The sequence below is a fragment of the Microbacterium sp. MYb62 genome, assembly GCF_002979475.1.
Classification (GTDB): Bacteria; Actinomycetota; Actinomycetes; order Actinomycetales; family Microbacteriaceae; genus Microbacterium.
The window spans coordinates 1-102,417 of record NZ_PCOY01000011.1; the positions used below are offsets into that span (position 1 = coordinate 1).

General features: G+C 69.2%; 101 protein-coding genes and 1 tRNA gene. 55 read left to right on the forward strand and 47 right to left on the reverse strand.

Annotated features, from left to right (window positions below; genetic code table 11):
* Positions 1–303 precede the first annotated feature (303 nt).
* The 3 genes from CQ042_RS12100 to CQ042_RS12110 all read right to left on the reverse strand — a co-directional run bounded on the left by CQ042_RS12100 (position 304) and on the right by CQ042_RS12110 (position 1,854).
* Positions 304–711 (reverse strand): DUF202 domain-containing protein, encoded by a 408-nt coding sequence (locus CQ042_RS12100; protein ID WP_258132240.1) that lies wholly within the window; start codon positions 709–711, stop codon positions 304–306.
* A 41-nt stretch (positions 712–752) separates the two neighbouring features.
* Positions 753–1,109: a YidH family protein gene (locus CQ042_RS12105; protein ID WP_105670736.1), complete on the reverse strand. Its 357-nt coding sequence runs from the start codon at positions 1,107–1,109 to the stop codon at positions 753–755.
* Positions 1,110–1,203: 94 nt separating this feature from the next.
* A complete protein-coding gene (locus tag CQ042_RS12110) occupies positions 1,204–1,854 on the reverse strand; it encodes an HAD-IA family hydrolase (protein WP_105670737.1) in 651 nt (216 codons plus the stop codon).
* Between the two features lie 152 nt (positions 1,855–2,006).
* Between CQ042_RS12110 and CQ042_RS12115 the strand changes: the two genes are divergently transcribed.
* Positions 2,007–3,122, forward strand: a complete 1,116-nt coding sequence (locus tag CQ042_RS12115; RefSeq protein ID WP_105670738.1) for a DUF998 domain-containing protein — start codon at positions 2,007–2,009, stop codon at positions 3,120–3,122.
* Here the strand turns inward: CQ042_RS12115 and CQ042_RS12120 are convergent.
* Positions 3,119–4,045 (reverse strand): spermidine synthase, encoded by a 927-nt coding sequence (locus CQ042_RS12120; RefSeq protein WP_146115394.1) that lies wholly within the window; start codon positions 4,043–4,045, stop codon positions 3,119–3,121. The genes CQ042_RS12115 and CQ042_RS12120 overlap by 4 nt on opposite strands.
* Positions 4,046–4,168: 123 nt before the next feature.
* Between CQ042_RS12120 and CQ042_RS12125 the strand changes: the two genes are divergently transcribed.
* The 5 genes from CQ042_RS12125 (at position 4,169) to CQ042_RS12145 (ending at position 10,637) form a co-directional block, all read left to right on the forward strand.
* Positions 4,169–5,992: an ABC-F family ATP-binding cassette domain-containing protein gene (locus CQ042_RS12125; RefSeq protein WP_105670740.1), complete on the forward strand. Its 1,824-nt coding sequence runs from the start codon at positions 4,169–4,171 to the stop codon at positions 5,990–5,992.
* A gap of 40 nt (positions 5,993–6,032) precedes the next feature.
* Positions 6,033–7,823, forward strand: coding sequence for a Na+/H+ antiporter (locus CQ042_RS12130; RefSeq protein ID WP_105670741.1), 1,791 nt, complete (start codon positions 6,033–6,035; stop codon positions 7,821–7,823).
* A gap of 103 nt (positions 7,824–7,926) precedes the next feature.
* Positions 7,927–8,838 (forward strand): MetQ/NlpA family ABC transporter substrate-binding protein, encoded by a 912-nt coding sequence (locus CQ042_RS12135; RefSeq protein WP_105670742.1) that lies wholly within the window; start codon positions 7,927–7,929, stop codon positions 8,836–8,838.
* A 96-nt stretch (positions 8,839–8,934) separates the two neighbouring features.
* The gene (locus CQ042_RS12140) at positions 8,935–9,978 is read left to right on the forward strand and encodes a methionine ABC transporter ATP-binding protein (protein ID WP_105670743.1); all 1,044 of its coding nucleotides are present in this window, start codon (positions 8,935–8,937) and stop codon (positions 9,976–9,978) included.
* Entirely contained in the window at positions 9,978–10,637 is a 660-nt protein-coding gene (locus tag CQ042_RS12145; protein ID WP_105670744.1) for a methionine ABC transporter permease, read from the forward strand. The genes CQ042_RS12140 and CQ042_RS12145 overlap by 1 nt, the downstream gene beginning before the upstream one ends.
* On the opposite strand, the gene CQ042_RS12150 is transcribed toward CQ042_RS12145, so the two are convergent.
* From CQ042_RS12150 to CQ042_RS12160, 3 genes are read right to left on the reverse strand one after another with little or no spacing between them, the layout of a single operon-like run.
* On the reverse strand, positions 10,624–11,592 hold the full coding sequence (locus CQ042_RS12150) for a pseudouridine synthase (RefSeq protein WP_219844853.1): 969 nt from the start codon (positions 11,590–11,592) through the stop codon (positions 10,624–10,626). The two genes, CQ042_RS12145 and CQ042_RS12150, sit on opposite strands and share 14 nt — an antisense overlap.
* A gap of 19 nt (positions 11,593–11,611) precedes the next feature.
* The gene (locus CQ042_RS12155) at positions 11,612–12,106 is read right to left on the reverse strand and encodes a MarR family winged helix-turn-helix transcriptional regulator (protein ID WP_105670746.1); all 495 of its coding nucleotides are present in this window, start codon (positions 12,104–12,106) and stop codon (positions 11,612–11,614) included.
* Between the two features lie 30 nt (positions 12,107–12,136).
* On the reverse strand, positions 12,137–12,610 hold the full coding sequence (locus CQ042_RS12160) for a GNAT family N-acetyltransferase (protein ID WP_105670747.1): 474 nt from the start codon (positions 12,608–12,610) through the stop codon (positions 12,137–12,139).
* A gap of 109 nt (positions 12,611–12,719) precedes the next feature.
* On the opposite strand from CQ042_RS12160, the gene CQ042_RS12165 reads away from it, so the two are divergent.
* From CQ042_RS12165 to CQ042_RS12190, 6 genes are all read left to right on the forward strand, one after another.
* Positions 12,720–12,791 (forward strand) — tRNA-Gln (locus CQ042_RS12165).
* Between the two features lies 1 nt (position 12,792).
* On the forward strand, positions 12,793–14,223 hold the full coding sequence (glmU, locus tag CQ042_RS12170; RefSeq protein ID WP_105670748.1) for a bifunctional UDP-N-acetylglucosamine diphosphorylase/glucosamine-1-phosphate N-acetyltransferase GlmU: 1,431 nt from the start codon (positions 12,793–12,795) through the stop codon (positions 14,221–14,223).
* A gap of 7 nt (positions 14,224–14,230) precedes the next feature.
* Positions 14,231–15,265, forward strand: a complete 1,035-nt coding sequence (locus tag CQ042_RS12175; protein ID WP_105670749.1) for a ribose-phosphate diphosphokinase — start codon at positions 14,231–14,233, stop codon at positions 15,263–15,265.
* 93 nt (positions 15,266–15,358) lie between these two features.
* Positions 15,359–15,832, forward strand: coding sequence for an FMN-binding protein (locus CQ042_RS12180; RefSeq protein WP_105670750.1), 474 nt, complete (start codon positions 15,359–15,361; stop codon positions 15,830–15,832).
* Between the two features lie 14 nt (positions 15,833–15,846).
* Entirely contained in the window at positions 15,847–16,728 is an 882-nt protein-coding gene (locus CQ042_RS12185; protein WP_105670751.1) for an FAD:protein FMN transferase, read from the forward strand.
* Between the two features lie 15 nt (positions 16,729–16,743).
* Positions 16,744–18,318, forward strand: a complete 1,575-nt coding sequence (locus CQ042_RS12190; RefSeq protein WP_105670819.1) for an FAD-dependent oxidoreductase — start codon at positions 16,744–16,746, stop codon at positions 18,316–18,318.
* Positions 18,319–18,491: 173 nt separating this feature from the next.
* Here the strand turns inward: CQ042_RS12190 and CQ042_RS12195 are convergent, their stop codons facing one another.
* The 5 genes from CQ042_RS12195 to CQ042_RS12215 all read right to left on the reverse strand — a co-directional run bounded on the left by CQ042_RS12195 (position 18,492) and on the right by CQ042_RS12215 (position 24,018).
* Positions 18,492–19,997: a cell wall metabolism sensor histidine kinase WalK gene (locus CQ042_RS12195; RefSeq protein WP_105670752.1), complete on the reverse strand. Its 1,506-nt coding sequence runs from the start codon at positions 19,995–19,997 to the stop codon at positions 18,492–18,494.
* Between the two features lie 26 nt (positions 19,998–20,023).
* Entirely contained in the window at positions 20,024–20,752 is a 729-nt protein-coding gene (locus CQ042_RS12200) for a response regulator transcription factor (RefSeq protein ID WP_017828429.1), read from the reverse strand.
* A 110-nt stretch (positions 20,753–20,862) separates the two neighbouring features.
* Positions 20,863–21,825, reverse strand: a complete 963-nt coding sequence (locus CQ042_RS12205) for an acetylxylan esterase (RefSeq protein ID WP_181157552.1) — start codon at positions 21,823–21,825, stop codon at positions 20,863–20,865.
* Positions 21,826–21,955: 130 nt separating this feature from the next.
* Positions 21,956–23,116 (reverse strand): mandelate racemase/muconate lactonizing enzyme family protein, encoded by a 1,161-nt coding sequence (locus CQ042_RS12210; protein ID WP_105670754.1) that lies wholly within the window; start codon positions 23,114–23,116, stop codon positions 21,956–21,958.
* A gap of 98 nt (positions 23,117–23,214) precedes the next feature.
* Positions 23,215–24,018 carry an IclR family transcriptional regulator gene (locus CQ042_RS12215; protein ID WP_105670755.1) on the reverse strand — a complete coding sequence of 268 codons (804 nt, stop codon included), beginning with the start codon at positions 24,016–24,018 and terminating at the stop codon, positions 23,215–23,217.
* Between the two features lie 228 nt (positions 24,019–24,246).
* On the opposite strand from CQ042_RS12215, the gene CQ042_RS12220 reads away from it, so the two are divergent.
* From CQ042_RS12220 to CQ042_RS12230, 3 genes are read left to right on the forward strand one after another with little or no spacing between them, the layout of a single operon-like run.
* Complete coding sequence (locus CQ042_RS12220; RefSeq protein WP_105670756.1) at positions 24,247–25,185, forward strand: carbohydrate ABC transporter permease; 939 nt, start codon at positions 24,247–24,249, stop codon at positions 25,183–25,185.
* Positions 25,185–26,042 carry a carbohydrate ABC transporter permease gene (locus CQ042_RS12225; protein WP_105670757.1) on the forward strand — a complete coding sequence of 286 codons (858 nt, stop codon included), beginning with the start codon at positions 25,185–25,187 and terminating at the stop codon, positions 26,040–26,042. The genes CQ042_RS12220 and CQ042_RS12225 overlap by 1 nt, the downstream gene beginning before the upstream one ends.
* Before the next feature lie 52 nt (positions 26,043–26,094).
* Complete coding sequence (locus CQ042_RS12230; protein ID WP_105670758.1) at positions 26,095–27,408, forward strand: extracellular solute-binding protein; 1,314 nt, start codon at positions 26,095–26,097, stop codon at positions 27,406–27,408.
* A 150-nt stretch (positions 27,409–27,558) separates the two neighbouring features.
* On the opposite strand, the gene CQ042_RS12235 is transcribed toward CQ042_RS12230, so the two are convergent.
* Both CQ042_RS12235 and CQ042_RS12240 read right to left on the reverse strand, forming a co-directional pair.
* Positions 27,559–28,278, reverse strand: coding sequence for an SDR family NAD(P)-dependent oxidoreductase (locus tag CQ042_RS12235; protein WP_181157553.1), 720 nt, complete (start codon positions 28,276–28,278; stop codon positions 27,559–27,561).
* The gene (locus CQ042_RS12240) at positions 28,275–29,192 is read right to left on the reverse strand and encodes a dihydrodipicolinate synthase family protein (protein WP_105670759.1); all 918 of its coding nucleotides are present in this window, start codon (positions 29,190–29,192) and stop codon (positions 28,275–28,277) included. The genes CQ042_RS12235 and CQ042_RS12240 overlap by 4 nt, the downstream gene beginning before the upstream one ends.
* Before the next feature lie 112 nt (positions 29,193–29,304).
* Here CQ042_RS12240 and CQ042_RS12245 point away from each other — a divergent pair, with 112 nt between their 5' ends.
* The 3 genes from CQ042_RS12245 (at position 29,305) to CQ042_RS12255 (ending at position 32,067) form a co-directional block, all read left to right on the forward strand.
* Positions 29,305–30,222 (forward strand): SMP-30/gluconolactonase/LRE family protein, encoded by a 918-nt coding sequence (locus CQ042_RS12245; protein ID WP_181157554.1) that lies wholly within the window; start codon positions 29,305–29,307, stop codon positions 30,220–30,222.
* Positions 30,219–30,863 (forward strand): bifunctional 4-hydroxy-2-oxoglutarate aldolase/2-dehydro-3-deoxy-phosphogluconate aldolase, encoded by a 645-nt coding sequence (locus CQ042_RS12250; RefSeq protein WP_181157555.1) that lies wholly within the window; start codon positions 30,219–30,221, stop codon positions 30,861–30,863. Before CQ042_RS12245 ends, CQ042_RS12250 begins: the two co-directional genes overlap by 4 nt.
* A 91-nt stretch (positions 30,864–30,954) precedes the next feature.
* A complete protein-coding gene (locus CQ042_RS12255; protein ID WP_105670761.1) occupies positions 30,955–32,067 on the forward strand; it encodes an FAD-binding oxidoreductase in 1,113 nt (370 codons plus the stop codon).
* 50 nt (positions 32,068–32,117) lie between these two features.
* Here CQ042_RS12255 and gndA read toward each other — a convergent pair whose 3' ends face one another.
* Together gndA and CQ042_RS12265 are read right to left on the reverse strand one after the other, a co-directional pair.
* Positions 32,118–33,572, reverse strand: a complete 1,455-nt coding sequence (gndA, locus tag CQ042_RS12260) for an NADP-dependent phosphogluconate dehydrogenase (protein WP_105670762.1) — start codon at positions 33,570–33,572, stop codon at positions 32,118–32,120.
* Positions 33,573–33,628: 56 nt separating this feature from the next.
* Entirely contained in the window at positions 33,629–34,519 is an 891-nt protein-coding gene (locus CQ042_RS12265) for an NAD(P)-dependent oxidoreductase (RefSeq protein WP_105670763.1), read from the reverse strand.
* Positions 34,520–34,618: 99 nt separating this feature from the next.
* On the opposite strand from CQ042_RS12265, the gene CQ042_RS12270 reads away from it, so the two are divergent.
* The 7 genes from CQ042_RS12270 (at position 34,619) to CQ042_RS12300 (ending at position 41,164) form a co-directional block, all read left to right on the forward strand.
* Positions 34,619–35,677, forward strand: a complete 1,059-nt coding sequence (locus CQ042_RS12270) for a D-2-hydroxyacid dehydrogenase (protein ID WP_105670764.1) — start codon at positions 34,619–34,621, stop codon at positions 35,675–35,677.
* A 54-nt stretch (positions 35,678–35,731) separates the two neighbouring features.
* A complete protein-coding gene (locus tag CQ042_RS12275; protein ID WP_105670765.1) occupies positions 35,732–36,520 on the forward strand; it encodes an IclR family transcriptional regulator in 789 nt (262 codons plus the stop codon).
* Between the two features lie 164 nt (positions 36,521–36,684).
* A complete protein-coding gene (locus CQ042_RS12280) occupies positions 36,685–38,103 on the forward strand; it encodes an MFS transporter (protein ID WP_105670766.1) in 1,419 nt (472 codons plus the stop codon).
* A complete protein-coding gene (locus tag CQ042_RS12285; protein WP_105670767.1) occupies positions 38,100–38,888 on the forward strand; it encodes an SDR family oxidoreductase in 789 nt (262 codons plus the stop codon). Before CQ042_RS12280 ends, CQ042_RS12285 begins: the two co-directional genes overlap by 4 nt.
* Positions 38,888–39,619, forward strand: coding sequence for a fumarylacetoacetate hydrolase family protein (locus CQ042_RS12290; protein ID WP_105670768.1), 732 nt, complete (start codon positions 38,888–38,890; stop codon positions 39,617–39,619). Before CQ042_RS12285 ends, CQ042_RS12290 begins: the two co-directional genes overlap by 1 nt.
* 16 nt (positions 39,620–39,635) lie before the next feature.
* Positions 39,636–40,673, forward strand: coding sequence for an alcohol dehydrogenase catalytic domain-containing protein (locus CQ042_RS12295; RefSeq protein WP_105670769.1), 1,038 nt, complete (start codon positions 39,636–39,638; stop codon positions 40,671–40,673).
* A gap of 2 nt (positions 40,674–40,675) precedes the next feature.
* Positions 40,676–41,164, forward strand: coding sequence for a gluconokinase (locus CQ042_RS12300; protein WP_258132241.1), 489 nt, complete (start codon positions 40,676–40,678; stop codon positions 41,162–41,164).
* A 19-nt stretch (positions 41,165–41,183) separates the two neighbouring features.
* Here the strand turns inward: CQ042_RS12300 and CQ042_RS20710 are convergent, their stop codons facing one another.
* The gene (locus CQ042_RS20710) at positions 41,184–41,309 is read right to left on the reverse strand and encodes a hypothetical protein (RefSeq protein ID WP_017828452.1); all 126 of its coding nucleotides are present in this window, start codon (positions 41,307–41,309) and stop codon (positions 41,184–41,186) included.
* Between the two features lie 224 nt (positions 41,310–41,533).
* Between CQ042_RS20710 and CQ042_RS12305 the strand changes: the two genes are divergently transcribed.
* Positions 41,534–42,142, forward strand: coding sequence for a 50S ribosomal protein L25/general stress protein Ctc (locus CQ042_RS12305; RefSeq protein WP_105670770.1), 609 nt, complete (start codon positions 41,534–41,536; stop codon positions 42,140–42,142).
* Positions 42,143–42,242: 100 nt separating this feature from the next.
* On the forward strand, positions 42,243–42,824 hold the full coding sequence (gene pth / locus CQ042_RS12310) for an aminoacyl-tRNA hydrolase (protein WP_105670771.1): 582 nt from the start codon (positions 42,243–42,245) through the stop codon (positions 42,822–42,824).
* A 32-nt stretch (positions 42,825–42,856) separates the two neighbouring features.
* Here pth and CQ042_RS20715 read toward each other — a convergent pair whose 3' ends face one another.
* Positions 42,857–43,609: a hypothetical protein gene (locus tag CQ042_RS20715; protein ID WP_258132242.1), complete on the reverse strand. Its 753-nt coding sequence runs from the start codon at positions 43,607–43,609 to the stop codon at positions 42,857–42,859.
* 21 nt (positions 43,610–43,630) lie between these two features.
* Entirely contained in the window at positions 43,631–44,635 is a 1,005-nt protein-coding gene (trpS, locus tag CQ042_RS12320) for a tryptophan--tRNA ligase (RefSeq protein WP_105670773.1), read from the reverse strand.
* 44 nt (positions 44,636–44,679) lie between these two features.
* Between trpS and CQ042_RS12325 the strand changes: the two genes are divergently transcribed.
* Genes CQ042_RS12325 through CQ042_RS12335 form a run of 3 tightly spaced genes read left to right on the forward strand, consistent with a single transcriptional unit; the run spans position 44,680 to position 46,681 of the window.
* Positions 44,680–45,324 (forward strand): hypothetical protein, encoded by a 645-nt coding sequence (locus CQ042_RS12325; RefSeq protein ID WP_105670774.1) that lies wholly within the window; start codon positions 44,680–44,682, stop codon positions 45,322–45,324.
* A complete protein-coding gene (locus CQ042_RS12330; RefSeq protein WP_105670775.1) occupies positions 45,321–46,004 on the forward strand; it encodes a DUF4166 domain-containing protein in 684 nt (227 codons plus the stop codon). Before CQ042_RS12325 ends, CQ042_RS12330 begins: the two co-directional genes overlap by 4 nt.
* The gene (locus CQ042_RS12335) at positions 46,001–46,681 is read left to right on the forward strand and encodes a DUF4166 domain-containing protein (protein ID WP_105670776.1); all 681 of its coding nucleotides are present in this window, start codon (positions 46,001–46,003) and stop codon (positions 46,679–46,681) included. Before CQ042_RS12330 ends, CQ042_RS12335 begins: the two co-directional genes overlap by 4 nt.
* On the opposite strand, the gene CQ042_RS12340 is transcribed toward CQ042_RS12335, so the two are convergent.
* From CQ042_RS12340 to sdhC, 6 genes are all read right to left on the reverse strand, one after another.
* A complete protein-coding gene (locus tag CQ042_RS12340) occupies positions 46,669–47,508 on the reverse strand; it encodes an exodeoxyribonuclease III (RefSeq protein WP_181157556.1) in 840 nt (279 codons plus the stop codon). The genes CQ042_RS12335 and CQ042_RS12340 overlap by 13 nt on opposite strands.
* A 10-nt stretch (positions 47,509–47,518) precedes the next feature.
* Positions 47,519–48,733, reverse strand: a complete 1,215-nt coding sequence (locus CQ042_RS12345) for a YihY/virulence factor BrkB family protein (RefSeq protein WP_105670778.1) — start codon at positions 48,731–48,733, stop codon at positions 47,519–47,521.
* Positions 48,734–48,840: 107 nt separating this feature from the next.
* Entirely contained in the window at positions 48,841–49,608 is a 768-nt protein-coding gene (locus CQ042_RS12350; protein ID WP_105670779.1) for a succinate dehydrogenase iron-sulfur subunit, read from the reverse strand.
* Between the two features lie 2 nt (positions 49,609–49,610).
* Entirely contained in the window at positions 49,611–51,437 is a 1,827-nt protein-coding gene (sdhA, locus tag CQ042_RS12355) for a succinate dehydrogenase flavoprotein subunit (protein ID WP_105670780.1), read from the reverse strand.
* A 17-nt stretch (positions 51,438–51,454) separates the two neighbouring features.
* Positions 51,455–51,904 (reverse strand): succinate dehydrogenase hydrophobic membrane anchor subunit, encoded by a 450-nt coding sequence (locus CQ042_RS12360; protein ID WP_105670781.1) that lies wholly within the window; start codon positions 51,902–51,904, stop codon positions 51,455–51,457.
* On the reverse strand, positions 51,904–52,338 hold the full coding sequence (gene sdhC / locus CQ042_RS12365; protein ID WP_105670782.1) for a succinate dehydrogenase, cytochrome b556 subunit: 435 nt from the start codon (positions 52,336–52,338) through the stop codon (positions 51,904–51,906). The genes CQ042_RS12360 and sdhC overlap by 1 nt, the downstream gene beginning before the upstream one ends.
* A gap of 181 nt (positions 52,339–52,519) precedes the next feature.
* Between sdhC and CQ042_RS12370 the strand changes: the two genes are divergently transcribed.
* From CQ042_RS12370 to CQ042_RS12415, 10 genes are all read left to right on the forward strand, one after another.
* Entirely contained in the window at positions 52,520–53,635 is a 1,116-nt protein-coding gene (locus CQ042_RS12370; RefSeq protein WP_105670823.1) for a mannose-1-phosphate guanylyltransferase, read from the forward strand.
* A gap of 160 nt (positions 53,636–53,795) precedes the next feature.
* A complete protein-coding gene (locus CQ042_RS12375; protein WP_105670783.1) occupies positions 53,796–54,893 on the forward strand; it encodes a BMP family protein in 1,098 nt (365 codons plus the stop codon).
* 98 nt (positions 54,894–54,991) lie between these two features.
* Positions 54,992–56,500, forward strand: a complete 1,509-nt coding sequence (locus tag CQ042_RS12380) for an ABC transporter ATP-binding protein (RefSeq protein ID WP_105670784.1) — start codon at positions 54,992–54,994, stop codon at positions 56,498–56,500.
* On the forward strand, positions 56,497–57,768 hold the full coding sequence (locus CQ042_RS12385) for an ABC transporter permease (RefSeq protein WP_105670785.1): 1,272 nt from the start codon (positions 56,497–56,499) through the stop codon (positions 57,766–57,768). Before CQ042_RS12380 ends, CQ042_RS12385 begins: the two co-directional genes overlap by 4 nt.
* Positions 57,765–59,045, forward strand: a complete 1,281-nt coding sequence (locus CQ042_RS12390) for an ABC transporter permease (protein WP_105670786.1) — start codon at positions 57,765–57,767, stop codon at positions 59,043–59,045. Before CQ042_RS12385 ends, CQ042_RS12390 begins: the two co-directional genes overlap by 4 nt.
* A gap of 27 nt (positions 59,046–59,072) precedes the next feature.
* A complete protein-coding gene (locus tag CQ042_RS12395) occupies positions 59,073–59,471 on the forward strand; it encodes a cytidine deaminase (RefSeq protein WP_017828470.1) in 399 nt (132 codons plus the stop codon).
* Positions 59,468–60,781 carry a thymidine phosphorylase gene (locus tag CQ042_RS12400; RefSeq protein ID WP_105670787.1) on the forward strand — a complete coding sequence of 438 codons (1,314 nt, stop codon included), beginning with the start codon at positions 59,468–59,470 and terminating at the stop codon, positions 60,779–60,781. Before CQ042_RS12395 ends, CQ042_RS12400 begins: the two co-directional genes overlap by 4 nt.
* 50 nt (positions 60,782–60,831) lie before the next feature.
* Positions 60,832–61,947, forward strand: a complete 1,116-nt coding sequence (locus tag CQ042_RS12405; RefSeq protein WP_105670788.1) for an adenosine deaminase — start codon at positions 60,832–60,834, stop codon at positions 61,945–61,947.
* 2 nt (positions 61,948–61,949) lie between these two features.
* A complete protein-coding gene (locus tag CQ042_RS12410) occupies positions 61,950–63,059 on the forward strand; it encodes a polysaccharide deacetylase family protein (RefSeq protein ID WP_105670789.1) in 1,110 nt (369 codons plus the stop codon).
* Positions 63,060–63,085: 26 nt separating this feature from the next.
* A complete protein-coding gene (locus tag CQ042_RS12415; protein WP_105670790.1) occupies positions 63,086–63,955 on the forward strand; it encodes a carbohydrate kinase family protein in 870 nt (289 codons plus the stop codon).
* A gap of 3 nt (positions 63,956–63,958) precedes the next feature.
* On the opposite strand, the gene CQ042_RS12420 is transcribed toward CQ042_RS12415, so the two are convergent.
* From CQ042_RS12420 to CQ042_RS12465, 10 genes are all read right to left on the reverse strand, one after another.
* Positions 63,959–64,702 carry an alpha/beta hydrolase gene (locus CQ042_RS12420; protein WP_258132243.1) on the reverse strand — a complete coding sequence of 248 codons (744 nt, stop codon included), beginning with the start codon at positions 64,700–64,702 and terminating at the stop codon, positions 63,959–63,961.
* 9 nt (positions 64,703–64,711) lie between these two features.
* Positions 64,712–65,677, reverse strand: a complete 966-nt coding sequence (locus CQ042_RS12425) for an SDR family oxidoreductase (RefSeq protein ID WP_105670791.1) — start codon at positions 65,675–65,677, stop codon at positions 64,712–64,714.
* The gene (locus CQ042_RS12430; protein ID WP_105670792.1) at positions 65,677–66,627 is read right to left on the reverse strand and encodes a bile acid:sodium symporter family protein; all 951 of its coding nucleotides are present in this window, start codon (positions 66,625–66,627) and stop codon (positions 65,677–65,679) included. The genes CQ042_RS12425 and CQ042_RS12430 overlap by 1 nt, the downstream gene beginning before the upstream one ends.
* Positions 66,624–67,916 (reverse strand): NAD(P)/FAD-dependent oxidoreductase, encoded by a 1,293-nt coding sequence (locus tag CQ042_RS12435; RefSeq protein WP_105670793.1) that lies wholly within the window; start codon positions 67,914–67,916, stop codon positions 66,624–66,626. The genes CQ042_RS12430 and CQ042_RS12435 overlap by 4 nt, the downstream gene beginning before the upstream one ends.
* Before the next feature lie 86 nt (positions 67,917–68,002).
* On the reverse strand, positions 68,003–69,160 hold the full coding sequence (locus CQ042_RS12440; RefSeq protein ID WP_105670794.1) for a mannitol-1-phosphate 5-dehydrogenase: 1,158 nt from the start codon (positions 69,158–69,160) through the stop codon (positions 68,003–68,005).
* Positions 69,157–69,591, reverse strand: a complete 435-nt coding sequence (locus tag CQ042_RS12445; protein ID WP_105670795.1) for a PTS sugar transporter subunit IIA — start codon at positions 69,589–69,591, stop codon at positions 69,157–69,159. Before CQ042_RS12445 ends, CQ042_RS12440 begins: the two co-directional genes overlap by 4 nt.
* Positions 69,588–71,222 (reverse strand): PTS mannitol transporter subunit IICB, encoded by a 1,635-nt coding sequence (locus CQ042_RS12450; RefSeq protein ID WP_105670796.1) that lies wholly within the window; start codon positions 71,220–71,222, stop codon positions 69,588–69,590. Before CQ042_RS12450 ends, CQ042_RS12445 begins: the two co-directional genes overlap by 4 nt.
* A complete protein-coding gene (gene ptsP, locus CQ042_RS12455; RefSeq protein ID WP_105670797.1) occupies positions 71,219–72,904 on the reverse strand; it encodes a phosphoenolpyruvate--protein phosphotransferase in 1,686 nt (561 codons plus the stop codon). The genes CQ042_RS12450 and ptsP overlap by 4 nt, the downstream gene beginning before the upstream one ends.
* On the reverse strand, positions 72,901–73,182 hold the full coding sequence (locus tag CQ042_RS12460; protein WP_105526820.1) for an HPr family phosphocarrier protein: 282 nt from the start codon (positions 73,180–73,182) through the stop codon (positions 72,901–72,903). Before CQ042_RS12460 ends, ptsP begins: the two co-directional genes overlap by 4 nt.
* The gene (locus CQ042_RS12465; RefSeq protein ID WP_105670798.1) at positions 73,179–73,496 is read right to left on the reverse strand and encodes a PTS sugar transporter subunit IIB; all 318 of its coding nucleotides are present in this window, start codon (positions 73,494–73,496) and stop codon (positions 73,179–73,181) included. Before CQ042_RS12465 ends, CQ042_RS12460 begins: the two co-directional genes overlap by 4 nt.
* Before the next feature lie 167 nt (positions 73,497–73,663).
* Here CQ042_RS12465 and CQ042_RS12470 point away from each other — a divergent pair, with 167 nt between their 5' ends.
* A complete protein-coding gene (locus tag CQ042_RS12470) occupies positions 73,664–75,586 on the forward strand; it encodes a PRD domain-containing protein (RefSeq protein WP_105670799.1) in 1,923 nt (640 codons plus the stop codon).
* A gap of 9 nt (positions 75,587–75,595) precedes the next feature.
* Here CQ042_RS12470 and CQ042_RS12475 read toward each other — a convergent pair whose 3' ends face one another.
* From CQ042_RS12475 to CQ042_RS12485, 3 genes are read right to left on the reverse strand one after another with little or no spacing between them, the layout of a single operon-like run.
* Complete coding sequence (locus CQ042_RS12475; protein ID WP_105670800.1) at positions 75,596–75,859, reverse strand: HPr family phosphocarrier protein; 264 nt, start codon at positions 75,857–75,859, stop codon at positions 75,596–75,598.
* A 2-nt stretch (positions 75,860–75,861) separates the two neighbouring features.
* The gene (locus CQ042_RS12480; protein ID WP_105670801.1) at positions 75,862–77,532 is read right to left on the reverse strand and encodes a phospho-sugar mutase; all 1,671 of its coding nucleotides are present in this window, start codon (positions 77,530–77,532) and stop codon (positions 75,862–75,864) included.
* Positions 77,529–78,362: a purine-nucleoside phosphorylase gene (locus tag CQ042_RS12485; RefSeq protein WP_105670802.1), complete on the reverse strand. Its 834-nt coding sequence runs from the start codon at positions 78,360–78,362 to the stop codon at positions 77,529–77,531. Before CQ042_RS12485 ends, CQ042_RS12480 begins: the two co-directional genes overlap by 4 nt.
* Before the next feature lie 48 nt (positions 78,363–78,410).
* On the opposite strand from CQ042_RS12485, the gene CQ042_RS12490 reads away from it, so the two are divergent.
* Together CQ042_RS12490 and CQ042_RS12495 are read left to right on the forward strand one after the other, a co-directional pair.
* A complete protein-coding gene (locus CQ042_RS12490; RefSeq protein WP_181157557.1) occupies positions 78,411–79,859 on the forward strand; it encodes an NAD(P)H-quinone dehydrogenase in 1,449 nt (482 codons plus the stop codon).
* Between the two features lie 263 nt (positions 79,860–80,122).
* Positions 80,123–80,923, forward strand: coding sequence for a hypothetical protein (locus CQ042_RS12495; protein WP_105670803.1), 801 nt, complete (start codon positions 80,123–80,125; stop codon positions 80,921–80,923).
* Between the two features lie 52 nt (positions 80,924–80,975).
* Here CQ042_RS12495 and CQ042_RS12500 read toward each other — a convergent pair whose 3' ends face one another.
* Positions 80,976–82,742, reverse strand: a complete 1,767-nt coding sequence (locus tag CQ042_RS12500) for a biotin carboxylase N-terminal domain-containing protein (protein ID WP_105670804.1) — start codon at positions 82,740–82,742, stop codon at positions 80,976–80,978.
* Between the two features lie 78 nt (positions 82,743–82,820).
* The gene (locus CQ042_RS12505; RefSeq protein ID WP_105670826.1) at positions 82,821–83,459 is read right to left on the reverse strand and encodes a nucleoside triphosphate pyrophosphatase; all 639 of its coding nucleotides are present in this window, start codon (positions 83,457–83,459) and stop codon (positions 82,821–82,823) included.
* Positions 83,460–83,482: 23 nt separating this feature from the next.
* Between CQ042_RS12505 and CQ042_RS12510 the strand changes: the two genes are divergently transcribed.
* The 5 genes from CQ042_RS12510 to CQ042_RS12530 all read left to right on the forward strand — a co-directional run bounded on the left by CQ042_RS12510 (position 83,483) and on the right by CQ042_RS12530 (position 89,174).
* Positions 83,483–84,730 (forward strand): class I SAM-dependent RNA methyltransferase, encoded by a 1,248-nt coding sequence (locus tag CQ042_RS12510; protein ID WP_105670805.1) that lies wholly within the window; start codon positions 83,483–83,485, stop codon positions 84,728–84,730.
* Positions 84,731–84,769: 39 nt separating this feature from the next.
* Entirely contained in the window at positions 84,770–85,429 is a 660-nt protein-coding gene (locus CQ042_RS12515; RefSeq protein WP_105670827.1) for a response regulator transcription factor, read from the forward strand.
* A complete protein-coding gene (locus CQ042_RS12520; protein WP_105670806.1) occupies positions 85,419–86,654 on the forward strand; it encodes an ATP-binding protein in 1,236 nt (411 codons plus the stop codon). Before CQ042_RS12515 ends, CQ042_RS12520 begins: the two co-directional genes overlap by 11 nt.
* Positions 86,651–87,658 (forward strand): hypothetical protein, encoded by a 1,008-nt coding sequence (locus CQ042_RS12525; RefSeq protein ID WP_258132244.1) that lies wholly within the window; start codon positions 86,651–86,653, stop codon positions 87,656–87,658. Before CQ042_RS12520 ends, CQ042_RS12525 begins: the two co-directional genes overlap by 4 nt.
* 316 nt (positions 87,659–87,974) lie before the next feature.
* On the forward strand, positions 87,975–89,174 hold the full coding sequence (locus CQ042_RS12530; protein WP_105670808.1) for an ROK family transcriptional regulator: 1,200 nt from the start codon (positions 87,975–87,977) through the stop codon (positions 89,172–89,174).
* Positions 89,175–89,205: 31 nt separating this feature from the next.
* Here the strand turns inward: CQ042_RS12530 and CQ042_RS12535 are convergent, their stop codons facing one another.
* The 5 genes from CQ042_RS12535 to CQ042_RS20300 form a co-directional block, all read right to left on the reverse strand.
* A complete protein-coding gene (locus CQ042_RS12535; protein WP_374954469.1) occupies positions 89,206–89,448 on the reverse strand; it encodes an acyl-CoA carboxylase subunit epsilon in 243 nt (80 codons plus the stop codon).
* On the reverse strand, positions 89,445–91,034 hold the full coding sequence (locus tag CQ042_RS12540; RefSeq protein WP_374954470.1) for an acyl-CoA carboxylase subunit beta: 1,590 nt from the start codon (positions 91,032–91,034) through the stop codon (positions 89,445–89,447). The genes CQ042_RS12535 and CQ042_RS12540 overlap by 4 nt, the downstream gene beginning before the upstream one ends.
* Before the next feature lie 108 nt (positions 91,035–91,142).
* On the reverse strand, positions 91,143–92,087 hold the full coding sequence (locus CQ042_RS12545; RefSeq protein WP_105670810.1) for a hypothetical protein: 945 nt from the start codon (positions 92,085–92,087) through the stop codon (positions 91,143–91,145).
* A 78-nt stretch (positions 92,088–92,165) separates the two neighbouring features.
* Complete coding sequence (locus tag CQ042_RS12550; RefSeq protein WP_105670811.1) at positions 92,166–92,858, reverse strand: NTP transferase domain-containing protein; 693 nt, start codon at positions 92,856–92,858, stop codon at positions 92,166–92,168.
* A gap of 306 nt (positions 92,859–93,164) precedes the next feature.
* Positions 93,165–93,587: a hypothetical protein gene (locus CQ042_RS20300; RefSeq protein WP_146115395.1), complete on the reverse strand. Its 423-nt coding sequence runs from the start codon at positions 93,585–93,587 to the stop codon at positions 93,165–93,167.
* Here CQ042_RS20300 and CQ042_RS20795 point away from each other — a divergent pair.
* Genes CQ042_RS20795 through CQ042_RS12575 form a run of 3 tightly spaced genes read left to right on the forward strand, consistent with a single transcriptional unit; the run spans position 93,577 to position 96,780 of the window.
* Positions 93,577–94,932: an ATP-binding cassette domain-containing protein gene (locus CQ042_RS20795; RefSeq protein ID WP_308736982.1), complete on the forward strand. Its 1,356-nt coding sequence runs from the start codon at positions 93,577–93,579 to the stop codon at positions 94,930–94,932. The genes CQ042_RS20300 and CQ042_RS20795 overlap by 11 nt on opposite strands.
* On the forward strand, positions 94,908–96,473 hold the full coding sequence (locus CQ042_RS12570) for a hypothetical protein (RefSeq protein ID WP_105670813.1): 1,566 nt from the start codon (positions 94,908–94,910) through the stop codon (positions 96,471–96,473). Before CQ042_RS20795 ends, CQ042_RS12570 begins: the two co-directional genes overlap by 25 nt.
* A gap of 40 nt (positions 96,474–96,513) precedes the next feature.
* The gene (locus CQ042_RS12575) at positions 96,514–96,780 is read left to right on the forward strand and encodes a DUF3039 domain-containing protein (RefSeq protein WP_028503536.1); all 267 of its coding nucleotides are present in this window, start codon (positions 96,514–96,516) and stop codon (positions 96,778–96,780) included.
* 2 nt (positions 96,781–96,782) lie between these two features.
* Here the strand turns inward: CQ042_RS12575 and CQ042_RS12580 are convergent, their stop codons facing one another.
* Positions 96,783–98,108, reverse strand: coding sequence for a nicotinate phosphoribosyltransferase (locus CQ042_RS12580; RefSeq protein WP_105670814.1), 1,326 nt, complete (start codon positions 98,106–98,108; stop codon positions 96,783–96,785).
* Between the two features lie 63 nt (positions 98,109–98,171).
* Between CQ042_RS12580 and murI the strand changes: the two genes are divergently transcribed.
* The 4 genes from murI (at position 98,172) to CQ042_RS12600 (ending at position 101,410) form a co-directional block, all read left to right on the forward strand.
* The gene (murI, locus tag CQ042_RS12585; RefSeq protein WP_105670815.1) at positions 98,172–99,002 is read left to right on the forward strand and encodes a glutamate racemase; all 831 of its coding nucleotides are present in this window, start codon (positions 98,172–98,174) and stop codon (positions 99,000–99,002) included.
* Between the two features lie 51 nt (positions 99,003–99,053).
* Positions 99,054–99,791, forward strand: coding sequence for a ribonuclease PH (rph, locus tag CQ042_RS12590; RefSeq protein ID WP_105670816.1), 738 nt, complete (start codon positions 99,054–99,056; stop codon positions 99,789–99,791).
* A gap of 1 nt (position 99,792) precedes the next feature.
* Positions 99,793–100,386, forward strand: a complete 594-nt coding sequence (gene rdgB / locus CQ042_RS12595) for an RdgB/HAM1 family non-canonical purine NTP pyrophosphatase (RefSeq protein WP_105670817.1) — start codon at positions 99,793–99,795, stop codon at positions 100,384–100,386.
* A gap of 103 nt (positions 100,387–100,489) precedes the next feature.
* The gene (locus CQ042_RS12600; protein ID WP_105670818.1) at positions 100,490–101,410 is read left to right on the forward strand and encodes a cation diffusion facilitator family transporter; all 921 of its coding nucleotides are present in this window, start codon (positions 100,490–100,492) and stop codon (positions 101,408–101,410) included.
* A gap of 12 nt (positions 101,411–101,422) precedes the next feature.
* Here the strand turns inward: CQ042_RS12600 and ligD are convergent.
* On the reverse strand, positions 101,423–102,417 hold a 995-nt coding region (gene ligD, locus CQ042_RS12605), incomplete at its 5' end, for a non-homologous end-joining DNA ligase (protein ID WP_219844854.1).

Below are 102,417 nucleotides of genomic sequence, written 5' to 3' on the forward strand. Positions count from 1 at the left end.
ACGTCCGCGGACCCGCCTGGTGGGACCCCACCCGACAATGGCGCACCCCACAACCACCCGCACCACGATCCACCGCGACGAGCCCAGCCGCGCAACCCCGACGGACACCTGTCAGATCTTGATGGCGCGGGGTCACTTTCCCCCCGTCGGTCAGCTTGCGCCGTCGGTCAGCTTGTGCCGTCGGTCAGCTTGCGCCGTCGGTCAGCTTGTGCCGTCGGTCAGCTTGCCTCGTCGGACAGCTTGTGTCGTCCGCCAGTCTGCGCCGTCAATCACTCTGCGCCGTCAATCAGGCCGCGCCTCTGCTCAGCCCGTGGCGGCCACGAGCGACGACATCGCGACGATCCCGATGCACAGGATCCCGAAGCCTGTGGCGAGGACTGCAAGGGCGACGAGCAGTCCTCCGCCGGGAGCGATCTTCGGCGTCGCTCCCGACGTCGCTCCCGGCGCCGCTCCCGGCGCCGCTCCCGGCGCCGCTTCCGACGTCGCTCCCGGAAGCGTCGAATGCAGCCACGCGGTCATCCGCAGCTGACGTCGCCGCGCGGCCGACCAGAGCGCGCAGGCCGCGACGAGGCCGACCGCTCCCGGGACGAACCCCCATGCCGCGAATGCCGAGGGCAGCATCAGGGGGAAGATCCGCAGCGACACGAGGGAGCCGATCGCGATCGCGAGAGCCGTGCGGCGCCACGCGAGCTCGGTGCGCTCGGGCTGCAAGCCCGGATCGAACGGCCCGTGAACGCTCGGCCCCTGACCCGTCACCGCCAGAGCACCCCGGCCACGACGAGCAGACCGACGACGGTGACGACGACGGCGAGCACGACCGCAGAGAACGCGCCGGGAAGCGGACGCGACTGGCGCAATGCGCGTTCGGCGCGCATCCACTCCCACCAGGCGAGCGGTGCGACGGCAGTGCCGGTGAAGATCAGCAGCAACGAGGCCGCGAGGCGGAATCCGGCATGCAGGTCGAGGCCGAGCACCTCCAGGGCGACGCCACCGGCGATCAGCGCGAGACCGGTGCGCGTCCAGGCGAGGAACGTCCGCTCGTTCGCGAGGGAGAAGCGCGGATCGGGCTCCTCACCGATGCCGTACACCGAGGCGGGGAATCGTCGCATCGCCTCATCGTAGCGGTGCGGGTAGACGGCGGAGATCGCCGCGGGGAGCCGCCGAGGGACCAGAGCGCGACCGCAGGAAGGCCCGCCTTCGGTTTCAGCCGATCGTGAGCTCGAACCCGTTCTCCGTGGCGGTGACGGAAACCTGCGACAGGTCGGTGACCAGAACGGTGGGGTGGTGCGCTGCCGCGTGCTTCCCGACACCGATGACGCGCATGCCCGCGGCGAGACCCGCCTGGATGCCGGCACCGGAGTCTTCGAACACGACGCAGTCCGACGGATCGATTCCCAGAAGCTCCGCCGCCCGGAGGAAGCCTTCAGGGTGAGGCTTGGAAGCGGACACGTCCTCGGCGGTGACCTTCTGTTCGGGGACACTCAGCCCCGCCGCGCGCATCCGCGCGGTCATGAGGGCGACGTTCGCGGAGGTGACGATCGCGTGCGGGAACGGGCGCAGAGCATCGAGCAGCGCGCGTGCCCCGGGAATCTCGATCACGCCCTCGACGTCGCCCGCCTCGTTCGCGAGCATGACGTCGTTCTCGTGGAGGTTGATCGCGTGATCGCGCTCCGGGAGCATGATCGCCATACTCTGATGCCCTTGCCGGCCGTGCACGGTGCGCAGCACGGTTTCGGGATCGATGCCGTGCGGCTCGGCCCAGGCGAGCCACAGTCGCTCCACGACGGCGGTCGAGTCGACGAGGGTGCCGTCCATATCGAGGAGGGCGGCGCGGGCGGCGATGGTCTGGGTCACCCGTCCAGGCTACTGCCGGCGGCTGAGGGTGTCGGGGGAGGGGCGCTCTCGGGCGCGGCGAACGACGCACGTCGTCGACGCGAGAATCGGGGCGTCGACCGCGCGGCGACCGGAGCGCGCGCCTTCTAGGATGTGGACCGGGAAGGACGAGGATGAATGCACTCGCGAGCAGGGTGATGCAGGTGCTGCGCCAGGTGCGTGGTCCGGAGACAGCGCAGGCCGTCTTCGAGGCGACCGCCCTGATCGTCGGCGCCGGCTTCTTCGTCGCAGGATTCCTGATCGGGCTCCCGGTCTTCTGGGGCCACGACCTGGCGATCAGCGGCAGCGGGTCGATCGGCGTCTTCGCCGCGTACGGCGGTGCGATCACCGCGGTGATCGCCTTCACTCTGGGACGACTCGCCGTGCGACCGGAGCAGCCCGACCCGCAATCCGTGCGCGACGGATTCAGCGTGCCGGGTGACCGACTGCGGTGGTACGACCTCACGGCGATCGCCTTCGCCCACGCGGCGATCGCGTGCCTCGGCTGGCTCGGGATCGCGGCGCTCCTCGAACGGAGCTTCACCGATGCCCCGGTGTTCCCGTTCCCCGGCGCCGTGCTGGTGGCCGTCGCCTTCGCGCTGACCGGATACGTCTCGTTCCTCAGCGCCGTGGCGCTCACCCCGATGGTGCTGTCGCTGGTGCTCGCGGTCTTCCTCGTGGTCGGGGCGTTCGCCAGCATGCTCGCCTCCAGCGACGTGCACTGGTGGCGCGACAACCTGTCCGCACTCGGTATGAGCACCAACAGCGCCTCGGTCGCCTTCAACGTCACGCTCGTCATCGCCGGCGTGATGATCACGACGATCTCGCGCTACGCGACCGCAGGCCTTCCGGCCGAGAGCCCGGAGGAGCGTCGAGGGCGGTTCATGGTGCGCGGCGGGCTGATCCTGATGGGGATCTTCCTCGCGTGCGTCGGACTCTTCCCCGTGGACGAATTCTTCCTCCTGCACAACACCGTCGCGACCGGCATGACCGTGGTGTTCGGGATCGTCGTGGTCGGGCTGCCCTGGTTCCTGCCGACCATCCCTCGCGTGTTCGTCGCCTTCGGATGGATCTACGTGCTGGTGATCATCCTGCTCGCCGCCTTCTTCGCGGTCGGCTACTACAACCTCACCGCGGTCGAGCTGATCGCCGCCGTGTTGATCTTCAGCTGGATCATCGTGTTCCTGCGCACTGCGGGGTCGGTCACTGCACCGGCAGCCGCGGCCAGTGCGGCAGCGGAGGCGCGCTAGCCCCAGATCGGGTCATCGGGGTCGGGGGAGTCCGTGCCGTCGGCGTCGGTCATGATGCGCGCTTCGGCGATCCACGACGTCAGAGAACCGTCGTGGAGCATGTGAGGTCGTGGTGAGCCGAGAAGGTCGGGGGTCGTCACGATGCTCAGCGGCTCATCGCTCGCGAAGATGACGACGTTGCCGAGAGGTCCTTCCCCATCGTCCGGTTCCGCGTCGAGGACGACGGCGACGTGATCGAACACGGTGCGAAGGGTGGCCGCCTGTCGCCGTGAGTACTCGAACGGGTGACCGTCGAGCAGGTTCACGGCCACGACTCCCCCTGCGGCGGAGCGGGCGGCGACGCGGCGGTAGAACTCCTGGCTGGCCACACGATGTCGGATGACCGCGGCGTCCCACAGATCGACGACGGTGAAGCGCGCATCCACCCAATCGGTGTCGACCGCGGTGCCCGCAGACGCTGCGGCGCCGAGCGCGGGGGACGGGGGGGACGGCACGGACGATCGCTTCTCGTCCGGAAGATCCGCGTCTGCGACGGCTCGCGCATCGCCGAAGATGACTCGCAGATCAGCGCCCGAGGGCAGGGGCAGCGCGGCGATCACTGCGGCATAGAGGGCGGGCTCGAACTCGACCACGAGCTGCGGTGATCCGGCGCGCGTAGCCTCGACGTAGCGCGCCAGCGTGAGTGCTCCGGCTCCAAGATGCACGGTGAACAGCGGTGCACCGGGTTCGGCCGCGGCATCCATCGCCCTGGCGACGTGCTGCGTGTAGGCGTATTCGAGTTCCGTGGGATCGGTCATCGAGACGACGGACTGCGCGATCCCATCGACACTGAGCTCGTAGCGACCGGGTCGCCTTCTCGACTGCATCAGCTTCGCCTTGCGATTGTCGAGCAAGAGCGAGAACACCCGGCGATTCCTTGGCACCCGTCGATCCTAGATCGGGCGAAGGCGGTCGGAGACCGCCCTGCCCGACAACGGGGCATCCAGACGGTCTCGCCGTGGAGGGCGGCCGGCGCGCCGCCCGCACGCGACTACCCTTGAAGGAACATGGCACATCTTCTCGGGGCTGAAGCCCTCCACCTCGAATATCCGACCAGGGTCGTCTTCGACTCCGTGACCCTCGGCATCGAGGAGGGCGACCGCATCGGCATCGTCGGCCGCAACGGCGACGGCAAATCCAGTCTCCTCGGGATGCTCGCCGGCATCAAGGAGCCGAACTCCGGACGCGTCACCGTGCGCGGAGGAACGCGCATCGGCGTTCTCGATCAGGCCGACAACCTCCCGGATGACCTCACGATCAGCGCCGCGGTCGTCGGCGACACCCCGGAGTACGAGTGGGCGGGTGACGCGCGGGTGCGCGACGTCATCGAAGGACTGCTCACCGACCTGCCGTGGGATGCCGAGATCGGTTCGCTCAGCGGTGGCCAGCGCCGCCGGGTCTCGCTCGCGAAACTCCTCACCGGAGACTGGGACGTGATCGCCCTCGACGAGCCCACCAACCACCTCGACGTCGAGGCGATCACCTGGCTCGCCGGACATCTCAAGAAGCGCTGGTCGCCGAACTCGGGCGCCCTCATGGTCGTGACCCACGACCGGTGGTTCCTCGACGAGATCTGCACCGAGACCTGGGAGGTGCACGACCGCATCGTCGAGCCCTTCGAGGGCGGCTACGCGGCGTACATCCTGCAGCGCGTCGAGCGCGACCGCATGGCGGCCGCGACCGAGGCGAAGCGTCAGAACCTCGCCAAGAAGGAGCTCGCGTGGCTCCGCCGCGGAGCGCCCGCCCGCACCGCCAAGCCGAAGTTCCGCATCGACGCGGCCAACGAGCTCATCGCCGATGTCCCCGAGATCCGCGACAAGGTCTCGCTGCAGTCGCTCGCCGTCTCGCGCCTCGGCAAGGACGTGGTCGACCTGCTCGACGTCGGGGTGACGTACCCGACGGCGGACGGCGGCGAGAAGGTCGTGCTGCGCGACATCGAGTGGCGCATCGCTCCCGGTGAGCGCACCGGCATCCTCGGCGTGAACGGTGCCGGCAAGTCCACCCTGCTCGGACTCATCTCCGGCACCGTGGAGCCGACCGTCGGCCGGGTCAAGCGCGGCACGACCGTGAAGGTGCAGACCCTCACGCAGCGGCTCGACGAGCTCACCCAGCACTGGAAAGACCCGGTGCGCGTAATCATCTCGGGCCTGCGCACCTCGTACACGATGGGCGCAGGTTCCAAGGCGCAGGACCTCACGCCGGGCCAGCTGCTCGAACGTCTCGGGTTCGACTCCGCCCAGCTCTCCACTCCGGTCAAGGATCTCTCCGGCGGTCAGCAGCGCCGTCTGCAGCTGCTGCTCGTGCTGCTCGACCAGCCGAACGTGCTGATCCTCGATGAGCCGACCAACGACCTCGACACCGACATGCTCGCCGCGATCGAAGACCTCCTCGACTCCTGGTCGGGCACGCTCCTCGTCGTCAGCCACGACCGGTACTTCCTGGAGCGCGTCACGGACCAGCAGTACGCGATCCTCGACGGTCATCTGCGGCACCTTCCCGGTGGGGTCGACGAGTATCTCCGACTGCGCCACCTGCAGGCCTCCAGCGGGTCGAAGCAGACGGCGACGGCCGCCGCGACGGCGACCGCGACCGCGAAAGCCACGGGGCTCGACGGTGCGGCCCTGCGCGCGGCGCAGAAGGAGATCTCCGCCCTCGAGCGACGCATCCAGAAGCTCACGCAGCAGGTGAACGCCGCAAAGACCGCGTTGGCCGATCACGACCAGGCCGACTACGCGGGCCTCGGCGATCGCATGAAGAAGATCAGCGACCAGCAGGCCGAGATCGAGGAGCTGGAGCTGCGCTGGTTCGAACTCACCGAGGAGATCGGCTGACAGAGGAATATCCTTCTCTCACCGCTGTTGGGAGGTAGGGATGGAAGGCCTCGAAGTAACAGTCCTGCTCGGACTCACGATTCTCGTCGGAACCCTGATCGCCCCGCGCGTGCGTCTCGCGCTGCCCCTCGTCCTCGTCATCTTCGGACTGCTGCTCGGCTTCGTGCCGCCGCTGCGCGAAGTGCAGCTGCCCCCGGAGACGGTGCTGCTGCTGTTCCTCCCGGTGATGCTCTTCTGGGAGAGCCTGACCACCTCGCTGCGGTCGATCCGCCGCGACTTCCGCTACATCCTGCCGATGAGCACCGTCCTCGTCGTCGCTTCGGCCTTCGCGGTCGCCGGCATCGGCGTGCTGTTCGGCATGCCGTGGGAGATCGCCCTCATCCTGGGAGCCGCGGTCGCCCCACCGGACGCGACGGCCGTCGCGGCCCTCGGGCGTCTGCTGCCCCGACGCATGTTCATGAAGCTCAAGGCCGAGAGCCTGACCAACGACGGCACGGCACTGGTGCTGTACGCGATCGCGGTGTCGCTCGCACTCGGCGGCCAGATCACGCCGCTGTCGGTCACTCTCGACGTGCTGATCTCCTACGTCGGCGGCATCGCGGCCGGTGTCGTGGTCGCTGCTCTGGGCTACCTGCTGCTGCGTCGCACCTCGTCGACGATCGTGATCAACGTCGCACTGCTGCTGATCCCGTTCACCGCGTTCCTCGTCGCCGAGATGGTGCATGCCTCCGGGGTGCTCGCGGTCGTGGTGGCCGGGCTCATCGTCGCCTACGTGTCGCCGCGGGTGACGACCGCCTCGTCCCGGCGGCAGGCCGATGCGGCCTGGCCGTTCGGCGTCTTCCTGCTCAACGGCGCCCTGTTCGTGCTGATCGGGCTCGAGGTGCAGTACGTCGTGCATGAGATCTCGGCGGCGGCGATCGGCCGTCTCGTGCTCATCACCCTCGCCGTGTGGGCGACGCTGCTGGCGGTGCGGTACCTGTTCCAGCTGCTGAACGTGCCCTTCCAGCGGCAGACCGGTCCACGGCCGGCGCGGGGTGCACGGGCCCGAGCAAGAGCCGTCTCCACCGTCGCCGGCATGCGCGGCGCCGTGTCGCTCGCGATCGCCCTGTCGGTCCCCGCGACGATCACCGAGGGCGGGGCCATCAACGGGCGCGATGAGATCGTGTTCGTCACCGCGGGCGTCATCCTGCTGAGCCTGCTCGTGCAGGGTCCGCTGCTGCCCGCCATCGTGCGGTGGGCGCGCTTCCCCGTCGACCATGTCGAGGACGAGGAGTACGAACTCGCCGAGCGAGCGATCTCCGGAGCGGCGCTCGCCGCCCTCGACGACCTCGCCTCCGAGCACGGCGTGGGGCAGGAGGTGCTCGACCGCGTGCGCTCCGAGGGCTACCAGATGCTCGAATTCGCGAACGCCCGCTCGCTGGCACGTGAGCAGGCGCTGGTCGACGCGGAAGCCGAGGCGCTCGACGAGATGCTCGGCGCGCCCGATCCGCTGAGCGCCGGAACCGCCGGACCGGTCGCCGACCCCGCGCCGGTCGCCGTCGGAGGGGAGCCGGCGCACCGCGACACGGAGCAGATCCCCGAGACGGATGCCACCGACGGCACGGTCCTGCAGATCATCGCGATGTCGACCGACGTCGACCTCGCGCAGCGCTCGCCGTTGATCCGCCACGAGGAGCACACCCGCCTCAAGCTCGCCCTCATCGACCGCAAGCGCGAGGTGCTGCTGGGCCTGCGCGGCGCCGGCACCGTGGACGACATCGTGGTGCGCCGCATCTCGGCCCGCCTCGACCTGGAGCAGGTGCGCCTGCAGGGGATCGAGGAGTACGACTGACTGGCTCCCTGCCCGGCTGTGACGCCGTGTGACACACGATTCCTGGTGCGCGGTCCGGCCTGCCTAACGTATTCGAGTCCCCCCAAGAGAGGAACTCCTTCACATGTCACGCCGCACCACCTCCGTTCTCGCCGCGCTCGCCGCGGTCCCGCTCTTCGTCGCGCTCTCCGGTTGCGCCACGGCATCCTCCGAAGCCGGCTCCGGCAGCGAAGGGTCGACCGAGAACGAGGTCGTCAAGATCGGCGTCGTCGGCAAGGGCGATGAGCAGTGGCCCGCCTTCGTCGATGCCGCAGCCGAAGAGGGCATCACGGTCGAACTGGTCGACTTCGGTTCGTACGAGCAGCCGAACCCGGCTCTCACCGAAGGGGAGATCGACCTCAACCAGTTCCAGCACATCGTCTACCTCGCCGAGTACAACAACGCTTCGGACTCCGACCTCACGCCGATCGGCTCGACCGCGATCTACCCGCTCGGTCTGTACTCGAAGAAGTACGACGACGTCGACAGCATCCCCGAGGGTGAGACGGTCGCCGTTCCGGATGACGCCTCCAACCAGGCCCGTGCGCTGAACGTGCTGCAGCAGGCAGGCCTCGTCGAGCTCAAGAGCGGGGGCACCCCGTACTCCGACCTCGCCGACGTCGACACCGACAAGTCCAAGGTCAAGGTCACCGCGCTCGAGGCCGCGCTCATCCCGACGTCGCTGCCGGACGTCGCCGCCGCGATCATCAACAACGACTTCGTCCAGGACGCGGGCCTCACGTTCGAGGATGCGATCGCGCAGGACGATCCCGAAGACCCCAGCGCGCTCCCGTACGTGAACATCTTCGCGGCACGTGCCGAGGACGCCGACAACGAGACGTACCTCAAGCTCGTCGAGATCTTCCAGACGAACGAGGCCGTGCAGGCGGGACTGCTCGAGTCTTCCGGTGGCACCGCGGTGGCGCTGCAGACGCCGGTCGAAGACCTCGTCGCGTCGCTGAAGAAGGTCCAGGAGGACGCCGAGGCGAAGAAGTAGGACGGGGGGATTCCACCCCTGTCCGATGAGGGAGAATCGGGTGGCGCGAAAACGCGTCACCCGATTCTTCTTTCCCGAAGCAGACCGGAGCAGCACATGCCGATCGTCACCCTGACGAACGTCGCCAAGACCTACCCCTCCCGCACCCGCGACGGTGCGGAGATCGTGGCCGTGGATGACGTCACCCTCTCGATCGAGAAGGGCGACGTCTTCGGCATCATCGGATACTCCGGCGCCGGGAAGTCCACGCTCGTGCGCCTGATCAATGCCCTCGAACCGGCGACGAGCGGCACGATCACCGTGGACGGTGTCGACATCACCGCACTCGATGAGCGCGAGCTGCGCACGGTGCGCGGCGGGATCGGGATGATCTTCCAGCAGTTCAACCTGTTCTCCTCGCGCACGGTGAAGGCCAACATCGCCTACCCGCTCAAGCTCGCCGGCTGGTCCAAAGCCGACATCGAGAGGCGGGTCGCCGAACTGCTCAGCTTCGTGGGCCTCGCTGACAAGGCCAAGGCGTATCCCGAGCAGCTCTCCGGTGGCCAGAAGCAGCGCGTCGGCATCGCCCGTGCCCTCGCCACGGGCCCCGCGATCCTGCTCGCCGACGAGGCCACCAGCGCCCTCGACCCGCAGACCACGCACGAGGTGCTCGACCTGCTCCAGCGCGTCAACAAGGAGCAGGGCGTCACGATCGTCATCATCACACACGAGATGGACGTGATCCAGACCATCGCCACCAAAGTGGCCGTGATGGAGAACGGGCGTGTGATCGAGCAGGGCGATGTGTTCGACGTCTTCTCGGCCCCGCAGAACCCGGCATCGCAGCGATTCGTCGGCACGGTGGTGAAGGGCGTGCCCTCGCCGTCGGAGCGCTCCGTGCTGCGCGACCGACATCAGGGCCGCCTGGTGACGTTCTCGTTCCGCGATGGCGACTCCTCCCAGGCGCAGGTCTTCCTCGAGCTCGCCGGCGCCGGTCTCGACTTCGAGCTCGTGTACGGCGGGATCAACGACATCCGCGGACGGGCCTTCGGCCATCTCACGCTCGCGATCCGCGGCGACGATGCCGTGATCGACCGCACCCTCGCCGACATCGCGCAGCGGGTCGAAGTCACCGAGATCGCCGGAGAGGAGGCCCGCTGATGGATCGCCTGAACGAACTGTGGCCCGAGCTGTGGAAGGCCGCGCTCGAGACGCTCTACATGACGACGTTCGCGCTCGTCCTCGGAGGCATCCTCGGCCTGGCGATCGGCGTCATCCTCTATGTCACCCGTCCCGGCGGGCTCGCGCAGAACAAGCCCGTCGCTTTCATCGCGAACCTCGGGGTGAACTTCTTCCGGCCGATCCCGTTCGTGCTCTTCGTGGCGGTCGCCCAGCCGTTCGCCCGCGTGGTGGTCGGTACCGGGATCGGCACGACGGCGGGCGCGTTCATGATCGCGCTCGCCGCCGCCTTCGCGATCGGACGCATCGTGGAGCAGCACCTCGTGTCGGTGTCGCCCGGAGTGATCGAAGCCGCCCGTGCGATGGGAGCCGGCCCCTGGCGCATCCTGTTCACCGTGGCGATCCCCGAGTCGCTGGGCCCGCTGATCCTCGGCTACACGTTCATCGTGGTCGCACTCATCGACATGACGGCCATGGCCGGGCTGATCGGTGGCGGCGGTCTCGGCGCGTTCGCCCAGATCTACGGGTTCCGGCAGTTCGAACCGGTCGTGATGTGGACGGCGATCGTCCTGATCGTGGTGTTCGTGCACCTCGTGCAGATGCTGGGCACGCGCCTGGCACGCAAGGTCATGCGCCGCTGAGGGGAGCCTCGCTGTCGGGAGCTCTGTCGACGGGATTCTCGCCGACCGGTGCGTCCTGCAGGGTGCGCCGCGTGGTGAACACCCGCTCCGCCCCGCTCAGCGGATCGACGAAGCTCAGCTCCCTGGCGAGCAGCTGCAGCGGTCGCTCGAAGTCGTCCGGCAGATCCGCGAGCAGCTCAGGGTAGAAGCGATCGTTGAGGATGCCGATGCCGAGCGCGGCGAGATGCACGCGCAGCTGGTGCATCTTGCCGCTGTGCGGGCGCAGCAGAGTGTGCACCACGCGGTCGTCGCTGCCGATCAGCTCGATCAGCGTCTCGGCGTTCGGTTCCCTGGCGTCGTCGACCTGCACGCGCACCTGTGCGCGGGGCTTCTCGATGTGGTTGCGGTACACCACGGGGAACGCCGGGAGAGAAGCGTCTTCCGGCAGGGCCGACACGGCCTCGTACACCTTCTGCACCTGCCGGTTCTCGAACAGCAGCTGGTAGGCGCCGCGAGTCGCGGGGCGTGACGAGAACATCAGCAGCCCGGCGGTCGCACGGTCCAGGCGGTGGATCGGCGCCAGCTCGGGGTTGTCGAGGAGGTTGCGCAGTCGCACCAGCGCCGAGTTCTGCAGGAACTTGCCGCCGGGAGTCGTGGGCAGGAAATGCGGCTTGTCCACGACCACGAGATGCTCGTCCTGATGCAGGATCTCGATCTCGAACGGGATCCGCGTCTCGACGGCGGGCTCGCGGTAGTACCAGACGAACTCGACGCTGCCGAGCGGGGCGTCGCGCGGGACGGCCGAGCCGTCGGCGCGCACGATGTCGCCGCGGTCGAACCTCTGCAGCAGACGCTCGGGGTCGAGGTGGAAGAAGCGCTCGACCATGTAGGCGGCGACGGTGGGCCAGGTGCCGGTGAGGGGCACGTGCAGGCGTGTCGCCCCCACGCCGTCACGGACGGGGAGGGGAGAGGGCATGCCCATCAGCTGCGGCCGGTCACGAGTCGAAGCTCAGGCTCAGCTTGCGCAGCAGTCCGGCCAGGCGATCTCTGTCCGCACGGGACAGCGCCTGCAGCAGGTCGGCCTCGACGTCGACGAGGCGGGTGATGGCGGCATCCACGCGGATGCGGCCGTCGTCGGTGAGGATCACCAGCACACTGCGTCCGTCGCCGGGGTCGGCCTCACGGCGCACGAAACGACGGCCGACGAGCCTGTCGATCCGGTTCGTCATCGTGCCGCTCGACACCAGGGTCTGCTGCAACAGCTGCTTGGGGGAGAGCTGGAACGGTGCGCCCGCCCGACGCAGCGCCGAGAGGACGTCCCACTCCCAGTGCTCCAGGTCGCTGCGACGGAACACGTCGCGGCGCGCGCGGTCGAGGTGCCGCGACAACCGGTCCATCCGTGACAGGACTTCCAGCGGGGAGAAGTCGAGGTCGGGACGCTGGGTGTTCCACGCGCCGACGATCCGGTCGACCTCATCCACCTCGCTCATCCGCCCATTATCGCGTGTGCGGGTCGGGGATCAGGACGCCGAGGGCAGCTCGAGCGTCATGAACGTGCTGTGCGGGTCGGAGACGTAACCGCCGAACGGGCCGCATTCGCGGAAGCCGGCTGCGGCATACATCGCGCGGGCCGGGAGGAAGAAGTCCGCGCTCCCGGTCTCGAGCGAGAGCCGGCGGATGCCGCGAGCGGCGGCATCGGCGAGGAGGAACGACAGCATGGACCGCCCGAGACCCCGTCCGCGCAGGGTCGGATCGGTCCGCATCGACTTGAGCTCCTCGTGCCCGTCCTCGACCGCCGCCAGTGCGCCGGTGGCGGCGGGGCGACCGTCGAGCATCCCCGCGAACAGTCGGACGCCCGGTGCGAGCAGCCGCTCGAAGACCAGGGCGTGGCGGCTCTCCGGCGGTGCCGTGTGCTCCATCTCCGCGTGGTGGGCGGCCAGGAAGGCTGCGATGGCGGGGTCGGCGGCCTCGATCCGTTCGATCACGATGCTCATGTCGTCAGCATCCCAGAGCCGTGTTTCGGACGGATGACGGGCGACGGTGTCAGCGGAACCGGGGCCGGAGCATGGCAGACTTGATCCGCGGCGCCCTCGGGTGGCGCGGTCCGCCGTGGTGTAATGGCAGCACGACAGCCTTTGGAGCTGTGAGGTCTAGGTTCGAGTCCTGGCGGCGGAGCATGACTGGGAACAATCTCGCCATCGTCGTCCTCGCCGCGGGCCAGGGCACTCGGATGAAGTCGCGCCTGCCCAAGGTGCTGCACCCGATCAGCGGGCGTCCGCTCGTGGGTCACGTGCTCACGACGGCGGGGCGGCTGCAGGCGGCGCACGTGGAGGTCGTCGTCCGGCACGAGCGCGACCAGGTCGTCGCCGCGCTCACGGAGGACTACCCCGACGCGGTGTTCGTCGACCAGGATGACGTCCCCGGCACCGGCCGTGCGGTGCAGGTCGCGATCGACGCGCTTCCCGACGACTTCGACGGCGACGTGCTGGTGCTGTCGGGAGACTGCCCCCTGGCTGACGTCGACACCCTCGCGGCGTTCGTGGCCGAGCACCGTGCCTCGGGTGCGCCGGCCACGCTGATGACCGCGCTGGTCGACGACCCGACCGGCTACGGACGCGTCGTGCGCGATGCCGACGGGAGCGTCGACCGCATCGTCGAGCAGAAGGATGCGAGCGCCGAGGAGGCGGCGGTCCGCGAGATCAACGCCGGGATGTACGTGTTCCGTGCCGCGACGCTTCGCACCTACCTGCCGCAGCTGAGCCTCGACAACGCCCAGCGTGAGATGTACCTGACCGACGTGCCGGGGCTGCTCCGTCGCGACGGTGACCGTGTCGCGGCATCGGTGGTGTCCGATGTCACAGTCACCTACGGTGTCAACGACCGCACGCAGCTCGCTCTGGTCGGGCGTCTGCTCAACCAGCGGATCGTGCGTCACTGGCAGCTCGAGGGTGTGACCGTGATCGACCCGGCCACCACCTGGATCGACGACGACGCGAAGCTCGCACCCGACGTCACGATCCTTCCGAACACGCAGATCCTGCGCGCCACGGTGATCGCGGCCGGAGCCGTCATCGGGCCCGACACGACGCTCGTCGACTGCGAGGTCGGCGAGGACGCGATCGTCCGCCGCTCCGATGCGACCCTCGCCGTGATCGGCGCCGAAGCCACCGTCGGTCCGTTCTCGTTCCTCCGCCCCGGCACCGTGCTGGGCGCCAAGGGCAAGATCGGCGCCTATGTCGAGACCAAGAACGCCGAGATCGGCGAAGGCAGCAAGGTCCCGCACCTCTCCTACGTCGGCGACGCGACGATCGGCCGCGGCGTGAACCTCGGTGCGAGCACGATCACCGCGAACTACGACGACGTGCACAAGCACCGCACCGAGATCGGCGACGAGGTGCACACCGGGTCGCACACGGTGCTCGTCGCGCCCGTTAGGCTGGGTGCAGGCGCGAAGACCGGCGCCGGCGCGGTCGTCCGCAAGGATGTCCCGGCCGGAGCCTTGGCCATGACCGTCGCCCCCCAGCGCAACATCGAAGGCTGGGTCGAGAAGAACAGAGCAGGCACGGGCGCGGCGGATGCTGCGTCCCGCGAGAATTCGGCGGAATAGGCGGAGCATGGCGCGCAAGAAGAAGACGGTCGATCTGGATCGCGACAACGGCGTGGCACCCGGGATCATCGCCAAGACCAAGAAGCGGCTCGTCGTCGCCGGCGGGCGCTCCCATCCCGCGCTCACGGCGGCCGTCGCCGAGGCGCTCGGCACCGAGATCGCTCCGGTCGAGCACCGCACCTTCGCCTCGGGCGAGATCTACGCCCGCTTCGAGGTCTCCATCCGCGGGGTGGACCTCTTCCTGATCCAGACGTTCGGTGAGCCGGTCAACGAGTGGCTCATGGAGACGCTCATCATGATCGACGCCGCCAAGCGCGCGTCGGCCAAGCGCATCACCGTCGTCGCGCCGTACTATCCGTATTCGCGTCAGGACAAGAAGGGCCGCGGACGCGAGCCGATCAGCGCCCGTCTCGTCGCCGACCTGCTGAAGACCGCCGGCGCCGATCGTGTCATGAGCGTCGACCTGCACGCGGCGCAGATCCAGGGCTTCTTCGACGGCCCCGTCGATCACCTGTTCGCCAAGCCCGTGCTGCTGGACTACTTCGAGCGCACCCTCTCTCCGCAGGACCGCGAGATCCTCACCGTCGTCTCCCCGGACATGGGTCGCGTGCGCGTGGCCGACACCTGGTCCGACAGCCTCGGCGCTCCGCTCGCCATCATCCACAAGCGTCGTGACCCGAAGGTCGCCAACCAGGTCTCCGTGCACGAGATCGTCGGCGCCGTCGAAGGTCGCACCTGCCTTCTCGTCGACGACATGATCGACACCGGCGGCACGATCGTCAAGGCCGCGCAGGCGCTCAAGGCGGCCGGTGCGCATCGCGTGATCGTCGCCGCCACGCACGCGATCTTCAGTGACCCGGCATCCGAGCGGCTGCAGGATTCGTCGATCGACGAGGTCGTCATCACCGACACGATCCCGCTGACCGAGTCGCGCCGCTGGGACAAGCTGACGATCCTCCCGATCGCCCCGCTGCTGGCTCGCGCCATCCACGAGGTCTTCGAGGACGGCTCCGTGACGAGCATGTTCGGCGGCGACGCGTAACGCATCGTCACGGCACAGCCCGCGCATAGCCGTCGTGCCTACGGTCGAATGGTCGACGAGCGCGTCGACCGACACCGAGCCGGGAGGACCCGCATGATCCGCACGACCGTACCGACCTCTGTCCGCAAGGGATCCGCACTGCTCGGGGTCGCGGGTCTGTTCGTCCTCGCCGGATGCTCCGGTACCGCGGACGCCGAAGCCCCGGCCGACGACAGCAGCACGGCGGGCACCGGGTCATCGTCCCAATCCTCCGGCGGCGACTCGACGGCGACCTACGCCGACGGCAGCTACACCGCTGACGGCTCGTATCAGACCCCCGAGACGGTCGAGAAGATCTCCGTCACGCTGACTCTCGCCGACGGCGTCGTGACCGATGTCGAGGTCACGGGCGACCCGCAGGCGCCCGAGACCGAGCAGTACCAGGGCCAGTTCATCGACGGCATCGCCGCCGAGGTCGAGGGGGTGGCGATCGACGACCTGGACGTCAGCCGCGTCGCCGGCTCCTCGCTGACCAGCGGCGGGTTCAACGCCGCCGTCGAGGCCATCAAGGAGCAGGCAGCCGCCTAGGCGCCTGCGGCCGCATGGCGAGCTGGCGCTTCGAGGCGATCGGAACGCACTGGGAGATCGAGACGACCGATCCGCTCTCGGATGAGGTCCGCACCATGGTCTCCGCCGAGATCGCGCGGTTCGACGGCGAGTGGTCCCGGTTCCGTGACGACTCCGACGTCGCCCGACTGGGCCGGGAGGGCGGTGTGCTCACATCGAGCGATGCCGGCGCGATGCTCGACGCGTATCGGGCTCTCTCCGCGGCGACGGCCGGTGCGGTCAATCCTCTCGTGGCCGCAAGCCTCGACGCACTCGGATACGACGCCGACTACTCGCTCGTCGCGGGCGAGCCGGTCGTCGCCCCGGTCGACTGGAAGACTCGGATGTCGTGGACGACGACCGAGGTCGCGGCATCCGAGCCCCTGCTCCTCGATGTCGGTGCGCTGGGCAAGGGGCGCCTGGTCGATCTCGTGTGCGAGCGGCTGGCATCGGTCCCCGGCGACCTCGTGGTCGATGCGGGTGGCGACATCCGCGTCCGCGGAGCGGGCGTGCGCATCGGTCTCGAGCATCCGTACGACCTGAAGAAGGCGATCGGGGTCGTCGAGCTGCGGGACCAGGCGCTGTGCGCCTCGGCGATCAACAGGCGCACGTGGGGGAGCGGGCTGCATCATGTCCTCGATGCCCGGACCGGACTCCCCGTGCGCACGTGGGCCGCGACCTGGGCGCTGGCCCCCGAGGCGATGAGGGCGGATGCCGCGGCGACAGCCCTCTTCTTCGAGGGCGGTGCCGAGCTCGCGGCATCCTGGGGCGTGGAATGGGTGCGGATGAGCACCGACGGACGGGTGCAGCGTTCGCCCGCCTGTCCTGCCGAGCTGTTCGTCGCCGGGGGAAACATGCGCGGCGCCGGCTCGAACTAGGGAAGAGTGGAGAACGTGATCACCTCATTCGCCGCCGCACGTCAGCGGGTCCTCGCGGTGCTGGGCTCGCTGTCGATGTACCGTCTCGTGCTGTTCGCGCTGGTCGCCCTCGCGGTCATCGCCTTCGTGCTGTCGCTGTTCGGCGTGATCGTCTCGCCGACTCCGCTCGAGATGGTCGCCTCGTTCCTCGTGCTCGCTATCGTCATCTCCGCCGTGGATGCGGCGGCGCAGCGCATCCTGCGACTCCCCTGGCGCATCGAATCATCTCTGGTCACGGCGCTCATCCTGCTGTTCGTGCTCCGCCCGGGTGTCGAACCGGGAGCGCTGCTCGGGCTGGCCCTCGCCGGCGCGGTGGCGAGCGTCTCGAAGTATCTGATCGCGTGGCGCGGACGCCACATCTTCAACCCGGCCGCGTTCGGAGCCGCCGTGGTGTCGATCCTCGGCGCCTTCGGGGCATTCGAATGGCTGGGCACGTCGTCGTCGTGGTGGGTGGGCACTCCGGTGCTGACGATTCCGGTCGCCGTGCTGGGTCTCGCGGTGCTCTGGCGCACCGAGAAGATCCGCGTCGTGCTGGTGTTCCTGCTCGTCGCGGTCGCCACCTCCGTGGTGCGGCAGGCGGTGCAGGCCACGCAGTTCGACATCGCGTTCGACGCCGCGACCGCGCTGCAGTTCGCCGTGCTCCAGTCGCCGTTCCTGTTCCTCGGGGCGTTCATGCTCTCGGAGCCGCTCACGCTGCCCCCGCGTCGTCGTCAGCAGTTCGCGGTGGCCGTCGTGGTGGGCCTGCTCGCAGGGTGGCCGATCTCGGTGGCGGGGCTGTTCACGCTCGGTCAGGAGCGCGCACTCCTGATCGGCAACCTGGTGGCGTTCGCCTTCGCCCTGCGCGGGTCGGTGCGGCTCGTGCTCGAGCGGCGCGCGTTCGTCACCCCGACCGCGCAGGAGCTGACCTTCCGCGCCAAGGGGCGGGTGCGCTTCCTCCCGGGGCAGTACCTCGAGCTCGACGTGCCGCATCATCGACCCGACGCTCGTGGCACCCGCCGGGAGTTCAGCATCGTGTCGGCGCCGGCCGATCTGCCGACGCTGCGCATCGCGTACAAGAACGGCGACCAGAAGCATCCCTCGAGCTACAAGCGCGCTCTCGCCGCCGCGGAACCCGGCGCGACGTTCGCGGTCACGGGCACCTGGGGCGACTTCATCCTGCCGCGTGGCGATCAGCCGGTGCTCATGGTGGCTGCGGGGATCGGCGTGACACCGTTCGTCTCCCAGCTGCGGCAGCTGCAGGCGACGGGGCGACAGCGTGACGTGGTGCTCGTGTACGTGGCATCCGAGGCATCGGAACTCGCCTTCCGCGATGAGCTCGCAGCGACCGGCGTGCGCACGGTCGTGTTCACCCGTGACGAGCCCGCAGACCTCCCCGCGCACTGGTCCTGGGCACAGGGCGCTCGTCTGGATGCGGAGACCCTGGAGCGCACGGTCGACGACCTCGCGGTGCGCCATGCCTTCATCTCGGGTCCGCCGCGACTGATCGCCGACCTCGCCCCGGCGTTGCAGAAGGCCCGGAGCCTCACGACAGACGCCTTCGCCGGCTACTGAATCGCGGTCAGGCGCATCCCGGCACGGAGCGGCATTCGTCGGGAGATGGTGCGGATGCGGGGTGCATCGACCGCCGGTGTCCCGACGCCCGTGCAACCACCCGACAGGGGCGCGGTGAATCTCTTTCCTGCACCTCCCTCCATCCGTCCCGCGCATTGCTGCGGAACCACGGGTCAGGCCTCGGAGGGCACGTCTCCCGCGGTCGCCGCGGCCGGGTTCGTCGGGATGCGGACGGTGAAGGTCGTGTCACCGGGCTCACTGGCGACGGTGAGGAAGCCGCGGTGCCCCTCCACGATCGCCTTCGCGATCGCGAGTCCCAGTCCCGTGCCTCCGGTCTGGCGGGCCCGGGAGGTGTCGCCGCGGGCGAAGCGGGCGAACAGCTCGTCGCGGATCGCGGGGTCGATCCCCGGACCGTCGTCGTGCACGCGCAGCACCGCCTCGTCGCCCTCCTGGGCGACACTCAACGTGATGGTGGTGCCTGCGGGAGTGTGGGTGCGCGCATTCGCGAGCAGGTTCGCGACGACCTGGTGCAGGCGTCCGGCATCGCCGACGACCGTGACGGGCTCTTCGGGCACCTCGATGTGCCAGTGATGATCGGCCGCTGTGGGACGCGCATCCGAGAGCCCCTCGAGCGCCAGCTGAGCGAGGTCGATCGTGCTGTAGACGAGCTCGCGGCCCTCGTCGAGACGGGCGAGCAGCAGCAGATCCTCGACCAGACGGGTCATCCGCAGCGACTGCGCCTGGATGCGCTCCAGCGATGACGTCGTGCTCTCGATGATCTCCGGGCGTTCCACCGGCGCGTCCGCCTGACGCAGCGCCCGCAGCGACAGCTCCGAATAGCCCCGGATCGAGGCGAGGGGGGTGCGCAGCTCGTGGCTGGCATCGGCGACGAAGCGGCGCATCCGCTCCTCGTTCTCCTGCCGCGACGCGAGAGAGGTGTTGACGTGATCGAGCAGCTTGTTCACTGCCGCCCCGACGAGCCCGGTCTCGGTGCGCGGATCGGCCTCGGCGGCGGGCACGCGTTCGGTGATGCTCACCTCGCCGCGGTCGAGCTGCTGGTTCGCCACTCTGGTGGCGGTCATCGCGACGGCGCGGAGCGGCCGCAGGCTCACCCGGATCGTGATCGCGGTGGTGAGGGCCAGCAGGATCAGACCGCCGATCGTGGCGAGGGCGATCACGGTGAGCAGCTGCGTGAGCTGGTTCTGGATCTCGTCGCGGGGGAGTCCGGTCACCACGATCACGCCGTTGTCGGCGGGCAGAGCGATGATCCGATACGAGCCGAGGTCGGTGAGCGAGACCGTGGCGACGGAGGTGTCCTTCAGCGCCGCCGCGATCTCGATCATCTGCGACCCGCTCAGCGTCTGCAGGCCGCTGGAGAGCTCGTCCCCGGCGGTGCTCTCCACGATGGCGCCGCTGTAGCCGCTCACGGGGCTCGAGACGACGAAGAGCAATCCGGTCGGAGGCGCGAAAGGCCCGGCCAGGATGTTCTGCGCGGTGGCGGAGGAGGGGGAGAAGGCCTGGGTCACGCGCACCAGCTGGTGTGCGTAGGTATTCAGCTTCTGATCGAGCTGGTCCTCCATGGTCTTGCCCAGCGTCGCGCTGGTGATGACGGCGACGATGATGAGGATGAGCGACACGAACCCGATCACGGCGGTCATCAACCGCGTCTGCAGGCTCATCGGCCGTCTCATCATCGTCGCAGAACTCACTGCGGGGCCTTGATCATGTAGCCGACGCCGCGGACGGTGTGCAGCAGCGGCGTGCGCCCGGCATCGATCTTCTTGCGCAGGTAGGAGATGTACAGCTCGACCACGGACGACTTGCCGCCGAAGTCGTAGCTCCAGACACGATCGAGGATCTGCGCCTTCGACAGCACTCGCCGCTCGTTGCGCATGAGGTAGCGCAGCAGCTCGAACTCGGTCGCGGTGAGCTCGATCTCGGTGCCGTCGCGCACGACCTCGTGGCTGTCCTCATTGAGCGTGAGGTCGGCGACGCGGAGGATCGACTGACCGTCGTCGGCGGTGGCGTGACCGGTGCGACGGATGATCGCCCGCAGCCGTGCGATCACCTCCTCCAGGCTGAACGGCTTGGTGACGTAGTCGTCGCCGCCGGCCGTGAGCCCTGCGACCCGGTCGCCCACCGCGTCCTTGGCGGTGAGGAAGAGCACGGGGACCAGGTTCCCGGACTCGCGGAGCCGCTTGAGCACCGACATCCCGTCGAGGTCGGGCATCATGATGTCTAGCACCAGCGCATCGGGCTCGAACTCGCGGGCGACCTGGAGCGCCTCCATGCCGGAGGATGCCGTGCGCACCTCCCAGCCCTCCATGCGCAGGGCCATCGCGAGCAGGTCGGTCAGCATCTGCTCGTCGTCGACGGCGAGGATGCGCAGGGGGGAGCCGTCGGGGCGGCGCAGTTCGGGCAGGTCGCTGGTCATATCCCTATTCTGCGGAATCTCCTATGTGATTTCTATGGAGATCGCTATGCGTTGTCTGAGAGACGGTCGGCGAGGTGCCAGAAGAGGCGTCGGCGTGTGCGTGACCGCGCTCAGATCAGGCGCTCGTCGGGGAGTGCGAGGAAGTCGATGCCTTCCTGCAGGGCGAGTCGGTCGGACAGCTCTCCGATCGGCCCCGGAAGGTGTCCGTTGGCGCGGACGCTCAGACGTCTCGGCCCCGCCAGCGCGTGATAGACGGCGAACTGTCCGCGCGGGTCGACGGCGGGATCGAGCACCGCCGCGCTGACGTGCACGGGAAGGCGCAGCCGCCGCGCGGCGATGGCGGCATCGAAGTAGTCGAGCACGGGTCGCGTGTCGGGGTGGTGGCGCAGGTATCGGCGCACGGCTTCACCGCTCCCGGTGCATCGCCGGGAGAGGCGGACACCGTGGTTCCCGAAACTCGGGACGTCCAGGGCCGCGCGACGGAACCGGGCGTCCCAGGGGAGTGCCAGTGCCCCGATCCCGCCGCCGAAGCTCCCGCCGCTGAAGTCGAGTGCTCCGGTCGCGGCAGGCGCCATCTCGAGGAGGACGGTCGCGGCGCGCCAGATGTCGGCCGCGCTGAAGCGATGCGAGTAGGTGTCGCGGTGCGCGATCCCCGCCAGAACGTGCTCGTCCGGAAGGGCGGGGAAGCGGCTCTTCGTGTCGACGTGCGTGCCGGGGGCGACCGGGAAGATCGCCGCGGTGTCGGCGGGAACGCGGTCGAGGTCGGGGCCGGTGCGGCCACCGTAGCCGTGTCCGACCACCAGCCCCCGACGGGTGGCGGCGGCGCGGGGCAGCAGGACATAGGCGGCGGCGGGTTCGTCGGCGGAGGATCGGAAGCGGATCTCCGACACGCGGTGCGTGTCGGTCGGCGCGAGGTCCTCGGCGAGGCGCCAGTCGACCGCGCCCGTGCCGAACTCCTGGAAGGTCGTCCGCCAGAAGTCGTCGAAGTCGTCGGGCTCGTCCGGCGGCGCGAGAGGGGTCAGCAACGTCCCCAGGGAGTACTCCGTCATCTCCTCGGGAGGGTCCTGTGTCACGGTGTGCGTCCTTTCCGGTGGGGTTGCCTGCTCGACGCTACCGTCGCCGACGACGGGCGGGCCGATCGTTCGCGGCCCGTCCGCCGTTCGTGTCGCCTGTCGTGCGCGTCGCCGGGAGAGGGGCGGAGGATCAGTGGCGCACGTACTCCTGGATCGCGTCCTCATCGACGGTGACACCGAGCCCGGGTCCGGTCGGGACGAGGAATCCGCCGTCGGCGCGTACCTCGAGCGGCGACGTGAGGAGTCGATTGGCGACGGGGAGCGTGAACGGCTGGTATTCGAAAGCCAGGAGCGATGCGGCGCTCGCGGCGACGTGCACTCCGGCGGCCATCGCGATGCCGAAGGCGGCGGAGTGGTGCGGCGCGACCTGCACATGGAACGCGTCGGCGACCGCGGCGATCGCGAGTCCCTCGGTGATGCCGGTGCGTCCGATGTCGGGCTGCGTGAGGCCGACGGCGCGGCGGGTCAGCCAGTCCGTGAACTCGAAACGGCTCCGCATCGCCTCGCCGACCGCGATCGGCGTCGCGAGAGCGGCAGCGAGGTCGCGGTGGCCCTCGACATCCTCAGGAGCCAGGGGTGCCTCGAAGAACCAGGCCTGGCGGTCGTCGAGCTCACGGCCGAGGGCTCGCGCCTCGCCGAGCCGGTACGTCCAGTGCGCGTCGAGCGCGACGTCGAGGTCGGGGTGGACGCCCCGGACGGCGTCGTAGGTGGCGAGGTCGGTGCGGATGTCGACGCCGAGGTGCAGCTTGATGCGGCGCACGCCGCCCTCCACGAGCTCGGCGGTCTTCTCGGCCCGCTCGACGTCGTCGACGCCGCGGATGCCGGAGACGTACGTCGGCAGGACCTCGTGGAAGCGTCCTCCGGCGAGCTCGGACACCGAGAGTCCGGTGGCGTGCCCCCAGAGGTCCCACAGGGCGATGTCGACCGCCGCCATCGCATCGGCCTGGTGGCCGGTGAGGTGGCCGCGCTCGCGCATCGACTCCGTCATGCGGTGCCAGAGGGTGCGCACCGAGCGCGGGTCCTCGCCGAGGACGAGCGGAGCGAGCAGGTTGTCGACGATGGCCGCGGCGACCACGGGCGCGACCGGCGCGAGCGCCTCACCCCACCCGACCAGACCCTCGTCGGTCTCGATCTTCACGAGCAGGGTCTCGTACCCGGGGGAGTACAGACTCCGCCACGGCGGACGGATCACATACCCGCGGTGGTCCACCGCGGTGTCGCCCGCGTAGGAGTTGTTCGCCTCCTCCTTCGAGAGGTAGAGCGGGAAGGTCTGGACGCGCGTGATTCTCACTGGGGTCTCCAAAGACATCGAGGGGCGAGCGGCCGGCGGCAGGTGCCGCGGTCAGGGATCAGGGGCCGTGTCGCGTCACGGCCGGGGGAAGCCGGGGGTCAGAGCGCCGCGAACGCCGATGCGGTGCGAGAAGGGCTGTACCCGAGCGCGACCGAGATCTCGTCGGCCGCTTCGATGAGCTGCAGGGCGAGCTCCTGGTGCGGCTCGTGCAGATCGAGCACGGAGAGGGGGCCGCTGGCCGAGATGCCGGCGACGATCTCACCCGCGCGGTTGCGGATCGGGGCGGCGATGCAGGCGCGTCCGAAGGCGAGCTCCTCGATCTCGGTGGCGTATCCGCGGCTGCGCGACTCGTCGAGCGCGACCTGCATGGCGTCGCGGTCGACGATGGTGTGCGGGGTGAAGCGCTGGGGCGTCTGCGCGAAGTACTCGTCGACCTGCTCGTCGGTCATGCCGGAGAGGAGCGCCTTGCCGATGCCCGTGGCATGCAGCGGACCGGTGCGACCGGCCATGGCGAACGACTTCGGCGCCAGCGACCCCTCGAAGTTGCAGAGGTAGGTGAAGGTGAAACCGGTGAGTTCGGCGACGTTCACGCCGATCTCGATCCTGCGGGCGAGATTCTGGGCGATCTGCCGCGAGGCACGGAAGATGGGGGACCCGTTGAGGGCGATCGTGCCCAGCGACACGGCGGCGGGACCCAGGCGGTAGAGCCCGGTGCGGCTGTCCTGCACCACGAACTTCATGCGGTCGAGCGCGGACATCATGCGGGAGACCGTGGACTGGCCGAGACCGGTGAGGGTGCAGAGCTCGGAGACCCTCAGCTCACCGGATTCCTCGGTGAAGCAGGCGAGCAAGGACATCGCCCGTTCGACGGTCTGCGTGCCGCCTACCGATTCCGATGCCATGGTGACTCCTCCTCATCGCTGCCGCCGCTCGTGCGACGCCGCGGCTGATCGCCGCTGCCAGTCATCCTATTGAGTGAAATGACTTCGAGCAACACAAATGTGGGTGTCTTATGCATTTTGTGGATTTAGCATCCGCATTGTGGTTAACTGGCCGCACGTCGACGTCGACGACTGTGACGACGACGCGCAGGGCCCCTCGCGGGTCGTCTCTACTGGAAAGTGACTGCAATGCAACAAGCCATACTCGAGCGGCCCGCAGAGAGCGAGCAGAAGGCCGTCGAGCCCCGCTCCGGGCGACGCTCCACGCTGGGCGCGAAGGATCGCACCTTCGGTTTCATGATCGCACTTCCCGCGGTCCTCCTCTTCCTCGTGATCGCGATCTTCCCCCTCGTGTCGAGCATCTTCACGAGCCTCTTCGACCAGTCGCTCCTGCGCCCGGAGCGCACGTTCGTCGGTCTGGACAACTACGCCGCCGTCTGGGAGGAGTTCTTCGCCCGGCTCGGCACGACCCTCGTGTTCGCGTCGCTCTCCACGGTCTTCCCCCTCGTGCTGGGCGTGGCACTCGCCCTGCTGCTGAACGCCCGTATGCGCGGACGCAACATCCTGCGCGGCGCCCTCATGCTGCCGTGGCTGCTTCCCGGTGTGGTCGTCTCCTTCCTCTGGGCGTGGATCTTCAACGACAGCTACGGCGTCGTGAACCACGTGCTCTCGGTCTTCGGCCTGCCGGAGGTCAGCATGCTCGGCACCCCGACGGGTGCGATGGCCGCCGTGGTCATCGCCAAGACCTGGCACTCCTTCCCGTGGATCATGGTCGTCGCCCTCGCGGTGCTCCAGACTCTGCCGAGCGAGCAGATCGAGGCCGCCACGATCGACGGTGCGACCCGCTCGCAGCGGTTCCGCCACATCTCGCTGCCGCACATCGCGGGCCCCGTCACCCTCGTCGCGGTGCTGGAGTTCATCTACAACTTCGGCAACTTCGACACGATCTTCGTCATGACCGGCGGCGGGCCCGGCAACTCGACCACGACGCTCGCGGTCAGCCTCTACGACCTGGCCTTTGGCAGCTACGAACTCGGCAAGGCGTCGGCCATGGGCACGCTCTGGCTCGTCCTGCTCGCGATCATCACGACCGGATACCTGTTCCTCAACCGACGGCTGGAGAAGTGATGCGCCGTAGTCGCGATGTGGGGGAGTCGATCATCCGCCCCCACCTGTCCATCCCGGGGCGCGTCCTGCTCCTGCTGCTGGCGCTGTTCGGTCTGCTGCCGGTGTACTGGCTCACGGCGACCGCGTTCACGAAGAAGGAGGACGTCTTCTCGCTGGACCGTCCGTTCTTCCCGGTCGACCCGACGTTCGAGAACTTCATCGGTTTCTTCCAGAACGACCTGCTGCTGAAGAACCTCCTCAACAGCATCATCGTCTCCACCGGCACCGCCCTGCTCGCGGTCCTGGTCGGCGGTCTGATGGCGTATTCGCTGTCGAAGTTCCGCTACCGCGGCCGCAACGCCGTCATGTTCATGTTCCTCATCGGCCAGCTGATCCCCGGTGCCCTGCTGCTCATCTCGCTGTACCTGATGCTGAGCTCCGCCGGGCTGCTGTACACCTACACGGCCCTGATCATCTCGTTCACGACGTTCACGCTGCCGCTCGCGGTGTTCCTGCTGAAGGGCATCATCGACGCACTCCCCGACGACATCCTCGAGGCGGCGAAGGTCGACGGGCTCTCGCGCACGGGCACGATGTTCCGCATCGTGTTCCCGCTCGTGGTCCCCGGTCTCATCACCGCGGGGATGTTCGCCTTCATGCGCGGCTGGAGCGACCTGCTCTTCGCGCTCACGCTCGCGGGTCCCGACAAGCAGACACTGCCGGCTGGTCTGACCCAGGCCTTCATCCGTGAGGGCACGGCCGACTGGCCTGCGCTCATGGCGGCGTCGCTCATCACCTCGCTGCCGCTCGTCATCATCTTCATCCTCCTGCAGCGCTACTTCGTCTCCGGCCTCGCCGCCGGAGCCGTCAAGGGGTAGCCATGCGTCACCTGAACAGCTCTCCCCCCATCACCTCGAAGGAGCAGTCTCCATGACCATCTCGAACTCACAGCTGAGCCGCCGAGCCTTCCTCGGAGGCGGCACCGTGCTCGCCGCATTCGGCGCTCTCGCGCTCGCCGGCTGCGCGACGCCCGCCGCGCCCGGTGCCGGTGCCGGTGCGACGGCGAACGCCGCGACCAAGGCCAAGACCATCAACTTCTACGGCAACTCGCTCGGCGAGGAGGCCCTGAAGTCGGCATGGCAGGGGATCCTCGACGGCTTCTCGAAGCAGGAGGGCGTCACGGTCGCCCCGGTCATCTACCCGTACGACCAGGCTGCCACGCAACTGGCCCTGACCGGACGCTCCGGCAACCTGATGGGTGTCGGGCAGTCGGGCGGGTGGCAGGTGCTCACCCCGATGAACGTGCTCGCCGACCTCACCGACCTCGCGAAGGGCCTGGGCATCCCGCAGGGCGTGCTCGACTCCTACACGATGGACGGCAAGCTGCTCGTGCTGCCGTTGACGGCTGCGGGCATCGGCATCATCACCAACGGCGAGATCGCGAGGAGCGTCGGCATCAAGTCGGGTATGACCGTGGAGCAGTTCGCCACCGCGCTCGAGAAGATCAAGAAGCAGGACTCGTCGCTGATCCCCTACGCGGCGGTCACCAAGAACCCGGACCTCAAGGACGCCGTGCCGTGGATGTGGGGCTTCGGCAGCGACGTCGTCACCGACGACCTGAAGTGCACCCTGGGCGACGCCGAGAGCGTCAAGGCGGTCACCTGGTACAAGTCTCTCCAGGATGCCGGCCTGACGCAGACGAACGTGGCGCGCAGCGATGCCCGCATCCTGTTCGCGAGCGGCCGGGCGGCCCTGTACGACGATGCTCCGCTCGCGTCGACCTTCGTCAAGACGAACGGCGCCGCTCAGAACATCATCGACAACATCGGTGCCATCTCGCGCCCGACCGCCGGTGGCAAGGAGTCCTTCAACCGGGCCTGGGGCAGCGGGGTGTTCGCGACAGCGGGCGAAGGAGAGCTCACGAGCCGTGACTTCATCCTCTACGCGGCGACGAACGTCGAGGCGGCCACCGCGCTGTACGAGAACTCCGCGGTCGCTCCCGCCGCCAAGAGCGTGGCGGACAAGATCCCGGCTCTCGCGGCGGACAAGTTCCAGGGTGCCTTCCGCACCGAGGTCTCCGAGCATGCTCGCGGTGCGGCATGGGACCGGGTCGCGGTGACCGCCCAGATCGATGCGGCGATCGGCGCAGGGGTCGCGACGATCCTCGCCGGTCAGGTCGAGGCGCAGGCGGGCCTCAACGCGCTGAAGAAGGAAGTGCAGGGCCTGCTCGACGCCAACGCCTGAGCTGCGCGTCCTCTCGAATCGCCTGAAAGGCCGCGTTCTCCTCCCGGATGCCGCCATTCAGGCGATTCGAGCGTCTCCCTCGGGGCCGAGGGCAGAGCAAGAAGGCCGCGTCCCGAGAGGGGACGCGGCCTTCTTCGTAGAGCGTGCGGCTCAGAGCCAGCGTTCCCGCAGCACTGGCTTGAGCCAGGCGGCCGGCGACGAGATCGACAGACCGCCGTCGACGGCCAGCGACGTGCCGGTGACGAAAGACGCGGCATCGGAGGCGAGGAACGCCACGACGGACGCGACCTCCTCCGGGCGGCCGATGCGTCCGAGCGGGTAGCCCTCGCTCTCGCCGGTATCGACGGCAGAGATGCTGCCCGGCTGCACGGCGTTGACGCGGATGCCGCGGGGGCCGTAGTCGAGCGCGAGCTGCCGCACGAGGCCGTCCACGCCCGCCTTGGCCGCTGCGTACGCAGGCAGGGCGGGGGCGGCGAGCGACGAGTTGACGGAGGTCACGGCGACGATCGACGATCCGGCGGCGAGGCGGGGGAGCGCCGCCCGCGCCACGAAGAACGCCGAGTCGAGGGTGGCACCCAGGGCGCCGCGCCAGTCCTCATCGCTCGTGGCCTCGGCGCGGCCGATCGGCATGCGCCCGGCTGCGAGTACCACGACGTCGAGTCGACCGAGCGTCTGCTCCGCATCCGCGACGGCGCGGTCGGCGGATTCCGGACGGCTGCAGTCCGCGACCAGGTACCTCTCGAAGACCTGATCGGCGGAGTCCTCGAGCCCCACCCCGACGACGGCGTCTCCGCCGTCGACGAAGGCGCGGGCGATCGCGAGCCCGATGTCGGAGCTGCCGCCGATCAGCAGCACGCCGCGGCGGGTCATACGCGCATCCTGGAGGGGATCGGCGGCAGGGCGAGCTCGTCGATCACGAGCTTGACCGATGCGCGGCTGCCGGCGTCCAGGCGCGACGCCGGATAGCGGACCGTCGCGTGGTCGATCACGCCGCGCGCGACGAGGATCTCCTTGTGCACCGCCCACGCGATGCCGCCCTGCAGACCGATGAGCACGAGAGGGAGCATACGACGGAACTCTGCGCGCGCCTCATCGACGCGCCCCTCGAGGAACTGCGTGAGCACGGGACCGAGGAGGTCGGGGAACTCGCAGGCCGGCATCGTGCCGACGGCGCCCCTGGCGTACTCCTCCAGGCAGAACTGCGCGTTCTGTCCGCCGAGCACGGCGAATCCCGGGTCGTCGATGGCCGAGACGACGGCGCCGACCTTGGGGGCGGTCGGCGGCGCTTCGACCTTGACGGAGTCGACGCCGTCGAGGCGGGCGATCTCGGCGATCAGCGCCGGAGCCATCACGACGCCGGTGACGCCGGGGGCATCCTGCACCATGACCGAGAGGGAGGTGGCGGCGGCGACGTCGCCGTAGAAGTCCACGAGAGTGCCGGCCGGGGGCTTCACCATGAACGGCGGGAGGACCATGAGGGCGTCCGCGCCGCCCTCTTCCGCGAGGAGGGCCTGCTCGATCGAGGTCGCCGTGGAGGTGCCGTTGACGCCGGCGATCACGGGGATCCGGCCGTCGACCACGCGGACGACATCGTCCAGGATCGTGCGGCGCTCCGCCGTGGTGAGAGCGAAGCCCTCGCTCGCCATGCCGAAGACGGCGACGCCGTCGACTCCGGAGTCGAGCTGGAACTCGACCAGTCGGCGCAGGCTCTCACGGTCGAGGGCGCCCGACTCGTCGAAAGGAGTCGCCAGGATGGGCATCAAGCCGTGGAGTGTCGGAGCCATCAGCTGTTTCCCCGCTTCATCATCGTGTGTCCACATTTCTCGCAAGTGTTATGCATATTGTGAGATAGTCTGCCACATAACGGTTACGAGCTACCAGTGAAGGATGACCCGGATGCCGCACACCCCGACTGCCCGAACCGTCGAGATCCTCTCCGACGCCCGCTACGTCCAAGCCGAGTCTCCGCGGTGGGACGGCCGCGACGGGGGGCTCGCCTGGATCGACATGGCGACGGGTTCGCTGCATCGCGGCCGCATCGAAGACGGGAAGGTCGTCCCGGAGACGGCGATCATCATCGGTGCGCAGATCGGTGCTCCCGTCCCCCTCTCGCAGCCGGGGGCGGGCTGGCTGGTCGGCGTCGACCGCCGCGTGGTGCACGTGAGCGACGACGGCGTCATCTCTCCCCTCACGGACGACATCGCCGGGCCGGGGGACTACATGAACGACGGGGGCGGCGATCCGTCCGGGCGCTTCTGGGTAGGCAGCCAGTCGATGCCGCGCGACCCGCACTGCACGCTGTGGAGCATCGAGCCCGACGGGGAGCCGATCGCGCGCCTCGACGGGGTGACGGTGTCGAACGGCCTCGCGTTCGACCGCACCGGCTCGACCCTGTATTACATCGACACGCTCCCGCACCGCAGCATCGAGGCGTTCGACGTGGCGCCGGACGGAGAGCTCTCGAACCGTCGCACCGTGTGCCGGGTCGAGGGCGGCAACCCCGACGGCATGGCGATCGACCTCGACGGCATGCTCTGGGTCGCGGTCTGGGATGCCGCCGAGGTGCGTCGCTACTCGCCAGGGGGTGAGCTCCTCGAGACGATCGGGCTCCCCGCGAGGCGGCCCACCGCCGTGGCACTCGTCGATCGGCTGCTCGTGGTCACGACGGCCAGCATCGGGCTCGCCGATCCCGCCCACGCCGACGGCGCGCTGCTCGGCGTGCAGGTCGACGTCGGCGGCGCACCCGCGTTCCCCTGGGGTGGGACCGCACCGAACGTGGGCGAGGTCGGCTCCGTCGAGAGGGAGGCGCTGTGAGCGCCGTCGACAACGCGCAGCTGCAGGAACGGCTGCGCAGCACGCGGCTCGTCGCGATCCTTCGCGGAACGGACGTCGACGCCACGGTCGCCGCGGCGCGCACGCTTCTGGGCGCGGGCGTCCTGGCGCTGGAGATCGCGCTCACTCTGCCGGATGCCGTCGAGGCGATCGCCCAGGTGGTGCGGGATGCGCCGGAGGACGCGCTGATCGGCGCGGGCACGGTGCTCGACGAGGCCGATGTCGAACGGGCGGTCTCCGCCGGCGCGCAGTTCATCGTGACGCCCACGCTCAGCGCTTCCGTGCCCTTTGCGGTGAGCCAGGGCATCGGTGTCCTTCCTGGCGTGTACACACCCACCGAGATCCAGCGAGGCCACGACCTCGGCAGCGCGGCGGTGAAGCTGTTCCCCGCGTCGGCGCTCGGCCCCGGTTTCCTCCGTGCCGTACGCGACCCCTTCCCGCAGGCGCGGATCATCCCCGTCGGAGGAGTGGGCGTCGACACCGTGGGCGCGTATCTCGCCGCCGGCGCCTTCGGCATCGGCGTGGGGGGACCTCTGGTCGGCGATGCCGCGAGCCCCGGGGGCGACCTCGATGCGCTCGCTGTTCGCGCGAGGGCGTTCGTGGAGGCCGTTCATACCGGCTGACCCGCGCACTCCTGGGGTCCTGTGCGCCGCGCCTGTGCGCCGCGGGGACCTCGATCATCGTGGTGACGCATGAGTCGGCGGTGGCGCCGCGGTGGCACGGCGCACGACGCGACGGCTGCGCCTCGGCGGTCTGTCCGATATCGAGGTCGACGGCACCACCGTCCGCATCGGCGGCGGTGCGGTCTGGGGCGACGTGGCCACCGTCCTCGCCGCGCACGGACTCGCGATCAGCTCCGGCGACACCGCATCGGTCGGGGTCGGAGGGCTCACGCTCGGTGGGGGCATCGGGTGGATGGCGCGTGCGTGGGGCCTCGCCGTCGATCAGCTGATCGGAGCGCAGGTCGTCACGGCGACGGGCGAGGTCGTCGAGGCGTCGGCGGCGTCGAACCCCGACTTGTTCTGGGCGCTGCGCGGTGGGGGAGGCAACTTCGGTGTGGTCACGCGCTTCGATTTCGCCGCGCACCCGCTGTCCGGCATCGCCTTCGCCGAGAGTGTGATCGACAGCGACCCGGCCACTGTGCTGCGCGCCGCGAGAGAACTGCTCCGAGACGCGCCCCGGGAGCTCACGGTCACCTACATGGATGTGCCGCCGATGGACCCGAGCGCGCCGGCCGGGGCGCGGCTGAGCGCCGTGTGGTCAGCACCGGAACCCGACCGGCTGCGCGCCGTGCTGGAGCCGATCTCCACCCTCCACGGGGTGCGGACCACGGTCACGACACCCGCATATCGTGAGGTGCTGCTGGAGATGCCGGAGCCCGAGGACGACGAGTCGGCCGCGCCTCCGGGGTTCATCGGCGGAAATGGGCTCTACGCCGAGCTCGACGATGCCCTCCTCGCGCGACTCGTGGCCTTCCGGGAGGCGTATCCGGCATCCGTCGTCTTCCTGCGGTCCCTGGGCGGGGCCGTCCGCGATGTGGCGCAGGAGGACACCGCGTTCCCCGCCCGCGCAGCGAACTGGTTCGTGCTCGCGGGGGCCTTCGACATCCCCGGCATGATCGACGAGGAGACCCGCGCAGCGATCGAATCCGACTGGCGGGAGATCGAAGCCGGTCGTCTCGCGGAGTACGGCAACTTCGCCGACACCGAACGGCCGGAGGCCGTACCCGGAATGTTCTCGGAGGCAGGGTTCGCGCGGTTGCGCGCGACGAAGGCGGTGTGGGATCCGCAGAATCTGTTCCGTCGCAATCACAACGTCGTCGTGTGACGCGCGAAGGGCCGAGAACCTCGCGGTGCCCGGCCCTTCGCGGTGAGACGTCAGTGCGTGTCTTCGGCCTCGATCTCGGTGCGGTCGCCCGACCACAGCGTGTGGAACGTGCCCGGCTTGTCGATGCGCTTGTAGGTGTGCGCACCGAAGAAGTCACGCTGACCCTGGACGAGAGCGGCCGGAAGGCGGTCGGCGCGGATGCCGTCGTAGTACGACAGCGACGACGAGAACGCCGGGGCCGGGATGCCCGCCTGAGCCGCCGTGACGACGACACGACGCCACGACGCCTGGCCGCGCGTGAGCGCATCGACGAAGTACTGCGCGGTCATCAGTACCGGGAGCTCGGGGGTCGCCGCATAGGCGTCGGCGATGCGGTTGAGGAACTGCGCGCGGATGATGCAGCCGCCGCGCCAGATCTTCGAGATCGCACCCAGGTCGATGTTCCAGCCGTATTCGGCCGCACCCGCGCGGATCTCGTCGAAGCCCTGCGAGTAGGCGACGATCTTCGACGCATAGAGTGCCAGACGCACATCCTCGATGAACTGTTCGGTGTCTTCGGCCGAGACCGCGAACTCCTCGTCGGGGCCGGGGAGCACACCGGCGACGGCGCGCTGCTCGGGGTGCGAGGAGAGCGAGCGGGCGAAGGTCGCCTCGGCGATACCCGAGACGGGGACGCCGAGCGAGAGCGCGGTCTGCACGGTCCAGGCGCCGGTCCCCTTGGCTCCGGCCTGGTCGAGGATGACGTCGACGAGCGGCTTGCCCGTCTCCGCATCCATCTGGCGGAGCACCTCGGCGGTGATCTCGATCAGGTACGACTCGAGCTCGCCCTTGTTCCACTCGGCGAAGATCTCGGCGATCTCGGCGGGGGACTTGCCCGTGCCGCGGCGGATGAGGTCGTAGGCCTCGGCGATCAGCTGCATGTCGGCGTACTCGATGCCGTTGTGCACCATCTTGACGAAGTGGCCGGCGCCGTCGTGGCCGACGTGCGTCACGCACGGCTCGCCCTCGGCGATCGCCGCGATCGACTTCAGGATCGGTCCGAGCGTGATCCACGACTCGTCCGAGCCGCCGGGCATGATCGAGGGGCCGGTGAGGGCGCCCTCCTCGCCACCGGAGATGCCGGCGCCGACGAAGTTGATGCCGGTCTCGCGGACGGCCTTCTCGCGACGGATGGTGTCCGGGAAGTACGCGTTGCCGCCGTCGACGATGATGTCGCCCGGCTCGAAGACCTCGACCAGCGAGTCGATCACCGCATCGGTGGGGCCCCCGGCCTTGACCATGATGATCGCGGTGCGCGGCTTCTGCAGCGAGTCGGCGAACTCCTGGTAGGTGTGGGCCGGGACGAATCCGGCCTCGGGGTGCTCGTCGAGGAGGGTCTGGGTCTTCTCGTAGCTGCGGTTGAAGATCGCCACCGTGTTGCCCTCGCGGCTGGCGAGGTTGCGGGCGAGATTCGATCCCATGACGGCGAGTCCGACGACTCCGATGTTCGCTGATGCTTCGGGCACAGAAGGCTCCTCGATCGTGAAGAAGGGGTGGTTTCAGCGTATCGCTGTACGGGAGGTCAGTGGCCACCTGTGTCGCGGGTGGCGATGAAGCGCCGTGCCACGGCGATGTCGCGATCTCCGAGACCCGCGGCGACGAGCTCGTCGAAGGCCGCGCGCAGGGTGGGCAGCAGGACGGGGGAGGTCCCCGTGGCGTCCGCGATGTCGGAGGCGAAGCCGAGATCCTTCACCATGTACTGCGCGATGCCGCTGGGGGAGTCATCGCCGGTCACGAGCTTCTCCCGCCGGCTGTCGAGCAGGCGCGAGCCGGCGTATCCGCCCGAGAGCAGCGACCAGAGCGCATCGAGGTCGAGCCCCGAGCGGTCGGCGAGCACGGTGGCCTCGCCGAGCGCCAGGATCGTCGCGGAGACCACGAGCTGATTGCAGGCCTTGGCGACTTCGCCGGCGCCGAGCGGTCCGAGCAGGACAGGGGTCCCGCAGGGGGCGAGCACATCGGCAGCGAGGGCCGCATCCTCGGGGTCACCGCCGAGCATGATCGAGAGGGTTCCGGCCCTGGCTCCATCCTCGCCGCCGGAGACCGGGCAGTCCACGACGCGCACCTTGCCGCCCGTCCGGGCGCCGACCCGCTCCGCGAGTGCGCGGACGGCGGGAGCCGAAGATGTGGAGCCGATGAGGATGAGCAGGTCGCCGGGGTCGGCGAGCAGACCGTCCGGACCGTCGAGCATGGCTTCGAACGGAGGGAGATCCGGCAGCATCATGAGCAGGACGTCTACTCTGGAGGCGAGTTCGCGCGGCGTCTCCGCCCAGGAGGCTCCGGCCGCCAGCAGCTCCGGCTGCGGGCGGCGGGCGTGGATGACGAGCCTGCCGCGTGCGGCCAGCAGATGCTCGGCCATGGGGCGGCCCATGGCGCCGAGACCCACGGCGCCGACGGTGACGGATGAGATGCTCATGCGCACACGGTAGCAACAATCCAACCCAGAGAACAGTGTCCAACAGAATGGATCTGAGCTATGGTGAGGAATCCAAGAACTCCCGAGGAAGGGATCAGCATGACGGGGACCGAGAAGAAGCTGCGCGCCGTCGTGGCGGTGCCGCTGCGGGAGGACCTGTGTCGGCTGATCGAAGAGCTCGAGCCGCGCGTCGAGGTGGTCCGCGACCACTCGCTGATGGCTCCGATGCGCGGGCCGGCGGATTGGTCGGGCGACCCGGAGTTCACCCGTGCCCCCCGTGAGCAGCAGGCCTTCGAGGAGTTGGTCGACTCGGCTGACGCGCTCTTCGGGATCCCCGACGTGGATGCCGCAGCGCTGGCTCGCACCGTGGCCGCGAACCCGCGCCTGCGCTGGGTCATGACGACCGCCGCAGGTGGCGGGGCGTCGGTGAAGGCGGCAGGTCTGGATCGGGCCGCCCTCGACCGCGTCGTGTTCACCACCAGCGCCGGCGTGCACGGCGGCCCGCTCGCCGAGTTCGCGGTGTTCGGGGTGATGGCGGGGGCGAAGAACCTCCCGCGCCTCCTCGCCGACCAAGGCACGCGCACCTGGCCCGACCGCTGGGAGATGCGCCAGCTCGACGAGATGACCGTGCTGGTCGTCGGTCTGGGGGGCATCGGAGCGGAGTGCGCGCGGCGCTTCCACGCGCTGGGCGCCAGGGTCTGGGGCACGACCCGATCGGGAGAACCGGTGGCCGGGGTGGATCGCCTGGTGCCGCTCGATGAGCTGATCGACGCCGTCGCACACGTCGACGCGATCGTCGTCACGCTGCCGGGCACGGCGCAGACCCACCATCTCATCGGCACCGACGTGTTCGACGCCGTGCGGCCCGGCGCGATCATCGCCAATGTGGGCCGTGGCACCGTGATCGACGAGACCGCCCTGCTCGGGGCGCTCGACGACGGCCGCATCGCCTTCGCCGCGCTCGACGTCTTCGAACAGGAACCCCTCGATGACGCGTCTCCGCTGTGGACGCATCCGAACGTGCTCGTGAGCCCGCACACCGCGGCTCTCAGCTCGAAGGAGGAGGAGCGCATCGCCCGCCGCTTCGCGGAGAATGCGGCGCGCCTGCTCGATGGCGAACCGCTGAGCGCCGTGGTCGATACGGTCGAGTTCTACTGATCAGCCGCGGGCGCTCGACCGCCTGCGGCGCACCGGACGGCGGAGGGCGCTGCCATGGATGACGACACCCGCGAAGGGCGCGATCCGGCGCCTGCCGTGACCAGGAGCATCCGTCTGCTCGGCATCCTCGCGGAGGCCGGGGCGCCGCGCACGCTCACCGAGCTCGCGGGGGACCTGGGACTGGCGAAGTCGTCGACGGCGAACCTGTGCCTCGCGCTGGAGGCGGGCGGCATGATCGACCGCACCGCCCAGGGATATCGTCTCGGCGTGCGCACCGCGGAGCTCGGGGGCGCCTTCGCGGCGCAGTTCAACCAGGTGCGAGAGTTCTACAGCGTGTGTGAGGCTTCGCCCCGCCTGGCACCCGAACTCGTCCAGGTCGCGATGCTCGACGGCACCGATGCGCTGTACCTCGCCAGGCACGAGGGCTCGCGCTCGCTCCGTCTGGGAACTCCTCTGGGCTCGCGGCTGCCGGCGCCGCTGTCGGCGACCGGGCGTGCGCTGCTGGCGGCGATGAGCGACGAGGAGGTCATCGAACTCCTCGGGGAAGACGCCGTCTTCCCGCAGCTCACCGAGCGCAGCGCGACCACGATGGCGGGGCTCCTCGAGGTGCTGGCCACGGCCCGCCGTCGCGGCTGGGCGCTGGATGCGGAGGAGTCGTTCCGTGGCATCGTGGGCGTCGCCGTCCCGCTCGAGGGGTGGGCGCCGACTGACCCTCCGCTCGCTCTCGGGGTGGCGATCCGCGCCGCCGAGGCCGATTACGAGCGCATCGAGCGCGTGGGGGAGGCTCTGCGCGAGGCCGCCGCGGCGCTGACGAACCCGTTCAGCTCCGCCGCACGCCGCTGAGGGCACGGGCCCGCTCGGCCCGCAGCAGGCGGCGCCCACCGGGCGCAGGGGGCGGTTCCGCATCCGCGTGCACCCGCGCGCGCACAGCCGGTCCAAAGGGTTGAACGCAATCCAACAGGCTGGTACAGTCGGGTTCACGCCGCAGGCGAAGCCGATCGAAGGAGATGGCCGTGACCGACCCCCGCACCTCAGCCCGAGCAGTGTCCGATGACCCGGAATATGCGGCGAACCTGCGCCGCGCGACACTCGCGTCGAGCATCGGCAGCGCGTTGGAGTACTTCGACTTCGCGCTCTACGGCCTCTCGACGGCGCTGATCTTCAACGTCCTGTTCTTCCCCCAGGACGACCCGGCCATGGCCACGGTCGCCGCGTTCGCGACCTTCGGCGTCGGGTTCCTGGCGCGTCCGTTCGGCGGCCTGTTCTTCGGCGTCCTGGGTGACAAGCTCGGCCGCAAGTGGGTCCTGGTCGCGACCATCGTGCTGATGGGGGGAGCCTCCACCGCGATCGGCCTCCTGCCCACCTACGCCGCGATCGGCGTGTGGGCGCCGATCCTGCTGGTGCTGATGCGGCTGCTGCAGGGCTTCGGCGCCGGTGCCGAGCAGGCGGGAGCGACGGTGCTGATGGCCGAGTACGCGCCGGTGAAGCGTCGCGGCTTCTTCTCGGCTCTGCCGTTCGTCGGCATCCAGGCGGGCACGCTGCTCGCCGCGGTCGTCTTCGGCTTGATCACGCTGCTCCCCGAGGATCAGCTGCTGAGCTGGGGATGGCGGGTGCCGTTCCTCGCCTCCTTCGCGCTGATCCTGCTCGCGCTGTTCATCCGGATGCGGCTGCGCGAGACCCCGACGTTCATCGAGCTCGAGAAGCACGAGCAGGTCGCCGACCGCCCGATCAAGGAGATCTTCACGCACGGGCTGCCCGGCGTCATCGTCGGAGTCGGCCTGCGGATGGCCGAGAACGGCGGCTCGTACATGTTCCAGACGCTCGGTCTCGCGTTCTTCGTCACCGTGGTCGGCGACAACGCCGACAAGAGCCTGCTCACCTGGGGTGTCACCCTCGGGTCGCTGATCGGCGTCTTCTCCGTGCCGTTCACCGGACACCTCTCCGACCGCTTCGGGCGGCGGACGGTGTACCGGTTCGGAGCGGTCTTCATGCTGGTCTACACGTTCCCCGCCTGGTGGCTGCTGTCGCTCGGCAACTACGCCGTGGCCATCGGCGTGATCGCGATCGGCATCGGCGTCGCCGTGAACAGCATGCTCGGACCGCAGTGCGCCATGCTCCCCGAGCTCTTCGGCAACCGTCACCGCTACCTGGGCGTGGCGATGGCCCGCGAGATCTCTGCGGTCCTCGCCGGCGGTCTCGCCGGAGTCCTCGGCGCCTATCTGATCGCGGTGAGCGACGGCAACTGGGTGCTCCTGGCCATCTACATGGCCGTGCTCGCCCTCATCACCACCGCGTCGACGTTCCTCGCTCCCGAGACCCTTCGCCGCGACCTCACCCGTGTCGACGACGCGATCAAGGTCTCGCGCGACGAGGGCGGCGATGACGTGTTCGCCACCACGGTCTCGATCAAGGCCGTCGGACGATGACCGTGCTGCTGCCTGCGGGACTCGCCGCCTTCGACCTGACGGGGCGCACCGCGCTCGTCACGGGATCGAGTCAGGGGATCGGCAGGACGCTCGCCGAGGGACTCGCCGGTGCGGGTGCGACCGTGATCGTGCACGGGCGGGATGCCGCGAAGGCGCAGGCGTCGGCGGGCGAGATCGCTCGGGTCACGGGGTCCGTCGTGCACAGCGTCGTCTTCGACGTGACGGATGCCGCGGCGGTGGATGCCGGCATCAGCGAGGTCGAGCATCTGATCGGCACCCCCGACATCCTGGTGAACAACGCCGGGGTCCAACGCCGCGCGCCGATCGCGGAGTTCGCGGACGACGACTGGGACGCGCTCGTGCAGACCAACCTCTCCAGTGTCTTCCACCTGTCGCGGCGGGCCGCGGCGGGGATGATCGCGCGCGGCTCGGGCAAGATCATCCAGATCGGCAGCGTGCAGTCGCAGCTCGCCCGTCCCTCGATCGCGGCGTATTCGGCGACCAAGGGGGCGATCGTGATGTTCACGAAGGGACTGTGCGCCGACCTGGCTCCGCACGGCATCCAGGCGAACGCGATCGCTCCCGGCTACTTCGCCACCGAGCTCACGCAGGCGCTCGTCGCCGATGAGCAGTTCTCGGCGTGGGTGCGCGGGCGCACGCCCGCCGGCCGGTGGGGCGACACGCGCGACCTCGTCGGCGCACTGGTCTTCCTCGCGAGCGGTGCGAGCGACTTCGTCAACGGGCAGACCCTGTTCGTCGACGGCGGCATGACGGCGGTGGTCTGATGCGTCTCGGTCGCATCGCCACGTCCGACGGCCCCCGCTGGGTCCGCGAGACGGCAGCGGGACCGGTGCCGATCTCCGACCCCTTCGCGGCCTTCGCCGAAGGCCGCGATCCGCGCGATGAGGGCGACGTCATCGAGGGAGCGCTGCTCCCGCCGGCCGATCCTGTCGTGGTCATCGGCATCGCCCAGAACGGGCCGGGACACGTCTCGCCGGTGCAGGCCTGGCTGAAGAGCCCGAGGACCGTGATCGGCGGCGGCGCCGAGGTCGCGCTGCGTCGCGATGCCGGTGGACAGATCGCCGAAGGGGAGATCGCGGTCGTGATCGGCCGGTCGACCGTCGGTCTGACCGTGCAGAACGCGCATGAGTACGTGCTCGGCGTCACCGCGGTGAACGATCTCTCCAGCCCGGAGCGCGCAGAGTTCGATCCACGCAACTTCGAGTCGAAGTCCGGAGTGGGGTACACACCGCTCGGGCCGTGGATCGACACCGACGCCGGGATCGACGATGTGGGTCTGGAGGTCGAGGTCGACGGACGTCTCGTGGCCGAGACCGGAAGCCGGCAGCTGCCCGTGTCGATCAGGGAGTGCCTCGCGTATGTGACCGGATGGTCGCCGCTCGGACCGGGCGACGTGGTGATGACCGGGGCTCCGCACTCGCAGGCGCCGGTGTGCCCTGGACAGCGCGTGACGATCAGGGTGGCCGGAATCGAGTTGGTCACCGCATTCGCGTGACCGAGGAAGGAGCACGGTGGACAATCTCGCCGTGGTGGCGCACGCCGCCGAAGATCTGCGGATCGAAGACATCGGCACCCCGATGCCCCGAGCTGACGAGGCTGTCGTGGCCATCGCGTACGGCGGCATCTGCGGATCTGACCTGCACTACTGGCGACATGGAGCCGCGGGTGCCTCCGTCCTGCGCGAGCCGATGATCCTGGGGCACGAGGTGTCGGGCGTCGTCGTCACTGCCGCAGCCGATGGCTCGGGCCCTTCCACCGGCACTCCCGTGGCGGTCCATCCGCTCACCCCGCACGGCGACGGTCGCACCCCCTGGCCGGCCGAGCACCCGAACCTCGCCCCGGCCTCGACCTATCTCGGCTCCGCGATGCATCTGCCGCACACCCACGGCGCATTCGCACGTCGCGTGGCATTGCCGGGACGCATGGTGCACGCCCTTCCCGCCGGCCTCGATCTGCGGACGGCGGCGTTGGCCGAGCCGGCGGCCGTCGCCTGGCACGGCCTGCAGCGCGCGGGCGACGTGCGCGGGCGCAGCGTGGTCGTGATCGGCGCCGGACCCATCGGCCAACTGGTCGCCGCCGTGGCCCAGCGCAGCGGTGCGGCCTCCGTGACCGTCACCGACCTGCAGCAGCGACCGCGGGAGATCGCCGGTGCGCGCGGAATCCGCGCGATCGACGCCCGGGCGGAGCAGGAGATCGCGGACCTGCATGCCGACGTCGTCGTCGAGTCGAGTGGCACCGTGCCGGGTCTCGCCGCTGCGGTCTCCGCCGCCGTCCGCGGCGGCATCGTGGTGCTGCTGGGGCTGCAGCGCGGGGGAGAGGTTCCGGCGCCGATGGCGACCGCGATCACTCGGGAACTCACGCTGCGGGGGTCCTTCCGGTTCGGCGCGGAGTTCGACGCGGTCATCGCCGCTCTGGCCGACGGCAGCCTCGACGTCCGCGGTATCATCAGCGAGGTGCTGCCGGTGGACGATGCGCTCGACGCGTTCGCCCTGGCCGCCGATCCTGCGAGCTCCTGCAAGGTGCTCATCGACTTCGGCCGGGAGATCTGAGTATGCGCATCGTCGTGATGGGGCCGAGCGGTTCCGGAAAGTCGACCGTCGGCGCGTTCCTCGCCGATGCCGTGGACGCCCGGTTCATCGATGGCGACGATCTGCACCCCGCAGTGAACGTGCGCAAGATGGCGGCGGGTACCCCGCTGGATGACACGGACCGGCTGCCCTGGCTCCGCCTGGTCGGCGAGACGCTGCAGACGGAGGATCGGATCGTCATCGCCTGCTCCGCCCTCCGACGCGTCTACCGTGACGTCATCAGGGAACAGGCGCCCGACGCGTTCTTCGCGGAACTCGCGATCGGTCGGGCGGTGCTCGAGGAACGCATGCGGGCGCGCTCCGACCATTTCATGCCGCCTGCGCTTCTGCAGTCGCAGCTCGAGACGCTCGAATCCCTCGACGAGGACGAGCAGGGCATCCGCATCGACGGATCAGCGGATGTGCGAACGGCCGCCGAGAGGATCGCTGCGGCGGCGCAACCGGCACGCTGAGCGTGCGGTCGCCGGGACGTCAGTCCTTGCGGTAGCCGGAGCGTCCCATGGCGAACAGCGCGATGAACGACGTGACCGCGGCGCACACGGTCATGGCGCCGATCAGCCAGAGGAGTGCGTGCGAGAGGAAGGCGCCGTCGAGCATGGGGAGTTCTCCGTGTTCTGCAGAAAAGGACCGGTGTCATCAGCCTATCGGGTCATCCGGTACCATTGAGGCTGTACCTCGGCGAGGGATGCTTCTGCGCGTGCGCGAACATCCGTTATCGACGCGGCGAAGCAAGCCCGGTGGCTTTCCTCCTGCGTCAGCGAGTTCGAAAATTCCAAGACCACCGCGCGGCGCCTTCGCTGCGTGCCCCGAAGGAGAACCCCATGTCTGAAGACACCAAGGTCCAGGCCGAGCTCCGCGAGAGCTTCGGCAAGGGCTTCGCCCGCCGCCTCCGCGCCGCCGGCAAGATCCCCGCCGTCATCTACGGCCACGGCACCGAGCCGGTGCACGTCGCGCTGCCGGGCCACCAGGTCTCGCTCATCATCCGTCGCGCCAACGCGCTGCTCGAGCTCGACATCGAGGGCAAGGGCCAGCTCGCCCTCGTCAAGGATGTCCAGCGCGACCCGGTGCACCAGATCATCGAGCACATCGACCTGCTCGTCGTGAAGAAGGGCGAGAAGGTCGCCATCGACGTCCCGATCGTCGTCACGGGCGAGTCCGCGTCGGGCACCATCGTGAACCTCGACGCGACCACGCTGTCGATCGAGGCCGAGGCCACGCACATCCCGCAGAACATCGAGGTCTCGGTCGAGGGCCTGGAAGAGGGCGCGCACATCACCGGCGCCGACGTGAAGCTCCCCAAGGGCTCCACGCTGCTCTCCGACCCCGAGGTCCTCGTCGTCGCGATCTCCGTCCCGGCTGCACCCACCGAGGATGACGCCGCGGCCGACGCCGAGACCGCCGAGACCGCCGAAGAGGCCGCCGCGGAGTGATCTCCGGCTGATTCATCACAGAGGGGACGCGATCCGATCGCGTCCCTTCTGTCGTATCCTGACCGAGGCGGCGCGCCCCGGGCAGGGAGAGGACGACGACATGGCATCGACCTGGCTCGTGGTGGGACTCGGGAATCCCGGCCCGCGATACGAGAGCACCCGGCACAACATCGGCCAGATGGTCGTCGACGAGATTGCCGCGCGACGCAGCGAGGCGTTCCGCGAGCACAAGGGCGGTGCGCGCGTCGTCGAGACGTGGTTGCGTCCCGGAGCGGACAAGCTGGTGCTCGCCAAGCCGAACACCTTCATGAACGTCTCCGGCACTCCCGTGGCGGCCCTGGCCCGGTTCTACTCGGTCCCCTCCGAGCAGGTCGTCGTCGTGCATGACGAGCTCGACATCCCGTTCGACACGGTCAAGCTCAAGACCGGGGGCGGACATGGCGGGCACAACGGCGTGCGGGATGTCGCGCGCGCGCTGGGCACAGCGGACTTCCCGCGGGTGCGGGTGGGCATCGGCCGCCCGGTCGGGCGCCAGGATCCTGCGGACTGGGTGCTCGCGCCTTTCGGGAAGGACGAACGACCGAATCTGCCGATCCTCATCTCGGATGCCGCCGACGCGGTCGAGATGCTCGTGGCCGAAGGACTGCTCGCCGCACAGCAGAAGCATCACGCGCCGCGCTGAAGCAGCGGCCGTCACGGCCGGACCGCAGCCGGTCAGGCGGTGAAGGCCGCGAAACCGGCCGCGCTGCCCGCCACGAGGGCGATGACGAGCACGACGAAGAAGATCGCCGAACCGATCACGGCGACGACGAGGGCGGCGATGCCGGCGCCGCGCCCCTGCTTCTTGCGGATGGCGATGATGCCGAGCACGATCGCGGCGATGCCGAAGACGGTACCGGCCCAGAACGACAGCTCCGTCCACAGCACCTGATCGCGTGCGGGGGCGAGGACGCTGAGGTCATCCGCGGTCACGCTCGCGCCCTGGGGGAGGACCCGTCCGATCTCGAAGGCGTTGATGCCGGCGATGAGGGGCGTCACGATCGCGGCGATGAGGGCGAGGATCAGGGCGAGCATCCCGGGGAATCCGGAGGGGCGCGTCGTGGTGTCGGGAACCGTGTAGGCACCTGCCGGTGCGTCATAGCCGCCGACCGGCACCTGGTAGGCCCCGGGAGGGGCTGCCGGATAGCCGGACGCGGGAGGAGCCGCCGGGTACCCGGGAGCGGAAGGGACTCCCTGGGAGGTCGGGGAGGTCGGATACGCCGGCACGGCCGGGGGCGCTGCGGGCGCCGGGTACCCGGGCGCTGCCGGGAGTGCGTCGCTCCCCGGGGCGGCAGGCGCATGCGGCGCGGCGAATGCCGGGGGCGGCGGAACCGCGTCGAACGGCGCTGCGGGCGCAGAGGTCACGGGTGGCACCGGCGTCTCAGGTGTCACGGCGCCGGACGGGGGAGGCAGCTGGGGATCAGTCACGCCCCCATCCTAAGGTGCGGCTCAGACGCGCCGGAGCAGTCCCACGCGGTCGTACACGTCCGACAGGGTCGCGTCGGCGACGGCGTCGGCGCGCGCGGCGTTCTCGGCCAGGATGCGGTCGAGTTCGGCAGGATCGTCGAGCAGTTCGAGCGCCCGCGTCCGCACCGGCTCGAACTCGTTCACGACGACCTCGGCCAGGCCCTTCTTGAAGTCGCCGTATCCGCGTCCCGCGTACTCGTCCTCGATCGCGGCGACCTGACGGCCGGTGAGGGCGGCGTAGATCGTCAGGAGGTTGGAGACGCCGGGCTTGTTCTCCCGATCGAAGTGCACCGAGCCTTCGTTGTCGGTCACCGCTCGCATGACCTTCTTCGCCGACTTCGCCGGGTCGTCCAGCATCCACAGCACGCCTGCATCGCTCTCCGCCGACTTCGACATCTTGGCGGTCGGGTTCTGCAGGTCGTAGATGCGGGCGGTCTCCTTCTGGATGACCGGCATCGGCACCGTGAAGGTCTCGCCGAACCGCGAGTTGAAGCGCTCCGCCAGGTCGCGCGTGAGCTCGACGTGCTGCTTCTGGTCGTCGCCCACCGGCACCACATCGGTCTGGTAGAGCAGGATGTCTGCGGCCATGAGAACCGGGTACGTGAACAGTCCGACGCTCGTCGACTCTGCGCCGTAGCGGGAGGACTTGTCCTTGAACTGCGTCATCCGGCCGGCCTCGCCGAAGCCCGTGATCGTGCTGAGGATCCACGCGAGCTCGGCGTGCGCGCGCACGTGCGACTGCACGTACAGCGTCGACAGCGAGGGCTCGATGCCCGCGGCGATGTACTGCGCGGCCGTGCGGCGCGTCTTCTCACGCAGCTCCGCCGGGTCCTGGGCGACCGTGATCGCATGCAGGTCGACGACGGAGAAGTATGCGTCGTATGACGTCTGCAGCTCTCGCCACTGGAGCAGCGCGCCGATGTAGTTGCCGATCTGGAGAGAATCGGCGGAGGGCTGCATTCCGGAGTAAAGGCGAGGTTTCGTCACCGTTCAATCCTATGGGGTGCGTGCGGTGCCCCTACGATGGGCGCATGGCGTCCGAATCCCCTCGCTCCCGGCCGCGAGGGGACGGAGCGCTCTACGTCGAGATCCTCATCCGCGCGACCATCGACGAGGTGTGGCGCCTCACACAGGACCCCGCCTCCCACGTGCGCTGGGATGCGCGATTCAGCGATATCGTCCCGCAGCGCACCAGAGCGGACGGCGCGCAGGACTTCCGTTACGAGCTCGACCTCGGTGTGCACACCATCCGCGGCACCGGCGTCTCGCTCGCGACGAAGGAGAGCCCCTCGGGCGAGCGGACCTCCGCGCTGCTCTTCGATACCGACGACGCGCTGTCGCCGCTCGGCGCCGGGCGCGGCTACTGGCGCTATGTGCCGACCGAGGAGGGCGTCCGGTTCCTCACCGGCTACGACTACGTGCCAGGGTGGGGATGGCTCGGGCGGGTGCTCGATCCGGTGATCACCCGGCGCTTCATCTGGTGGCTCACGGCGCGCAGCTTCGATCGTCTGCGGCTGTGGGCGGAGGAGGGGATCGCACCGGAGGACGCCAGCGGGTGGCGGTCGTTGCGCCGTGGACACCGGCCTCGCGCACGGAACTGCCTGTCGCGACCTCCTCGACGCACCGGCCGCACGATCATGGCGGACGCACCGGAATCGCTCGAGGAGATCGCATGACGAGGGGGAACGGGATCTTCGAGCGCGTGCTCGGAGACGACTTCGGGAGGCTCCATCCGCAGTTGCAGCGCCGCTTCGGCGTCGGCGTCGACGCGGGCTACGGCTGCATCGGGCGCGGGGTGATGACGCAGGTGCGTCGAGGCCCGTGGTGGACGCTGCCCTTCCTCCTGATCGGCACGTTCCGCAACATCCTGTTCCCCGAGCGTGGGCGCGATGTGCCCTTCCGGATCGACAACCACGCCTACGTCGACGACTTCGGGCGCGAGACCGTGACCTTCGTGAGGACGATGGACGTGCGCCCCGGCCGCAGACGCCGTTTCGACGCGACCATGATCTACAGCGATGCGCGTCGGCGGGTGGTCGACTACCTGGGGACGCACCAGCACCTCGCGGTCGACCTCGACCTGGCCGTCACCGACGACGGCGGGCTTCTCCTCACCTCGGGCGCACAGCGCTTCTATGAGGGGCGCCTCGCCTTCCGGTTCCCGATGCTGTTCAGCGGACGCGCCCGGCTCCTCGAGCGCTACGACGACGCGCAGGAGCGCTATCTGATCGACCTCGAGATCCACAACGACGTGTTCGGATTCCTGTTCGGCTACCAGGGGACGTTCACGTGCGAGTTCGTCGACGGGCCGGCGCCCGCGACCGTGAAACCGTACCGCGAGGAGATACGGGAGTGATCGCTCGAGGAGAAGCGTTCCTCGAAGCGCTGGGGGAGGAGGCGGAGCGACTCCACCCCGAGATCCTCGCGCAGATGCGCGTGGCGGCGGAGAGTGACAGCGCCGAGGGCGTCTTCGAGGTCGCTGGGAGCCGGTTCGGGCGCCTCGCCGGTCTCGCCTCTCCGGTGGTCGGGCCCGGTCTGCTCGTGACGCGGTTCGCACGCGACGTCCCGTTCCGGATCGACACCGTGTCCGGGCGGACGCGCTCGGGGCGGGCGACGCTCGCCACGGTTCGTGAATTCCGCTTCCCCGGGGCGACCCAGCACGTCACGGATCGGCTCTTCGCGACGGGGCACCCCGGCATCGTGCAGAACGCCCTGGGCTCCCGGGGGCGGGTCGAGATGCTCGAGGAGTGCTCCGTGACCGACGACGGCGCGCTGCGCATGCGCACCCGTGCCGTCGCGCTGCGTCTGGGCGGATGCCGGATCGCGCTGCGCGGCATCCTCCGCATCGACGTCGATCTCGTCGACGGCTGGGACGAGGCTCGCCGCCGACGCACCATCGAGATGCGCGCGACGAGCCCCGTGCTCGGGACGGTCATGGAGTATCGCGGGTGGTACCACCATGCGGAGGACGCCAGGTCGGACGTCACCGCCGCAGACGGGGGCGGCGCCCCCGTGCCCGCTCAGTACCGATAGTCGACGACGACGGGCGCGTGGTCGCTCCAGCGCTGGTCGTAGGCCGCGGCGCGGGCGACGTGATAGGTCTCGACGCGCTCGGCGAGCGCGGGCGTGGCGAGGTGGTAGTCGATGCGCCATCCGGAGTCGTTGTCGAACGCCTGACCGCGCATCGACCACCAGGTGTACGGGCCGTCGATCTCGCCGTGGAACTTCCGGCCGACGTCGATCCAGCCGAGACCGGTGCCCACCGTGCCGTCGACGCCGGACACCTCTGCGCCCGCTTCGCCGAGGAATCGATCGAAGTAGGCGCGCTCACGGGGGAGGAAGCCGGCCTTCTTGCGGTTTCCTCGCCAGTTCTTGATGTCGAGCTCGCGGTGCCCGACGTTGAGATCGCCCGTCACGAGAGCGAGCGCACCGTCGGCGCCGAGCTCGCCGAGCCGCGTCCCGAACGCGTCGAGGAACTTCCACTTCTCGTCCTGCTTCGGGGTGTCGGCCTCGCCGGAGTGCACATAGGCGCTCACGACGGTCAGCGGACGGTCGCCGATCACGTAGTCGGCCTCGATCCAGCGGCCCTTGGAGTCGAAGTCCTCGGGGCCGAGGTCGGTGCGCGAGGCCAGGGCCGGCGTGCGGCTCGCGATGGCGACGCCGGCACGACCCTTCGCCGTGGCCTCGTCGTGCACGAACGACCACCCGGGAAGGGCGGCCTCGAGGTGCTCGTCCTGCCCGCGGACCTCCTGGAGCGTGAGGATGTCGACGCCGGCGTCGTCCAGCCAGGAGCTCATCCCGTTGCGAGCCGCCGCTCGGATTCCGTTGACATTGACCGTGGCGATACGCAGATGAGGCATGGACACAAGCCTAACGAGCGCCGCCGACATCCCGTCCCTGGCGGTGCAGCTCTCCGAGCAGGCGTTGCGCGAGCGGAGTCGTCTGGTCGGCGGGCGGGGGAGGCGACGCCTCGAGATCCGCGAGCTCGTCCTCCGCCTCGCGCACGGCCCGCCCGGCGGTCCAGGCCCGGTACCAGGGAGCGCTCTGGCGGGCGGCGTGAGCCTCTCGCACGCGGATGCGCGCCGCCGTCAACAGCGTCTGATACTCGGCCACTCGCCGCTCGGCCTCCGTCAGCGGGAGCAGAGGCAGGTCGCGATCCTTCGCGGCGACCGCGATCCATGACGAGGCGACCAGCATCACGACGCCGTTGAGACGGAACCAGAGCAGCAGACCGATGAAGATCGCGAAGGTGGCGAGCAGCGGGTTGGAGGGCGTGTAGCTGAGCAGGAATCCTGCGCCGAACTGCAGGATGGTCATCGCGCCGCCCCCGAGGAGGGCGCCGGGCCAGATGGTGCGCCAGCGCAGCGACGTTCCCGTGAGGAACCGGACCATGGCCGCCAGTGCTGCCGACATGATCGCGAACGACACCAGCACGGTGCCGATGTGGATGCTGATGTTCACCCCGCTGGAATCGGACTCCCAGCCCAGCAGGCTGAGGATCCAGCTCAGCACGCCAGCGCTCGCGGAACTGAGCACCGAGCCGACGATGAGGGAGACGCCGAAGATCAGCGCCGCCAGCAGGTCGCGAGCCTTCAGGATCACGTAGCTGCGGCGGTCGGGCGGCAGACCGAAGATGTCCCTCGTCGCGCGCCGCGAGAAGGTGACCCAGCCGATCGCGGTCCAGATCACGGTTCCGAGCGCGATCAGACCCGTGACGCTCAGCACACCGGTCGTGCTCGCGGCGATCTCCTGCACCTGCTCCGGCGTGACCACGCCGCCCTGGCCCTCCGGAAGGATGAGGTTGGGGACGTAGCTGTTGATGATCTCGATCAGGCCGTTGACGGCCTCCTCGCTGCCGCCGAGCCAGAGCCCGGCGATCGCGAACGCGAGGTAGATCGCCGCGAAGATCGCGAACAGCGCCTGGTAGCTCACGCCGGCGGCGAGGAGGAATCCGTTGTGCTGCAGGAAATGACGCCAGACGCGGACGGGGAACAGGCCGAGGGTGCGCTGCGTCAGTGCGGTCGCGCGCTCGACGGCCGCATCGAGGCGACCGGGCTCGGTCGGGGAGCCATCGGGTTCAGACACGTCCCCACCCTATCCAAGGGGAGGTGAGGGGGAGAGCAGGCCGGAACGTGAGAACAGGCGGTCCCGCAAGGGAACCGCCTGTTCTCACGTTCCGGCCTGAACGGACGTCAGGGACGCCCGCGGAGGATGGCCTGCTTGACCTCGGCGATGGCCTTGGTGACCTCGATGCCACGGGGGCAGGCCTCGGAGCAGTTGAAGGTGGTGCGGCAGCGCCACACGCCTTCCTTGTCGTTCAGGATGTCGAGGCGCACCGCCGCGTTGTCGTCGCGCGAGTCGAAGATGAAGCGGTGGGCGTTGACGATCGCTGCCGGGCCGAAGTACTGGCCGTCGGTCCAGAACACGGGGCACGACGAGGTGCACGCGGCGCACAGGATGCACTTGGTGGTGTCGTCGAAGATCTCGCGATCGGCGATCGACTGCACGCGCTCCTTGCCCTTCTCCGGCACGGAGCTGGCGACGAGGAACGGCTGCACTTCGCGGTACGACGCGAAGAACGGCTCCATGTCGACGACGAGATCCTTCTCCAGCGGCAGACCCTTGATGGCCTCGACGTAGATCGGCTTCGAGATGTCGAGGTCCTTGATCAGCGTCTTGCAGGCCAGGCGGTTGCGACCGTTGATGCGCATGGCGTCGGAGCCGCAGATGCCGTGGGCGCAGGAGCGCCGGAAGGTCAGCGAGCCGTCGACCTCCCACTTGATCTTGTGCAGCGCGTCGAGGACGCGGTCGGTGGAGTAGAGCTCCACGTCGTAGTCGACCCAGTGCGGCTCGGAGTCGACCTCCGGGTTGAAGCGGCGGATGTTGAACGTGACGATGAAGGACTGGATCCCGGTCTCTTCGGTCGTGTCGGCAGGTGCCTCTGCGATGGCTGTCGACATGCTCAGTACTTCCTCTCCATCGGTGGGTAGTTGAACTCGCCCTGCTCGTTCTTCGTGAAGACGACCGGCTTCCAGTCGAGCTTGATGTGATCGCTCGGAGTGGAGGAGTGCGGGTCACCGGTCAGGTAGGCCATGGTGTGCTTCATGTACTTCTCGTCGTTGCGCTTCGGGAAGTCGTCGCGCATGTGACCGCCGCGGCTCTCCTCGCGGTTCTGCGCGGCGTAGACGACGACCTCGGCGATGTCGAGCAGGAAGCCCAGCTCGACCGCCTCGAGCAGATCGGTGTTGAACCGCTGTCCCTTGTCGTCGACGTGCACGTTCTTGTACCGCTCGCGCAGTTCGGCGATCACGCCGAGCACGTGCTGCAGCGAGTCGTGCGTGCGGAACACCTGCGCGCCCTTGTCCATCTCGTCCTGCAGCGTCTTGCGGAGGACGGCGATGCGCTCGGTGCCCTGGTTGTTGCGCAGATCCTCGAGCATGCCGGACACGAATGCCGCGGGGTTCTCGGGGAGCGGGACGAACTCGGCGGTCTTGACGTACTCGACCGCGTTGCGCCCCGCGCGCTTGCCGAAGACGTTGATGTCGAGCAGCGAGTTGGTGCCGAGGCGGTTGGCGCCGTGCACCGAGACGCAGGCGCATTCGCCGGCGGCGTAGAGGCCGGGGACGACGGTGGTGTTGTCCGCGAGGACCTCGCCGTCGTTGTTGGTCGGGATCCCGCCCATGGCGTAGTGCGCGGTCGGCATGACGGGCACCGGCTCGACGACCGGGTCGACGCCCAGGTACGTGCGGGCGAACTCGGTGATGTCGGGAAGCTTGGTCTCGAGGACCTCGGCTCCGAGGTGCGTGCAGTCCAGCAGCACGTAGTCCTTGTGGGGGCCGGCTCCGCGGCCGTCGAGGACCTCCTGCACCATGCAGCGCGCGACGATGTCACGCGGCGCGAGGTCCTTGATGGTCGGGGCGTAGCGCTCCATGAAGCGCTCGCCCGAGGCGTTGCGCAGGATCGCGCCCTCGCCTCGTGCGCCCTCGGTGAGGAGGATGCCGAGACCGGCGAGGCCGGTCGGGTGGAACTGGAAGAACTCCAGGTCTTCGAGGGGGAGGCCCTTGCGCCAGACGATGCCGACGCCGTCACCGGTGAGGGTGTGCGCGTTCGACGTGGTCTTGAAGATCTTGCCGAAGCCGCCGGTCGCGAAGATCACGGCCTTGGCCTGGAAGACGTGCAGCTCGCCGGTCGACAGATCGTAGGCGACGACGCCCGAGACCTGGGTCTTGCCGTCGGCGTCCTTCACCGTCAGCAGATCGAGCACGTAGAACTCGTTGAAGAAGTTGATGCCGAGCTTGACGCAGTTCTGGAACAGCGTCTGCAGGATCATGTGGCCGGTGCGGTCGGCGGCGTAGCAGGCGCGGCGGACCGGCGTCTTGCCGTGCTCGGCCGTGTGCCCGCCGAAGCGACGCTGGTCGATTTTGCCCTCGGGCGTGCGGTTGAAGGGGAGGCCCATGTTCTCGAGGTCGATGACCGCGTCGATGGCCTCTTTCGCGAGGATCTCGGCCGCATCCTGGTCGACGAGGTAGTCGCCGCCCTTGACGGTGTCGAAGGTGTGCCACTCCCAGGAGTCCTCTTCGACGTTCGCGAGGGCCGCCGCCATGCCTCCCTGCGCCGCACCGGTGTGCGAGCGCGTGGGGTACAGCTTGGAGATCACGGCGGTCTTCGCCCCCGGACCGGCTTCGATGGCGGCACGCATGCCGGCGCCGCCGGCGCCCACGATGACGATGTCGAACTGGTGGTAGTGCACGCCGTCACGGACGACGGAATCCTGCGTCTCGGTAGTCACTTCTCGTATGCCTTCTTCTAGTTCCCGACGATCGCGGCGCACTCGGACGCGAGGACGCTGTCCTCGGTCACACCCAGGCACGGGTCGAACGTGAAGACGACGAGCGTGCCGAGGATGATGAGCAGGCCGGCGGCGAGGCCGAGTGCCCAGGTGAGCGCCTTGCGAGCGGTGTTGTTCGTGACGTAGTCGTTCACGATCGTGCGCATGCCGTTGGCGCCGTGGATGAGTGCAAGCCACAGCATCAGCACGTCCCACCACTGCCAGAACGGCGTGGCGAACTTGCCGGCGATGAACGCGAAGTCGAGGGCGTGGATGCCTTCGCCGACCATGAGGTTGACGAAGAGGTGGCCGAAGATCAGCACGACGAGCACGACGCCCGAGACGCGCATGAAGATCCAGCCCCACTTCTCGAGGTTGACCCCGCGACGGCGGCGTGCGGGCGCGGCGGCGATGGTCTGCGCGGACATCAGTGCCCTCCTCCGAACCCGGCGAACGCGAGCATCAGGTGCCGCGGGACGAAGCCGGCCATGATGATGCCCCACACCAGCAGCACGCCCCAGAACAGCTGACGCTGGTACTTGGCGCCCTTCGACCAGAAGTCGACGGCGATGATGCGCAGGCCGTTCATCGCGTGGAACACGATGCCGGCGACGAGCACGACCTCGCCGAGCGCCATGACCGGTTGCTTGTATGTGCCGATGACGGCGTCGTACGCCGCCGGGGACACCCTGATCAGCGCCGTGTCGAGCACGTGCACCAACAGGAAGAAGAAGATGGCGACTCCGGTGATGCGGTGAAGCACCCACGACCACATGCCTTCGCGACCCCGATAGAGGGTGCCGCGGGGGGTCTTGGACGTGGTTTCCGAAATCGACGGTGTCAAGCGGGCGCTTGTGGACACGGTCGTCCTCCCTGGATCGATGTGACTCGGTCGCGTGCGCTGCTTGTCCAAGTGTGAGCCTGTCGAAGTGTCAGGCACGCCCGATCGGTGTCCATCCTATTCCTGTCAGATCACTGGGAGCGACGAAGGGGAGCCTAAGTGTCTCGATGTCGAGATGTTTCTCTGCGGCTACGCTGGCGGGGTGAGCGCACCCATCGAGGATTTCTACGCCGTGATTCCCGCCGGCGGCATCGGCAGCAGGCTGTGGCCGCTCTCCCGAGCCGACGCCCCGAAGTTCCTGCACGATCTGACCGGCTCCGGTCACTCGCTGCTCCGTGACACGTGGGACCGCCTGGAGCCGCTCACCGGTGCCGACCGGATCGCCGTCGTCACCGGCCGCGCACACCGTGCCGCCGTCGAGGCGGAGCTTCCCGGCATCGCCGACCTCAACGTCTTCCTGGAGTCCGAGCCGCGTGAGTCGGCCGCCGCGATCGGACTCGCCGCCGCGATCCTGCACCGCCGCGAGCCCGAGGTGATCATCGGCTCGTTCAGCGCCGATCATGTGATCCGCAGCACCCGCGTGTTCGAGTTCGCCGTGCGCGACGCCGTCGAGGTTGCTCGCGAGGGCTACATCTGCACGATCGGCATCACCCCCACCGAGCCGGCGATCGGTTTCGGCTACATCAAGAAGGGCGCCGAGCTCGTGGTCGACGGCGCCCGCGAGGCCGCGCTCGTGGAGAGCTTCGTCGAGAAGCCCGACCTGGAGACCGCGAAGGCGTATCTCGCCGATCGGGGCTACCTCTGGAATGCGGGCATGTTCATCGCCAAGGCGAGTGTGCTGCTGGACGAGATCGCCGCGAACGAGCCCGAGCTGCACGCCGGGCTGCTCGAGCTGGCCGAGGCCTGGGACGACCGCGACAAGCGCGGACCCGCGGTCGATCGGATCTGGCCGCGCCTGAAGAAGATCGCGATCGATTACGCGGTCGCCGAGCCGGCGGCGCGCCGGGGCCGGCTCGCCGTGGTCCCCGGACACTTCGACTGGGACGACGTGGGCGACTTCGCGTCGCTGACCAAGCTCATCAACAACGGCAGGAAGAACGATCTCGCCGTCCTCGGTCCGAACGCGCGCGTTCTCACCGACGGCGCGAGCGGAATCCTCGTCAGTCAGACCTCCCGCGTCATCAGCCTGGTGGGGGTGCAGGACATCGTCGTGGTCGACACCCCCGACGCGCTGCTGGTCACCACGGTGGAGCACGCGCAGCGCGTGAAGGGCGTCGTGGAATCGCTCAAGCTCACCGGCCGCGGGGATGTGCTCTGACGCGTGCGCCGATGAGCACGCGCTCGCGCTCATCGGCTGGCTTGATTTCAGCTTGGTAACCATTGGCCAGCCCGCGCGGCGCCGACGTGCACAAAAGCTGAAACAGTAGGTAACTTTGATCGATCCGCGATGGCCGCGGTTTCGTTGAGGGAGGCATCAGTTGACCATCTCCACCACCAAGAAGCTGCTCGGCGCAACCGTCGCCGCGGGCGTCATCTTCGCACTCGCCGGCTGCGGCCAGGCACCTGCGGAGTCGGGCAACGACGGCGGCGATGCCGCGTCCCCCGACTTCCTCCCCTGCATCGTCTCCGATGAGGGCGGCTTCGACGACAAGTCGTTCAACCAGCTCTCCTTCGAAGGCGCGACCAAGGCTGCCGACGAGCTCGGCGTGGAGCTGAAGGACGTGCAGTCCAACGCGGAGACCGAGTACGGTCCCAACATCACCAACCTCGTCGACGAGAACTGCAACGCGATCGTCTCCGTCGGCTTTGCGCTCTCCGCGGCCACGGTCGAGGCGGCCACGGCGAACCCCGACGTCGACTTCATCCTCGTCGACGACGCGGCCGACAACGACTTCGACGGCAAGAAGGACGCCGAGAACGTGAAGCCGCTCCTCTACGACACCGCTCAGGCGGCATTCCTCGCGGGCTACCTCGCGGCGGGCTACTCCGAGAGCGGCAAGGTCGGCACTTTCGGTGGACGCGAGTTCCCGACGGTGACGATCTTCATGGACGGCTTCAAGCAGGGCGTCGACCACTACAACGAGGTCAAGGGCGCCGATGTGCAGGTCGTGGGCTGGGACGGCACGACCGGATCGTTCACGGGTGGCTTCGAGGCCAACCAGGACGCCAAGCAGGTCGCGGTCAACATCCTCGACCAGGGCGTCGACGTGATCTTCCCGGTCGGCGGACCGATCTACCAGTCCGCGCAGCAGGCGATCAAGGAGTCCGGCAAGGACATCGCACTGATCGGTGCGGACGCCGACCTCTTCGAGACCGATTCGAGCACGTCGGACATCGTCCTCACCTCGGTGCTGAAGGCCATGGACCTCTCGACCTACGAGGCCGTCCTCTCGAGCGGCAAGGACGAGTTCGACCCGGAGGCCTACGTCGGCACCCTGGAGAACGAGGGCGTCGGCATCGCCGACCTGCACAACTTCGCCGACAAGGTCGACTCCGGCCTGCAGGACGAGGTCACGCAGCTGCGTCAGGACATCATCGACGGCAACGTCACCGTCACCTCGTACCTGAGCGAGTGACACAGTGAGAACGGGGAGGCCGGCGACGTGCCGGCCTCCCCGTTCTGTCCTGTCGGGAGGCATTCCCGGCCCCCGGTCTGCTGAATAGGATCGACACCATGAAGCTTGAACTCCGCGGCATCACGAAGAGATTCGGCGCTCTGACTGCCAACGACCACATCGATCTCACCGTGAACGAGGGGGAGATCCACTGTCTTCTCGGCGAGAACGGCGCCGGAAAGTCGACGCTGATGAACGTCCTCTACGGGCTCTACCAGGCCGACGAGGGGGACATCCTGCTGGACGACGTCGTCCAGCAGTTCGCCGGCCCCGGCGATGCGATGGCGGCGGGAATCGGTATGGTGCATCAGCACTTCATGCTGATCCCGGTCTTCACCGTCGCGGAGAACGTCATGCTCGGTCACGAGCAGACGCGTTTCGGCGGCCGTCTCGACCTCGCCGCCGCGCGAGCACGGGTGCGCGAGATCTCCGCGCGCTTCGGCTTCGACGTCGACCCCGATGCGCTCGTCGAGGACCTGCCCGTCGGCCTCCAGCAGCGCGTCGAGATCATCAAGGCGCTCTCCCGTGAGGCGAAGGTCCTGGTCTTCGACGAGCCGACCGCGGTGCTCACCCCGCAGGAGACCGACGAGCTGATGGCGACGATGCGTCAGCTCAAGTCCCAGGGGACCTCGATCGTCTTCATCACCCACAAGCTGCGCGAGGTGCGCGAGGTCGCCGACCGGATCACCGTCATCCGTCTCGGCAAGGTCGTCGGCGAGGCCTCGCCGACCGCCTCCAACGAAGAGCTCGCCTCCCTCATGGTCGGGCGCGCCGTCGAGCTCACCGTGCACAAGGACGCACCGACGCTCCACGACAACGGTCTCGTCGTCCAGGGACTCACGGTCACCGACCGGCTGGGCACCGTGCTCGTCGACGACGCCTCCTTCGAGGTCCGCGGGGGAGAGGTCCTCGCGATCGCCGGTGTGCAGGGCAACGGCCAGACGGAGCTGACCGAGGCGATCATCGGTCTGCAGGACCAGGTGCGCGGCAGCATCCGCCTCGACGGCGAGGAGCTCGTCGGACGCTCCGTGCGTCAGATCCTCGACGCCGGCGTCGGCTTCGTGCCCGAGGACCGCAGCGTCGACGGCCTCGTCAAGGAGTTCTCCATCGCCGAGAACCTGATGCTCGACCGCTCGTTCGGCGGCGACTTCGTCTCGGCGGGATCGGTGCGCAGAGCCGCGCTCGACGAGTTCGCCCGGGAGAAGATCGTCGAGTTCGACATCCGCACACAGGGACCGACGCAGGCGGCGGGCCGCCTGTCGGGCGGAAACCAGCAGAAGGTCGTGCTGGCGCGCGAGCTCAGCCGTGATCTGTCGCTGTTCGTCGCCGCTCAGCCCACGCGCGGCGTCGACGTCGGGTCCATCGAGTTCATCCACAAGCGCATCGTCGATACCCGAGATGCCGGTGTGCCCGTGATCGTGATCTCCACCGAGCTCGACGAGGTCGCCGCGCTCGCCGACAGGATCCTCGTGATGTATCGCGGCCGCGTCGTCGGCATCGTCCCGGGAGACACCCCTCGAGACCAGCTGGGCCTGATGATGGCCGGCATGAACGGAGAGAGCGCATGAGCAGCGCAGAGTCCACCGGGCCGCTCGCGGATCCCCAGACGCCGGTAGCGCCGTCGCGCTGGCGCGGCGCCCTCCAGCAGATCGTGACGGGGAACGGCATCATCTCGGTGCTCGCCGTGCTGATCGCCGTCGTCGTCGGCTCGATCATGATCGCCGCCACGAACGAAGACGTGCAGGCGGCCGCCGGGTATTTCTTCGCGCGACCGGGTGACATGATCGCCGCGGTCTGGAGCTCGGTCTCCGGCGCCTATGCCGCACTGTTCCGTGGCGCGATCTACAACTTCAACGCCGACGACTTCGCCACCGGGATCCGTCCGCTCACCGAGACGCTGAAGTTCGCGACGCCGTTGATCGCTGCCGGTCTGGGCGTCGGACTCGCCTTCCGCGCCGGACTGTTCAACATCGGTGGCCAGGGGCAGATGCTCATGGCCGCTGCGGCCGGCGGCTACGTCGCGACGAAGATCGATCTGCCGTTCCCGCTGCACCTGATCGCCGCCGTCATCGCCGGCATGCTCGCCGCCGCGCTGTGGGCGGGAATCGCCGGGCTGCTGAAGGCGCGCACCGGCGCGCACGAGGTCATCACGACGATCATGCTCAATCACATCGCCGTCTATCTGCTCGCGTGGATGCTGGCGACGCAGGGCATCCTGCAGGCACCGGGGTCGAACAACCCCAAGACGGCGCCGATGCCGGACTCCGCGGTGCTGCCGCTGCTCCTCGGTGACTCCTACAAGCTGCACTACGGCTTCCTGATCGCTCTCGCCGCCGTCGCCTTCGCGTGGTGGCTCCTCGAGCGCTCGTCGCTCGGCTTCCGCTTCCGCGCGGTGGGTGAGAATCCCGCCGCCGCGCGCGTGGCCGGCATCGACGTCGGAGGTGTCTACCTCACGGTCATGCTCATCGCCGGTGCGCTCGTGGGCATCGCCGGAGTGAGCCAGATCCTCGGCACGGAGACCAGCGGCTTCGGCGGCGGCATCGATGCCGGCATCGGCTTCGACGCGATCACGGTCGCCCTCCTCGGGCGCTCGTCCCCGCTGGGCATCCTGGGCGCGGGACTGCTGTTCGGCGCCTTCAAGACCGGTGGTTTCACGATGCAGTCCTCGCAGGGCATCCCGATCGAGATCGTCCTCGTCGTGCAGTCGCTGATCGTGCTCTTCATCGCCGCACCGCCGCTGGTGCGCGCCATGTTCGGTCTGCCGCAGCCCGGGCAGACGCCTCGCAAGAAGACCCGAAAGCACGCGGAGCCGAAGAAGCAGGAGGTGTCCGCATGAGCGTCGCATCCACCACCAACGCGCAGATCGATGCGCCGCGCATCGTCGCGGTCGTCTCGTGGAAGGCGCCGATCATCTTCGGCATCTTCACCGTGCTGTTCGCGCTGCTGCCGCTGCTCGTGCCCCGTGAAGGGGCGACCACGTTCCGTCTGGCCTCGGGCGACGCGTTCTTCACGGTTCCCGACATCGTGCTGCCGTCGACGGCCACGGCATGGGTCTCGGTCGTGCTGCTCGCCGCGTCCACGGTTTTCGCCGTCTTCCTGGCGAACTCCCGGCGGCGCACGCCGCTGTGGCTCGTGGTCGTCTACGTGGCCGCGCTGCTGATCGGCTTCCTCGCCTGGGCGGCCGCCGGCGCGACACTGCCGATGGTGGGTCTGCTTGGCGGCGCACTCGCGCTCGCCACCCCGCTGATCTTCGGCGCTCTCGGCGGCGTGATCGGCGAACGCGCCGGCGTCGTCAACATCGCGATCGAGGCGCAGCTGCTCGCCGGTGCGTTCTCGGCTGCGATCGCCGCCTCGGCAGCGGGCACCCCCTGGGCCGGCCTGGTCGCGGCGATGGGCGCCGGCATGCTGGTGTCGCTCGTGCTCGGCATCTTCACGATCACGTATTTCGTCGACCAGGTCATCGTCGGTGTCGTGCTGAACGTGCTCGTGATCGGATTGACGACGTTCTTCTTCCGTCAGGTGCTCGCGCCGAACACCGAGACGCTCAACAGCCCGGAGACGTTCACCGCGTTCCCGATCCCGATCCTGAGCGAGATCCCCGTCATCGGCCCGATCCTGTTCCGGCAGTCGTTCATCGTCTACCTGATGTACTTCGTGGTCGCGCTCGTCTGGTTCGGTCTGTACCGCACCAGGTGGGGCCTGCGCCTGCGAGCCGTCGGAGAGCACCCGCAGGCGGCCGACACGGTCGGCATCAAGGTGCTGGCCACCCGCTACCGGGCGATCCTGCTCGCGGGCGCCGTGGCGGGCCTCGGCGGGGCCTTCTACACGCTCGTCGCGGTGCCGCGCTTCAATCAGGAGATGACTGCCGGGGCGGGGTTCATCGCGCTGGCCGCCGTGATCTTCGGCCAGTGGGATCCGATCAAGGCCACGCTCGCCGCACTGCTGTTCGGCTTCGCGACGAACCTGCAGGGCGTGCTGAGCGTCATCGGCTCGCCCGTGCCCAGCCAGTTCATGCTGATGCTGCCGTACGTCGTGACGATCTTCGCCGTGGCCGGGCTCGTCGGGAAGTCCCGCGCACCTGCCGCCGACGGCAAGCCGTACATCAAGTCCTAGCTCGGCCGGAACGAGGGAAGCATCGCAATGACGGACATCGACTGGGATGAGCTGCGCCAGGTCGCCACGGATGCCATGACGAAGGCGTATGCCCCGTACTCGCGCTATCGCGTGGGTGCGGCGGCTCTCGTCGGCGACGGGCGCATCGTCGCCGGCTGCAACGTGGAGAACGCCTCCTACGGCGTGACGTTGTGCGCCGAGTGCGCTCTGGTCGGCGACCTGCACATGTCCGGCGGCGGCCAGCTCGTCGCCTTCGTGTGCGTCAACAACGAGGGACAGACCATCATGCCGTGCGGACGCTGTCGCCAACTGCTGTTCGAGCACGCGATGCCCGGGATGCTCCTGGAGACCGTCTCCGGCATCCGCACGATCGACGAGGTGCTGCCCGATGCATTCGGGCCGCGCGACCTGGAGGAAGCACGATGACCGCTGGACAGGCTCAGGGAGCCATCGAACCGTTCGACGCGATCGATGTGATCCGCGCGAAGCGCGACGGTGGTGTCGTCCCCGAGGCCGCGCTGCGCTGGATGGTCGACGCCTACACGCGGGGCTATGTCTCCGACGCGCAGATGGCGTCGTTCGCGATGGCGATCTTCCAGCGCGGAATGGAGCGCGATGAGATCCGCGTGCTGACCGACGCGATGATCGCCTCGGGGGAGCGGATGAGCTTCGCGTCCCTCGGCAAGAAGACCGTCGACAAGCACTCGACCGGCGGCGTCGGCGACAAGATCACGTTGCCGCTCGCGCCTCTGGTCGCCTCGTTCGGCGTGGCCGTCCCGCAGCTGAGCGGTCGCGGTCTCGGTCACACGGGTGGCACGCTCGACAAGCTCGAGTCGATCCCCGGCTGGCGGGCGGCGCTCAGCAACGAGGAGATGTTCGCACAGATGCAGGGCGACGTCGGTGCGGTCATCTGCGCTGCCGGCTCCGGCCTCGCCCCCGCAGACAAGAAGCTGTACGCGCTCCGCGATGTCACCGGCACCGTCGAGGCGATCCCGCTGATCGCCTCGAGCATCATGTCGAAGAAGATCGCCGAGGGCACGGATGCTCTCGTCCTGGACGTCAAGTTCGGCTCGGGGGCGTTCATGCAGGATATCGATCGCGCCCGTGAACTGGCCCGCACGATGGTCGCCCTCGGCACCGACTCCGGCGTCGCGACCACCGCGCTGCTGACGGACATGAACGTCCCGCTCGGTCTGGCCATCGGGAACGCGAACGAGGTCCGCGAGTCGGTGGAGATCCTCGCCGGCGGCGGACCCTCCGATGTGCGGGAGCTGACCCTCGCCCTGGCGCGCGAGATGCTCGCCCTCGCCGGGCAGCCGGACGCCGACGTGGAGGCCGCCCTCGACGACGGCCGCGCGATGGACACCTGGAAGGCGATGATCCGCGCGCAGGACGGCGACCCGGATGCCGCGCTGCCCACGGCCCGCGAGACCCACCAGGTGCTCGCACCCGCCGACGGCGTCGTCACGCGCATGGATGCCCTCCCGTTCGGGGTCGCCGCCTGGCGTCTCGGCGCGGGCCGTGCCAGGGCGCAGGACCCGGTGGTCTTCGAGGCCGGGATCGACCTGCATGCGAAGCCGGGAGACCGTGTCGTCGCCGGTCAGCCGCTCTTCACGCTCTCCGCGGCCGACGACGCGCGATTCACCAGGGCCCTCGATGCGCTCGAGGGCTCGTGGGAGATCGGCGACGAGGCTCCGGCCACCGGTCCCATCGTCCGCGAGCGCATCACGGCGTGACCTCCGACCGCTAGCCTGAACTGAGCACATCCGCGACCGAGAGGATCACCATGTCGATCGATGCGAACGGCGACGTCACGCTGCAGGGCGTCTCCTTGCGGAGTCTGCCCAAGGTGTCGCTGCACGACCACCTCGATGGCGCAGTGCGCCCGGCCACGATCATCGAGCTCGCGGACGCGATCGGGCTCGAGGTCCCGGAGTCGGATGCCGCAGCCCTCGGCGGATGGTTCGCGAAGCAGAGCGACTCGGGCTCGCTGGTCGAGTACCTCAAGACGTTCGACCTCACGACTGCCGTGATGCAGACCCAGGAAGGGCTCACGCGCGTCGCGCGTGAGTTCGTGCAGGACCTGGCGGCCGACGGCGTGATCTACGGCGAGGTGCGCTGGGCTCCTGAGCAGCACCTGGCCCGCGGACTCACGCTCGAGCAGACCGTCGAGGCCGTGCAGCAGGGCATCGAGGAGGGCGAGGACGCCGCGGACCGCGCCGGTCGCAGCATCCGCGTCGGTCAGCTGATCACGGCGATGCGACACACCGATCGCGCCCTCGAGATCGCCGAACTCGCGGTCGACTTCCGTGGACGTGGCGCTGTCGGCTTCGACATCGCCGGCCCCGAAGACGGCTTCCCGCCGTCGAACCACCGCAAGGCGTTCGACTACCTCGCCGAGAACTTCTTCCCCGTCACGGTGCATGCGGGCGAGGCGGCGGGCCCTGCCTCGATCCGCTCGGCGTTGCTGGACGGGCGCGCGCTGCGTCTCGGCCACGGTGTGCGCATCGCCGAAGACCTCGAGGTGATCACGCAGGAGGGCGACGAGGTGCAGGTGCAGTTCGGCGACCTCGCCCGCTGGGTCCGCGATCGGGAGATCCCGCTCGAGCTCTCGCCGTCGTCGAACCTTCAGACCGGTGCGATCGCCGCGTGGGGCAACACGATGGTGGACCACCCGTTCGACCTGCTCTACCAGCTCGGGTTCGCGGTCACCGTGAACGTCGACAACCGCACGATGAGCGCCACCTCGCTCACGCGCGAGCTGGCGCTGCTGGTCGAGGCCTTCGAATACGACCTCGACGACCTCGAGACCTTCCAGTTCAATGCGGCGGCCGCAGCCTTCCTGCCCGTCGAGGAGCGCGAGGAACTCGTGGAGATGATCGCCGAAGGCTTCGACGCCTGATCATGGCTTCCGGGGGGAAGAAGCGGCGCACGCGCACCGCAGTAGTCGTCAGCGCCATCGCGGCCGTCGTCGTGCTCGGCGGCGCAGCCGCCGGCTACGCGTGGCTGAACCGCGCGCAGCCGGAGCCTGTCCCGAAGGCACGCGCCGCAACGATCGAGCACCCGCTCACGCCGGCGCAGCAGATCGTGGCGGATGCGAACGATCCTCGAGCCTGCGCGGTCACGTTCGTCGGCGAGGGAGCACCGGCCGATCCCATGCTGCAGTGGCAGGAAGGCCTCTACCAGGGGCTCCCGATCCCGCAGCTCGACGGTCGCGTGTTCGCCGGCTGGTACGCGAGCGCAGCGGATGCGGGGGCTTTCACGGTCGCCTCCCGCGTGAACGGGGCCGACCCCGTCGTGTGCGTCGACCAGCAGATCGAGCTCTTCGCCGCCTGGAAGTCCCCCGAGGAGAACGCGGCAGAGGACGTGCAGGTCCCGATCCTCATGTACCACCAGTTCACTGCCGCACCCGAGGGCGAGAAGGGGTGGCTGCGCGGGAACTACGCCTACATCGGCGACTTCGACGCGCAGATGAATCACATCGCGACGACGGGGTTCTATCTGCCGACCTGGGACGAGCTCAGCGCCTTCATCGACGGGCGGCTCTCGCTCCCTGCGCGCAGCGTGATCATCACCGACGACGATGCGGATCAGACCTGGTTCGACCTCGCCGTGCCGGTCGTCGACAAGTACCAGCTGCTCTCGACGTCGTTCATGATCACGGCATATCGACAGGACCCCGCGCCGTCGACGTACGTGCAGCGCCGCTCGCATACGCATGACATGCATCAGGCGGGTGACAACGGCAAGGGGCGGATGGTCAACTGGACCGCGGACCAGATCGCGGCCGACCTCAACGCCTCGGCCGACGTCCTCGGCGTCCGAGAGGTCGTGGCCTACCCGTTCGGCCACTACAACGACACGACCAAGCAGGGCGTGGCGCAGGCCGGTTACGAGATGGGGCGGACCATCGAGCCGGGCTACGTCACGATCGGCACCGACAAGTTCGCCCTCCCGGTCGTGCGCATCGACTACGGCATGGGCCTGGACGCGTTGGTCTCCCGTATCGGCTGAGCGTCGACACACGGCAGGATGGGGGAATGCCCGCTCGCTCCGTCTTCGTCGCCGGTCCCGCCGCATGGAACACGATCGTCGTGCTCGACCACCTCCCCGACCCCGTGCCGCACATGCAGTTCGCACAGGAGACCTGGGAGACGGTCGGCGGGACCAGCGCGGGCAAAGCGCTCAGCCTGACCGGTCTGGGCCGGGCGACGCAGCTCTACGCCCTGGCGGGGCAGGATGCCGACGGCGTTCGCATACGAGAGGCTCTGGAAGCCGCCGGGGTGCGTGTGCGCTGGGGCGAGGGGGCGACCGAGCGGCATCTGAACCTGATGACGCGCGAGGGCGGGCGCGTCTCGCTGTACCTGTCGACACCGCTGGCGACGTCGGGGGAGGGGGACGTCTGGCTGCGCGAGCGGATGGAGACGGCCGACGTCGTGGTGCTCGACCTCGCGGCGGAGCCCCGGCGACTGCTCCCGCTCGCTCAGGAGACCGGCACGCCGATCTGGGTCGACGTGCACGACTACGACGGGACGGCGGAGTTCCACCGGCCGTTCCTCGAGGTCGCGGACGCCGTGTTCTGCAACGCCGACCGGCTCGACGACCCGATCGCCTTCCTGCGATCGTGCGTCGCCGCCGGGTCGCGCCTGGCCGTGTGCACGCTGGGTGCCGACGGTGCGGTGGCGGTGGACGAGGACGGCGTCGAACACCGGGTTTCCGCCGTGCCGGCCGACGTCATCGACACGAACGGTGCGGGCGACGCGTTCCTCGCCGGGGTCCTCGATGCGCGTCTCGACGGGGCGGGGATCTCCGCCGCCCTCGAGGCGGGAGCACGGACGGCGGCGTCGGTGCTGCGCTCCCGGCACCTGCATCCGCTGCTGGACGGGGTCGTCGGGCTCGCCGCGGAGTGAGCTTCAGGGGGCGAGCGGTCCGAGGAATCCCTCGAGATCTCGGGTGACCTCCGCGTGCATCTCCTCGGTCGAGATCGTCGGGGTGCCGTCGCCGTCCTGGGGTCCGTAGTCGCCGAACGACGCGTGCGACGCCCCCTCGATCTCGACCATCTCTGCGTCGGCCGGCAGCTGGTCGCGCGCATCGGCGATCTTCTCCGGCGTGGACAGCCCGTCCTCGCTGCCGGAGAGGCTGAGGACCGGCAGGCCGCTATCCGAAAGATCGTTCGCGCAATAGGAGGCGAACAGGACGAGCGCATCGGCGTCAGCGGCGAGCTGGCACGCGCGCACGCCACCCAGGGAGTGTCCGCCGACGCCCCAGACGTCGATCTCCGGAGCGGCCGAGGTGAAGGAGCCGAGCCCCCGAGGGTCGAAGAACGCCAGATTCAGCCAGGGACGCGTGATCACGACGGTCACGCCGTCTTCCGCGAGTCCCTGCAGGATGGCGGCGTAGGCCCAGGGGTCGACCTTGGCGCCGGGGATGAAGACCAGACCGACATCGGAATCGCCGTCGGCGGGGGCGAGCACGATGCCCTGGTCGGCGTCCGTCACGGTGATCGCGGGGTTCTCCTGCACCGTCGCCAGAGGGCCCGGCTCCGCGGGCATCACGCCGATCTGCGTCCAGGCGAGGACGCCACCCACGGCGAGGACCAGGATGATCGCGACGCTCAACAGAACGCGTCTCAGTGTCCGGCGAGGCTTCTTCTGCACGGGTCAACGCTACTCCGCGTCGCGTCGGTCGCCGACGACCGCGGGGTGCGTGCGCAGATACTCCTCGAAAGCCTCCCGTGTGGTGCGCTGCGGCGTGAAGCCGAACTCGTCCTTCAGCCGGCTGTTCGCCAGAACGGGCCGGTATCGCAGGAACGGGACCTTCTCCGGGCCGTGCGCCGTGAGACCCAGCCGCCGCCCGACGCGCAGGGCGGTCGACAGCGCCCACGCCGGGATCACGAGCTGCGGCTTGCCGAGGCGCCGTGCGATCTCCGGGACGGTCATGCGTCCGTCCCCCGCGACATTGAAGATGCCCGCAGGGCCATCGGTCGCAGCCCGCACCATGGCCGCGGCGACGTCGTCCACCCAGATGAACACGAACGGGGACTCGGACCCGGCGACGCGGAGGATCCGCCGTCCGTCCCAGAGCGCGGTGATCTGGTTGCGCACGGTGGGACCGAGGATCGTGCCGATGCGGAAGACCACCTGCTCCAGCTCCGGATGCGTCTCGCGGTGCTCGGCCAGCATCTCCTCGACCAGGCGCTTGTGCCGCGCGTAGGGGAAGGCGTCGTTGCCGCGCAGCGGCCGGTCCTCGTCGATCCCGTCGGGGTCGTCGGCGTGATAACCGTATGCCGCGCCGGAGCTGGAGACCACGATGCGGCGGACTCCCGCCTCGACGCAGGCGGCGAGCACGTTCGCCGCGCCGGTCACATCGACGCGGTATTCCTGGTCGACGTCGTGTCCCGGATTCACGATCGCCGCCAGATGCACCACGGTGTCGATGCGATGCCGGCGCAGCAGGGGTGCGATCGCCGCGGCGTCCGTGACATCCAGCACCGCATCGATGACTCCTGCGCGGGGCGCACCTGCGCGCAGATCCGCGGCCACCACGATCGCGACATCGTCGCGCGCCGCGAGAGCCGTCGCCACATGCGAGCCGAGGAAGCCGCTGCCACCCGTGATCAGCACCCTGCTCATCAGGTGGCCTCGACGGGCGTGCGGCCGCCGGCGTCGCCGGACGCCGATCCGGTGCGCCTCCTGGTGTGACGGGCCCAGAGACCGGCGAGGACGAGCCCGGCGATGATGTCCCAGATGCCCCACCATCCGGCGACGATGGCCATGCCGCCGAGCCCGTCGAAGAACAGGAACACCAGGCCGAGCCCGAGACCCGCGTTGCGGATGCCCACCTCGAACGTCATGGCCTTGCGCTCGCGGGTGCCGAGACCGCCGACCACGGCCGTGCCGTAGCCGAGGGCCAGAGCGACGGCGTCGTGCACCGCCACCACGAGCAGGATGATCCCGAGGACCTGGATGAACACCGCCCAGTTGCCGATCAGCGCGGCGATGATGAAGCCGAGCAGGGCGATCAGGCTGAACCACTTCACGAACGGCTGCACGCGCGCGCTGAAACGGGGCGCCTTCGCCCGCAGGAGCAGCCCGAGTGCGAACGGCAGTCCCACGATCAGGAAGATCTCCAGCAGCATCCGCCACGGATCGAGGGAGATGTCCCGCAGCAGGGTGCGTGCCGTCGGATGGAGCGAGGCCCAGAACGTGATGCTGAGCGGCATCGCCACGATGTAGATCAGGTTCCCCACCGCGGTGAGCGACACCGAGAGGGCGACGTTGCCGCCCGCGCGATGCGTGAGCACCTGCGAGATGTTCCCCGGCGGGCAGCAGGCCACGAGCAGCATCCCCAGCGCCATCGACGGCGGCACGGGCAGCACGAGAGTCAGCAGGAACGTCGCGATCGGCAGCAGGAGCAGCTGGGCGAGGATGGCGATCGCGAACGGTTTCGGATGCCTCGCCACGACGCGGAAGTCGCTCGGTGAGGTGTCCAGCGCGATGCCGAACATGATCAGGCCGAGCACGACGTTCAGGATCGTGAGCGTTCCCGGTGTGAAGGAGAGGACCACGTCGTCGACGTTCATGCCGACACCTCCAGCGCGTCCTTCTCGTGCCGTACGGCCCCGCGGTAGGCGTCCTTGTTGACGTAGTAGGCCATCCGTTCGAGGCCGAGATAGTGGTAGCCGCCGGTCACGTCGGGCCAGGCTGTGCCCGTGACCCTGTCGCGGAAGCGTGCGGCGCGCGCGGGGTCGTTCTCGGCGGCGTCGAGGTACGCGGCGAGCAGGTCGGCCTGCTCGTACCGCCCCTGCCAACCGATGCCGGAGGCCTCGATCATGCCCATCACGTAGAGGCCGTTGAACGACGACGGGAAGACATTCAGGAACAGCCGAGGCGAGGCGCCCTGCCAATGCAGGTGCGTGCGGTCGACGAACGGATAGTCGAGGGTGTATCCGGTGGCGAGCAGCACGAGGTCGTACTCGTCGGCGCTGCCGTCTCGGAACCGCACCGTCGCCCCGTCGAAGCGATCGATGTCCGGGCGGATGCGCAGATCGCCCTGGCCGAGGTGGTTCAGGATGAGGGTGTTCACGATGGGGTGCGACTCGTAGATGCGGTAGTCGGGCTTCGGGAACCCGAAGCGCACCGGGTCGCCCGTGAAGGCGCGCAGCACCCGGCTGTCGACCGCCTGCTTGAGGCGCGCGGGGAGGGGGCGTCCCTGGTTGAGCGTGTCGCTGGGCCGGCCGAACAGGTAGCGCGGCACGAAGTAGTACCCGCGCCGGACGCTCATGTCCACGGACTCCGCGTGATGGACGGCATCCACGGCGATGTCGCACCCGGAGTTCCCGGCACCGATGAGGAGCACCCTCCGGCCCTTCAGCTGCTCCGGCGACTTGTAGGCGCTGGTGTGCAGCAGTTCGCCGGTGAACTCGCCGCGGAACGTCGGCACGTTCGGTTCGGCGAGGGTGCCGTTCGCGAGCACGACGCCGGCGTACCAGCGGGTCTCCTCGCCCTCGGGGCCCGCACTCGTGAGATCCCAGCCGCCGTCACGCGGTTCGAGCCGGGTGACGCCCGTGTCGAAACGGAACAGCTCGGTGAGGCCGAAGTGGTCGGCGTACTCCTGGAAGTACTCCCGCAGCACCCGGTGACCCGGGTAGTCCACGTGCGACCGCATCGGGAACTCGGCGAACTCCGTCGTCGTGCGCGACGAGATCAGGTGCGCGGATTCATACATCGTGCTGCGCGGATTGCGGATGTCCCACAGGCCGCCGACGCCGTGCGAGGCCTCGTATCCGTCCACGGTGATGCCGCGCTTCTGCAATGCGCGCGCCGCGGAGAGGCCCGATGGGCCCGCACCGATCACGGCGTATCTGTTCATGCTGCTCCCCGCACGTCGCTGTGCTCGAAAAACGCCCCCGCCCACCGATCGTATCGGGTGGGCGGGGGCGTCGGAGAGCGGGCCCGTCAGGCGGCCCCGAGGTGCTGCTGACGTGCCGCGACAGCGTCTCGGATCAGCGGGAACAGCGGGTGCTCGGGGTCGAGGCTCGTCGTGCGTGTCGTGAATCCCGACGGCTCTTCCGTCCGCAGCAGCTGCTGCAGTTCGACCGACTGCTCGTCGGTCGGATCGTCGAACTCTAGCGCTGCGGACACGGCGGCGACCAGTGCCGCGGTCGGCAGTCCACGTTCCGCGGCCATCGACGCCGGACCCACGAAGCGCTCGTGTCGCGAGATCTTGCGCAGCGGCTGGCGCCCCACCCTCTGCACGGTGTCGACGAGCGCCGGGTTGCGGAACCGGTCGAGGATCGTGGCGCGGTAGGTCGCGAGGTCGGCGGGATCGAACCCGTGCTCGGCGACCAGCACGGCGGATGTCTCCTCCAGTGCCGCCGACACGCTCGCCGCGATATCGGGATCGGCCAGGGCATCCGAGATGCGTTCGATGCCCGCGCGCGCTCCGAAGTACGCGGTGGCGGCGTGGCCCGTGTTCACCGTGAAGAGCTTGCGTTCGATGTACGGCGCGAGGTTCTCGACGAAGTGCGCGCCGGGGATGTTCGGGAGCACACCGCCGAACGGGACGGACTCGATCGCCCATTCGAAGTAGGGCTCGACCGTGACGTCGACCCCCGCTCCCTCCGGCTGTGCCGGCACGATGCGGTCGACGGCGGTGTTCGCGAAGATCGCTCGGGCGAGCAGCGTCTCGGCATCGCCTCCCGCGGCCGTGATGATCTCCCTGCGCAGCAGATCGGTGGCGCCGATCGCGTTCTCGCACGCCATCACCTGCAGCGGTGCGGCGTCAGGGGAGCGGAGCGCGAGGCCGGCGACGATCGACGGGGCGACGAAGCGCAGCACGGTCGGCCCGACCGCGGTGGTGACGACGTCGGCTGACGCGACCTCCTCCGCCACGGCGGCGGGATCGGTGCGGCTGTTCACGGCACGGAAGCCGGTGACGACGTGATCGGTCCCTCCGGGGCCGGCTTCGTGCACGGTGTACGAGTCGACCGCGTTGATCGCATCGACCAGCGCATCGGCGACGTCCGAGAACACGACCTCGTACCCGCCCTCGCGAAGCAGCAGACCGACGAACCCGCGCCCGATGTTGCCCGCCCCGAAGTGGACCGCCTTCATCCTTCGTTCACCTCCGCGAGCAGGGCGTAGAGCTCCTCCGCGGTCTGCACGGCGGAGAGCCGGGCGACGTCGTCCTCCTCGGAGAACAGGATCGCGATCCGGGAGAGGATCTCCAGGTGCTCGTCGCCGACTCCGGCGATACCGATCACGAACGTCGCCGGGTCGCCAGCCCAGTCGACACCGCCGTCGTAGCGGACGACGGACAGGGCGGAGGCGAGGATCGCGTCCTTCGCGTCGTTGGTGCCGTGCGGGATCGCCAGTCCGTTGCCCATGAAGGTCGACACGGTCTCCTCGCGCTGACGCATCGCATCGACGTAGGCCGGGGTGACGGCTCCGGCGGCGACGAGGATGTTTGTCGCCTCCTGGAGCGCATCGTCCCGCGTCGCGCCTCCCGGGTGGATGCGGACCTGTTCGGGGGTGAGAACGCTCATTCTGCTTCCTTTCGCTGCTCGCGCACCATCTCGACGACCTCTTCGTACTTGGGCGAGTTCATGAAGTTGTCGACCGACACGTGGACCGAGTTCGGCGACTTCGCGGTGGCGCGCTCGGTGAGCTGCTGCTGCGTGATCACCACGTCGGCTGTGCCGTCGAGGTTCGCGATCGCCTGGTTGGTGACCGTGATGTCCTCGATGCCGGCCTTCTTGAGCTTGTTGCGCAGCACGCTGGCGCCCATGGCGGACGAGCCCATGCCGGCGTCGCAGGCGAACACGATGCGCTCGATGGGCGCGGCGGCGACCACCGTCGTGCTCGGGGCGGCAGCGGCCTCGGGAGCCGCGGTCGCGGTCGACGTGCGCAGCGCGTCCATCGCGGCGGAGGACTTGCCCTTGTTCGCCTCGGTCTGCGCGATCGCGGCGCCGAAGGCATCGCCCTCCGCAGCCAGGTCGCGCTTGCGCGAAGCCCGCAGGATTACACCGGTGATGAGGAAGGTGACGGTCGCGGCGATGATGACCGACAGATACACGACCATCACGTTGCCGACGCCGGCGCCGAGGGCCGCGAAGGTCACGGCGATGATGCTGCCGGGAGCCGCGGGGAACGCCAGGCCGCCGCCGAGGACCATGTTCGTGGTGACTCCGGCCGCGCCACCCGCGATGAGCGCGAGGATCGTGGTGGGCTTGCTGAGCGCATACGGGAAGTAGATCTCGTGGATGCCGCCGAAGAACTGGATGATGGCCGCACCCGGTGCCGAGCCCTTCGCAGCGCCGACGCCGAAGAAGCTGAAGGCGAGCAGCAGGCCGAGGCCGGGGCCGGGGTTCGCCTCGATGAGGAACAGGATCGACTTGCCGGTCTCCGCCGCCTGCTCGATGCCGAGCGGGGTGAAGACGCCGTGGTTGATGGCGTTGTTCAGGAACAGCACCTTCGCCGGCTCGACGATGATCGACACGAGCGGCAGCAGCTGCAGCGTGACGAGCCAGTCGACGGCAGCGCCGAGTGCGGCGCTGATGCCGAGCATGACCGGGCCGAAGGCGAAGAAGCCGATGATCGCGAGGATCATGCCGAGGATGCCGGCGGAGAAGTTGTTCACCAGCATCTCGAAGCCTGGGCGGATCTTGCCGTCCCAGATGCTGTCGACCTTCTTCATGATCCAGGCGGCGAGCGGACCCATGATCATGGCGCCCAGGAACATCGGGATGTTGGTGCCCACGATCACGCCGACGGTCGCGATCGAGGCGACCACGCCGCCGCGCTCCCCGTAGACCATGCGGCCGGCGGTGTTGGCGATCAGCAGAGGAAGCAGGTAGGTGACCATCGGGCCGACGAGGCCGACGTAGGCGAGGATGTTGCCGTCGGCACTCTCGGCCACCGAGGTCATGGCGCCCTGCCAGCCGATGATGACGGAGTCGCCGCCGCCGCCGAGGATCTCGGACACTCCGGCCCAGTGCCAGCCGAACGGGCTCTCGGCGCCGAAGAATCCCTTGGGGATGAAGAGCATCGTGATGAAGCCCCAGGCGATGAAGGCCGCGATGTTGGGCATGATCATGCCTGAGAGGAATGTGCCGAAGCGCTGCACTCCGACACGGAGGCCGCCGGGTCTGGTGGCGGCAGGTGACGTCGTCGTCATGATGTCGTCTCTTTCTTGTGGTGGGGGAGTTCCGCGGCGAGCGTCGCCACGGCGGTTCGGGCGGAGGAGGCATCGTCAGCGGCCAGGGCGGCTTCGGCGAGGCTCCGCGCCTCGGACGGGGTGCGCTCGGACAGCGCGTGACGCACATCGGCCAGGGCCGACGGCGCCATCGACAGACTCGTCGCCCCGAGACCGACGAGCACGACAGCGAGCAGCGGGTCGGCGGCGGCCTCGCCGCAGATCCCGACCGGCTTGCCGAGACGCGCACCCGCGTCGCCGACCTCGCGCACGAGACGGAGGACGGCAGGATGCCAGGGGTCCTGGAAGCCGGCGACGGAGCCGAGCATGCGGTCGGCCGCCATCGTGTACTGCGTGAGGTCGTTCGTGCCGATCGAGGCGAAGTCGGCGTGTGCGAGCACGCGATCGGCGAGCAGCGCGCTCGCCGGGATCTCCACCATGACGCCGGCGGTCTTCAGCCCGTATTCGCGGGCGAGCCCCGTGAAGTACACGGTCTCCTCGACGGTGGCCACCATGGGGGCCATCACCCACAGATCCGCCTCGGTGGCGGCGTCGGCTTCGGCGAGGGCGGTGAGCTGCTCGCGGAGGATGTCCTCGCTGGCACGCAGGGCTCGCAGCCCCCTGAGCCCGAGCGCCGGGTTCTCTTCGTGCGCGTCGTTGAGGAAGGCCAGCGGCTTGTCGGCGCCGGCATCCAGCATCCGGACCACGACCTTCTTGCCGGGGAATGCCGCCAGCAGCTCGCGGTACGACTCGCGCTGCTGTGCGATCGTCGGTGCCTGCGCGGAGGAGAGGAACAGGAACTCGGTGCGGAACAGCCCGACGCCCTCGGCCCCCCGAACGACCGCATCGGCCGCGTCTGCGGGCTTCCCCAGATTCGCGAGCAGCGCGACAGGCGTGCCGTCGGCGAGAGCGCCGGGAGTAGGTGGGGCGGAGTCCGCCGATTGGCGAGCGGCGGCGCGTTCGGTGGCGCGGGCCTTCTCGTCATCCGTCGGCTGGCGCGTGACGACGCCGCTGGCGGCGTCGACGATCACGGTCTCGCCCGTGGTGAGCAGCGCGCCGTCGGCGACTCCGACGATCGCGACGATTCCCTTCTCCCTGGCGAGGATCGCCGTGTGAGATGTGGGGCCGCCGTCGGAGGTGATCAGAGCGAGCACCTGATCCAGATCGAGGAGGGCGGTGTCTGCGGGGGCGAGGTCGCGTGCGACCAGGACGAACGGGTGCCCCGGGTTCGGGACGCCGGGGGCGGCGACACCGCGAAGGTGCGCGAGGACGCGCTGGGCGATGTCGTCGAGATCGGCTGCGCGCTCGCCGAGGTACCCGCCGACGGCTTCGAGGGTGGCACGGAATCCGGCGAACGCATCGTGCACGGCCCATTCCGCCGTCGAACCGGCGTCGATCCGGGCGTCGACCTCATCCTGCAGCGTCGGGTCCTCGGCGATCATCGCCTGCGCTTCGAGGACCTCCTGCGCGGACCCTCCCGCTGCCTCGCCCCGCTCGTTCAGCTCGTTCGCGACGATCGAGACCGCTTCACGCACTCGGGCCCGCTCGGCATCGGCACCCGCGGTGCTCGGCGTGTTCTCCGGGGCGGGCATCGCCTCGGCCATGCGGATGATCGGTCCCTGGGCGACCCCGAGACCGATCCCGACCCCGCGCAGCTCGCTCATCCGGCGGCGTCCTGATCGTGGTCGGTCGTGAGGAGCTCGGTGAGCGTGTCGAGAACGCTCTCGGCGCCATCGCCGTCAGCCGTGAGGGTCACGTAGTCGCCGTACTCGATGGCGAGGGCGATGACGCCGAGGATGCTGGCGGCATTCACCGGCTTGCCCGAGTCCTTGGCGATCGTCACGGGGATGCCGGACTCCTTCGCCGCCTGTGCGAAGAGCTTCGCCGGGCGAGCGTGCAATCCGTGGGAGGAGCCGATCCGGACGGTGCGGGTGGCGGTCATGATGTTCCTTTCGGGGTGTCGCCGGCGGCGGCGAGGATCGATCGGGCGAAGACGAGGGTGCGCGAGCCGTCGCGGTCGGCGAAGACGTCGTCCGGGAGCACGGCGACCGGTGCGCCCGCGGTGACTCTGATGGCGTCGAGGCGGTCGCTCAGATGGGGGCCGACGAGGACGAGGTCGTGGTCGGAGCCGGCGACGGAGCTCTCCATGCCTGCTGACGCATCCCAGTCGAGGCCTGCTGCGGCCGCCGCGCTGCGGAGCCGCTGTGCGACGAACGTGCTCGACGCGCCAGCGCCGCACACCACGAGAATCCTCATCGATGCCCACCCTTCCTGAGAACAGTCTGGGAACCGCTGAGGGGTCCGCGCCAACACGTTCCTTTCCGCCCCTGCGGAACGCACCGTTCCGCCCGAGGGTGCCGGGCAGCTGACATCATGGAGAACACGTCGAGACAGTGCGGTCAGCACGCGGGAAGGGGAGCATCATGTCGCGCCAGCGCCAGGACCAGCTCCTCGCGGCGCTCCTGCGCCAGGAAGGATGGGCGACGGCGGCGAGCCTCGCCGACCTGATGGGGGTCACCCCTCGCAGCATCCGGTCCTATGTCGCGGCGCTGAACGCCCGGACGCCCGGTGCCGCGGTGATCGAGTCGGGCCCGGCCGGCTACCGTGCCGGATCCGGGGCCCGTGGTGCATTGCGGATGCGTCAGAGCGGCGAGTCCGCACCACGGGACCGCCTGCACGCGCTCGTGCGACTCCTGCTGGATCAGCCCGCCGGAATAGACGTGTTCGACACCGCCGAGGAGCTGCACGTCAGCGAGGCGACGCTCGAGGCGGATCTGGTGCGGGTGCGGGGTCTCCTCGACGACACGGATCTCACTCTCGAACGCGACAGGGAGAACGTGCGGTTACGCGGGAACGAGACCGCCCAGAGACGCCTTCTCAGCAGACTCGCCCATGACGAGATGGACGACGCCTCCTTCCATCCCGAGACCTTCCGTCGTGCGCTCTCCGGATCCGCGGTCGCCGCCAGCGCCGTCGGGCCCTTCAAGTCCGCCCTGGTGCGCGAACTCGGCGAACTCGGCTACTACGTGAACGAGCTCGCGATCGCCGACGTGCTGCTGCACATCGCGATCGCGGCGGAACGGGTGGCAGCCGGCCATGCACTGGAATCCTCTCCGTCAGGCGCCCGCGCGGAGATCCCGCGGGTCGGCGCGGTCATCGCCCACCTGGCGGCCGAGCACTTCTCCGTCGTCCTCGGCGAAGGAGACAGCGGACACCTCGCGTCGCTCGTGCTCACCCGCATCGTCGCGCCGGGAGAGGACGCCACGCGCGAGGTCGCGCGCAGCGGCGTGGATCCGATGGTCGAGGCGGCCGTGCGCGCCGAGATCGCGAGAGCAGCCGACGACTTCCAGGTCGACCTCGTGGACGAGACGTTCGTCCTGCGGCTCGCGCTCCACGTGCAGAACCTGCTGCGACGGGCGGCGGAGAGCGCCCTCACGCGAAACCCCCTCACCCGCTCGCTCAAGACGACCTATCCGATGATCTTCGAAGTGGCCGTCTCGATCGCAAGCGGCCTGCACGACCGCGTCGGAACGCCCATCCACGACGATGAGATCGCCTACATCGCCATGCACGTGGGTGGACGCCTCGAACGCAGTCGCAAAGCCGAGTCGATCCTCACCGCCACGATCGTCTGCCCGGGGTATCACGAACTGCACGAGCTGCTCCGGTCCAGCGTCGACCGTTCGCTGGGCTCGGCGATCGAGGTCACGACCGTGGTCACGAACGTCGACCCCGACTGGGCGTCGTTCGACACCGACCTCGTGCTCAGCACGATCGAGCCCGGATCGTCCGGGGACCGTTTCGTGCGCATCCAGCCGTTCCTGACCGATGCCGATGTCGACCGCATCCAGCAGGCTGCGGCTCGGGTTCGGAGGGGACGGCGGCTCACCCGCCTGCGCGCGGAGCTCGCCCGCTACTTCCTCGCCGACGCCTACGTCTTCCCGCTGCCGGACGAAGGCGAGGAGGCGATCATCCGCCGCCTCGGCGGGCTTCTGGTGCAGACGGGACTCGTGGGCGAGGACTACATCGAGAACACCATCGTGCGCGAGCGCATGTCGTCCACCGCATTCACGGATGCGCTCGCGGTTCCGCACGCACTGCAGATGACCGCGAAGCGCACCGCCATCGCCATCGGAGTGGCCGACGGCTCGGCAGCGTGGGGCGGTGGACGCGTGCAGGTCGTCGCGCTCGCCGCCTTCAGCGAGAGCGACCGTGCCGCGTTCCAGACCGTGTTCGAGCAGCTGGTCGAGGTGTTCAGCGAACGTGAGAGCGTGCAGCGGATCGTGCGGCGGGGGACGACGTTCGAGGCGTTCCTCGACGAGCTCGTCGCCGTGATCGACGGCTGACCGCGGCACTCACTCGCGGGGTGCGAGCACCTCGGCGAGCTGATCGAGCACAGCCTCGGACGTGTCCGATGCGGCCGTCTCGAGTACCACGGCATCACCCGAGGCGATCCCGAGATCCATCACCGCCAGCACGCTGCTGAGGTCGACGGTGGTGCCGTCGGCGGTGCGCAGGGTCACCGTCTCGGCATGCGACTGGGCGAGCCGGACGAGCTCCGCGACCGGACGGGCGTGCACACCGTTGTGCGCGCTGACGATGACGCGTCGGACCGGCATGCTCAGGAACGCTCGTCCAACAGCGAGCGGACCCCTGCTTCGAGTTCCGCCACGGCTTCGCGCGCACCCGGTGCGGACTCCGCGCGGGCGTCGATGTAGACCTTGAGCTTGGGTTCGGTGCCGCTCGGACGCACGATCACACGGGAGTCGTCGACCAACCGGTACCGCAGCACGTCGCCGGAGGGTCGGCCTGGCGCCGCCTGCAGAAGATCCTCCGCCGAGGCGATCGAACGTCCGGCGATGTGCGTCGGCGGGAGCGTGCGCAGCGCGAGCATGACGTCGCCGATCACGGCGAGGTCTTCGACGCGCACCGACACCTGGCCGCTCGCGAAGTGGCCGTAGGTCTCGCCCAGCTCGTCGAGCAGATCGACGAGCGTGGCCCCGCGGTCGCGGGCCTCGGCTGCGAGGCCGAGGATGGCGACCGCTGCCGACACGCCGTCCTTGTCGCGCACGGTCTCCGGATTCACCAGATAGCCCAGGGCCTCCTCGAACCCGAACACGATGCCGGGGGCGCGGGAGATCCATTTGAAGCCGGTGAGGGTCTCGTGGAAGTCCAGTCCGTGGTGGGCCGCGACGACTCCGAGGCCGGGGGAGGAGACGAGGGAGCACGCGAGCGAGGCTCCGGGCGTGCCGGCCGCAGCACGCGCTGCCCGCGCGCCGAGGAGGAGGCCGACCTCGTTGCCGGTGAGACGGCGCCAGCCGTCTGCCGCGGAGGCGTCGGGGACGGCGACCGCCAGCCGATCGGCATCGGGGTCGTTGGCGAGGATGAAGTCCGCCTTCACGCGACGGGCCCTGGCGAAGGAGAGATCCATCGCCCCCGGCTCTTCCGGGTTCGGGAAGGACACCGTGCGGAAGGTGGCGTCGGGGGTGAGCTGCTCGTCGACGACGAACGGCTGCGGGTACCCGGCATCCTTCACGATGCGGGACAGCGTCTCCCATCCGACCCCGTGCATCGCCGTGTACACCCAGCGCATCCCGGTGGTGCCTGCAGGTGCGGGGGCCACGGCGGCGGTCGCGGCGATGTAGGCCTCGACGACCTCTTCGCCGGCGGTCTCGTAGTCCGTGGAGCGGGGCAGCGCGGCGACCGAGCCGGCATCCGCCGTGCGCTGGATATGCGCGGCGATCTCGGCATCCGCCGGTGCGACGATCTGCGATCCCTGGTCGGCGCCGCCGAGGTACACCTTGTAGCCGTTGTCGTTGGGCGGGTTGTGGCTCGCGGTCACCATCACACCGGCGTCGGCGCCGAAGTGGCGCACAGCGAAGGCGAGGACGGGCGTCGGCAGCAGGCGGGGGAGCAGAATCGCACGAAGGCCGGCGCCGGCGAACAGCTCGGCGGAATCGGTCGCGAACACGCGGGAATTGCGGCGGCCGTCGTAGCCGATCACGACCGTCGGGGTGCCGCCGTCGGACTTCTCACGCAGATATGCGGCGAACCCGGCCGCGGCCTGAGCGACCAGCACCCGGTTCATCCGATTGCTCCCGGCGCCGAGCTCACCGCGGAGCCCGGCGGTTCCGAAGGCGAGGCGCGCGCCGAAACGGTCGTCCAGGTCGGTGATCGCCTCCTCGTCGCCGGCGGCGGCCCGAGTGATCACGCCGGCGAGCTCGTCGCGCGTCTCGTGATCCGGGTCCTGGCGCAGCCAGGCGCGGGCCTGTGCGAGCCGCTCCTCGTTCACAGGGCCTCGACCACCCTGGCCAGGAGAGCGGAGATCACCGGCTCGGCCTCACGTCCGGCCTCGATCACCTCGGCGTGGCTGAGAGGCGTCTGCTGGATGCCGGCTGCGAGGTTCGTGATGAGGGAGAAGCCGAGGATCTCCATGCCGGCCTCGCGGGCGGCGATCGCCTCGAGCGCGGTCGACATGCCGACGATGTGACCGCCGATGTGCTTGGCCATCTGGACCTCGGCCGGGGTCTCGTAGTGCGGGCCGCGGAACTGCGTGTACACACCCTCGTCGAGCATGGGATCGATGCTGCGGGCGATGTCACGCAGGCGCTTCGAATAGAGGTCGGTGAGGTCGACGAACGTGGCACCCTCGAGGGGAGAGTCCGCGGTGAGGTTGATGTGGTCGCTGATGAGGACGGGCTGGCCGGGCGTCCAGGTCTCGCGGATCCCTCCGGCGCCGTTCGTCAGCACCATGATCTTGGCTCCCGTGGCGGCGGCGGTGCGGACGCTGTGCACGACGCGTCGCACGCCGTGGTCCTCGTAGTAGTGGGTGCGCGCGCCGATGACGAGGACGTTCTTGCCCCCGGGGGTGCGGATGCTGCGCAGAGTGCCGACGTGGCCCTCGAGCGCCGGCTTGGAGAAACCGGTGACCTCGGTCGCGGGGATGGTCGCGACGGTCTCGCCCAGGATGTCGGCGGCCTTGCCCCAGCCGCTGCCGAGCGTCAGGGCGATGTCGTGATTCTCGACGCCTGTCAGACGCGCGATGTCGGCCGCGGCCTGTGCGGCGACCTCGAACGGGTTCGCGGTCGGGTCGTCGAGAGGGTTGCTGTGCGTTTCGGGCATGGATCCACTCTAGGAAGGTGCAGGCTCGGGGGCCAGGATTGGGGAAGAATGGATTCCATGTCTTCCACCACTTTCGAGCGCACTCAGCGCGTCGCCGTCCTCGGCGGCGGTCCCGGCGGTTACGAGGCGGCCCTCGCGGCGGCCCAGCTGGGGGCCGAGGTCACCCTGGTCGAGCGTGTGGGGGTCGGGGGATCGGCGGTCCTCACCGACGTCGTGCCCTCGAAGAGCCTGATCGCCACCGCGGATGCCGCCGTCGCGATCTCGGAGGCGAGCGACCTCGGCGTGAACTTCTACGCCAAGGGAGACCACTCCAGGCCTCTCAAGCCGGAGATCGCGATCAACCTCGCGGCCGTGAACAAGCGCCTCCTCGCGCTCGCGGGCCAGCAGTCCGAGGACATGCGTGCGACGCTCCTCGAAGCCGGAGTGCGCATCCTGTCCGGCCACGGCCGGCTGGAGGGCCCCACCGCGATCATCGTGTCGACGGGCCAGGGCGGCACGGACTTCGACCGCGTGGAGGCCGACACGATCATCGTGGCCGTCGGCGCCTCGCCACGCGAGCTCGACTCGGCCAAGCCCGATGGCAAGCGCATCCTGACCTGGACGCAGCTGTACGACATGAAGGCCCTCCCCGAGCACCTCATCGTGGTCGGGTCCGGCGTCACCGGTGCGGAGTTCGCCTCCGCCTACATGAACCTGGGCGCGAAGGTCACGCTCATCTCCAGCCGCGAGCAGGTGCTCCCCGGGGAGGACAAGGACGCGGCGAGCGTGCTGGAGAAGGTGTTCAAGCGCGGCGGCATGCAGGTGCTCTCGAAGTCCCGCGCCGACAAGGTCGAGGTCACGGACGACGGCGTCACGGTCACGCTGTCCGACGGCCGCACCGTCGACGGCAGCCACTGCCTCATGGCCGTCGGGTCCATCCCGAACACCGCGGGCATCGGCCTCGAGGAGGCAGGCGTCGAGCTCGACGAGTCCGGGCACGTGCGCGTGAACCGGGTCGCACGCACCTCGGTGCCGAACGTCTACGCGGTCGGCGACTGCACGAACTTCTTCCCGCTGGCATCCGTCGCCTCGATGCAGGGGCGCACGGCCGTCTTCCACGCCCTCGGCGACATCGTGATCCCGCTCGAGCAGATCAAGATCACCTCGAACATCTTCACGGCGCCCGAGATCGCCACCGTCGGGTACGGCGAGAAGGATGTCGAGGACGGTGTGGCCGACGGCCTGGTCTACAAGCTCCCGCTCGCGGCGAACCCGCGCGCGAAGATGATGGGCATCAAGGACGGCTTCGTCAAGCTCATCGCGCGCAAGGGGTCGGGCACCGTGATCGGCGGCGTGATCGTCGCTCCGAAGGCTTCCGAGCTGATCTACCCGATCGCGGTCGCCGTGGAGCGCCGTCTCACGGTCGACCAGGTCTCGCGGGTCTTCGCGGCGTATCCTTCGCTCTCCAGCAGCATCACCGATGCGAGCAGGGCGATGCACCTCGTCAACATCTCGTAGGTCGACGAGACGAGGGGGCGCAGCCGGTATCGTCGTCGGCGGTGACGGGACCGGCGCGAGGCTGACTGCGCTCCTTCTTCGACCGGATTCCGGCGCGCAGTCTGCTTCGAATGCGCTGCGATAATGGTGGCCGTGCCGCCTTCTGTCGCTGAACTGTCGCTCGTCGTCGCGGGAGGGGTGCAGTGACGGATCCGTTCACATCGCCAGTGCTGCAGGAATGGCCGGCGAAGTGGGGTGAACGTCGACCCCGACGCAATACCGGCATGCTCTGGCTTGGCCTCGCCCTCATCGTGGCCGCAGCCGCCATGGTCGGGTTCTCGGGTGGCGCCGCCGGCCCGCTGTGGTCGGGCGCGTTCATCGCCCTGTTCGCTCTGACGGCATTGGCAGTCGCGGCACGCAGACCGTTCGTCGAGGGGCGCGCGCGCCCGGTCGATGCGTCCACGCTGACGCGCGGGCGGGTGTCGAGCCCTGATGCACGAGTGCACTTCGTGCCGGAGCGGCGTCCGGGGATCGTCACCCTGCTGCTGTGCGTCCTGTGGGCACTCGTGCTCATGGCCGCGACGGTCGTGGCGATCAGGATCGGGCTGACCGGGCGGCCGGAGGCCTTCCTCGGTGTCGCGGTGCTCGCAGCGACCGCCGCGCTGTTCGCCTACGCGGCCGTGCGCGCGGGCATCACGCAGTACCGCTCCGATTCCTTCGGGCGTCGACCCATCGGGCTGGGTATGGGCCCGGACGGCGTGCTCCTGATGCGTGCCACCGAGACCCTGTACGTGCCGTGGAGCGCGATCCGCCGCGTGGAGCCGGACCTAACCGAACAGCGTCGCGGCATGGACGGGCTCCCGCTCATCCGACTCCGCGTGGATCCGCGCCGCGTGACCGCGTCCGACGGGATGCGTGCTCCCGAAACGGTCACCGTGGCCCCGGCGATGCTGAAGACCCATCCGCAGGTCGTCTGGTCGGCACTGCGTGGTTTCCACGATTCGCCCTCGACACGCGCCGCCCTCGGCACACCGACGGGGCAGCGGCTGTTCGACGAGTGGTGCGCGTCCGCGCCCGCAGACTGACGAATGAAGAAGGCCCCCACCTCTTGAGGCGGGGGCCTTCTTCATTCTGCGGTCAGCTGATCGTGAGCAGCTGGTGTCCTGCGGAGACCGTCGCTCCGGCATCCGCGTTGATGTTGCCGATGATGCCGTCCTTGTGCGCCTGCAGCGGCTGCTCCATCTTCATGGCCTCGAGCACGACGACCAGGTCGCCCTTGACGACCTGCTGTCCGTCGGCGACGGCGATCTTGACGACGGTCGCCTGCATCGGCGACTTGACCGCGTCACCGGATGCTCCGGCGTTGGCCGTGGTGGCGTGGCTGCGGCGCGACGGCGGAACGGCGGCAGGGCGTCCTGCGGTGCCGGCGGCGACGGCGACGCGATCGGGCAGGCTCACCTCCAGGCGCTTGCCGGACACCTCGACGACGACCGTGTGACGCGCTTCGGCGGAGGTCGGGGCCTCGAGCTCGCCGTCCCACGCCGGGATGTCGTTGACGAATTCGGTCTCGATCCAGCGCGTGAAGACGCCGAACTCGCCGTTCTCGGCCGTGAACGCGGGATCGCGCACGACCTTGCGGTGGAACGGGATGACGGTGGGGAGCCCCGCGACCTCGAACTCGTCGAGTGCGCGACGCGAGCGCTCGAGCGCTTCCGCCCGGTCCTTGCCCGTCACGATGATCTTCGCGAGCAGCGAGTCGAATGCGCCGGAGACTGAGTCGCCCGCCGTGACACCGGAGTCGAGACGGATGCCTGGACCTCCGAATGTCTTGAACACGTGGATCGGGCCGGGCTGGGGCAGGAATCCGCGACCCGGGTCTTCGCCGTTGATGCGGAACTCGATCGAGTGCCCCTGGGGTTCCGGGTCGGCGTAGTCGATGGTGCCGCCAGCGGCGATGCGGAACTGCTCGCGCACCAGGTCGATGCCGGTGACCTCTTCGGAGACCGGGTGCTCGACCTGCAGGCGGGTGTTCACCTCGAGGAACGAGACCGTGCCGTCGGCGCCGATCAGGAACTCGCAGGTGCCAGCGCCGACGTAGCCGACCTCCTTGAGGATGGCTTTGGAAGCGGAGTACAGCAGGTCGTTCTGCTCCTCCGTGAGGAACGGCGCCGGTGCCTCCTCGACGAGCTTCTGGTGGCGGCGCTGCAGCGAGCAGTCGCGTGTGGAGATCACGACGACGTTGCCTTCGGCGTCGGCCAGGCACTGGGTCTCGACATGACGCGGCTTGTCGAGGTACTTCTCGACGAAGCACTCGCCACGACCGAAGGCGGTGACCGCCTCGCGGGTGGCGGACTCGAAGAGCTCCGCGACCTCGTCCAGCTCGCGGGCGACCTTGAGGCCGCGGCCGCCGCCGCCGTACGCCGCCTTGATGGCGATCGGCAGGCCGAACTCCTTCGCGAAGGCGATGACCTCATCGGCTCCGGCGACGGGGCCGGGCGTGCCGGGAGCGAGGGGAGCGCCGACCTTCTCGGCGACGTGACGCGCGGTCACCTTGTCGCCGAGAGCCTCGATCGCATCCGGTGACGGGCCGATCCAGGTCATACCCGCATTGATGACCGCGCGCGCGAACTCGGCGTTCTCGGCGAGGAAGCCGTATCCGGGGTGCACGGCATCGGCACCGGCACGACGGGCGATCGAGAGGATCTTCTCGATCTGGAGGTAGGTCTCGGCGCTGGTCGAGCCTCCGAGTGCATAGGCCTCGTCGGCGAGACGGGTGTGGAGGGCATCACGGTCCTGGTCGGCGTAGACGGCGACCGAGGCGATCCCGGAGTCACGGGCGGCGCGGATGATGCGGACGGCGATCTCGCCGCGGTTGGCGATGAGCACCTTGGCGATAGCAGGCATGGTTGCCAGCCTAGCGAGTAGGACCTTGATCCTTTTGACGACTCTCCACAAGAAAGACGGGAAAACGTGGAGGAGAGTCTACGACCAGAGGTCGGTCCATCGAACGCCGAGCTCCGCGGCCAGCTGGCGGACGGTCGACAGCGACATGCCGACGACGGTGGAGGGGTCGCCGTCGACCCGTGTGATGAAGGCGCCGCCCAGGCTGTCGACGGTGAACGCTCCCGCCACGTGCAGCGGCTCTCCGGAGGCGACGTACGCGGCGATCTCGGCGTCGCTCACATCGTCGGCGAACGTCACCGCGGCTTCGGCGACAGCGGTGGCCTCCGCTGGTGCGACACCGGGAGCGACCCGGAAGACGGAGTGCCCGGAATGGAGGATGCCGGTGGCGCCGCGCATCTCCTGCCAGCGCCTGGTCGCCTCCTCCGGTGTGTGGGGCTTGCCGTAGACCCGGCCGCCGATCGCGAACATCGAATCCCCGCCGATCACCAGCCCGTCGAAGGTCCCCTCCGCGGCGAGACCCCGCGCGACGGCGGCCGCCTTCGCGCGGGCGAGCAGCAGCACCAGCTCCTCGGGTGCCAGAGAGCGGCCCCGCTCCGCCTCCGCAGCGGCGGCGACGGCGTCCTCGTCGACGTCCGGAGACACCGTGAGCGGTTCGATGCCCGCCTGTCGGAGCAGCATGAGCCGGGCGGGTGAGGTGGAGGCGAGGCAGACACGCATGTCCACCACCGTATCCTCGAAGGATGACTTCCTCCCCAGCCGACGTGCTCGAACTCGACATCACCGGCATCGCACACGGGGGCACCTTCGTGGCCCGCCACGAGGGACGCGTGGTCTTCGTCTCGGACGCGATCCCCGGTGAGCGCGTCCGTGCTCGCCTGATCGCGCCGGCAGAGGGCGCGGATGCCGCGACCCGCAGCTTCTGGCGGGCGGAGACCGTCGAGGTCCTGGACGCCTCTGCGCACCGCCGCCCGCACATCTGGGCGGAGGCGGACGTGTCGCGTGACCCTGCCGAGCGCCCCGGTGGTGCCGACCTCGGCCACATCGACCTCGATCACCAGCGGGAGCTCAAGCGACGCGTGCTGACCGAGGCGCTGGATCGTTTCGCCGGTGGGGGCCTCGAGGCTCCCGTGATCGAGTCGGTCGAATCGGGAGACGGTCTCGGATGGCGCACCCGCGTCACCCTGCACGTCGACGAGGCGGGTGTTGCCGGTCCGTTCGCCGCGCGCAGCCACCGTGTCATCCCGGTGACCTCGCACCCGCTCGCCCGCCCCGCCATCGCCGAGGCCGCGCTCGCGTTGCGGGGGGAAGCTCCCGGCCGCATCGAGCTGGTCGAGCCCGCAGACGGCGAAGTGCGCATCATCCGTCGCGAGGAGACCGAGCGCGCCCCTCGCGTGCAGAGGGGTTTCCGCAAGCGTCCGGCGCCCGAGGTCATCCACGAGGTCGTCAACGATCGTCGTTTCGAGGTCGACTCCACGGGTTTCTGGCAGGTCCATCCGCGTGCGGCATCCGTGCTCGACGCCGCGGTCTACGGCATCCTCGACGGGCACGTCGATGACGAGAAGACGCACTACGACCTGTACGGAGGAGTCGGGCTCTTCGCCGCGACGCTCGCCGATCTCGGCGGGACCGACATCGTGACCGTCGAATCGAGCGCCCGTGCGACCCAGCATGCGGCCGCGAACCTCGCGCCGCTCCCGGTGTCGGCGGTGACGGCCCGCGTCGACAGGTTCCTCTCGACGCAGGCGCGCAAGGGGCGCACCGGTGCCGTCGTGCTCGATCCGCCACGCGCCGGAGCCGGACGCCAGGTCGTCGAGGCCGTGCACGCGCTCGCGCCGGAGGCGATCGCGTACGTCGCCTGCGATCCGGTCGCGCTCGCGCGCGACCTCGGCACGTTCCGAACGCTCGGGTGGAACGTCGACCGTCTCCGAGGCTTCGACCTTTTCCCGCATTCGCACCACTTCGAGGTGGTCGCGCTGCTCACGAGGTGAGTGATCGTCGCCGTTCGGCGGACTCAGTAGGCTGTGTGGATGAGCACGGTCGCACTCATCGACGATCACGAGTCCGTTCGCCTCGGTCTCGAGGCCGCGTGCGCGCGTGACTCGCAGACCGTGGTCTTCTCCGGGAGCACTGTGGTCTCGTACCTCGAATGGCGCAAGGCGACCACCGCCGCGCCGGCCGACGTGGTCGTCCTCGACCTCACGCTCGGCGACGGCACCACCGTGACCGAGAACGTGACATCGCTCGTGAACGACGGCGCGAGCGTCGTGATCCACAGTGTCGCCGACCGCCCCGCCGCCGTGCGCGAGGCCCTCTCCGCCGGCGCTGCCGGCGTCGTCAGCAAGTCGTCCGCCCTCGACGACGTGCTCGACGCGATCCGCACGGTCGCCCAGGGGGAGGCGCTCAACAACGTCGAATGGGCCAGTGCCGTCGACGGCGATCGCGCCTTCGCGAATGCGCAGCTCTCCACTCGCGAGCGCGAGGTGCTCCGCCTGTACGCGACGGGGCTGCCGCTGAAGGCCGTGGCCGAGCGTCTCGGCGTGGCCTATTCCACGGCCAAGGAGAACATCACCCGGATCCGCGTGAAGTACGTCGAGGTCGGACGCCCGGCGCCCACGAAGGTCGACCTCCTGCGTCGCGCCATGGAGGACGGGATCGTCGCGGCCGACGGGGCGCCCAGTGGCGTCTGAGCCGCTCAGCATCCGCGACGCCTGGAGCAAGATCCCCTCTCCCGGCAGCACAGAGACCGCGTTCGAGCGGTTCACCGGCAAGCGCATGGAGCGGATCCTCGCGATCGTGGCCGCGATCGGCTCCTCCGTGCTCGGCGCCCAGGCGCTGATCGCGGCGGTGAACACCCTGTCCCACGGCGATGTGGCGCACGTCGTGATGCTCGTCGTGGTCTTCGTCCCCCTCGCCGCCATGCTGGTGGGCTGTCTGATCGGCCGTGGCGTGCGCGTGCTCTCGGGGATCTTCGCCGTGGTCTACGTGCTCGCGCTCGCCGCATGGCCGACCGTCGTCGATCCTTCCGCCAAGGGTGCGGGCGAGCAGCCCTGGATCTTCTTCCTCGTCAACGTCGGCGTCGTGGCGGCGATGCTCGCCTTCCCCGTCCGGATCCAGTTCGCCTGGGCGGCGTTGATGCCGTTCGTCTACGGCTATGTGAGGCTCGTGCAGGGGGAGTTCTCGCGCGAGTTCTGGGTGACCACCGCCTTCGACGTGTCGTTCACCCTCATCCTCGGCGTCGTGATCATCTCGCTCGGCTGGATGTTCCGCTCCGTCGCCGCCGGAGTCGACGAGGCCAGGGGCCAGGCCGTGGCGTCCTACTCGACGGCTGCGGCCGCCGCTGCGGCGGAGGAGGAGCGCGCGGCGATGTCGGCATTGATGCATGACAGCGTGCTCGCCGCCCTGATCGCCGCGGAGCGTGCCGAGAGCGCGCGTGCGAAGGAGCTCGCCGTCGCCATGGCGAGGGAAGCGCTCACCCGCCTCGCGAACACCGAGGCCGCCGTCGCACAGGAGGGCAGCGATGAGCCGGTGGGGACGTCCCAGATCGTCGTCGAGCTGCGCCGTGCGCTGTCCGAGCTCGGCGCCGACGCGATCGTCGAGGAGCGCGGCGGCATCGGTCTGATCCCCGGTCGGGCCGCCAGAGCGCTGGTGCTCGCCGCTCGACAGGCGATCGGGAACTCCGTCTCCCACGCGAACGGGCGCGGGCTGCACATCATCGCCGAAGGCCACGGCGACGAAGGGATCGGCGTGACCGTGTCGGACACGGGCCCGGGCTTCGACGTGGAGTCGATCGGAGCGGATCGTCTCGGGATCCGGGCGTCGATCTTCGCTCGCATGGCCGGAGTCGCCGGCACCGCCGACATCCGCTCGGATGAGCACGGTACGACGGTCACGCTGGGATGGGAGCGCACGTGAACCGCACCGTACGCAGCGTCGCCACATCGCTCGCCGTGGGATTCGCCCTGTACTTCGTCGCGCGAGGCATCTGGTGGATCGAGCAGCCGACCGCCCCGTTGCTGATGGTCCTCGCCATCGGCCTGTACCTCGTCGTCGTCAACATCGCGATCCTGGGCGATGGTGCCTCGGTGCGCATGCCTCTGTGGTCTGCGATCCTCGCCGTGCTCGCCAGCGCCGTGGTCCCGGCCCTCGTGACGTTCTCCCTCGCCCCGGGGGACCGCACCGCGCCGTTCGCCACGTGGTACATCGGCGCGCTGGGGCTGCTCGGCGTCGTCTGCGTCGTGCGTCGCCGGGCGCTGTTCGGTTGGCTGGTGCTGGCCGTGCTCGTGGTGGCGGCGTCCGCCGATCTGGGTTTCGGAGTCGCGCTCAACCTCGGACTCGTCGGGTCGATCATGTGGGTGGCCGTCGCCAGGCTGCTCGTGATGTTCTGGGACAGGGCGGTGCGTGACACCGAGCGCCTCGCCGAGATCCAGCAGGCGGTGTCCGCGTGGCATGCCACGCAGCGGGTGCGACAGCGTGAGCGGCGGCTGCGCACGCAGTTCGCGCTGGCCGTCGCCGGCCCGGTGCTGAGCCGGGTGGTGGCTTCGCGCGGCGCTCTGGATGATCATGAGCGGCTGGACGCGCGTCTCGCGGAGGGCCGGCTGCGCGACGAGCTGCGCGGTGCCGATCTGCTCAACGACGCGGTGCGCAATGCGATCGAGGCGGCGCGCCGACGTGGCGCCGCGGTGACCGTGTTCGACGAGGGCGGTTTCGACGGGATCGACGAGGCCCGCCGCAGAGATATCAGGGATGAGCTCGCCGCCGTGATCACTCGCGCACAGACCGCTCGCCTCATCATCCGCTCGGCACGGGACCCTCGTGTCGCCGTGACCGTCGTCGGTCGTGCCGGTTCGCGTTCGTCCGGTGATGACGACTCGGTCGACCTCTGGCACGAGATCCCGCGCGAGGTGTCGGGCGTCTGACGTCGGTCGCACCCGTCGCGCGAACGTCCTCGGCTCCAGCCGGGGGAGGCGACCGGAGTCGAGGATGCTGAGAGTGGGCGAGGGGCGGCGTTATCGCCAGCCCCTCGCCGTGCGGACAGTTACCCGAAAACCATCCGCTGGTGGCCGATCAGCGTCTGTCTACCCTGGGACAGAGAGACCAGCCGAACGCGAAGCGTCTCCCTCAGTCTGGTGGCTCGCAAAGAAGTTGTCTGTAGGTATTTTGGGGGACACGATTCCTCTGCCGATGAGGGATCATTGGATGATGGGAACGCGTCGAGGCACCAACCTTCCGCGCATGGGCGACTTCAACCAGTCCGTGATCCTCGAGGCCATCCGCCAGTCGGGTGAAGGGCTGAGCCGGATCGAGCTCGTGGCGGCGACAGGGCTGTCTGCGCAGACCGTCACGAACATCACCCGCCGGCTCCTCGACGACGGCTTCATCCGGGAAGCCGGGCGCACGATCAACGGGCCGGGCAAGCCCCGGGTGACTCTCCGGCTCATCGCGGACAGCCGTTTCGCGGTCGGCGTGCACCTCGACCCCGCGGTGATGACCTTCGTGCTGCTCGACCTCTCCGGTGCGGTCGTACGGCGTATGAGCGTGCGTACTCCGGCGAAGGATCCGCGGCGCATCGTCGAGGCGATGGCCGGCACGATCGATGCCCTGATCGAGGGGTCGGGGGTGGATCGGACGCTGATCGCGGGTGTGGGGGTCGCTGCCCCTGGTCCGCTCGATGCGGAGAAGGGCACCGTGATCGATCCGCCGAAGCTGCTCGGCTGGCATCGGGTCCCCTTGCGCGCGGTGCTCGCGGAGGCGACCGGGTTCCCCGTGGTGCTGGAGAAGGACACGACCTCCGCCGCGGTCGGTGAGCTGTGGACGCGAAGGGAGTCGGCGGACGACTCCTTCGTGTTCGTCTATCTCGGGACCGGCATCGGTGCGGCTCTCGCGAGAGACGGCGAAGCCGTTCGCGGGAGCACGCGGAACATCGGCGAGGTCGGGCACATCATCGTCGATCCGGATGGACCGTCCTGCACGTGCGGATCCCGAGGGTGCGTCGAGGTCGTGTGCACGCCGCAGGCGATCATCGAGCAGGCGGAGCGTGCGGGCGTGTTCCTCGACGACCGCGAGGTGAGCGATGTCGCCGCGGTCGATGCGCGATTCAGTCAGCTGTGCGAACGCGCCGCAGGCGGCGATACCCCGGCGATGGGCGTGCTGCGGCAGGCTGCGGCGAACACCGCGGTGCTGACCGCCGCGCTGACCAACATGCTCGATGTGGATCGGGTCGTCTTCGGAGGGCCGTTCTGGTCCCGGCTCGCCGAGGTGTATCTCCGTGAGATCCCCGACAGGCTCGATCGGGCGAGTGCGACCCGTGCGGTGCGGTCGCTGCCCGTCGACGGCACGGTGGTCGGCGACGACGTGGGCGCGGTGGGCGCGGCCTGTGTCGTGCTCGATTCGGTTCTCAGCCCTCGTGCGTCCGATCTGCTGCTCGTCCACTGAGGCGGCACCGACGTCGTCGGCGGGGAGACCGTCAGCCGGAGAATCGTCCCCACGGGATGTCGCGGCGCAGAGGGCGACGGAGCGGACGCTGGGTGCGCGTCCAGGCCGACACGGACGGCTCGTCGGCGACCGCATCCGCCGCCTCTGTCGCATAGGCCTCGCTGATCACGGCGATGAGGGCCGCGAGCTCTTCCTCCGTCGCTGCTCCGCGCGTGATCTCGAGCATCGGCGCCTCCTGGCCCGGTGCTTCGACGTGGGGATTCTGCGCGGTCACAGCGGGATGTTCCCGTGCTTCTTCGGGGGCAGGTCGGCGCGCTTGCCACGCAGCGCACGCAGTGCCTTCGCGATGGACACGCGCGTGTTCGCCGGCTCGATGATGCCGTCGAGCTCGCCGCGCTCGGCCGCCAGGAACGGGGAGGCCACGTTGTAGGTGTATTCGTTCGCGAGACGGGTGCGGACGGCGGCGACGTCCTCGCCGGCCTCTTCGGCCTTCTTGATCTCACCGCGATACAGGATGTTGACGGCACCCTGTCCGCCCATCACCGCGATCTCGGCCGTCGGCCAAGCGAGGTTCACGTCGGCGCCGAGCTGCTTCGAGCCCATCACGATGTACGCGCCGCCGTAGGCCTTGCGCAGGATGACGGTGACCAGCGGCACGGTCGCCTCGGCGTAGGCGTAGAGCAGCTTCGCTCCGCGGCGGATCACGCCCGTCCACTCCTGATCGGTACCCGGCAAGTATCCGGGGACGTCGACGAGCGTCACGATCGGGATCGAGAAGGCGTCGCAGAAGCGCACGAAGCGGCTCGCCTTCTCGCCGGCCTCGATGTTCAGGGTGCCGGCCATCTGCGACGGCTGATTGGCGATGATGCCGACCGAACGACCCTCGATGCGACCGAAGCCGATCACGATGTTGGGGGCGAACAACGGCTGGACCTCGAGGAAGTCGCCCTCGTCGACGACGTGCTCGATGACCGTGTGGATGTCGTAGGGCTGGTTCGTCGAGTCGGGGACGATCGTGTTCAGCAGGCGATCGGCGTCGGTCGTCTCGAACTCGAAGGTGCTCTCGTAGGTGGGCAGCTCCGCCATGTTGTTGTCGGGCAGGAAGCTGAGGAGCGTGCGCGCGTAGTCGATCGCGTCGTCCTCGTCCTCGGCGAGGTAGTGGGCGACACCCGAGCGGGTGTTGTGCGTGTAGGCGCCGCCGAGCTCTTCCATGCCCACGTCCTCCCCGGTGACCGTCTTGATCACGTCGGGGCCGGTGACGAACATCTGGCTGGTCTTGTCGACCATGATCACGAAGTCGGTGAGGGCGGGGGAGTACACCGCGCCACCCGCCGCCGGGCCCATGATGATGGAGATCTGCGGGATGACGCCGGAGGCTCGGGTGTTCAGGCGGAAGATCTCACCGTACTTGCCGAGCGCGACGACGCCTTCCTGGATGCGCGCGCCGCCCGAGTCGAGGATTCCGATGCAGGGCATGCCCCCGGTGAGGGCGAACTCCATGATCTTGATGATCTTCTCGCCGGCGACTTCGCCGAGCGAGCCGCCGAAGGTCGAGAAGTCCTGCGAGTACACCGCGACCGTGCGGCCGTTGATCGTGCCGACGCCCGTGACGACGGAGTCGCCGTAGGGTCGCGAACGATCCATCCCGAATGCGGTGGTGCGGTGGCGCACGTACTCGTCGAACTCGACGAAGCTCCCCGGGTCCACGAGCAGCTCGATGCGCTCGCGGGCGGTCATCTTGCCCTTCGCGTGCTGCTTCTCCTTCGCCTTCGCTTCTGCGTCGACGACGGCTTCGGTGTAGCGAGCGCGCAGATCCGCGATCTTGCCGGCGGTGGTAAAGAGGTCGGGCTTGTCCGTCACGGATTCCACCCTATCGTCGGGTCGGCCCCGTCTGTTGGATGCTCGCCACAACGAGGCGGCCGATCCTTTGGCGACGTGCGCGCAGTATCGCCGATCAGCGCTGTCTGCTCACTCGTCGTCGACGGCGCCCGGTTCCAGCGCCGGGTCGTCGCTCTTCGGGCGACGACCGAGCGAGAGTGCCTTGCGTCCTGCCCACTCGACGCCGCGAACCGTGGTGCCCGCGGCACCTGCCACCGCGTTGCCGGCATAGCGCGCTCCGCGCAGCATCCGGAACTCCAGCTTCTCGGCGCCGGGAACCGGCTCCAATTCCCGAGGCAGGTCGATGGGGGCGGCGCCGAAGGCCCGGTGGGAAGTGGTGAGCACCCGTCGACCCAGGATGTGGTTGCCCGCACCTCCGATCGCGGCGCCGATGCCGAACGGGAGGGCCTTGCCGATGACGGAAGCCCCGCCCTTGGCGGCGAACTGCTTCACGAACATGCTCTTGAGCTGGTCGACGAGCGGTCCCACCGCGGCGCGAGGGAGTGACTTCGTCACGAGCTCGCCCCAGTACGACGACCTGCTGCCGCCACGTCCGGCCATCTGTCCGGCGAGCTGCCCGACCAGGTCGACGCCCTCCTTGCCGAGCATGAGCGTCATCACGAGCGCCCTGGCACGATCGGGGTTCGCCACCGCGATGCCGTGCACCTCGGCGACGGACTGGGCGAACAGCGCCGTCGACTCCACGAAACCCACGGTCTCGACGCCGGAGAGCGCGAGCGTGACCCCGGTGCCGATGCCGGGGACGACGGCGGTCGCTCCCACCGCGGCACCACCGGTGGTGACGGCTGCGAGATAGCGGCGTTCGAGGATGCGGATGATCTCGGAGGGCGACGCCTGCGGGTTGCGCAGGCGGATGCTGCGGATGTGCGCCAGGACGAGCGGGCGTTGGATCGACAGCACGCGGTCGAGACCGCGCACCATCATCGGATGCTCCGGCGAGCCGGTCGGCGGCACGCCCTTGTCCCACGGAGCATCGTCCGGGAGGGAATGGATCTTGTGCACCTTGGGGGCCATGATGCGATCCTAGGCAGCCAGTCCGCGAGAACGCCGAAAGCCCGGCTCCTCGGGGAGCCGGGCTTTCGGAACGAATGATCAGACGAAGAGGTTCGCCCGCTCCAGATCTTCGGCGAAGTCGACCTCGACCGCGTACAGGTCGGAGACGTCCATCGGCTCGAGCAGGAGTCCGTCTTCGGCGATCGCGAGCTCGAGACCGCGCTCGAAGTAGTCCTGGTCCTCGACGCGCTGCAGCTGGCGCATGAACGCCTTCTTGTGCGTGGAGGAGATGTAGTTGATGCCCACGGCCTCTCCGAGACCGCCCTTGACGGTCTTCGACAGCTCGTCGATGAAGCCTTCGGCGGTCACGGTGTACTTCACTTCCTCGTCGCTCACCTTGGAGGTGTTGACGGTGACGAAGGACTGATCGCGCTCGATGTACTCGAGCGCCCGGCCGAGGATCATCGGGTCGAAGACGACGTCGCCGTTCATCCACAGCACGCCGCCCTTGCCGGTCGCGCCGAGAGCGCGCAGCAGGCTCTTCGACGTGTTGGTCTCGTCGTAGCGCTCGTTGTGGACGTAGTTCACCTGCGGGAAGGCGTCGATGATGGTCTCGGCGCGGTAGCCGACGACGGTGGTGATGCGGGCGCCGGATCCGAATGCGGCCCGGATGTTGTCGTGCTGCTGGCCCATGATCGTGCGGCCGTCGCTCAGTTCGGTGAGCGGCTTCGGCAGCGCGCGGCCGAGGCGCGAGCCCATGCCGGCGGCGAGGATGACGGTCTGAAGAGTCACGAGTGCTCCTAAAGGAAGTTGTGTTCACGGTCGATTAACCGACCAGACACTTCGTCGTGCCGGGATCATGGTATCGATTCAGGCTGGGAAGCTCGGGGTCAGGGGCGCCCTGTTGTCATTTCGTGATCGAGTACACACCGGATGCACAGGGTTCCGCCACGGCACGGCACGGCGGCGGATAAGCGAGATTCCGCGGCGGATTGTTGCGCGGCGGCCTCTTGTTGCGTCGACCCGTTGATACCGTAGGACGGTGACTGCCTCCCCTGACGACCGCACCGCCCAGGTGGACGAAACCGAGATCGCGCCTCAGAAGGCGTCGGCGAAGCGCGCGCCGACCGAGAAGCAGGCTCCCGCAGCCTCGACCGCCTCCCCGAAGACCACGCGCACGCCGGCCGCGAAGAAGACCGCCGCGAAATCGACGGCCGCGAAGAAGCCCGGGGCTGCCCGCACCCCGGCGAACGCGACAGCGGCGAAGACGACCGCTGCGAAGGCGGCCGCGGAGAAGGCCGCGCCGACCGCGGAGGTCGTGGTGGAGCCGCTGAAGAAGGCCCTGTCGGGCCGATCCACGGAGAATCGCACGGCGGCAGCTGCTCGCAGCGCCGCGGCGAAGAACACGGCGGCGCGAGCGGCATCGGCGAAGACGGCCTCATCGACCACCGCTGCCGCGTCCGGCACGGCTCGGGCAGGGGCGAAGACCACCGCGGCGAAGTCGGCGGCGGTGAAGGCCACGGCCTCCAAGACGGCGGCCTCTAAGACGGCGGCCTCTAAGACCACGGCCGCGAAGACGGCGGCGGCGAAGACCACGGCCGCGAAGACGGCGGCGGCGAAGTCTGCTGCCGCGAAGTCGACGGCCCGCTCGGCGAGTGCGAAGGCAGCATCGGCGAAGACGGTCGCGGCGAAGACCGCGGCGGCGAAGTCGGCGGCGGCGAAAGCCGTCGCAGCGAAGGAAGCGGAAGCGAAGAAGGCGGCCACGGCGGAGGCGGAAGCGGCGGCGATCGCGGACTCGACGTCGGTCACCGAGTCGACTGCGGTCGCGTCCGCCCCCACTGAGTCGACTCCGGTCGAGTCGGCCCCCATCGATTCGGCCCCGGTCGAGACGGTTCACGCCGAGACGGCGACTTCGCTCGAGCCTGCTCCGGTCGCCACGGCGGGCGAGACTCCGACCCCGGGGATCGAGAGCGCCGAGTCGGTTCTGCTCGAAGATCCCGAATCCGTCGTCGAGGACCGGGTCGATCCGGTCGAGATCTTCGAGGCCGTCGAGGAGCCGGACGACGAGTCGGCAGATGCTGTCGGCCCTGTCGACGGGCCCTCCATCGGCGAAGCGATCAGCATTCGCGGTCTCGTGAAGCACTTCGGCGACAACCGGGCCGTCGACGGCATCGACCTCACGGTCCCGGCCGGCTCGTTCTACGGGGTCGTCGGTCCCAACGGGGCGGGAAAGACGACGACCCTGTCCATCGTCGCGGGTCTTCTCCGCGCCGACGAGGGCCGTGTCGTCATCTGCGGCATCGATCAGGCGGCACAGCCGCAGGCGGCGAAGCGACTGATGGGCGTGCTGCCCGATCGGCTGCGCACGTTCGACCGCCTCACCGGGCGTCAGCTCCTGTACTACTACGGGCTGCTCCGCGGGCTGGCCGCGGACGTCATCGAGAAGCGGGCGGCCGACCTCGCTCGTGCCTTCGATCTCGGCGACGCGCTCAGCCGGGTGGTATCGGACTACTCGGCCGGCATGACGAAGAAGATCATGCTCGCCGGAGCGATGATCCACTCACCGAGAGTGCTGGTGCTCGACGAGCCCTTCGAGTCCGTGGATCCGGTCTCCTCCGCGGTCATCCTCGACATCCTCCGGGCCTACGTGTCGCACGGCGGCACCGTGATCCTCTCCAGCCACGGCATGGACCTTGTCGAACGGGTCTGTTCGCGTGTCGCGATCATCGTGAACGGAGAAGTGCTCGCGGAGGGCACCATCGACGAGGTGCGCGCGGGCCAGACGCTCGAGGCGCGCTTCGTCGAACTCGCCGGTTCCAGCGGAGAGGTGGAGGGGCTCGAGTGGTTGCACACGTTCTCCGACTGAGGTTCGCGCTTCTCCTCGGCTCGTTGCGCGGCGATCGTCGGGTTCGGGTGCTCGTCACCTTCGGCGCGGTCGTCGCGGTCACCGTGGTGGTGTGCCTCGCGGTCTTCAGCCTGGCCGGCGCCCCTGTCCCGGTCGCCCGCGCCGTCACGGTCCTCGGCGGCGCCGCTCTTCTTCTCGGCTTCCTCGTGGGGCCGATCCTCGTCGGAGCCGTCGACCAGCTCGACCCGCGACGGTTCGCGGTGTTCGGCGTGGATGAACGTCGGATGCCGTGGGTGCTCGCTCTGGCCTCCTTCGTCAGCGTGCCGAGTCTCGCGCTCCTCGCCGTCTACATCAGTGTGTGCATCGTCGCGATCGGCGCGGGCGCGCCCTGGCCGCTCGCGGTGTCGATGACGCTCGTGAGCGTGATCACGACGGTGCTGACGTCTCGGATCGGGATGGCGATAAACGCCCTGCTCCTTCCCGAGCGGCGCTCCCGGGAGCTCACCGCGCTGTTCGCGCTCGCGCTGATCGTGATCGCCTTCCCGGTCGCGGTCTTCCTCGGTTCCTTGCGCTGGGACGGACACGTCCCCGCCTCGCTGGCCGCTCTGACCACGGCGATCGGATTCAGCCCTCTCGCCGCATCGCCGGCCTTCCTGTTCGCCGCCGCGGCGGACGAGACCGCTTCGGCGTGGACGAGCGCGGTCATCGCGGTCGTCAGCGTCGCACTGCTCTGGGTGGCCTGGACGTGGCTCGTCCGGCGCCTGCTCACGACGACGGAGCGCCCCGTCACATCGCGCGAGCGTACGGGGCTCGGCTGGTTCGGACTGCTCCCTTCCAACGCGTTCGGTGCGATCGCGGCTCGAAGCCTCGTCTATTGGCTGAGGGATCGCCGCTACATCATGAACATCATCGTGGTGCCGGTGGCGGGTGTGCTCACCGTGCTGCCGCTCATCGTCGCGGGGGTCCCGCTCGAAGTCGCCGTCCTCGTCCCGGTGCCCGTGATGGCGCTCTTCTTCGGCTGGCTGCCCCACAACGACGTCGCCTACGACTCGACGGCCCTGTGGACGCACGTGGCGAGCGGGGTGCGCGGCCTGCCCGACCGTCTCGGGCGTCTCGTGCCCGTGCTTCTCGTGGCGATCCCCGTCCTCGCGATCGCGGTGCCCCTCTCGCTCCTCGTCATCGGGGACTGGGCCCTGCTGCTGCCGCTCAGCGGTCTCGCCGCGAGCCTGCTCTTCTCTGCGCTGGGTATCTCGAGCATCGTCTCGGTGGTGGCGCCGTACGCGGTGTCCCGTCCGGGCGACAGCCCGTTCCAGCAGCCGCAGCGTCCCACGTCGCGAGGCGCCTACGGTCCGGCCGCCGCGTTCCTCGGGGCGATCGTGTGCAGCGCTCCGGCCATCTGGTTGTTCGCCGCCGCTTTCGTCGGAGGGTCGGCGTATGCCCCGGCGGCGTTCTGGGTCGGGCTCATCGTCGGCATCGTCGTCCTCGTGGTGGGGGCGATCGTCGGCGGGCGCATCTTCGAGCGCAGCGGCGAGCGTCTGATGGAGTTCGTCGAGACCGCGTGACGACCGCCCGCGGCGAGCTCGACGCCGCTAGACTCACGGGATGAGTACTCCGCTGGACAGCCCCGATCAGGGCGGCGTGGCAACGCTTGATCGCGAACTGGAAGAGCTCCTCCGCGAGGAGAATCTCGAACCGGGCGACCATGAGCGCTTCTCGCATTACGTGAAGAAGGACAAGATCCTCGAGTCCGCGATCACCGGGAAACCGGTGCGCGCGCTGTGCGGCAAGAAGTGGACGCCGGGCCGTGACCCGGAGAAGTTCCCGATCTGCCCCACGTGCAAGGAGATCTACGAGTCGATGGTCGGCTGACCTCAGTCGGCTTCGACGTACACGGTGGGAATCGCCGGGTCGGACTTGCTGAGCGCGAGAGCGCGCACCGGAAGCTCCTCCCGCACGCGCAGGTGATGCGCCCGCGCGGAGACCGTCCCCTCGACGCCCTCGTGGGCCGTGTCGATATCGCCCGCCTCGACGAACGTCACCTGCAGCGGCCGGCCGTCGAGATGCTCGTCCGGGGTGTCGAGTTCTTCGAAGCCGTCGGAGACGACGACGGTCTCGGCTGTCGCGACGCCATCGACCAGAGTCCGGAACGCGGCCTTGCGCCCGCCGTACGAGCCCTTGTCGGCGGAGGCCTTGGCGACGCCGATCCAGGCTCCGGCGGAATCCTGTCGAGCCACGAGCTTGTACACCATGCTCGCGGTCGGGTAGCCGGAGCCCGTCACCACAGAGGTCCCGACCCCGTAGGCATCGACGGGTGACGCCGCGAGGGCGGCGATGGCGTATTCGTCGAGGTCGCTGGTCACGGTGATGCGCGTCCCGGTCGCCCCGAGCTCGTCGAGTTGCGCACGCACATCGCCCGCCACGATCGGGAGGTCGCCGGAGTCGATGCGCACGCCGCCGAGGTCGGTGCCGGCGACGCGGATCGCGGTCTCGACGCCGGTGCGGATGTCGTAGGTGTCGACGAGGAGCGTCGTGCCGATGCCCATGCTGTCGACCTGTGCGCGGAAGGCTTGCTCCTCGGTGTCGTGCAGCAGCGTCCAGGAGTGCGCAGCCGTCCCCATCGTCGGGATGCCCCAGCTCCGCCCCGCTTCGAGGTTGCTCGTCGCGCCGAAGCCGGCGATGTATGCGGCTCGTGCCGCGGCGACGGCAGAGCGCTCGGCGGCGCGGCGGGAGCCCATCTCGGCCAGCGGACGCTCACCCGCGGCGATGCTCATGCGCGAGGCGGCCGTCGCGACGGCGGAGTCGTGGTTGAGCACGCTGAGCGCGAGCGTCTCCAGCACGACGGCGTCGGCGAACGTGCCCTCGACCGTCAGGATGGGGGAGCCGGGGAAGTAGAGCTCGCCCTCGCGGTAGCCGCGGATCGACCCGGTGAAACGGTAGTCCTCGAGGTGCTTCAGCGAGGTCGCATCGACGACCTGGGCATCCCGGAGGAAGCGGAGCTCGTCGTCGCCGAAGCGGAAGTCCCGCAGCAGCCCGAGGAGGCGACCGGTCCCCGCCACGACACCGAAACGGCGACCGCCGGACAACCGTCGAGAGAACAGTTCGAAGACGCTCGGACGGAAGGCCGTCCCGTCCCGCAGGGATGCGGCGAGCATCGTCAGCTCATAGCGGTCGGTGAGCAGCGCCGTCGACGTGGTCATGCGCTCAGTTTAGTGAGCGTGCTGATGCGCGCGGCCGGTCCCGCGCGGGTAGGCTGGGGAGTCATGAACGACGCGCCGATCGGGATCTTCGACTCCGGTGTCGGCGGGCTCACGGTGGCGCGGGCCATCCGCGCCCAGCTGCCACGTGAGTCGTTCGTCTACATCGGCGACACCGCGCATTCCCCGTATGGGCCCAAGCCCATCGCCGACGTCCGCCGATACGCGCTCGAGGTGCTCGACACGCTCGTCGATCAGGGGGTGAAGATGCTGGTGATCGCGTGCAACACGGCATCGGCCGCCATGCTCCGCGACGCCCGTGAGCGCTACGACATCCCCGTTGTCGAGGTGATCGGTCCGGCCGTGCGGCGCGCCGTCTCCACGACGCGCAACGGGCGGGTGGGCGTGATCGGCACCGTCGGAACGATCGGCTCCCGCGCGTATCAGGACATGCTCGAGGTGAACGAGCGGCTGCAGGTCTTCACCGCCGCCTGCCCGCGTTTCGTCGAGTTCGTCGAAGGCGGGATCACGGGTACGCCCGAGGTGCTCGCCGTCGCCGAGGAATACCTCGCCCCGCTGCGAGAAGCCGACGTCGACACCCTCGTGCTCGGCTGCACGCACTACCCGTTCCTTCGAGGTGCCATCAGCTACGTCATGGGGGAGGGCGTCACCCTCGTCTCCAGCGACGACGAGACCGCCGGCGACGTCTACCGCCAACTCGTCCGGGGCGATCTGCTGGCGTCGCCGGATGCCGCCGCGACCTACGTCTACGAGGCCACCGGCGCCTCGACCGACGACTTCACGGCGCTCGCCAACCGCCTGATGGGTCGGGAGGTCCGCGACGTGCAGCTCGTCCAGACCGGCGTGATCACCCTCCCCGACAGCGCCTTCGAATAAGACCCGCGGATCGAGACGACTCGATCCACCATCCCGACCCGAGAGAAGCTCATGACCGAAATCGTCCGCGCCGACGGCCGTTCCACCGATCAGTTGCGCGAGATCACCATCGAGCGCGGCTGGAGTGCGCATGCCGAGGGATCAGCCCTCATCAGCTTCGGCGGCACGAAGGTGCTGTGCACCGCCTCCTTCACCAACGGCGTCCCGCGCTGGCTCACCGGCAAGGGCAAGGGGTGGGTCACGGCCGAGTACTCCATGCTCCCTCGCGCCACCAACAGCCGCAACGACCGCGAGAGCGTGAAGGGACGCATCGGCGGGCGCACCCACGAGATCTCCCGCCTCATCGGACGCGCCCTGCGTGCGGTGGTCGACACGAAGGCGCTCGGTGAGAACACCATCGTCATCGACTGCGATGTGCTGCAGGCCGACGGGGGAACGCGCACGGCGGCCATCACCGGTGCCTACGTGGCTCTCGCCGACGCCATCGAGTGGGGTCGGGAGAAGAAGTTCATCGGCAGGAACTCCACGCCGTTGCTCGACTCCGTCGCCGCGGTGTCGGTCGGGATCATCGACGGTGAGCCCATGCTCGACCTGGCATACGTCGAGGACGTGCGCGCCGAGACCGACATGAACGTCGTCGTCACCGGACGTGGTCTCTTCGTCGAGGTGCAGGGAACGGCGGAGGGCGCCCCGTTCGACAAGCGGGAACTGGATGCTCTGCTCGAGCTCGGCCTGGCCGGATGCGAGGATCTGAAGGGCGCGCAGCTCGCCTCCCTGGCAGGCGAGTGACATGCAGGTCGTCCTGGCGACGCACAACCCGCACAAGGTCGCGGAGTTCCAGCAGATCGTCGCGCTGGCGCGTCCCGACCTCGAGATCATCGGGTACGACGGGCCCGAGCCGGTGGAAGACGGCGTGACGTTCGCCGAGAACGCCCTCCTCAAGGCGCGTGCCGCTGCCGCACACACCGGACTCGCCGCCCTCGCGGACGACTCGGGCATCTGCGTCGACGTGCTCGGCGGCTCGCCCGGCGTGTTCTCGGCCTACTGGGCCGGACAGAAGAAGGACGCCGCGGCCAACCTCGAGCTGCTGCTGGATCAGTTGCGCGACATCGCCGACCCGCATCGGGCCGCGCATTTCACCTCGACGATCGCCCTCGTCCTGCCAGACGGCCGGGAGCAGGTCGTGGAGGGGCTCTGGCCGGGGCGCTTGGCCCATGCCGCCTCCGGTGCGGGGGGCTTCGGGTACGACCCGATCTTCCTCCCGGACGGTCAGCCCGCAGGAGAGGAGCGGTCGGTCGGGGAGTTCAGCGCCGAGGAGAAGCAGGCGCAGTCGCACCGTGCCCGTGCCTTCGCCGAGCTGGTTCCGCTGCTCGCCGGACTCTGAGCCGAGGTGCGGAGAGAAACCGCTGCTGAAGCTGAGAATCGTTACCCTTCCCGACTAGCCGGAACACGCCTCCCGGCCCGGCATCCCGGTCTAGCCTGGGGGCATGCACGATCACGCACCCGACCCCGGCGGCATCCGTTCGGCCAGCAGCAGACGCCTGCTGACGATCTCGCTGTCACTGACCGCGACCGTGATGGTCGTGCAGGTCGTGGGGGCCGTTCTCACCGGGTCGCTCGCGCTGCTCGCCGACGCCGCGCACATGTTCACCGACGCCTCGGCGCTCGTGATCGCCCTGATCGCCGCGACTGTCGCCGCACGCCCGGCCGATGACCGGCGCACCTTCGGGTACCAGCGGGCCGAGGTCTTCGGCGCGCTGATCAACGCCGTCATCCTGATCGCCCTCGCGACCTGGGTCGCGATCGAGGGCATCGGGCGACTCATCGACCCGGGAGAGGTCGAGGTCGCCGGCGGACTCATGCTCGTCGTCGCGGTCGTGGGGCTGCTCGCGAACGCCGTGTCGATGTGGCTGCTGAGTCGCGCGCAGCGGACCAGCATCAACGTGCGCGGTGCCTACCTCGAGGTCATGGGCGACCTGATCGGATCGGCAGCGGTGATCGTGGCCGCGATCGTGATCCTCGTGACCGGATGGATGCCGGCGGATGCGATCGCGTCGCTGTTCATCGCGGCGATGATCATCCCGCGGGCGATCGCGCTCCTGCGCGAGGTGTTCTCCGTGCTCGCCGAGTCGGCGCCGAAGGGGACGGCCGTGAGCGAGATCCGCACGCATCTGCTCGGCTACGAGGGAGTCGTGGGGGTGCACGACGTGCACGTGTGGCAGCTGACCCGCGGAGCTCCCGTCTTCACGGCCCATGTGAGCATCGAGCCGGCGCTGTTCGCGGACGGACGATCGACGCAACTGCTCACCGAGATGCAGTCGTGCCTCGCGGATCACTTCGACGTGGAGCACTCCACGTTCCAGATCGAGCCGGCGGAGCAGTCGGACTGCGAACCGCACCACGCCTGATCGCGCGGAAGGTCAGGACTCGACGACGATCTCGTCCGGGCGCTTGTCCGGGCGCAGTCCTCGCCACCGGGCATGGCGGAGCACACCGTCGGGCGTCCAGTTCGCGAATTCGACCTCCCCGACGACCTCCGGACGCACCCAGAGCGCATCGGATGCATCGAGGACGGGGACCCCGTCGAGCGGCGCGGCGTCGATGCGCAGGGGCTCGAGCCGTGTGAGCAGGTCCCGCAGGATGCGGTCGGTGAATCCGGTGCCCACGCGGCCGACGTAGCGGAGTCGGCGCCGATCCGGCTCCGGCACCGCCAGCAGCAGGGAGCCGAGGGTGCTCTCACGGTCGCCCTTGCCCGGCCGGATCCCCACCACCACGACCTCCTGCATCCGCGTGTGCTTGAGCTTCAACCATGAGGGGGAGCGCTGCCCCGGGCGGTACCGCGACCGAGGGTCCTTGACGACGACGCCCTCCAACCCGAACTCCCGGCTGGCGGCGAGGGCCGCATCGACGTCGTCGAACACCGGGGGGATCTGCACCGGCGCATCGAGGTCGGCGATCACATCCTCGAGCAGTGTCCGTCGTTCCCTCAGCGGCAGGCCGGTGAGGTCGTGGCCGTCGAGGCGCAGCAGGTCGAACAGCATGTACACCACCGGGGTGCGCACGACCTCGCGCTCGATCTCCCTCGGGCGCGTGAGGTGCATGCGGTTCTGCAGCAGGGAGAAGCTGGGGCGGCCGTGCACGTCGAACGCGACGATCTCCCCATCGACGATGGCATCCGCGACGGGGAGGAAGGGCGCACCGTCGGCGGTGAGTTCGGGGTAGCGGGCCGTGATGTCGGTGCCGCGGCGTGCGTGCAGCAGCATCCGACCCTCCGCCCAGGTCCCGATCGCCCGGATGCCGTCCCACTTCACCTCGACCCATGAGGGCTCGCTCAGGGCACGCGCGACGCCCGCGGTGCCGTTCTCGGCCAGCATCGGTGCGAGCGAGGTCGTGCGCACCCCGGTGGTGTACATGC

What these genes read in the sequence shown, in the direction of transcription:
- CQ042_RS12105 (WP_105670736.1), bottom strand. Translation starts at nt 1,109, where the DNA reads ATGCGACGATTCCCCGCCTCGGTGTACGGCATCGGTGAGGAGCCCGAT.
- CQ042_RS12115 (WP_105670738.1), top strand. Translation starts at nt 2,007, where the DNA reads ATGAATGCACTCGCGAGCAGGGTGATGCAGGTGCTGCGCCAGGTGCGT.
- CQ042_RS12125 (WP_105670740.1), top strand. Translation starts at nt 4,169, where the DNA reads ATGGCACATCTTCTCGGGGCTGAAGCCCTCCACCTCGAATATCCGACC.
- CQ042_RS12130 (WP_105670741.1), top strand. Translation starts at nt 6,033, where the DNA reads ATGGAAGGCCTCGAAGTAACAGTCCTGCTCGGACTCACGATTCTCGTC.
- CQ042_RS12135 (WP_105670742.1), top strand. Translation starts at nt 7,927, where the DNA reads ATGTCACGCCGCACCACCTCCGTTCTCGCCGCGCTCGCCGCGGTCCCG.
- CQ042_RS12140 (WP_105670743.1), top strand. Translation starts at nt 8,935, where the DNA reads ATGCCGATCGTCACCCTGACGAACGTCGCCAAGACCTACCCCTCCCGC.
- CQ042_RS12145 (WP_105670744.1), top strand. Translation starts at nt 9,978, where the DNA reads ATGGATCGCCTGAACGAACTGTGGCCCGAGCTGTGGAAGGCCGCGCTC.
- CQ042_RS12150 (WP_219844853.1), bottom strand. Translation starts at nt 11,592, where the DNA reads ATGCCCTCTCCCCTCCCCGTCCGTGACGGCGTGGGGGCGACACGCCTG.
- CQ042_RS12155 (WP_105670746.1), bottom strand. Translation starts at nt 12,106, where the DNA reads ATGAGCGAGGTGGATGAGGTCGACCGGATCGTCGGCGCGTGGAACACC.
- CQ042_RS12160 (WP_105670747.1), bottom strand. Translation starts at nt 12,610, where the DNA reads ATGAGCATCGTGATCGAACGGATCGAGGCCGCCGACCCCGCCATCGCA.
- glmU (WP_105670748.1), top strand. Translation starts at nt 12,793, where the DNA reads ATGACTGGGAACAATCTCGCCATCGTCGTCCTCGCCGCGGGCCAGGGC.
- CQ042_RS12175 (WP_105670749.1), top strand. Translation starts at nt 14,231, where the DNA reads ATGGCGCGCAAGAAGAAGACGGTCGATCTGGATCGCGACAACGGCGTG.
- CQ042_RS12180 (WP_105670750.1), top strand. Translation starts at nt 15,359, where the DNA reads ATGATCCGCACGACCGTACCGACCTCTGTCCGCAAGGGATCCGCACTG.
- CQ042_RS12185 (WP_105670751.1), top strand. Translation starts at nt 15,847, where the DNA reads ATGGCGAGCTGGCGCTTCGAGGCGATCGGAACGCACTGGGAGATCGAG.
- CQ042_RS12195 (WP_105670752.1), bottom strand. Translation starts at nt 19,997, where the DNA reads ATGAGCCTGCAGACGCGGTTGATGACCGCCGTGATCGGGTTCGTGTCG.
- CQ042_RS12200 (WP_017828429.1), bottom strand. Translation starts at nt 20,752, where the DNA reads ATGACCAGCGACCTGCCCGAACTGCGCCGCCCCGACGGCTCCCCCCTG.
- CQ042_RS12215 (WP_105670755.1), bottom strand. Translation starts at nt 24,018, where the DNA reads ATGGCATCGGAATCGGTAGGCGGCACGCAGACCGTCGAACGGGCGATG.
- CQ042_RS12220 (WP_105670756.1), top strand. Translation starts at nt 24,247, where the DNA reads ATGCAACAAGCCATACTCGAGCGGCCCGCAGAGAGCGAGCAGAAGGCC.
- CQ042_RS12225 (WP_105670757.1), top strand. Translation starts at nt 25,185, where the DNA reads ATGCGCCGTAGTCGCGATGTGGGGGAGTCGATCATCCGCCCCCACCTG.
- CQ042_RS12230 (WP_105670758.1), top strand. Translation starts at nt 26,095, where the DNA reads ATGACCATCTCGAACTCACAGCTGAGCCGCCGAGCCTTCCTCGGAGGC.
- CQ042_RS12235 (WP_181157553.1), bottom strand. Translation starts at nt 28,278, where the DNA reads ATGACCCGCCGCGGCGTGCTGCTGATCGGCGGCAGCTCCGACATCGGG.
- CQ042_RS12240 (WP_105670759.1), bottom strand. Translation starts at nt 29,192, where the DNA reads ATGGCTCCGACACTCCACGGCTTGATGCCCATCCTGGCGACTCCTTTC.
- CQ042_RS12245 (WP_181157554.1), top strand. Translation starts at nt 29,305, where the DNA reads ATGCCGCACACCCCGACTGCCCGAACCGTCGAGATCCTCTCCGACGCC.
- CQ042_RS12265 (WP_105670763.1), bottom strand. Translation starts at nt 34,519, where the DNA reads ATGAGCATCTCATCCGTCACCGTCGGCGCCGTGGGTCTCGGCGCCATG.
- CQ042_RS12270 (WP_105670764.1), top strand. Translation starts at nt 34,619, where the DNA reads ATGACGGGGACCGAGAAGAAGCTGCGCGCCGTCGTGGCGGTGCCGCTG.
- CQ042_RS12275 (WP_105670765.1), top strand. Translation starts at nt 35,732, where the DNA reads ATGGATGACGACACCCGCGAAGGGCGCGATCCGGCGCCTGCCGTGACC.
- CQ042_RS12280 (WP_105670766.1), top strand. Translation starts at nt 36,685, where the DNA reads ATGGCCGTGACCGACCCCCGCACCTCAGCCCGAGCAGTGTCCGATGAC.
- CQ042_RS12285 (WP_105670767.1), top strand. Translation starts at nt 38,100, where the DNA reads ATGACCGTGCTGCTGCCTGCGGGACTCGCCGCCTTCGACCTGACGGGG.
- CQ042_RS12290 (WP_105670768.1), top strand. Translation starts at nt 38,888, where the DNA reads ATGCGTCTCGGTCGCATCGCCACGTCCGACGGCCCCCGCTGGGTCCGC.
- CQ042_RS12300 (WP_258132241.1), top strand. Translation starts at nt 40,676, where the DNA reads ATGCGCATCGTCGTGATGGGGCCGAGCGGTTCCGGAAAGTCGACCGTC.
- CQ042_RS20710 (WP_017828452.1), bottom strand. Translation starts at nt 41,309, where the DNA reads ATGCTCGACGGCGCCTTCCTCTCGCACGCACTCCTCTGGCTGATCGGC.
- CQ042_RS12305 (WP_105670770.1), top strand. Translation starts at nt 41,534, where the DNA reads ATGTCTGAAGACACCAAGGTCCAGGCCGAGCTCCGCGAGAGCTTCGGC.
- pth (WP_105670771.1), top strand. Translation starts at nt 42,243, where the DNA reads ATGGCATCGACCTGGCTCGTGGTGGGACTCGGGAATCCCGGCCCGCGA.
- CQ042_RS12325 (WP_105670774.1), top strand. Translation starts at nt 44,680, where the DNA reads ATGGCGTCCGAATCCCCTCGCTCCCGGCCGCGAGGGGACGGAGCGCTC.
- CQ042_RS12330 (WP_105670775.1), top strand. Translation starts at nt 45,321, where the DNA reads ATGACGAGGGGGAACGGGATCTTCGAGCGCGTGCTCGGAGACGACTTC.
- CQ042_RS12340 (WP_181157556.1), bottom strand. Translation starts at nt 47,508, where the DNA reads ATGCCTCATCTGCGTATCGCCACGGTCAATGTCAACGGAATCCGAGCG.
- CQ042_RS12350 (WP_105670779.1), bottom strand. Translation starts at nt 49,608, where the DNA reads ATGTCGACAGCCATCGCAGAGGCACCTGCCGACACGACCGAAGAGACC.
- CQ042_RS12360 (WP_105670781.1), bottom strand. Translation starts at nt 51,904, where the DNA reads ATGTCCGCGCAGACCATCGCCGCCGCGCCCGCACGCCGCCGTCGCGGG.
- CQ042_RS12380 (WP_105670784.1), top strand. Translation starts at nt 54,992, where the DNA reads ATGAAGCTTGAACTCCGCGGCATCACGAAGAGATTCGGCGCTCTGACT.
- CQ042_RS12385 (WP_105670785.1), top strand. Translation starts at nt 56,497, where the DNA reads ATGAGCAGCGCAGAGTCCACCGGGCCGCTCGCGGATCCCCAGACGCCG.
- CQ042_RS12390 (WP_105670786.1), top strand. Translation starts at nt 57,765, where the DNA reads ATGAGCGTCGCATCCACCACCAACGCGCAGATCGATGCGCCGCGCATC.
- CQ042_RS12395 (WP_017828470.1), top strand. Translation starts at nt 59,073, where the DNA reads ATGACGGACATCGACTGGGATGAGCTGCGCCAGGTCGCCACGGATGCC.
- CQ042_RS12400 (WP_105670787.1), top strand. Translation starts at nt 59,468, where the DNA reads ATGACCGCTGGACAGGCTCAGGGAGCCATCGAACCGTTCGACGCGATC.
- CQ042_RS12405 (WP_105670788.1), top strand. Translation starts at nt 60,832, where the DNA reads ATGTCGATCGATGCGAACGGCGACGTCACGCTGCAGGGCGTCTCCTTG.
- CQ042_RS12410 (WP_105670789.1), top strand. Translation starts at nt 61,950, where the DNA reads ATGGCTTCCGGGGGGAAGAAGCGGCGCACGCGCACCGCAGTAGTCGTC.
- CQ042_RS12415 (WP_105670790.1), top strand. Translation starts at nt 63,086, where the DNA reads ATGCCCGCTCGCTCCGTCTTCGTCGCCGGTCCCGCCGCATGGAACACG.
- CQ042_RS12425 (WP_105670791.1), bottom strand. Translation starts at nt 65,677, where the DNA reads ATGAGCAGGGTGCTGATCACGGGTGGCAGCGGCTTCCTCGGCTCGCAT.
- CQ042_RS12430 (WP_105670792.1), bottom strand. Translation starts at nt 66,627, where the DNA reads ATGAACGTCGACGACGTGGTCCTCTCCTTCACACCGGGAACGCTCACG.
- CQ042_RS12435 (WP_105670793.1), bottom strand. Translation starts at nt 67,916, where the DNA reads ATGAACAGATACGCCGTGATCGGTGCGGGCCCATCGGGCCTCTCCGCG.
- CQ042_RS12440 (WP_105670794.1), bottom strand. Translation starts at nt 69,160, where the DNA reads ATGAAGGCGGTCCACTTCGGGGCGGGCAACATCGGGCGCGGGTTCGTC.
- CQ042_RS12445 (WP_105670795.1), bottom strand. Translation starts at nt 69,591, where the DNA reads ATGAGCGTTCTCACCCCCGAACAGGTCCGCATCCACCCGGGAGGCGCG.
- CQ042_RS12450 (WP_105670796.1), bottom strand. Translation starts at nt 71,222, where the DNA reads ATGACGACGACGTCACCTGCCGCCACCAGACCCGGCGGCCTCCGTGTC.
- ptsP (WP_105670797.1), bottom strand. Translation starts at nt 72,904, where the DNA reads ATGAGCGAGCTGCGCGGGGTCGGGATCGGTCTCGGGGTCGCCCAGGGA.
- CQ042_RS12460 (WP_105526820.1), bottom strand. Translation starts at nt 73,182, where the DNA reads ATGACCGCCACCCGCACCGTCCGGATCGGCTCCTCCCACGGATTGCAC.
- CQ042_RS12465 (WP_105670798.1), bottom strand. Translation starts at nt 73,496, where the DNA reads ATGAGGATTCTCGTGGTGTGCGGCGCTGGCGCGTCGAGCACGTTCGTC.
- CQ042_RS12470 (WP_105670799.1), top strand. Translation starts at nt 73,664, where the DNA reads ATGTCGCGCCAGCGCCAGGACCAGCTCCTCGCGGCGCTCCTGCGCCAG.
- CQ042_RS12475 (WP_105670800.1), bottom strand. Translation starts at nt 75,859, where the DNA reads ATGCCGGTCCGACGCGTCATCGTCAGCGCGCACAACGGTGTGCACGCC.
- CQ042_RS12485 (WP_105670802.1), bottom strand. Translation starts at nt 78,362, where the DNA reads ATGCCCGAAACGCACAGCAACCCTCTCGACGACCCGACCGCGAACCCG.
- CQ042_RS12490 (WP_181157557.1), top strand. Translation starts at nt 78,411, where the DNA reads ATGGATTCCATGTCTTCCACCACTTTCGAGCGCACTCAGCGCGTCGCC.
- CQ042_RS12495 (WP_105670803.1), top strand. Translation starts at nt 80,123, where the DNA reads ATGCTCTGGCTTGGCCTCGCCCTCATCGTGGCCGCAGCCGCCATGGTC.
- CQ042_RS12500 (WP_105670804.1), bottom strand. Translation starts at nt 82,742, where the DNA reads ATGCCTGCTATCGCCAAGGTGCTCATCGCCAACCGCGGCGAGATCGCC.
- CQ042_RS12505 (WP_105670826.1), bottom strand. Translation starts at nt 83,459, where the DNA reads ATGCGTGTCTGCCTCGCCTCCACCTCACCCGCCCGGCTCATGCTGCTC.
- CQ042_RS12510 (WP_105670805.1), top strand. Translation starts at nt 83,483, where the DNA reads ATGACTTCCTCCCCAGCCGACGTGCTCGAACTCGACATCACCGGCATC.
- CQ042_RS12515 (WP_105670827.1), top strand. Translation starts at nt 84,770, where the DNA reads ATGAGCACGGTCGCACTCATCGACGATCACGAGTCCGTTCGCCTCGGT.
- CQ042_RS12530 (WP_105670808.1), top strand. Translation starts at nt 87,975, where the DNA reads ATGGGCGACTTCAACCAGTCCGTGATCCTCGAGGCCATCCGCCAGTCG.
- CQ042_RS12545 (WP_105670810.1), bottom strand. Translation starts at nt 92,087, where the DNA reads ATGGCCCCCAAGGTGCACAAGATCCATTCCCTCCCGGACGATGCTCCG.
- CQ042_RS12575 (WP_028503536.1), top strand. Translation starts at nt 96,514, where the DNA reads ATGAGTACTCCGCTGGACAGCCCCGATCAGGGCGGCGTGGCAACGCTT.
- CQ042_RS12580 (WP_105670814.1), bottom strand. Translation starts at nt 98,108, where the DNA reads ATGACCACGTCGACGGCGCTGCTCACCGACCGCTATGAGCTGACGATG.
- murI (WP_105670815.1), top strand. Translation starts at nt 98,172, where the DNA reads ATGAACGACGCGCCGATCGGGATCTTCGACTCCGGTGTCGGCGGGCTC.
- rph (WP_105670816.1), top strand. Translation starts at nt 99,054, where the DNA reads ATGACCGAAATCGTCCGCGCCGACGGCCGTTCCACCGATCAGTTGCGC.
- rdgB (WP_105670817.1), top strand. Translation starts at nt 99,793, where the DNA reads ATGCAGGTCGTCCTGGCGACGCACAACCCGCACAAGGTCGCGGAGTTC.
- CQ042_RS12600 (WP_105670818.1), top strand. Translation starts at nt 100,490, where the DNA reads ATGCACGATCACGCACCCGACCCCGGCGGCATCCGTTCGGCCAGCAGC.